95 protein-coding genes, 11 tRNA genes and 2 pseudogenes (2 of these 108 cut by a window edge) are annotated in these 115343 nt (G+C 61.1%); 81 read left to right on the top strand and 27 right to left on the bottom strand.

The window, feature by feature from the left end; genetic code table 11:
* The 5 genes from R6G97_RS15040 to R6G97_RS15060 all read left to right on the top strand — a co-directional run.
* Positions 1–93, top strand: the 3' portion of a protein-coding gene (locus tag R6G97_RS15040) for an OprD family porin (RefSeq protein WP_317847176.1). The gene continues 1260 nt to the left of window position 1, outside the view; the window shows 93 of its 1353 coding nt (coding positions 1261–1353); the start codon falls outside the window, past its left edge; the stop codon is at positions 91–93.
* 413 nt (positions 94–506) lie between these two features.
* A complete protein-coding gene (locus tag R6G97_RS15045) occupies positions 507–1412 on the top strand; it encodes a LysR family transcriptional regulator (RefSeq protein WP_317847177.1) in 906 nt (301 codons plus the stop codon).
* Entirely contained in the window at positions 1399–2274 is an 876-nt protein-coding gene (locus tag R6G97_RS15050; protein WP_317847178.1) for a carbon-nitrogen hydrolase family protein, read from the top strand. The genes R6G97_RS15045 and R6G97_RS15050 overlap by 14 nt, the downstream gene beginning before the upstream one ends.
* Positions 2271–2936, top strand: a complete 666-nt coding sequence (locus R6G97_RS15055; RefSeq protein ID WP_317847179.1) for an RraA family protein — start codon at positions 2271–2273, stop codon at positions 2934–2936. The genes R6G97_RS15050 and R6G97_RS15055 overlap by 4 nt, the downstream gene beginning before the upstream one ends.
* Positions 2937–3046: 110 nt before the next feature.
* Entirely contained in the window at positions 3047–4339 is a 1293-nt protein-coding gene (locus R6G97_RS15060) for an MFS transporter (RefSeq protein ID WP_317847180.1), read from the top strand.
* A 150-nt stretch (positions 4340–4489) separates the two neighbouring features.
* Here R6G97_RS15060 and R6G97_RS15065 read toward each other — a convergent pair whose 3' ends face one another.
* Complete coding sequence (locus tag R6G97_RS15065; RefSeq protein ID WP_317847181.1) at positions 4490–5416, bottom strand: LysR substrate-binding domain-containing protein; 927 nt, start codon at positions 5414–5416, stop codon at positions 4490–4492.
* 614 nt (positions 5417–6030) lie between these two features.
* Between R6G97_RS15065 and R6G97_RS15070 the strand changes: the two genes are divergently transcribed.
* From R6G97_RS15070 to R6G97_RS15110, 9 genes are all read left to right on the top strand, one after another.
* Positions 6031–7611: an ABC transporter substrate-binding protein gene (locus tag R6G97_RS15070; RefSeq protein WP_317847182.1), complete on the top strand. Its 1581-nt coding sequence runs from the start codon at positions 6031–6033 to the stop codon at positions 7609–7611.
* Positions 7612–8739 carry an NAD(P)/FAD-dependent oxidoreductase gene (locus R6G97_RS15075; RefSeq protein ID WP_010955160.1) on the top strand — a complete coding sequence of 376 codons (1128 nt, stop codon included), beginning with the start codon at positions 7612–7614 and terminating at the stop codon, positions 8737–8739. It begins immediately after the preceding gene.
* Positions 8708–9016 (top strand): (2Fe-2S)-binding protein, encoded by a 309-nt coding sequence (locus R6G97_RS15080; protein WP_197686809.1) that lies wholly within the window; start codon positions 8708–8710, stop codon positions 9014–9016. Before R6G97_RS15075 ends, R6G97_RS15080 begins: the two co-directional genes overlap by 32 nt.
* Positions 9013–10407 carry an NAD(P)/FAD-dependent oxidoreductase gene (locus R6G97_RS15085; RefSeq protein WP_082061016.1) on the top strand — a complete coding sequence of 465 codons (1395 nt, stop codon included), beginning with the start codon at positions 9013–9015 and terminating at the stop codon, positions 10405–10407. The genes R6G97_RS15080 and R6G97_RS15085 overlap by 4 nt, the downstream gene beginning before the upstream one ends.
* 130 nt (positions 10408–10537) lie before the next feature.
* On the top strand, positions 10538–11479 hold the full coding sequence (locus tag R6G97_RS15090) for an ABC transporter permease (protein WP_062391090.1): 942 nt from the start codon (positions 10538–10540) through the stop codon (positions 11477–11479).
* Positions 11476–12348: an ABC transporter permease gene (locus tag R6G97_RS15095; RefSeq protein ID WP_182374844.1), complete on the top strand. Its 873-nt coding sequence runs from the start codon at positions 11476–11478 to the stop codon at positions 12346–12348. The genes R6G97_RS15090 and R6G97_RS15095 overlap by 4 nt, the downstream gene beginning before the upstream one ends.
* A 47-nt stretch (positions 12349–12395) precedes the next feature.
* On the top strand, positions 12396–14246 hold the full coding sequence (locus R6G97_RS15100; RefSeq protein WP_197686808.1) for an ABC transporter ATP-binding protein: 1851 nt from the start codon (positions 12396–12398) through the stop codon (positions 14244–14246).
* Between the two features lie 110 nt (positions 14247–14356).
* The gene (locus R6G97_RS15105; RefSeq protein ID WP_062391088.1) at positions 14357–15430 is read left to right on the top strand and encodes an NAD/NADP octopine/nopaline dehydrogenase family protein; all 1074 of its coding nucleotides are present in this window, start codon (positions 14357–14359) and stop codon (positions 15428–15430) included.
* Between the two features lie 373 nt (positions 15431–15803).
* Positions 15804–16967 (top strand): MFS transporter, encoded by a 1164-nt coding sequence (locus R6G97_RS15110; protein WP_062391087.1) that lies wholly within the window; start codon positions 15804–15806, stop codon positions 16965–16967.
* A 247-nt stretch (positions 16968–17214) separates the two neighbouring features.
* On the opposite strand, the pseudogene R6G97_RS15115 reads toward R6G97_RS15110, so the two are convergent.
* Positions 17215–17379, bottom strand: a pseudogene (locus R6G97_RS15115) (L-serine ammonia-lyase, iron-sulfur-dependent, subunit beta); the annotation flags it as partial.
* On the opposite strand from R6G97_RS15115, the gene R6G97_RS15120 reads away from it, so the two are divergent.
* From R6G97_RS15120 to R6G97_RS15160, 9 genes are all read left to right on the top strand, one after another.
* Positions 17329–17601: a hypothetical protein gene (locus R6G97_RS15120; RefSeq protein ID WP_317847183.1), complete on the top strand. Its 273-nt coding sequence runs from the start codon at positions 17329–17331 to the stop codon at positions 17599–17601. The pseudogene R6G97_RS15115 and the gene R6G97_RS15120 sit on opposite strands and share 51 nt — an antisense overlap.
* A 679-nt stretch (positions 17602–18280) precedes the next feature.
* Positions 18281–18883: a dTMP kinase gene (gene tmk, locus R6G97_RS15125; protein ID WP_317848157.1), complete on the top strand. Its 603-nt coding sequence runs from the start codon at positions 18281–18283 to the stop codon at positions 18881–18883.
* A complete protein-coding gene (locus R6G97_RS15130) occupies positions 18876–19862 on the top strand; it encodes a DNA polymerase III subunit delta' (protein WP_090343789.1) in 987 nt (328 codons plus the stop codon). The genes tmk and R6G97_RS15130 overlap by 8 nt, the downstream gene beginning before the upstream one ends.
* 33 nt (positions 19863–19895) lie before the next feature.
* A complete protein-coding gene (locus R6G97_RS15135) occupies positions 19896–20681 on the top strand; it encodes a TatD family hydrolase (RefSeq protein ID WP_090343791.1) in 786 nt (261 codons plus the stop codon).
* A 393-nt stretch (positions 20682–21074) separates the two neighbouring features.
* On the top strand, positions 21075–21710 hold the full coding sequence (locus tag R6G97_RS15140; RefSeq protein WP_043215450.1) for a TetR/AcrR family transcriptional regulator: 636 nt from the start codon (positions 21075–21077) through the stop codon (positions 21708–21710).
* 104 nt (positions 21711–21814) lie between these two features.
* Entirely contained in the window at positions 21815–22783 is a 969-nt protein-coding gene (locus tag R6G97_RS15145) for a GTP 3',8-cyclase MoaA (protein ID WP_317847184.1), read from the top strand.
* A gap of 66 nt (positions 22784–22849) precedes the next feature.
* A complete protein-coding gene (locus R6G97_RS15150) occupies positions 22850–23455 on the top strand; it encodes a DUF4823 domain-containing protein (RefSeq protein WP_043215446.1) in 606 nt (201 codons plus the stop codon).
* 10 nt (positions 23456–23465) lie between these two features.
* Positions 23466–24023, top strand: a complete 558-nt coding sequence (locus R6G97_RS15155; protein WP_090343793.1) for a DUF1285 domain-containing protein — start codon at positions 23466–23468, stop codon at positions 24021–24023.
* A 137-nt stretch (positions 24024–24160) separates the two neighbouring features.
* Entirely contained in the window at positions 24161–24574 is a 414-nt protein-coding gene (locus R6G97_RS15160) for a cupin domain-containing protein (protein WP_317847185.1), read from the top strand.
* A gap of 62 nt (positions 24575–24636) precedes the next feature.
* Here R6G97_RS15160 and R6G97_RS15165 read toward each other — a convergent pair.
* Together R6G97_RS15165 and R6G97_RS15170 are read right to left on the bottom strand one after the other, a co-directional pair.
* A tRNA-Asn gene (locus R6G97_RS15165) sits at positions 24637–24712 on the bottom strand.
* A gap of 62 nt (positions 24713–24774) precedes the next feature.
* On the bottom strand, positions 24775–25971 hold the full coding sequence (locus tag R6G97_RS15170; RefSeq protein WP_043215441.1) for an amino acid aminotransferase: 1197 nt from the start codon (positions 25969–25971) through the stop codon (positions 24775–24777).
* A 286-nt stretch (positions 25972–26257) separates the two neighbouring features.
* Here R6G97_RS15170 and uvrB point away from each other — a divergent pair, with 286 nt between their 5' ends.
* A complete protein-coding gene (gene uvrB, locus R6G97_RS15175; RefSeq protein WP_043215438.1) occupies positions 26258–28273 on the top strand; it encodes an excinuclease ABC subunit UvrB in 2016 nt (671 codons plus the stop codon).
* Positions 28274–28336: 63 nt separating this feature from the next.
* On the opposite strand, the gene R6G97_RS15180 is transcribed toward uvrB, so the two are convergent.
* Positions 28337–29887 (bottom strand): DHA2 family efflux MFS transporter permease subunit, encoded by a 1551-nt coding sequence (locus R6G97_RS15180; protein WP_043215436.1) that lies wholly within the window; start codon positions 29885–29887, stop codon positions 28337–28339.
* On the bottom strand, positions 29877–30932 hold the full coding sequence (locus tag R6G97_RS15185) for an HlyD family secretion protein (protein ID WP_043215434.1): 1056 nt from the start codon (positions 30930–30932) through the stop codon (positions 29877–29879). Before R6G97_RS15185 ends, R6G97_RS15180 begins: the two co-directional genes overlap by 11 nt.
* A gap of 143 nt (positions 30933–31075) precedes the next feature.
* Between R6G97_RS15185 and gltX the strand changes: the two genes are divergently transcribed.
* From gltX to R6G97_RS15245, 12 genes are all read left to right on the top strand, one after another.
* Positions 31076–32557, top strand: a complete 1482-nt coding sequence (gltX, locus tag R6G97_RS15190) for a glutamate--tRNA ligase (protein WP_043215431.1) — start codon at positions 31076–31078, stop codon at positions 32555–32557.
* Between the two features lie 285 nt (positions 32558–32842).
* Positions 32843–32918 (top strand) — tRNA-Ala (locus tag R6G97_RS15195).
* 78 nt (positions 32919–32996) lie between these two features.
* Positions 32997–33072, top strand: a tRNA-Glu gene (locus R6G97_RS15200).
* Positions 33073–33123: 51 nt separating this feature from the next.
* A tRNA-Ala gene (locus R6G97_RS15205) sits at positions 33124–33199 on the top strand.
* A gap of 42 nt (positions 33200–33241) precedes the next feature.
* Positions 33242–33317, top strand: a tRNA-Glu gene (locus R6G97_RS15210).
* A 70-nt stretch (positions 33318–33387) separates the two neighbouring features.
* Positions 33388–33463 (top strand) — tRNA-Ala (locus tag R6G97_RS15215).
* A 43-nt stretch (positions 33464–33506) separates the two neighbouring features.
* Positions 33507–33582, top strand: a tRNA-Glu gene (locus R6G97_RS15220).
* Positions 33583–33747: 165 nt separating this feature from the next.
* Positions 33748–34287 (top strand): TetR/AcrR family transcriptional regulator, encoded by a 540-nt coding sequence (locus tag R6G97_RS15225; RefSeq protein ID WP_043215808.1) that lies wholly within the window; start codon positions 33748–33750, stop codon positions 34285–34287.
* Between the two features lie 25 nt (positions 34288–34312).
* Positions 34313–35146 (top strand): alpha/beta fold hydrolase, encoded by an 834-nt coding sequence (locus tag R6G97_RS15230; protein ID WP_043215806.1) that lies wholly within the window; start codon positions 34313–34315, stop codon positions 35144–35146.
* A 44-nt stretch (positions 35147–35190) separates the two neighbouring features.
* Positions 35191–35625 (top strand): acyl-CoA thioesterase, encoded by a 435-nt coding sequence (locus R6G97_RS15235; RefSeq protein ID WP_043215805.1) that lies wholly within the window; start codon positions 35191–35193, stop codon positions 35623–35625.
* Positions 35626–35675: 50 nt separating this feature from the next.
* A complete protein-coding gene (locus tag R6G97_RS15240) occupies positions 35676–36650 on the top strand; it encodes a tRNA dihydrouridine synthase (protein WP_043215804.1) in 975 nt (324 codons plus the stop codon).
* 166 nt (positions 36651–36816) lie between these two features.
* The gene (locus R6G97_RS15245) at positions 36817–37260 is read left to right on the top strand and encodes an Hsp20 family protein (protein ID WP_043215803.1); all 444 of its coding nucleotides are present in this window, start codon (positions 36817–36819) and stop codon (positions 37258–37260) included.
* A 69-nt stretch (positions 37261–37329) separates the two neighbouring features.
* Here the strand turns inward: R6G97_RS15245 and R6G97_RS15250 are convergent, their stop codons facing one another.
* Positions 37330–40629 carry a PAS domain S-box protein gene (locus R6G97_RS15250; protein ID WP_090343801.1) on the bottom strand — a complete coding sequence of 1100 codons (3300 nt, stop codon included), beginning with the start codon at positions 40627–40629 and terminating at the stop codon, positions 37330–37332.
* 60 nt (positions 40630–40689) lie between these two features.
* Positions 40690–41568 (bottom strand): LysR family transcriptional regulator, encoded by an 879-nt coding sequence (locus tag R6G97_RS15255; RefSeq protein WP_317847186.1) that lies wholly within the window; start codon positions 41566–41568, stop codon positions 40690–40692.
* Between the two features lie 131 nt (positions 41569–41699).
* Between R6G97_RS15255 and leuC the strand changes: the two genes are divergently transcribed.
* From leuC to R6G97_RS15355, 20 genes and pseudogenes are all read left to right on the top strand, one after another.
* A complete protein-coding gene (gene leuC, locus R6G97_RS15260; RefSeq protein ID WP_102082773.1) occupies positions 41700–43133 on the top strand; it encodes a 3-isopropylmalate dehydratase large subunit in 1434 nt (477 codons plus the stop codon).
* The gene (gene leuD, locus R6G97_RS15265; protein WP_043206841.1) at positions 43130–43774 is read left to right on the top strand and encodes a 3-isopropylmalate dehydratase small subunit; all 645 of its coding nucleotides are present in this window, start codon (positions 43130–43132) and stop codon (positions 43772–43774) included. Before leuC ends, leuD begins: the two co-directional genes overlap by 4 nt.
* A 116-nt stretch (positions 43775–43890) precedes the next feature.
* Positions 43891–44973 (top strand): 3-isopropylmalate dehydrogenase, encoded by a 1083-nt coding sequence (gene leuB, locus R6G97_RS15270; protein ID WP_043206840.1) that lies wholly within the window; start codon positions 43891–43893, stop codon positions 44971–44973.
* Positions 44974–45037: 64 nt separating this feature from the next.
* Positions 45038–46150 (top strand): aspartate-semialdehyde dehydrogenase, encoded by a 1113-nt coding sequence (gene asd / locus R6G97_RS15275; RefSeq protein ID WP_043206838.1) that lies wholly within the window; start codon positions 45038–45040, stop codon positions 46148–46150.
* Positions 46151–46418: 268 nt separating this feature from the next.
* Positions 46419–47423 carry an aspartate-semialdehyde dehydrogenase gene (locus tag R6G97_RS15280; RefSeq protein WP_182815970.1) on the top strand — a complete coding sequence of 335 codons (1005 nt, stop codon included), beginning with the start codon at positions 46419–46421 and terminating at the stop codon, positions 47421–47423.
* A gap of 71 nt (positions 47424–47494) precedes the next feature.
* Complete coding sequence (locus R6G97_RS15285; RefSeq protein WP_317847187.1) at positions 47495–50176, top strand: FimV/HubP family polar landmark protein; 2682 nt, start codon at positions 47495–47497, stop codon at positions 50174–50176.
* A gap of 169 nt (positions 50177–50345) precedes the next feature.
* Positions 50346–51200 (top strand): tRNA pseudouridine(38-40) synthase TruA, encoded by an 855-nt coding sequence (gene truA / locus R6G97_RS15290; RefSeq protein ID WP_317847188.1) that lies wholly within the window; start codon positions 50346–50348, stop codon positions 51198–51200.
* 60 nt (positions 51201–51260) lie between these two features.
* The gene (locus R6G97_RS15295) at positions 51261–51881 is read left to right on the top strand and encodes a phosphoribosylanthranilate isomerase (RefSeq protein ID WP_043206825.1); all 621 of its coding nucleotides are present in this window, start codon (positions 51261–51263) and stop codon (positions 51879–51881) included.
* A 251-nt stretch (positions 51882–52132) separates the two neighbouring features.
* Positions 52133–53026, top strand: a complete 894-nt coding sequence (accD, locus tag R6G97_RS15300; protein ID WP_043206823.1) for an acetyl-CoA carboxylase, carboxyltransferase subunit beta — start codon at positions 52133–52135, stop codon at positions 53024–53026.
* A pseudogene (gene folC, locus R6G97_RS15305) lies at positions 53026–54329 on the top strand (bifunctional tetrahydrofolate synthase/dihydrofolate synthase). The gene accD and the pseudogene folC overlap by 1 nt, the downstream one beginning before the upstream one ends.
* Positions 54313–54999 carry an SPOR domain-containing protein gene (locus R6G97_RS15310; protein ID WP_090343813.1) on the top strand — a complete coding sequence of 229 codons (687 nt, stop codon included), beginning with the start codon at positions 54313–54315 and terminating at the stop codon, positions 54997–54999. Before folC ends, R6G97_RS15310 begins: the two are co-directional and overlap by 17 nt.
* 154 nt (positions 55000–55153) lie before the next feature.
* Positions 55154–55708 carry a CvpA family protein gene (locus R6G97_RS15315; protein WP_043206819.1) on the top strand — a complete coding sequence of 185 codons (555 nt, stop codon included), beginning with the start codon at positions 55154–55156 and terminating at the stop codon, positions 55706–55708.
* Between the two features lie 42 nt (positions 55709–55750).
* Positions 55751–57256, top strand: coding sequence for an amidophosphoribosyltransferase (gene purF, locus R6G97_RS15320; RefSeq protein WP_043206817.1), 1506 nt, complete (start codon positions 55751–55753; stop codon positions 57254–57256).
* 15 nt (positions 57257–57271) lie between these two features.
* Positions 57272–58483, top strand: coding sequence for an O-succinylhomoserine sulfhydrylase (locus R6G97_RS15325; RefSeq protein WP_043206813.1), 1212 nt, complete (start codon positions 57272–57274; stop codon positions 58481–58483).
* Complete coding sequence (locus R6G97_RS15330; RefSeq protein WP_043206810.1) at positions 58480–59253, top strand: SDR family oxidoreductase; 774 nt, start codon at positions 58480–58482, stop codon at positions 59251–59253. The genes R6G97_RS15325 and R6G97_RS15330 overlap by 4 nt, the downstream gene beginning before the upstream one ends.
* Before the next feature lie 229 nt (positions 59254–59482).
* A tRNA-Val gene (locus tag R6G97_RS15335) sits at positions 59483–59558 on the top strand.
* A gap of 78 nt (positions 59559–59636) precedes the next feature.
* A tRNA-Asp gene (locus R6G97_RS15340) sits at positions 59637–59713 on the top strand.
* A 99-nt stretch (positions 59714–59812) separates the two neighbouring features.
* Positions 59813–59889, top strand: a tRNA-Asp gene (locus R6G97_RS15345).
* Between the two features lie 136 nt (positions 59890–60025).
* Positions 60026–60102, top strand: a tRNA-Asp gene (locus R6G97_RS15350).
* A gap of 201 nt (positions 60103–60303) precedes the next feature.
* Positions 60304–61188 carry a DUF2242 domain-containing protein gene (locus tag R6G97_RS15355; RefSeq protein WP_253132661.1) on the top strand — a complete coding sequence of 295 codons (885 nt, stop codon included), beginning with the start codon at positions 60304–60306 and terminating at the stop codon, positions 61186–61188.
* A gap of 229 nt (positions 61189–61417) precedes the next feature.
* Here the strand turns inward: R6G97_RS15355 and R6G97_RS15360 are convergent, their stop codons facing one another.
* Positions 61418–62458, bottom strand: a complete 1041-nt coding sequence (locus R6G97_RS15360; protein WP_197853103.1) for an AraC family transcriptional regulator — start codon at positions 62456–62458, stop codon at positions 61418–61420.
* A 4-nt stretch (positions 62459–62462) separates the two neighbouring features.
* On the bottom strand, positions 62463–63581 hold the full coding sequence (locus R6G97_RS15365) for a carbon-nitrogen hydrolase family protein (RefSeq protein ID WP_090344033.1): 1119 nt from the start codon (positions 63579–63581) through the stop codon (positions 62463–62465).
* Between the two features lie 183 nt (positions 63582–63764).
* On the opposite strand from R6G97_RS15365, the gene R6G97_RS15370 reads away from it, so the two are divergent.
* The 3 genes from R6G97_RS15370 (at position 63765) to R6G97_RS15380 (ending at position 68158) form a co-directional block, all read left to right on the top strand.
* The gene (locus R6G97_RS15370) at positions 63765–65801 is read left to right on the top strand and encodes an NADPH-dependent 2,4-dienoyl-CoA reductase (RefSeq protein WP_317847189.1); all 2037 of its coding nucleotides are present in this window, start codon (positions 63765–63767) and stop codon (positions 65799–65801) included.
* Positions 65802–65965: 164 nt separating this feature from the next.
* Complete coding sequence (locus R6G97_RS15375; protein WP_102081947.1) at positions 65966–67189, top strand: hypothetical protein; 1224 nt, start codon at positions 65966–65968, stop codon at positions 67187–67189.
* A 72-nt stretch (positions 67190–67261) separates the two neighbouring features.
* Entirely contained in the window at positions 67262–68158 is an 897-nt protein-coding gene (locus R6G97_RS15380) for a 1-aminocyclopropane-1-carboxylate deaminase/D-cysteine desulfhydrase (protein ID WP_043206800.1), read from the top strand.
* On the opposite strand, the gene R6G97_RS15385 is transcribed toward R6G97_RS15380, so the two are convergent.
* The gene (locus tag R6G97_RS15385) at positions 68149–68694 is read right to left on the bottom strand and encodes a cytochrome b (RefSeq protein WP_090343824.1); all 546 of its coding nucleotides are present in this window, start codon (positions 68692–68694) and stop codon (positions 68149–68151) included. The two genes, R6G97_RS15380 and R6G97_RS15385, sit on opposite strands and share 10 nt — an antisense overlap.
* Before the next feature lie 146 nt (positions 68695–68840).
* A complete protein-coding gene (locus R6G97_RS15390; RefSeq protein WP_182819131.1) occupies positions 68841–69830 on the bottom strand; it encodes a DUF1853 family protein in 990 nt (329 codons plus the stop codon).
* Positions 69831–69888: 58 nt separating this feature from the next.
* On the opposite strand from R6G97_RS15390, the gene R6G97_RS15395 reads away from it, so the two are divergent.
* The 11 genes from R6G97_RS15395 (at position 69889) to R6G97_RS15445 (ending at position 81870) form a co-directional block, all read left to right on the top strand.
* A complete protein-coding gene (locus R6G97_RS15395) occupies positions 69889–70779 on the top strand; it encodes an NAD(+) kinase (RefSeq protein WP_043206793.1) in 891 nt (296 codons plus the stop codon).
* Positions 70779–71750, top strand: a complete 972-nt coding sequence (locus R6G97_RS15400) for a metallophosphoesterase (protein ID WP_090343828.1) — start codon at positions 70779–70781, stop codon at positions 71748–71750. Before R6G97_RS15395 ends, R6G97_RS15400 begins: the two co-directional genes overlap by 1 nt.
* Positions 71747–72619, top strand: a complete 873-nt coding sequence (locus R6G97_RS15405; protein ID WP_043206789.1) for a rhomboid family intramembrane serine protease — start codon at positions 71747–71749, stop codon at positions 72617–72619. Before R6G97_RS15400 ends, R6G97_RS15405 begins: the two co-directional genes overlap by 4 nt.
* 13 nt (positions 72620–72632) lie before the next feature.
* Positions 72633–72893 (top strand): YeaC family protein, encoded by a 261-nt coding sequence (locus tag R6G97_RS15410; protein WP_043206786.1) that lies wholly within the window; start codon positions 72633–72635, stop codon positions 72891–72893.
* Positions 72890–73720 carry a DUF2797 domain-containing protein gene (locus tag R6G97_RS15415; protein WP_043206785.1) on the top strand — a complete coding sequence of 277 codons (831 nt, stop codon included), beginning with the start codon at positions 72890–72892 and terminating at the stop codon, positions 73718–73720. The genes R6G97_RS15410 and R6G97_RS15415 overlap by 4 nt, the downstream gene beginning before the upstream one ends.
* Before the next feature lie 13 nt (positions 73721–73733).
* Positions 73734–76391 (top strand): aminopeptidase N, encoded by a 2658-nt coding sequence (gene pepN / locus R6G97_RS15420; protein ID WP_317847190.1) that lies wholly within the window; start codon positions 73734–73736, stop codon positions 76389–76391.
* A gap of 260 nt (positions 76392–76651) precedes the next feature.
* The gene (locus R6G97_RS15425; protein ID WP_043206780.1) at positions 76652–77680 is read left to right on the top strand and encodes a WD40/YVTN/BNR-like repeat-containing protein; all 1029 of its coding nucleotides are present in this window, start codon (positions 76652–76654) and stop codon (positions 77678–77680) included.
* Positions 77677–80079 (top strand): efflux RND transporter permease subunit, encoded by a 2403-nt coding sequence (locus R6G97_RS15430; protein ID WP_317847191.1) that lies wholly within the window; start codon positions 77677–77679, stop codon positions 80077–80079. The genes R6G97_RS15425 and R6G97_RS15430 overlap by 4 nt, the downstream gene beginning before the upstream one ends.
* 104 nt (positions 80080–80183) lie before the next feature.
* Complete coding sequence (locus R6G97_RS15435) at positions 80184–80471, top strand: DUF5629 family protein (RefSeq protein WP_043206779.1); 288 nt, start codon at positions 80184–80186, stop codon at positions 80469–80471.
* Entirely contained in the window at positions 80440–81567 is a 1128-nt protein-coding gene (locus R6G97_RS15440; protein WP_434968408.1) for a lactonase family protein, read from the top strand. The genes R6G97_RS15435 and R6G97_RS15440 overlap by 32 nt, the downstream gene beginning before the upstream one ends.
* Positions 81568–81690: 123 nt before the next feature.
* Entirely contained in the window at positions 81691–81870 is a 180-nt protein-coding gene (locus tag R6G97_RS15445; protein WP_043206774.1) for a hypothetical protein, read from the top strand.
* A 299-nt stretch (positions 81871–82169) separates the two neighbouring features.
* Here R6G97_RS15445 and R6G97_RS15450 read toward each other — a convergent pair whose 3' ends face one another.
* From R6G97_RS15450 to R6G97_RS15510, 13 genes are all read right to left on the bottom strand, one after another.
* The gene (locus tag R6G97_RS15450) at positions 82170–82763 is read right to left on the bottom strand and encodes a glutathione S-transferase (RefSeq protein ID WP_317847192.1); all 594 of its coding nucleotides are present in this window, start codon (positions 82761–82763) and stop codon (positions 82170–82172) included.
* The gene (locus tag R6G97_RS15455; protein WP_317847193.1) at positions 82760–86404 is read right to left on the bottom strand and encodes an AAA family ATPase; all 3645 of its coding nucleotides are present in this window, start codon (positions 86402–86404) and stop codon (positions 82760–82762) included. The genes R6G97_RS15450 and R6G97_RS15455 overlap by 4 nt, the downstream gene beginning before the upstream one ends.
* Positions 86401–87639, bottom strand: coding sequence for an exonuclease SbcCD subunit D C-terminal domain-containing protein (locus tag R6G97_RS15460; protein WP_317847194.1), 1239 nt, complete (start codon positions 87637–87639; stop codon positions 86401–86403). The genes R6G97_RS15455 and R6G97_RS15460 overlap by 4 nt, the downstream gene beginning before the upstream one ends.
* A 51-nt stretch (positions 87640–87690) precedes the next feature.
* On the bottom strand, positions 87691–89316 hold the full coding sequence (locus tag R6G97_RS15465; protein WP_043206767.1) for a BatD family protein: 1626 nt from the start codon (positions 89314–89316) through the stop codon (positions 87691–87693).
* On the bottom strand, positions 89313–91031 hold the full coding sequence (locus R6G97_RS15470) for a tetratricopeptide repeat protein (RefSeq protein WP_043206766.1): 1719 nt from the start codon (positions 91029–91031) through the stop codon (positions 89313–89315). Before R6G97_RS15470 ends, R6G97_RS15465 begins: the two co-directional genes overlap by 4 nt.
* Complete coding sequence (locus R6G97_RS15475) at positions 91028–92104, bottom strand: vWA domain-containing protein (RefSeq protein ID WP_317847195.1); 1077 nt, start codon at positions 92102–92104, stop codon at positions 91028–91030. Before R6G97_RS15475 ends, R6G97_RS15470 begins: the two co-directional genes overlap by 4 nt.
* On the bottom strand, positions 92097–92591 hold the full coding sequence (locus R6G97_RS15480) for a DUF4381 domain-containing protein (RefSeq protein WP_070573355.1): 495 nt from the start codon (positions 92589–92591) through the stop codon (positions 92097–92099). The genes R6G97_RS15475 and R6G97_RS15480 overlap by 8 nt, the downstream gene beginning before the upstream one ends.
* Positions 92588–93532: a DUF58 domain-containing protein gene (locus tag R6G97_RS15485; RefSeq protein WP_043206852.1), complete on the bottom strand. Its 945-nt coding sequence runs from the start codon at positions 93530–93532 to the stop codon at positions 92588–92590. Before R6G97_RS15485 ends, R6G97_RS15480 begins: the two co-directional genes overlap by 4 nt.
* A 4-nt stretch (positions 93533–93536) precedes the next feature.
* Positions 93537–94496 (bottom strand): AAA family ATPase, encoded by a 960-nt coding sequence (locus R6G97_RS15490; protein ID WP_043206762.1) that lies wholly within the window; start codon positions 94494–94496, stop codon positions 93537–93539.
* A 201-nt stretch (positions 94497–94697) separates the two neighbouring features.
* Entirely contained in the window at positions 94698–96026 is a 1329-nt protein-coding gene (locus R6G97_RS15495; protein ID WP_043206760.1) for an MFS transporter, read from the bottom strand.
* 43 nt (positions 96027–96069) lie between these two features.
* A complete protein-coding gene (gene lhgO / locus R6G97_RS15500; protein WP_317847196.1) occupies positions 96070–97263 on the bottom strand; it encodes an L-2-hydroxyglutarate oxidase in 1194 nt (397 codons plus the stop codon).
* A gap of 103 nt (positions 97264–97366) precedes the next feature.
* Positions 97367–98077 (bottom strand): FadR/GntR family transcriptional regulator, encoded by a 711-nt coding sequence (locus R6G97_RS15505; protein ID WP_043206755.1) that lies wholly within the window; start codon positions 98075–98077, stop codon positions 97367–97369.
* Positions 98078–98196: 119 nt separating this feature from the next.
* The gene (locus R6G97_RS15510) at positions 98197–98550 is read right to left on the bottom strand and encodes a hypothetical protein (RefSeq protein WP_043206753.1); all 354 of its coding nucleotides are present in this window, start codon (positions 98548–98550) and stop codon (positions 98197–98199) included.
* Positions 98551–98888: 338 nt separating this feature from the next.
* Here R6G97_RS15510 and R6G97_RS15515 point away from each other — a divergent pair, with 338 nt between their 5' ends.
* On the top strand, positions 98889–103754 hold the full coding sequence (locus tag R6G97_RS15515) for an NAD-glutamate dehydrogenase (RefSeq protein ID WP_317847197.1): 4866 nt from the start codon (positions 98889–98891) through the stop codon (positions 103752–103754).
* A 129-nt stretch (positions 103755–103883) separates the two neighbouring features.
* On the opposite strand, the gene ppsR is transcribed toward R6G97_RS15515, so the two are convergent.
* Positions 103884–104702, bottom strand: coding sequence for a posphoenolpyruvate synthetase regulatory kinase/phosphorylase PpsR (gene ppsR / locus R6G97_RS15520; RefSeq protein ID WP_043206750.1), 819 nt, complete (start codon positions 104700–104702; stop codon positions 103884–103886).
* 178 nt (positions 104703–104880) lie between these two features.
* On the opposite strand from ppsR, the gene ppsA reads away from it, so the two are divergent.
* From ppsA to R6G97_RS15565, 9 genes are all read left to right on the top strand, one after another.
* Positions 104881–107256: a phosphoenolpyruvate synthase gene (gene ppsA, locus R6G97_RS15525; RefSeq protein ID WP_070573363.1), complete on the top strand. Its 2376-nt coding sequence runs from the start codon at positions 104881–104883 to the stop codon at positions 107254–107256.
* 96 nt (positions 107257–107352) lie between these two features.
* Complete coding sequence (locus R6G97_RS15530; RefSeq protein ID WP_317847198.1) at positions 107353–108345, top strand: alpha/beta fold hydrolase; 993 nt, start codon at positions 107353–107355, stop codon at positions 108343–108345.
* Positions 108346–108437: 92 nt separating this feature from the next.
* Positions 108438–108929: a ribonuclease E activity regulator RraA gene (gene rraA / locus R6G97_RS15535; protein WP_043206744.1), complete on the top strand. Its 492-nt coding sequence runs from the start codon at positions 108438–108440 to the stop codon at positions 108927–108929.
* 27 nt (positions 108930–108956) lie between these two features.
* Positions 108957–109952 (top strand): zinc transporter ZntB, encoded by a 996-nt coding sequence (locus tag R6G97_RS15540; RefSeq protein WP_043206743.1) that lies wholly within the window; start codon positions 108957–108959, stop codon positions 109950–109952.
* Between the two features lie 111 nt (positions 109953–110063).
* A complete protein-coding gene (locus R6G97_RS15545; RefSeq protein WP_043206741.1) occupies positions 110064–110315 on the top strand; it encodes a hypothetical protein in 252 nt (83 codons plus the stop codon).
* Between the two features lie 2 nt (positions 110316–110317).
* On the top strand, positions 110318–111142 hold the full coding sequence (locus R6G97_RS15550) for a mechanosensitive ion channel family protein (RefSeq protein WP_043206740.1): 825 nt from the start codon (positions 110318–110320) through the stop codon (positions 111140–111142).
* 113 nt (positions 111143–111255) lie between these two features.
* On the top strand, positions 111256–111822 hold the full coding sequence (gene sigX / locus R6G97_RS15555; protein ID WP_043206738.1) for an RNA polymerase sigma factor SigX: 567 nt from the start codon (positions 111256–111258) through the stop codon (positions 111820–111822).
* A 110-nt stretch (positions 111823–111932) separates the two neighbouring features.
* Positions 111933–112967, top strand: a complete 1035-nt coding sequence (locus tag R6G97_RS15560; protein ID WP_043206737.1) for an OmpA family protein — start codon at positions 111933–111935, stop codon at positions 112965–112967.
* 230 nt (positions 112968–113197) lie between these two features.
* A complete protein-coding gene (locus R6G97_RS15565; RefSeq protein ID WP_043206735.1) occupies positions 113198–114223 on the top strand; it encodes a quinone-dependent dihydroorotate dehydrogenase in 1026 nt (341 codons plus the stop codon).
* Positions 114224–114322: 99 nt separating this feature from the next.
* On the opposite strand, the gene rmf is transcribed toward R6G97_RS15565, so the two are convergent.
* Positions 114323–114538, bottom strand: coding sequence for a ribosome modulation factor (rmf, locus tag R6G97_RS15570; protein ID WP_080642046.1), 216 nt, complete (start codon positions 114536–114538; stop codon positions 114323–114325).
* 553 nt (positions 114539–115091) lie between these two features.
* Between rmf and rlmKL the strand changes: the two genes are divergently transcribed.
* A protein-coding gene (gene rlmKL / locus R6G97_RS15575; RefSeq protein ID WP_090343852.1) for a bifunctional 23S rRNA (guanine(2069)-N(7))-methyltransferase RlmK/23S rRNA (guanine(2445)-N(2))-methyltransferase RlmL crosses the window boundary here: on the top strand, positions 115092–115343 show its beginning. 1941 nt of this gene lie beyond the right edge of the window; the window shows 252 of its 2193 coding nt (coding positions 1–252); the start codon lies at positions 115092–115094; its stop codon lies off the right edge, out of view.

A 115343-nucleotide genomic window follows, 5' to 3' on the forward strand; every position in this document is an offset into this window, starting at 1 on the left:
AAGGGTGTCTTCAGAACCGGCCTTCCCGACTCGACCTTAAAAGATCAGGATCAAGTTAGATTTTTCGTTAATTACACTTATGCACTTTGGTAAAGCTAGTAGCTAACTTTGATTGGTGTGCGAAGTCACCGGCTGTGAATCCTGCGGTCGGTGATTTTGTAAGCGATGGCGCAAATTTTAGTAATCTTGGATGCGGTTTTTAATTGGTTTTCCAAGCGTATAAGAAAAAATTATAGGGTGGCGCAATTTTTTGATTATCCATGATGGCCAAGGTGCCACAAACTGTCCCTAACAGCATACGCCAAGGGCAGTCACTCTCTGCTGGTTTGCCCCCCAATCATGATGCAAGGAGCTTCGTCAGAACTGCAGGACGCAAAGGGTAGGCAATCGCTGATGGTGTGCTCAGTAGGATCTGGTCTCGTTGCGTGGGGCTAGTCTTCAAATGGTTAGGGTATTAACTGAACGCGACGGATATAAATAAAAACCGTCTGCGATAGGGAGTACACATGCCTATAAAATTAAGGCAGATAGAAGCATTCAGAACGGTCATGCGCGAAGGAAGCATGGTGCGAGCTAGTGCGGCTATGGCCGTTACCCAGCCCGCTATCAGTTACATGATTTCTGGGCTTGAAACCGCTGTTGGATTTCCTCTATTCAATAGACAAGGAGGAAAACTCAGTGCGACACCGGAGGCGATCCAGTTACTCGCTGAGGTAGATCGTCTCTATCAGGGGCTTGAGTCTGTTGAGGCAGTAGCTCACAAGATCGCGAATTATGGCAACGCCGAGTTACGCATTCTAATCACGCAGGCTCTGTCTGCCGGACGGATTGTGAATGGTATCGGCAAGTTTGCAGCGTTACATCCAGGAATCAAAATCGATTTGGATGTTGAGCACAGAGAGCTCATTACCCATCGAGTCAATTCAGGTCAAGCCGATTTGGGCATATTGTCAATTTCGCCAGGTTTGGAAGATCAAAGCTCTACGTTGTTTAGCAGTCCAATTATCTGTGTTGCGTCGCCTGGCGCTCAAATTTCGCAAGGCGCGGTTGTTACTGCAAGCCAGTTAGATGGAGTGCCTATAGTTGCTCTTAAGGCCACGGGGCTTATCAGGCCAATGGTCGATAAATGGTTTCATGAAGCTGGGGTGACGCCTAATTACACGATTGAGGTTGGCGGAGCTGGTACGGCGATCGAGCTGGTTCGTGGTGGCCTTGGAGTTACGTTCGTAAATAGTTTTAGCTTGATGGAGCGGGCTGATAGCCAGCTTCAGTCATTCGGTCTGGATAATGCGCTTGAACTCAAGATAGGCGTGATCAACTCGTCGTCGTTACACCCAAATAGAGCGGCGCATGCACTAATGCAGTATCTGACACAGATATATGCGGAAAGCGTCTCGGATGAACACTCCTGAGGCAGATTGCCAGAAGTTTAATAAAACGCGAGGATTGATTGTGAAAGTTTCTCTTATCCAGGTGAATTCAGTACAGGACAAGGCGTTCAATTTGGCCGAAGCTGATCGTCTCGCACGTCAGGCAATCGATCGAGACGGTTCACGTCTTGTTGTATTTCCTGAGCACTTTGACTGGGCGGGTGGTTCACCTGAACAAAAGATCGCAGCTGGCGAGCCGCATAGCGGGGGGCCGGCTTATGAAATGTGTAAAAAACTGGCACAGGACTGCAACGTCTACGTTCACACCGGTAGCTTCTATGAAAGCACGCCTGACGGTAGCCGCGTCTATAACACCTCGGTCGTTTTTGATCCCAAAGGCAACGAGCTTGGTCGCTACCGTAAAATCCATCTGTTCGATATCGTAACTCCTGACGGTATGCGCTATGGCGAATCCAGTGCAGTAGCGCCAGGTAGCGAGGTATCGGTGGTCGATATTGAAGGCCTTAAGTATGGCTTTGCGATCTGCTACGACATTCGCTTCCCGGAGCTTTTCCAAAAGCTGGTTGCGTTAGGTGCTGATGTAATCGTACTGCCTGCGGCATTTACCCTTCAAACTGGTAAAGACCATTGGGATGTACTCTGCCGCGCTCGGGCAATTGAAACACAGTGCTACTTCCTGGCTCCAGGTCAAACTGGCCCATTCGAACAGTCCGGTGAGACTCGCTACTCCTACGGGCACTCGCTGGTTTGTGATCCATGGGGACACATTATCGCCAAGGCGTCGGATGGTGTCGGCTACGTAACTGCCAACATCGAACCCGAGCGCATCGCAGCGGTACGCAAGCAAATCCCGCTTGCTTCGCACAAGGTGCTTCAGAAATGAAAAAGTTTCTGATAGGCGATATGCCGGATCCCATCACTCCCGAGCTGGAAAAGATCCTCCTAGAGGTCGAAACCGCTACGGTCGGTCATCTCCGTCACTGGGGATTCATGGATGGCGAGATTCAAGCACTGGGGAATAGTAAGCGCGTCGTTGGTACTGCAGTGACTTTGGCGCTGCCTGCTCAAGACTCAACCTTATTGCATTACACCCTGGGATTGCTTAAGCCTGGCCACATTGTGGTGATTGATCGCTTGGGTGATCGCAAACATGCCTGTTGGGGTGGAGGTGTCACGCAGGCGGCTGTCACTGCCGGTGCGAGTGCTGCAGTGATCGATGGCATGTGTACCGACCCACATGAAATTCAAGAGCATGATTTCCCAGTCTGGAGCCGTGGTGTGTCTCCGATTACTACCCGAATCTATGGGCTGGGCGGCAAGTTGAACATGCCTGTCTCCTGTGGCGGCGTTGCTGTATGTCCGGGTGATATCGTGATCTGTGATGAGAACGGAGTTCTTGTCTTGAATCCGTCTGAACTTGATGAAGTTGTTCAAACGGCGCTGGCCAAACAGGTTCGCGGTGTCGAGAACTGTCGGCGGATTAGAGAAGGGGAAAAGCTCGGCGACTTGTCTGGTGCTACAGCGATTGTTGAAGCAGATGCGTAGCTGGATTTGATCCACCCTTCGAGCCTTGCTATGCGGGATGGAAAACAAAAAACGAATCGTTGCCCGCACGGTGGTGTTACGTGCGGCGCCCCACTCGATAGAAGATAATCATGACTAAAACAATATCTACCAAGAAGACCTGGTTCGCCGTGGCCACTTCTGGAAGCGGTAACTTACTTGAAGTCTACGATTTTGCGGTCTACGCATTTTTTGCTACGACCATCGCTAAATTGTTCTTTCCGAACGTGGATGAAACAACATCTCTTCTGCAGACGTTCGCTGCTTACGGAGCGGGTTTCATTGCTCGACCGCTAGGTAGCTATGTAATTGGTCGCATTGGTGACAAAAAGGGGCGAAAGCCCGCAATGTTGCTGACGATCATCTGTATGGCCATTGGCAGTATTGGTATCGGCCTGATTCCAACATACGAGACTATTGGTGTCGGAGCTCCAATTTTGTTAGTTATGTTGAGATGCCTCCAAGGGTTCGCCGCAGGTGGCGAATGGGGAACCTCTGCATCTTATATCGTGGAGTGGTCTCCTGTAGGTCGTAAAGGGTTCTTTGGAAGCTTCCAGAGCGTAAGTTCTTCTGGTGGAGCATTGTTAGCATCCCTTGTTGCTTCTGCTCTCCTGCTGATTCCGGCTGAGGACTTGATGGATTGGGGCTGGCGTGTACCATTCATCGCAGGTGGTCTTGCAATTTTCGCATTCAGCTTGTTCCTGCGTGCTCATGCTGAGGAAACCCCAGAGTACGTCAGCAGTAAAAGTGAAGTTGTGAATCCAACTGAAACCAAGCCCTACGTACTTGGTTTGCAAGCGTTTGGTTTCACTATTTTCTGGACTACACTCTCCTACTTGGTATCGGCGTATATGGTTACTTATACGCAAAATCATGCCGGTCTCACCAGGACTGAGGCGTTGATCTCCAGTAATATCGCACTGCTGCTTCAGATCATGCTGATACCAGTCGCCGGGGCTCTGTCCGACCGATTTGGACGAAAGCCGCTTCTTCTCCTCGCATGTCTTGGCACGGCTACCCTTGCGTACCCAATTCTGAATATGATGTCTGGTGGTGCAACCTTCCATCAAGTGGTCATGCTGCAATGCTGCCTGAGCGCACTATTCGCAATGTATTCGGGCCCTGGGCCAGCTACCATCTGCGAAATTTTCCCAACGCGCTTGCGCAACACCTGGATGACCGTAGGTTACACATTAGCGGTATGTTGCTTCGGCGGGTTCGCACCCTTGATCTCGACCTGGTTGATCTCTGTTACTAAAATTGCGGCGTCTCCAGCGTTCTTGCTGATCCCAGCAGCTGTCGTGTCGGCGCTGGTCATCCTGAAGCTGCCTTCTACGCGCATCAGTGGTTTTAAGTCCACCGCTAGGCCTGAAGCATCTTATTGAGCCGACCAGCTTAGTCGACTTGGTCAACCTGAGTAATTTTGACCGAGATCGAGTTCGTTGATCTGAGCGTGACAGGGATGTCCGCTCAGATTTTTTGCATTCTCACGCCCTACTGCGTTGGTATTCGGGGCGTTGGTGAATAGTTTTTGACTAACTTCGAATGAGTAAATGGGCCGGTACCATATTGAGAATTTCTTTCTTCGCATGATCAATGAATGGCTTCAATATCAGGGTGGAAGAATTTCTCTGAGAAATCACGATAGAATAGTCATTTCTAATTACAGGCTCGAAATTTAAAAATTTCAGTCCGGTTCCTGTATATCCGCAGGCTGTTAAAGGGTCGATGATCGAGATCCCGACTCCCGCTTCAACGAGCTGCAAGACTGCGGCAGAGGTCTGAGTTTCGCAATTTACGTGCCGTTTAACGCCATGAGAAAGCATAAGGGAATCTATGCGCATCCTGGATTCCATCAGGGGCATCATGGAAATGAAACGCTCACCCTCGAAATGCTCAGGTCGTAAAGTTCTTTTTGAGGCGAGTGCATGCGTTTTTGGTACGACGGCCACCATTTTGGCTGATACCAGAGTTTCGCTATTTCCCGCCTTAGTAGAGCGTGCCGGGAACATCGCAAAGCCTAAATCGCATTGATCTCTTTGCACCATATCCAGAACTGTGGGTGAACTGTGCATACGCATTGAGACATGTGCGTCGGGATGAGCTAGGGTGAAACTGTTTATTGCGCGTGGTAGGAACGACAGCGCCATATTTGGTGATGCTGCAATTTCGAGTCGCCCCATTTTCAAGGATTTGATATTTGTTGCCGCATTAGCAATACGCTCGATACTCAGCAATGATTGCTCAACGTCTTTGACGAGCAGAGCCGCTTCTGGAGTAGGTACAAGACGGCCCTTAGTCCTCGTAAAGAGTGTCAGCGCTATTCGTTCCTCTAGATCGGCAATCAATCTGGTAACCACTGGTTGAGTCACTTCTAGCATTTCCGCTGCGCCGGTAACCGATTTTCGCACCATGATTGCTCGAAATGCTTCCAGGTGACGAAGGGTAATTCTGTTCTCCATGGCGCCCCACCTATCGATAGCATAAAGACATGAGATTTTTAGCTTACGGTACCGCCCATTGCTAATCAAAGGCTTTCGCCCTGCTTCTTCAGGGCTTAGGGATAACGAGGTTCTATTCTAAAGAGACATTGTACAACGGTGCGGTGATGGGTGTTGCTGATTCTGCTCGTCCACGTTTTGGCCATTGGAATTACTCCGCCTTCTTATCGAAATGCGACCTCTGTGTGTGAAGATGAATACCATAATCGCAATTGCGTCTCATCCGTATCAGTGGACATTCAAGTTTACGCTCGAAATGTTACGGAAGGTAGCGGACGTAACTACGACGTTTCATTTTGGAGCGTTCCATCGCTAGTCACGCCCTGCCGTAGTGCCCCCACATAGAAGGCTTCTTATTTTCTATAGTGAAAAGACATTGAGCAATGCTATTCATGCTATGGAAAACCAGAATTCTGAAAATAAAACACTTAGAAATCAGGAAGATAAAATGGGTTGGCCTAGGTATTGCTAAAAAGCATACAGGTCAGGGATCTGCATCAAGTCCCCTCCGCCCAGCCAAGCTGCACGTAACTGGCTAGTTGAAATCAGCACCTTTATCCCCGGAGTCGTGAAAAATGAAAGCATTAGGTTTGACCCTCCGAATGAGCGCCGTTGCCGCGTTGATAACGTTGTCAGGGATCAGCCCTTTGGCACTGGCTCAAGATCGCGCTCGCGCTACGATCTCAGTTAGTCCAGGCATTGCTGATATCACCAGTCTCGACCCGCACCGTGCTTCGCTCGTAGGTGACAAAGGCATCGTTGCCGAGATGTTCAATGCGTTGGTGCGGTTCCCTCCAGGCAGTTCAGATCCAGCCGCGCTGGAAGCGGATCTCGCTGAGCGCTGGGAATCCTCTGATGACAAGAAGGTTTGGACTTTCTTCCTCCGCAAAGGGGTAATGTTCCATGGTGGTTATGGCGAGCTGAAGGCTGCCGACGTGGTTTACTCCCTGCAAAGGGCAGCAGACCCGAAGCGCTCCAGCTTTTCAGCCAACTTTACTGCTCTGGAGAAAGTTGAGGCCTTGGACGACTACACGGTCAAGGTAACCCTCAAATATCCGGATACTGCATTCCTTGGCCGGGTATCGAACTACCACGGCGGTCAGATCGTCAGTAAGGCCGCAGCGGAGAAGCTGGGTGAGCGTTATGGCCAAGCGCCAATCGGAACTGGCCCATTCGCTTTCTCGGAGCACATCACCCAGCAGTATGTGAAATTGGTGGCCAACGACCAGTATTTTCGCGGGAAGCCAAAGCTTGGCGCGATTGTTTACAGGATGATCCCTTCTGATAGCGCTCGCGAGTTGGCTTTTGCCTCCGATGAGCTTGATCTGATGCTCGGCAAGCGCGAGCAGCGCTGGGTCGAGCGCAGCAGGGCTCGTGGTGTGACCGTGGACGTTTTTGAGCCTGCCGAATTCCGAACTCTCTTTCTTAACCGGAATATCAAGCCGTTAGACGACGTCAAGGTTCGGCAAGCTATCGCTGCGTCGGTCAACATCAATGAGATCATTCGCTACGCGGGTAAAGATGTAGCCGATGGCGGATGCTCCATCATACCTAATGGCTACCAGGGGCTTGATTGCAGTGCCGGGCCATACGCTTACGATCCTGCGCACGCGAAAGCCTTGTTGGCCAGCGCGGGTTATCCCAACGGGTTAAAACTCAAATCGGTTGTTTCCAACGCGGCCCCGCAATTGCCGATCATGGAGATTATCCAAGCCCAGCTCGCCAAGGCAGGTATCACCTTGGAAATGGAAGTCGTGGATCACGCGACTTACCAGGCCAAAAGCCGTCAAGACCAGAGCGCGATCGTGTTTTACGGTGCTGCTCGATATCCGGGCGCCGACTACTGGCTGACAGAGTTTTACGATTCGGCTTCTGCCATCGGCGCACCCGCTGCAATGTCGAATTTCGGACATTGCTCAGTAGCTGATGATGCCATCCGGAAAGCCAGGGTCGAGGCTGATCCGCAGACTCAACTCGATTTGTGGAAAAAGGCGCAGGTTCAGATTCACGACGACGTATGCGCCATCCCTTTGTTTGGTCTGAAACAGGTCTGGGCTAAAGCTGCCAGCGTGGATTATGGGTATGTCCTCCATGGTGCTCTGAATTTGCAACCGCCAGTCACCGAGCTCACTACGGTCAAACGGGATGATCAGTAAATGACTGCCCAATTTGATGTGATCATCATTGGCGGGGGCATGGTGGGGGCCGCGATTGGCTACGGTCTCGCAGGTGGTAAGCGCCGTATTCTGATGCTGGATGGAGCTGACACCGATTACCGCGCCGCCAAGGCTAATTTTGGTCTGGTGTGGGCTCATGGCAAAGGGATGCGCGACCCTAACTATCAGCGCCTCTCCCTGAACGCAGCTAAGGCCTGGCCAAGTTTCGCTTCGCAGCTTGAGGAAGAAAGCGGCATCTCGCTGGACTACGAGCAGAAGGGGGGCTTGAACTTCTGCCTCAGTGACGATGAGTTCGATGCTCGGGCGAAGGCGATGGATGCCTGGAACAGGCAAACACCAGAACTCGCTCCTTCAGCCCACATGCTAGATCGAGCTGAACTGCTGCGTCGATTTCCAACAATGAAGATTGGCAAGGCCGTTGTCGGTGCGAGTTTCGGCGAGTTCGATGGCCATGCGAATCCGCTTCGGTTGCTTGCCGCAATGCAAAAGGCCTTCATGGCTCGTGGCGGGCAGCTCCAGAACAACCGCCCGGTCACGGATATACGACGCCTATCTGGCGGGGGCTTTGAAGTTCAGTCAGGCGAGTACCGCGCGCAGTGTGAGCGAATCGTCATTGCGGCTGGATTAGGGTGCGCAGCGCTGGGGCCAATGGTGGGTCTGAACGTGCCTATCCGCCCGCAGCGGGGCCAGCTCCTGGTTACTGAGCGCCTTGCGCCGCTACTTCCAATTCCCGGGAGCGGATTGCGGCAAACAGCGGAAGGCACGGTGATGATTGGCGTGACGCAGGAGGAGGTAGGTTTTGACCTCGCAACCACTACCGAAGGCGCTGCGCGGATTACTCGTAAGGCGTTGAAAATTCTTCCGGATCTTGCACAGGCCAAATTAGTTCGCCAGTGGTCGTGTCTCCGGATCATGACGCCCGATGGAAATCCTGTGTATGCGAGGTCGTTGACCCACCCCGGTGCAGAGATCGCCACATGCCACTCGGGTGTGACTTTGGCGTCCTTTCACGCCAATGAGTACGCGAAAGCATTCGACGCAAAATCGATCCCCGCTGATTTAGAGATTTTCCATTATGGACGTTTCGATCTTCAAAAAACTTCCTGAACTGCACGCCATCACGATCACGATTTATGTGGATGGCGTACCAGTGATGGCTGAGCAAGGTGAAACGGTAGCGGCGGTGTTGCTGAGGCAAAGCACTGCAGTTAACCGAACCTCCCCAGTGAAAGGAAGCCCGCGCGCGCCCTATTGCATGATGGGTGTCTGCTTCGACTGTCTTGCAGTAGTGGATGGGAATGCCTCAACCCAAACTTGTTTAGTGACAGTCAAAGATGGAATGCGCGTTGAGCGGCAGTATGGCCGCCGGAGTGTAGTGTCGTGAGCCGAACGTTTGATGTGGTTATCGTCGGTGCTGGGCCTGCCGGCATGAGTGCTGCCGTTGTTCTTAGCGAGCAAGGCCTCCAGGTGCTCGTGGTGGATGAGCAGCCCGCACCAGGTGGGCAAATTTGGCGTGCTGTAGAAACCATCGCGCACACAGCCACCGGCGACATCTTGGGTGCCGAGTACAAATCCGGTGCAGAGCTGGTACAGCGGTTCCGTGCATGCGGTGCAAAGTACGAACCCAACACTCAGATGTGGAAAATTGAGCCTGGCTGGACAGTGTTCATCAAGAGTAATGGTGTAGCTGAGGCCGTTGGTGCCCGTCAGGTGTTACTCGCTACCGGTGCCCAGGAGCGCCCAGCGCCATTTCCAGGATGGACGTTGCCAGGTGTCCTCACGGTAGGTGCCGCTCAGATCCTTCTGAAAACGTCTCGCCAGATCCCTGCAGAGCCTGTTTGGGTCGTTGGTAGTGGGCCGTTACCCCTGCTGTACATGGCACAACTTATTCGAGCGGGAGGCAAGGTTGCTGGCTGGCTTGATACTACGCCGCCAGGCGGTTGGCGACGCGCGCTTCCATGGGCGAGCTCTATGGTTGCTGAGTTCAAGGAAGTCAGTAAGGGCCTTGCATGGCTGCATGAAATCCGTCGCTCGGGAGCCCGTCGAATCAAAGGCGTGAAAGAGCTGCGGGCCCTGGGTGATGGCCGGCTTGAGCAGCTTCAATTCAGGCTCAAAAGCGGGGAGCTCTGCACAGTGCCGGCGAGCGTCCTACTGTCCCACGAAGGGGTGATTCCTTCTATCCACATTACCCAATCGCTGGGCTGCAAACACAGCTGGAGTGCACAGCAAAGGTGCCTCGTCCCAGATCTTGATGAGTGGGGCGAGACCGATCAACCGGGCATTTTCGTTGCGGGTGACGGCGCAGGAATCGGCGGTGCCAAGGCTGCGTGTGTCAGGGGAGAGTTGGCAGCAATCGGCATGGCTAAACGTGCCGGTCGTATGGCTGCAGATGAGGTGGCGAAGAACACAGATGCATTGAGTCGTCGACTCCAAACTTTGCTACGTCTGCGGCCAATGCTGGATTCGATGTATCCCCCACGCGAAAGCATCTACACCCCTTCCGATGAAACCGTGGTCTGTCGTTGTGAGGAGCTGACGGCAGGAGACATTCGTAAAGCCTGTGCAATAGCCCAGCCAGGCGTCAATCAGCTTAAGGCGTTTACGCGTGCAGGTATGGGCCCCTGCCAAGGTCGGCAGTGCGGCTACACCATCGCGAGCATCGTTGCAGCCGAGCAACAAAAAGCAGTTGAGGATGTTGGTTTCTACCGGATCCGTCCCCCCCTTAAACCAATAACACTTGGGGAACTGGCCTCACTTGATGTGGAGGAGAAATAGCCATGATTCATAACTTGAAAAACCTGATGAGGCCGCCGCGTAAGGGCATGCCACTTACGGTGGCAGCTATGCGACTGAGCACAATCGACATGGTGTCAACGTCTGAACTGATCATCTTTGGAGAGCAGTCATGATTCAGTTTGCGATTAAGCGACTGATGCTCGCGATTCCGACCTTGCTGGCAATGTTGACCGCTGTCTTTGTACTCGTTCGTCTGGTACCCGGTGACCCGGCTGCTGTCATTCTCGGTGACCAGGCGAGTGCAGAGTCTTTGGCAGCCATGCGTGAGCAACTGGGCCTAAATCAACCAATCGCGATGCAATATATCCACTTCCTCGGCGACATGCTCTCAGGGAATTTCGGGGCCTCAATGACCAGCGGCAGAACTGTGCTGCAGGAGGTATCCCTGGTTCTACCGTGGACGCTGCAATTGACGTTTGCATCCGTGTTGATCGGCCTCGTGTTCGGTCTGCCCCTTGGTGTCTGGGCGGCGCTTCGTCGCAACGCCTGGCCAGACTACGTGGGCCGCATTCTGTCGCTGACTGGGTTGTCGTTCCCCGCGTTCGTGTCTGCCATGTTGATGCTCCTGGTTTTCGCCATCCATTTCCGGTGGTTCCCCGTGATCGGAAGCTTGGTCGACGGAGGTTTCCTCTCCCAACTCCATGCTCTCACACTGCCCGCATTGAACCTGGGTCTGATCATGACGGCCTATGTGATGCGCGTTACGCGCTCCTCGATGATCAGCGTGCTTGGTGAGGACTACATCCGCACGGCCAAAGCCAAAGGTGTTCGTCCTATGCGATTGGTGTTGAGGCATGGGCTGCGTAATGCACTGATTCCGATTGTCACCGTAGTAGGCCTGTATTTTGGGACGCTCATCGGCAACTCCGTCCTAACCGAAATCGTGTTTAACCGTCCTGGTCTGGGGAAATTGATTTTGGGTGCGCTCAACACCCGAGATTACACCCTGCTCCAAGGGCTGATGGTCGTCTTCGCACTGTGTGTGATCGTCGTAAACATCATCACCGACATCGTTTATGGGTTGGTTGATCCTCGGGTGAAAATCAAATGACTACTCTCACTGCACCACTCGTAGCCAAGCCCACGACACTTTGGCAAGCCTTGTTTCAGAATCGTCTTTCCTGGATTGGGATTGGCCTTCTGGTGATGATCGTCTTGGTCGCATTGTTCGCACCACTCATTGCGCCATATGACCCACTGCAGCAAAACATCGCTTATCGGTTGGAACCGCCGTCTGCTGAGTTTTGGCTGGGCACAGACACCTACGGTCGGGATGTGTTGTCTCGCCTGATTTACGGAACTCGTGTGTCGCTGCTCGTTGGTTTTGTCGCCGTGATGATTGCGATGGTTGTTGGCTCTGCGCTCGGTGTGATCGCCGGGTATGTCGGGGGCATAACTGATCGTCTGATCACTGGCTTTGTTGATGTGCTGCTGTCGTTTCCGACACTGCTGCTTGGGCTCATGGTTGCCGCCATGCTCGGCGCGAGTCTTGAAAATCTCATCATCGCTATCGCCATCACCGAGATCGCACCTTTTGTTCGTATCGCCCGGGCTCCGACCATAGCACTCAAACAACGCGATTTCGTCGAGGCTGGCCGTTCGTTGGGGTATGGCCCTGGTCGACTGATGACTGTGCATATCTTGCCCAACATGATCTCGGAAGTTCTCGTACTCGGTGCTCTGTGGATGGCGACGGCCATTCGCACAGAAGCTTCGCTGAGCTTCATCGGCTTGGGTGTCCCACCGCCCGCCCCGACCTGGGGGAGCATGATCAGGGAAGGTTTTGAGAACATCTTGGACGCGTGGTGGCTCACGGTATTCCCAAGCCTCGCAATTCTGCTGACCGTGCTTGCGTTGAGCCTGCTGGGTGACGCATTGCGTGATGCAAACGATCCTAAGACTCGTTCGGAGCGCTCATGAATACTCTTAGTGCAGTTCAGGCAAACCGTGATAAGCCCGGAGCAAGCATGAGTGAGGCCTCATCTATGAACGGATCGCTTCCGTTGAACCAAGAAACTGTTCTGGAAGTTACAGGACTGAACGTCGCATTCCGGCGAGGCGGTGGCTGGTCGCCAGTCGTCAAAGACCTCAGCTTTCGTGTCGCGCGAGGCGAGACGCTGGCGATCGTGGGCGAATCAGGCTCGGGTAAAAGTGTTTCTGCGATGTCTATCCTGGGACTGCTGCCAGCTAATACGTCACAGGTGACTGGAAGCATCCGGTTGCAGGGCCAGGAATTGCTATGCCTGCCTGAGCCGGAGATGGCCGATATCCGTGGAAATCGGATTGCGATGATCTTCCAGGAACCAATGACTTCGCTGAATCCGGTCATGACCATCGGTGAACAGATTGCTGAGCCATTGCGGTTACACCGAGGGCTCGATGCGACCCAGGCAAAGGAAGAAGCGCTGAAGCTGATGGAGCGGGTTCGCATCCCCGCTGCCCAAGAGCGGTATGACGACTACCCGCATCAGTTCTCGGGAGGAATGCGTCAGCGCGTCATGATCGCGATGGCGTTGGCCTGCAATCCCGCAGTGTTGATCGCCGACGAGCCGACCACAGCCCTTGATGTGACCATCCAGGCGCAAATCCTGGAGTTGATCAAGGAATTGCAGGCGCAAGAGCACATGGCGGTTGTGTTCATCACTCATGATATGGGCGTGGTTGCCCAGATAGCAGATCGTACATTGGTCATGTATCGCGGCGATCTGGTAGAAACGGCTTCCACATCGGAGATTTTTTCGGCGCCTCAGAAGCCGTATACAAAAGCGCTTTTGTCTGCAGTGCCCGAACTCGGATCAATGGCAGCTGAACCGTCGCCTAAGCCGTTTCCGATCTATGACATGGCCGCTGGAAGCAATGTCCCTGCGCCCGAGATGAAAGACAGTGTGCGTCATACCAAACCCTACCTCCTGGAGGTGTCTGGCCTGACAACTCGGTTTGATGTGCGGTCTGGTTTTTTCAAGCGCGTCACTGGCCGAGTGCATGCGGTCGAAAACGTGAGTTTCAATCTTAGCCAAGGTGAAACGCTTGCAATTGTTGGGGAGTCCGGGTGCGGCAAATCGACGACTGGACGACTCATCACGGGGCTCCTTGATCCAACCCATGGGTCAGTCAAGTTGGAGGGTGTCGAGCTCGGGTCTATCACGCCAATGGAGCGTGCCAGGAAGATCCAGATGGTCTTCCAGGATCCTTATTCGAGCCTGAATCCACGACAGACTGTAGCTCAATCGATCATTGAGCCGCTAAGAGTGCATGGGCTTTACGATGCCAAGCGATGTGAAGAGGTCGCCATTGAGTTGCTCGTAAAAGTGGGGCTGCCCGCCGATGCTGCTTGGCGCTTGCCGCACGAGTTTTCTGGCGGGCAGCGTCAACGTGTGTGCATTGCTCGGGCTCTGGCGTTGAGACCAGGCACGATTGTCGCTGACGAGGCGGTTTCGGCCTTAGATGTATCGGTAAAAGTCCAAATTGTGAATCTGTTGCTCGAATTGCAACAAGAGCTGGGCTTGGGCTTCATATTCATTAGCCATGATATGGCGGTAGTTGAGCGTGTGAGCCACCGAGTGGCGGTGATGTACATGGGGGAAATAGTCGAGATTGGGCCTCGTGCCGCAATCTTTAACGATCCTAAACATCCCTATACACGCCGTTTGATTGACGCAGTACCTATTCCTGACCCTGCACGAAAGCAGGTGCAGCGAGTGTCTGCCGGTACTTTGAGAACTCCGTATAAAGCGCATGATTTCATTCCTCCGGCACGGGTGTATCACCAAGCCGGGGAGGGTCACTTTTACATGGAGCCCGAAGGCGAATGGTGCTGAGTTTGAGCTAGCGGTTCAGGTATTACCATCATCAAGTAACGAAATGCAGTGCTGTTTCTCGGTGTTTATTTTGAGACCCGGGACGGCACTGCTTCACCTGGGATTTGAAAATGCAGTCATACAAAGTAGGAATTATCGGAGCTGGTGGCATTGGCCTTGCTTACGCGGCATGGACTGCAAATCGTGGTAACGGCGTCACGATTTGGAATGGGCGCTCCTCGGATCAGCCTTCGTTGGGACGCCTCAAGTTGCATGCAACGGGGGTGTTCGAGGGAAGTGTGGACGTTGATAGAGTCAATAACGCTGAGGACACGGTTTCAGCGGCTGACGTGGTAATTATCTGCTTGCCTGTGAATGCGCACCGACAGGCAATTGATGCTGCGCTCCCAAGCTTGAGAAGCGGCCAGACGGTTATCGTAAGTTCAATGGGCTCGTTGTCGGCGCTTTATCTTCGGGAGCGCGCGAGGAACCTGGGGGTAGATCTTGTCGTCGCCAGTTTTGGCACAACTGCACTTACCGCGCGAAGGGTTTCGGAAGACAAGGTCAATATCATGGTGCGTCGCCCATCGCTGGGCGTCTCCTGCTTGCCAGCTTCAAAAGTTGAAGATGCGCAGCGTGTATGCAGTGATTTATTCGGTAGTGATTTCGTGGTGGATGAAAACCCACTGATGTCGACATTGAATAATACCAATGCCGTTTTCCACGCTCCGCTTGCTATCCTTAATTGGACGCGTATCGAACGAAAAGAAAGCTGGCCTCAATATCATTATATGACATCTTATGTGTGCAAACTCATTGCGCAGCTTGACGCTGAACGATTGAATTTGGCCTCTGCTTTTGGATGGCAGCTTAAGACTTTGGGGCAGAAACTGAAACAGTCATTCGGTATCCAGTCCGAAGGTTTGAAAGAAATTGCGGAGGAACTACACCAGAAGAGGGGTGGGCCGCCCGGGCCTATTGAAGTAGACACCCGATACATTTCTGAAGATGTGCCATACGGTTTGGAGTTCACTTTGGCGTTGGGGCGCATAGCCAATGTACCGATGCCGGTCACCCAGAGCATTGTTGCAATGTCGGCCCTACTGCTGCCAGATGGCTTGTCTAACGAAAACGACCTGGTTGAAGGACTGAAGCTTGAGTCCGAGTCCATGGAAGGGCTACTGGCTCGTGTAGCTGCAGCGTAAGCTGATACCTGACGTAGTGCGTGGCAATAGTCTGAGCGGGGAGTGGCTGATGTCCATGGCAGTTATTTATCACATGGAATCACCACTGAGATTTCCCCCGCTCGGCGGCGGATCCATCAGATTGGCTTATAGGGTGCGTGTATATTTTTATTTTATTCCGTCGGTGGATAATGCCAAAATTAAGACCTGTGATGCGGCGCGGTCACATAATGCTCACATCATTGTCGCCTCTTGCTCTCGTTCACACCCTTAGATACAGGGGCAAGATGATTTAATCCTTTGTACTTTTCCTTGAGCCCCACGCGGCTCAGGGATTTTTTTGTTTTCGAGAGAAAAGTTAATGTGCGTTACACTACCGTAGTGAGTGCATAACATGTCACGCTCCCAATTGCTTTTGATACTCTGTGCTCAAACCCTCATGCTAGCGGCATTCCAAGGGTTGAAGCTAGCAGCGCCTCTGTACGCGCTTTCCATAGGTGTAAGTGACGGAGCGGTAGGGGCGCTTGTGGCACTATTCGCCGCAAGCCAGATATTTCTCGCCATTCCAATTGGACGCTTTGCCGACAAAAAGGGGCTGCACGCCCCAATGGCTTATGCTGCAGTGGGATCCGGTGGAATGCTTTTCTTGGGGGCATTGCATCCGGAAATAGTGATAATTTCAATGATTGCCGTTGCGCTGGGGGCTGCAAACTGCGTCACTTTGATTGTCATGCAGCGTCACGTCGGGCGGGCTGATCTAAGCGATGAAGCTCGTCGAAATTACTTTGGCTGGCTCGCGATATCGCCCGCTTTATCAAGTTCTTTGGGCCCATTGGCTGCCGGGCTCATCATAGATTTACTGACACCAGCCAAAGGCGATTATGTGGCCTTTCAGTATTGTTTTGCATTTTTGGCACTTTTATCCTGCTCGTCGTGGTTGTTCACCCGTAAGGTAATCGCGATGCGCAGTGCAAGTGTCCCAGTTGCGATTAAGGCGCCTGCTTGGGATCTTTTGAAATCTGCAAATTTCAGGGGTATTCTATTTATTAACTGGCTCCAATCTACGGTTTGGGATGTGCACTCGTTTATCGTGCCTGTAATAGGCTTTAAGGCCGGCTACAGTGCTTCAATCATAGGCGTAATATTAGGTGGTTTTGCTTTTGCTGCAGCAGCGATCAGGTTGGTCTTGCCAATTTTGAGTAAGCGCTTTTCAGAAAAACAAATCATTGCTTGCTCATGTGTAGTGGCAGTCATAGTGTTTTCGATTTACCCATTTGCGCACAACCCGTTGATGATGTTCACGTGCTCTACTGTGCTGGGCGCAGCATTAGGATGTGTCCAACCTATGATATTGACGATGTTAGTTCAAGTAACTCCACTGCATCGTCAGGGCGAGGCATTTGGTATCAGGCTTACGGCACTGAATGCATCAAATTTTCTTGTGCCAATAGTCGCCGGTTCGTTTAGCGGGTTGGTCGGCTTGAGCAGTATTTTCTGGATGGTCTCGGCTCTGATGATCCTGGGAATTCCCAAGATTCGCAATATTCAGATTCGTTGAGTTCTGATGTGAGTCGCGACAGCGTTGTATCCCGACTGACCTAGAGCTCGATGGTTGGCAAATTAGTTCGATAACGCTCGCCTTCGGTTTTCCACTGCGGGATAGGCAGACAGCTGTTATGGCACATGCCTTGTCTGTTTTGAAGGGGATGGAGGAGTAATCGTTGATCGCTTAGTCATCGTCAAATGCGATTTGCTCCAGGTGGCTCCATCGACAGTTTCGAGGAGCCACCTTCAATCAGCGTGGATCAGCACTCGATCAGATTGACTGCTAACCCGCCCCGCGATGTCTCCTTGTACTTATCGTGCATGTCAGCACCAGTGTCTCGCATTGTCCGAATCACATGATCGAGGGAGATAAGATGCTCACCGTCTCCGCGAAGCGCCATCTGCGCCGCGTTGATCGCTTTGACTCGGCTGCATATTTGGACGACTTCATCGACTCACTGAATACTACGCAGCTTCGTGCTACTGCAAATATGTTTGTTTCTAACGACAGGGTTCGTGCGGAGTTATTCCAGTCCAAACCTAAAAGCAGAGCCAGATCCCTTCTCACCAGTATTCGAGCCAAGCTGACGATCCAGGCGCATCTGGACGAGATTGACGACATTTCCTCAGCAGTCGCTGCGATGTGACGCCCGACGTGCAGATCAACCGGAAATAATCAAACGTTCCTACGCCGGGTATCACAGCATCAGGTGGATACTAGGGCCTTCGGCGGTAGTGGCGGGACGGTGTATTTGCCGGCGACTTACCGCCATCAACACGCTGCTGGCCTGGCCGGCCTGCGCTCGCATAGCCCGTCAACTGTGCTTTGGATCTGGACGTTGACGAGCTTGTGGGCGTTCGGTTCATCAAAGGCTTCCGCCAGGGCGAGCGGACAGCTAAAGCTCGCTCCAAAACATGATTGGGTCTCTGGCGTGGGCGTTTTTACGGACGTTGACATCGGATCGGCCTCCGTTGGTCGGAGTTTTTGAGAGGGGCGGGACGGATTCGACGGTAGATTCTTGACGTTTGATGTCATCCAGACAGGGCTGAAAAGACCCTATACAATCATGACCATAGCTCATTTGGTTTACATTCCAGGGCTGAAAAAGCCTCTGGGATTGACGGGGTTTTGCGTCCGGAAGGGCTGTTTGGTTTACATTTGGCCTTCTGAGGCCACCCGAAACCGAGCTGGTTGACACGTGTGCCGTTTCGGGCCTGATTTTACGATTTATAGGATTATTTAAATCATTGAAAATATTAGGTTCAATGAAATTTTTGGTGATTTTGCTTGGGGTTGACGTCTGGTTGACATCGTTCCTGAACAGAATGTTAGGCGCGGGCAAAAGTACCAATCGCGAATACCTGGCCGAGCGTTTGCGCGAGCAAGGGCTGGACGTGGTCATGACCCGCGAACCCGGTGGTACGCCGCTGGCCGAGCGGATCCGCGAACTGTTGCTGGCGCCCAGTGACGAGATCATGGCGGTCGATACCGAACTGCTGCTGATGTTCGCCGCCCGCGCTCAGCACCTGGATCAGGTCATTCGTCCTGCTCTGGCGCGTGGTGCGGTGGTGCTTTGCGATCGCTTCACCGACGCCACCTATGCCTATCAAGGCGGCGGCCGGGGGCTGCCCCAGGCGCGTATCGCTACCTTGGAAACCTTTGTCCAGGGCTCGTTGCGTCCGGATCTGACTCTGGTGTTCGACCTGCCGGTCGAGGTCGGCCTGGCGCGCGCTGCTGCCCGTGGTCGCCTGGACCGCTTCGAGCAGGAAGGCCAGGCCTTCTTCGAGGCTGTGCGGCAGGCGTATCTGCAGCGAGCCCAAGGCGCCCCTCAGCGCTATAGCGTGCTGGATGCCGCACAACCGCTGGAGGCTGTGCAGCGTGCCATCGACGCACTGTTGCCTGGCATTTTGGAGCGGTGCCGTGGCTGAAGCCTATCCCTGGCAGCAGGGGCTTTGGGAGCAACTGTCTGGACGTGCTCAGCACGCCCATGCCTACCTCCTGCACGGGCCGCAGGGCATCGGTAAACGCGCCTTGGCCGAGCGCCTGATGGCGCGCCTGCTATGTCAACAGCCCCAGGGGCTGGATGCCTGTGGCCAGTGCAAGTCGTGTCTGCTGCTCAAGGCGGGGAGCCATCCGGACAACTTCGTGCTAGAGCCCGAAGAGGCCGACAAGCCGATCAAGATCGACCAGGTGCGTGAGCTGGTGTCCTTCGTGGTGCAGACTGCCCAACAGGGCGGGCGCAAGGTGGTGCTGATCGAGCCGGTCGAGGCAATGAACGTCAATGCATCGAACGCCTTGCTCAAGAGCCTGGAGGAACCCTCCGGCGACACCGTGTTGCTACTGGTCAGTCATCAGCCGAGCCGCTTGCTGCCGACTATCAAGAGCCGTTGCCAGCAGATCGCATGCCCGCAACCAAGCCTGGCTCAAAGCCAGGCTTGGTTGGCCGGTGCCTTGCCCGAGAGCAGCGCTGAGGAGCGCGATGAGCTACTGGCCCTCGCTGCTGGCTCGCCGTTGATGGCTGTCAGTCTGCAGGCACAAGGCGTGCGTGAACAGCGTGCGCTGGTCACCGAAGGGGTCAAGAAGCTGCTCAAGCAACAGCAATCGCCCAGTCAGCTCGCCGAGGCCTGGAACAACGTCCCTTTGCTCTTGTTGTTCGACTGGTTCTGTGACTGGTCGCACCTGATTCTGCGTTATCAATTGACCCAGGACGAAGAGGGGCTAGGCTTGGCCGATATGCGCAAGGTGGTTCAGTATCTGGCGCAGAAGAGCCGACAGGGCAGGGTGCTGGAGGTCCAGGCGTGGATTCTCGAACAGCGCCAGAAAGTACTGGCCAAGGCCAACCTCAATCGTGTCCTGCTGCTGGAAGCCTTGCTGGCCCACTGGGTCCAGTTGCCTGGCGCCCGCTGATACTTTCGTTTTCTCCATGTGTGCCGTCATCCCATGCTCGTAGATTCCCATTGCCATCTTGATCGTCTGGACCTCAGTGCCCACCAGGGCTCCCTCGATGCGGCGCTGCAGACCGCCCGGGAGCGGGGTGTCGGGCATTTTCTGTGTATCGGGGTGAGCGCCGAGAACGCCGCTGCCGTCAAAGCGCTGAGCGAGCAATACGCCGATGTGGATTGCTCGGTGGGGGTGCACCCGTTGGACCTTGCACCCGGTGAAACACCCGCGCTGGAGTGGCTGCTGCGTGAGCTGGCCCACCCCCACGTCGTCGCTATTGGCGAAACGGGTTTGGATTACCACTACGAGCCGGAGGCGGCAGCTTTGCAGCAGGCATCCTTCCGTCTGCACCTGGAGGCGTCGCGCCAGACCGGCAAGCCGGTGATCGTTCATACTCGCGCGGCACGGGCCGACACCTTGGCGTTGCTGCGTGAGGCCAACTTGCCCCAGGCCGGTGTGCTGCACTGCTTCACCGAAGACTGGGACATGGCCCGCCAAGCCTTGGACCTGGGTTATTACATCTCTTTGTCGGGCATTGTCACCTTCCGCAATGCCGATGCCCTGCGTGACGTCGCCCGTCAGGTGCCTGCCGACCGGCTGCTGGTCGAGACCGACTCGCCATACCTTGCGCCGATTCCATACCGGGGCAAGCCGAATCTGCCGCAATACGTGCGTGAAGTGGCCGAGTACGTGGCGTCGCTACGAGGTGTCAGCTATGCCCATTTGGCCGAGCAGACCACAGCCAACTTCAAGCGACTGTTCCCGCTGGCGCGGGTGGCTGGTTGATCCGAGTGCCCTGACCCTGCAACGCGCATGGGGATCCGGGCAAAAAAAAACCCGGGTTCTGGGGGGGGAATCCGGGTTAAGACCATTAGGAGTAAAACAAAGGTACCGCGGTCCCTGGGCACCTTTATTGACGCGCCACTTGGGGGGATGCGCCGCGCCAACACTCCAAGTATTGGTCAGGTTTGGCACAGTGCCAGCGACAACTGGTCGTTTTTTAAACAGATTTGGAATACGCCTTGGAACCATTGGGCCATCCCTGTATGGCTGGGCGTATTTTCCAAAGGCTTGAGGGCTTCCTTGCACGTATCGTGATACACAGATGCTTGGATGATCCGTGCAATTTCCTGCAAGTTAGGCATAATAATCCGCTTCGATTGTCATCCAGTCCTTCCTATGCAGAAAGAACCTCGTAAGGTCCGTGAGTTTCGCCGCCGCGAACAAGAGATCCTCGATACCGCGCTCAAGCTGTTTCTCGAACAAGGGGAAGACAGCGTCACCGTCGAGATGATCGCCGACGCCGTGGGCATCGGCAAAGGCACGATCTACAAGCACTTCAAGTCCAAGGCGGAGATATACCTGCGCCTGATGCTCGACTATGAGCGTGACCTGAACGCGCTGTTGCATTCGGACGACGTCGACCGTGACAAGGAGGCCCTGTCGCGCGCCTATTTCGAGTTCCGCATGCGCGATCCGCAGCGCTACCGGCTGTTCGACCGCCTGGAAGAGAAAGTGGTCAAGGGCAACCAGGTGCCGGAGATGGTCGACGAACTGCACCGCATCCGTGCCTCCAATTTCGATCGCCTGACCCTCTTGATCAAGGGGCGCATCAGCGAGGGCAAGCTCGAGGACGTGCCGCCATACTTCCACTATTGCGCCGCCTGGGCGTTGGTGCATGGCGCCGTTGCGCTGTACCACTCACCCTTCTGGAGCAATGTACTGGAGGATCAGGAAGGTTTCTTCCAGTTCCTCATGGACATCGGCGTACGCATGGGCAACAAGCGCAAACGCGACCCGGAAATCGCAAACTGAAGGTCTGACCGGCCTTTCCCTGCACCGTCCGGCATTGAGGCTTGCAAAAACCTGATTTTTGAGTCAGGTTTTGCAGGCCCGATTCTTCCATGCCGGAGTCATTCATGATCGTCGATCGTCAAGGTAGGCGTTTTCGCAACCTGCGTGTCAGCCTGACGGCTGCTTGCAACTACGCCTGTACCTACTGTGTGCCTGATGGCAAGCGCCTGGTGGCGGCACAGGATGAACTCCCGGCGCAAACCCTGGCCCGCGGCGTAGCCTACCTGGTCGAGGCGGCTGGCATCGAGCGACTACGCATTACCGGGGGGGAGCCCTTGGTCAGTCCCCGCTTGGAAGGCTTTCTGGAGTCGGTGGCCAAGCTGGGGCTGGCCGAGATCGGACTGACCACCAATGGCCAGCTGCTTTCACGCAAGCTGCCGCTGTTGCTAGATGCTGGTATTCGCCGCCTGAATGTTTCCCTCGATACCCTCGATCCGCAGGCGTTTCGCCGAATTGCGCGCGGAGGTGACCTGCAGAGCGTGTTGACCGGCATGGCGCGAGCCAGTGCCGCTGGTATGAGCATCAAAGTGAACATGGTGCCGATGCGTGGGCAGAACCTCGATCAGGTGTTGCCGCTACTGGATTATTGCCTGGAGCGAGGATACGAGCTGCGCTTCATCGAGCTCATGCGCATGGGGCATCTGGCCCGCGATCACAACGCTTTTCTGCAGCAGTTCGTGAGCCTGGAGCAACTGCTTGGGTTGATCGGCCAAGTTCATGCCTATCAACAGGCGAGTGCCCCTATCGATGCCACTGCGATGCGTTATCGCATTCCCGGCAAAGGGCATTTCGGCGTGATTGCCAACGAGAGCGTGCCATTTTGCCGAACCTGCTCACGCCTGCGGTTGTCCTCCACGGGCTGGCTGCATGGCTGCTTGTCATCGGGTAATCGGCATTTTGTCGGCGATTTGCTCGACAAGCCGCGTCACCAGGCGCTTCCCAGCCTGCAGCGGTTATTGGTCAAGGCTTTGGCGGACAAGCAGGATGTGGCGTTTTCCGGTGGGGTGACGATCATGAAAGTGATCGGCGGTTGATTCTGGCGCAAAAGCTGCATCTGGCGGCTATTCGCCGGTTTTTCGTCGCCGGGTTCTGGAGGAATGATGCGTAGCCTGGTCTTGTCGCTCGCCCTGATGGCGTTGGGCGGCTGCATGAATGTCAGTGATATGGGAGAAGGCGTTCGGTACCACATGAGCGATGCTGGGCTGCTGGATCACAGCGAGACTCGGCGCAGCCTGTCGGTGCGTCTGCAACCAGATTCGTTCATCTTCATCGGCCAAGGCCACTTCGTACCGCCGGCCAAAGGTCCGGTTCCACGCCAGAACGCTGTGGCCGAGGAAGCCTACAAGAATTTTGTCGAGTACTTCCCGCTGGTACGTCGTGCACAGGGGCCGTTGGGGCTGGAGGAGGCGATTGCCGAGGCGCGCTCGGTTGGGGCCGATTACGTCCTGTACACTCGCTTCGCTCGTAGCGACGACCGCATCGGCAATGGGGACGAATGGTATGACGAGCAGGCTGTGGATCGTTTGGGCGTGGACACTGGCGTGGTACAGATGATGCTGATCGAGACTAGCACTCGCTATCTGATCGACACCGTACGTATCAAGAGCCGTGGCGGTTTGTTGACGTTCCACGACAATGCGCCGGAAGATTTGCTTGCTCAGCCCATGCGCGATTACGCTCGTAGTCTCGTGGGTATGAGTCGTTGAGGGCAGGGGCATGACAGGTAGCGGCAAGGCCAACGATCTTCTGGCGCAGATCCCCAAGGAGAAGGGCTTGCCGCCGGTGCATCTATGGAACCCGGACTTCTGCGGCGACATCGACATGCGCATCGCCCGGGATGGCACGTGGTATTACCTGGGCACACCTATCGGGCGCAAGCCGATGGTGCGGTTGTTCTCCACCATCATTCGCCGCGACGGCGATGACTATTTTCTGGTTACCCCGGTGGAGAAGGTCGGCATCCGCGTCGATGACGCACCGTTCGTCGCTGTCACGCTGGATGTGGAAGGCAGCGGCGAGCAACAGGTGCTGCGCTTTACCAGTAACGTCGACGATCAGGTCGCTGCTGGCAAGGACCATCCCCTACGTGTCGAAATCGATTCGCGAACCCAGGAACCTTCGCCTTATATCCTCATGCGCAGCAACCTCGAGGCGTTGATTCACCGCAACGTATTCTACCAATTGGTCGAGTTGGCGGTGCCGCGCGAGATCGACGGACAAGTGTGGCTGGGTGTCTGGAGTAGCGGCGAGTTCTATCCGATCGGTCGGCCTTGAAGAGCTGAAGGTTGATATGGGGCGCACAGCGGCCCAGGATCGACGCCGATCGGCCTCCTGCTTTTTCGCTGAATTGGCCATTTGCCCCTAGCGCATCGGGACATAACCTGCTGGCAATCGCCCATCAGGAGAAACCCATGAAAACCCTCCATCACTCCCTCGTCTTGCTGCTGTCCTGCGGCCTTTGGGGCCTACAAGCGCCAGCCTGGGCCCACGGTGAGCAGCCCAATCAGGTCAAGATCCTGCAAGAGCGGCTTCCCAGCAATGCGCCTGGCAAAAAAGCCGTCATGCTCACCGTCAGTTATGCACCGGGACAGGCCTCGCCGGCCCATCAGCACCCTGGCGCGGTTATGGCCTATGTACTCGAGGGGGCGGTGGCTTCCAAGCTCAATGATGAGCGAGAAAGGATCTACAAGGCAGGGGAGTACTGGTACGAGGCACCGGGTACCGTGCACAGTGTGTCGCGTAACGCCAGCCAGAGCCGGCCCGCCAAACTGCTGGTTTGGAGTCTGGTCGATGAGGGCAAACCTGTCACCGAGCCACTGAAATAGAACGCAACGGCAGAAACGAAAAAACCTCCAGTGCTTACGCGTCTGGAGGTTTTTTCAATGTTTGGCTCCGCGACCTGGACTCGAACCAGGGACCCAATGATTAACAGTCATTTGCTCTACCGACTGAGCTATCGCGGAATCTGCGCGTATCTTACTGATCGCCAGGGGGAAGTCAAGCTTCCCCCTGAGCAATCAATGAGTTACAGCACTTCGACGATGGCCTTGGTGACGACGTGGATGTTGCTCTGGTTCAACGCGGCAACGGCGATACGGCCAGTGTCCAGGGCATAGATACCGAAGTCGTTCTTCAGGCGGGCCACTTGTTCAACGGTCAGGCCCGAATAGGAGAACATGCCCACCTGGCGGCCCACGAAGCTGAAGTCGCGCTTGGCGCCGTACTGGGCCAGCAGCTCGACCATCTGCTTGCGCATGCCGTGGATACGCTCGCGCATCTCGCCCAGCTCCGCTTCCCACATTTGGCGCAGTTCAGCGCTGTTGAGCACGGTGGCGACGATGGTCGCGCCGTGAGTCGGCGGGTTGGAGTAGGTGGTGCGGATGACACGCTTGACCTGCGACAGCACACGGGTGCTTTCGTCTTTCGAGGCGGTGACGATCGACAGCGCACCAACGCGCTCGCCGTACAGCGAGAACGACTTGGAGAACGAGCTGGAAACGAAGAACTCCATGCCCGACTCGGCGAACAGGCGCACCGCGAAGGCGTCCTCAGCGATGCCGTCACCGAAGCCTTGGTAGGCCATGTCCAAGAAGGGCACGTGGCCCTTGGCTTTGACGACGTCCAGAACGTTTTTCCAATCGTCCAGGGTCAGGTCGACGCCGGTCGGGTTATGGCAGCAGGCGTGCAGCACGACGATGGAGCCGGAAGGCAGATTGTTCAGATCCTCGAGCATGCCAGTGCGGTTGACGTCATTGCTCGGCGCATCGTAGTAGCGGTAGTTCTGCACCGGGAAGCCAGCGCTTTCGAACAGGGCGCGGTGGTTTTCCCAGCTCGGATCGCTAATGGCTACGACGGCGTTGGGTGAAATACGCTTGAGGAAGTCGGCGCCGATTTTCAGAGCACCGGTACCGCCAACGGCCTGTACGGTGACCACGCGGCCAGCGGCCAGCAGTGGCGACTCGGCGCCGAACAGCAGCTTCTGTACGGCCTGGTCGTAGGTGGCGATACCATCGATCGGCAGGTAGCCGCGCGAGGCGTGCTGGGCAGCACGCTGGGTCTCGGCTTCGATCACGGCGCGCAGCAGCGGAATGCGGCCTTCCTCATTGCAGTACACGCCTACACCCAGGTTGACCTTGTCGGTACGTGGGTCGGCGTTGAATGCTTCGTTGAGGCCCAGGATGGGGTCGCGGGGTGCCAGCTCGACAGCGGAAAACAGGCTCATTGTTACCTTGGCTCTGATTGGAGAGTGATAGGACGCGCACACTCCGGCCGAGTGCACAGAAGTGGTGCGCAAGCGGGGAGTCAGTATAGTGATACCCATCGGTCACCGCGACAGTCTGGCGCAGGTTTTCCGGGCTTTTGTGCGAATATTTTTCAACCATTGGTCGAATTGCCCGGTCCACTGTAATGCGCGTTCGCAGCTTGACCTTGATTCTGGTCCCGGCGAGCGCATTTGGGTATAGACTACTGGCTAAATTTACAGTTGCTGCGTTACCGCGAGGTCCGTCATGTCCGAGTTCCAACTCGTCACCCGTTTCCAGCCGGCCGGCGACCAGCCCGAAGCCATCCGACTGATGGTCGAAGGCATCGAGGCTGGGCTTTCGCACCAGACCCTGCTGGGCGTGACCGGCTCGGGCAAGACCTTCAGCATCGCCAATGTCATCCAGCAGGTGCAGCGTCCGACCCTGGTACTGGCACCGAACAAGACCCTGGCGGCGCAGTTGTACGGCGAGTTCAAGGCGTTCTTTCCGAACAACGCAGTGGAGTATTTCGTCTCCTACTACGACTACTACCAGCCTGAGGCCTACGTGCCCTCGTCCGACACCTTCATCGAGAAGGACGCCTCGATCAACGATCACATCGAGCAGATGCGACTGTCGGCTACCAAAGCCTTGCTGGAACGCCGCGACGCGATCATCGTCACCACGGTGTCCTGCATCTACGGCCTGGGTAGCCCCGAGACCTACCTGAAGATGGTCCTGCACGTCGATCGTGGCGATAAACTCGACCAGCGCGCACTGCTGCGCCGCCTGGCGGACCTGCAATACACCCGCAACGAGATGGACTTCGCCCGTGCCACTTTCCGCGTGCGTGGGGATGTGGTGGATATCTTCCCGGCCGAATCGGACCTTGAGGCCATCCGCATCGAGCTGTTCGACGATGAGGTGGAGAACATCGCCGCATTCGACCCGCTCACCGGCGAGGTCTTCCGTAAGCTGCCGCGCTTCACCTTCTACCCCAAGAGCCACTACGTCACGCCACGCGAGACCTTGCTCGAGGCAGTGGAGGGCATCAAGGAAGAACTCAAGGACCGCCTGGACTACCTACAGAAGGCGAACAAGCTGGTAGAAGCCCAGCGTCTGGAGCAGCGCACCCGCTTTGACCTGGAGATGATCCTCGAGCTTGGTTACTGCAACGGCATCGAAAACTACTCGCGCTACCTGTCCGGCCGACCGGCCGGCGCGCCGCCACCGACTCTGTACGACTACCTGCCGGCGGACGCGTTGCTGGTTATCGATGAATCCCACGTCAGCGTTCCCCAGGTCGGTGCGATGTACAAGGGCGACCGCTCGCGCAAAGAAACTCTGGTGGAGTACGGCTTCCGTCTGCCATCGGCCCTGGACAACCGCCCCATGCGCTTTGACGAGTGGGAGGCCGTCAGCCCGCAGACCATCTTCGTCTCGGCCACCCCCGGTCCGTACGAGGCCGAGCACGCCGGGCGGGTGGTGGAGCAGGTGGTGCGCCCCACCGGCCTGGTGGATCCGCAGGTGGAGGTGCGGCCGGCCCTGACCCAGGTCGATGACCTGCTGTCGGAAATCCGCAAGCGCGTGGGTGCTGGCGAGCGAGTGCTGGCCACCACCCTGACCAAGCGCATGGCCGAGGACCTTACCGACTATCTGGCCGATCACGACGTGCGGGTACGCTACCTGCACTCGGACATCGATACTGTCGAACGGGTCGAGATCATCCGTGACCTGCGCTTGGGTACATTCGACGTGCTGGTGGGCATCAACCTGTTGCGCGAGGGCCTGGACATGCCCGAGGTGTCCCTGGTGGCCATCCTGGATGCCGACAAGGAAGGTTTCCTGCGTTCGGAACGCTCCCTGATCCAGACCATCGGCCGCGCCGCACGTAACCTCAACGGCAAGGCGATCCTTTATGCCGACCAGGTCACCGGCTCCATGCAACGGGCCATCGACGAGACCGAGCGACGCCGGGCCAAGCAGATCGAATTCAACCTGGCCCACGGCATCGTGCCCAAAGGCGTGGTCAAGGACATCACCGACATCATGGAAGGCGCAAGCGTTCCGGGCGGACGCAGCAAGAAGCGCAAGAGCATGGCCAAGGCAGCGCAAGAGAGCGCCCGCAACGAGGCTGAGTTGCAGACGCCGGCGCAGATCACCAAGCGCATCAAGCAATTGGAGGAGAAGATGTTCCAGTACGCCCGCGACCTGGAGTTTGAGGCGGCCGCCCAATTGCGCGACGAGATCACCCAACTGCGCGATCGATTAATAGTGAGTTGATCGCTCGAGTGCCTGTAAGACTTCTTCGCGGGTTTGCCCGCGAAAAGGGCAGGCGACACCCATTCAATGGGCCTCGCCCGGCTTCATTCCCGGTGGCAACTTGCGGGTCAGCAACACGGCCACCATGCTCACCACCAGTCCCAAGCCAACCCAGTGGAAGGCGTCGTTGTAGGCCATGATCAGCGCTTGCTGGTGGGTGATCTCGCTCAGTTTGCCCAGCGCCGCGTTATCGCTGCCCAACCGCTCGGCCAACTGCGATAGCCGTTCGGCCACCTGTGGATTGCTTGGCACCACTGATTCTCGCAGGTAATCGAAATACACCTTGGTTCGCGCGTCCAGCAGTGTCGCCAGCAGGGCGATACCGATCGCCCCGCCCAGATTGCGCAGGATGTTGAACAGGCTCGACGCTGAGCCGGCGTCTTCCGGCAGAATGTAGGCGGTGGCGATAAGCGAGATGGTCACCATGATCATCGGCTGCCCCACGGCACGGATGATCTGGATTTGATCGAATTGCGGCCCGGCAAAATCAGGGTTCAATACGCCTGAGCCGAAGCTGGCCAGTCCGAACAGGCAAAAGCCCAGTGCGCAGAGGACCTTGGGCGGAATCACCTTCATCAGCAGCGGCACCAGCGGAATCAGGAACAGCTGCGGCAACCCCATCCACATGATCACCTCGCCGATCTGCAAGGCGTTGTAGCCCTGGACCTGCGCCAGGTACAGCGGCAACAAGTAGATCGAGCCATACAACCCTACGCCCATCCCCAAGCTTGCCACGCTGCTGAGCCCGAAATTGCGGTTGCCGAGGATGCGCAGGTTGATCAGCGGGTGAGGTCTGGAGAACTGCAGGATGACAAACGTGATCAGGCTGATCAGTGCTACCGTGCCGAGGCTGACGATCAGGTTCGACTCTAGCCAATCCTTGCGATGGCCTTCCTCTAGAAACACTTGCAAGCAGCCCAGGCCCAGCCCCAGCGTGACGATGCCGGCGTAATCGGTGCGCTTGAGCAGGTCCCAATGGGCCTCTTTCTTCTCAAGACCATAGAGTAGGCCCGCGATCATCACGATGCCTGGTGGCACATTGATATAAAAGATGTACTCCCAGCCCCAGTTCTCGGTCAGCCAGCCGCCCAGTGTCGGGCCGATCGACGGGGCGAAGGTGGCCGTCATGGCAAACATGGCCATGCCCTTGGCGCGTTGGTGTTCCGGCAGCTTGATGAGCGTAAGGGTGAACGCCAGGGGGATCAGGGCGCCGCCGGTGAAACCCTGAAGAGCGCGAAAAAGGATCATGCTCTCCAGGTTCCAGGCCATGGAGCACAGCAGCGAGGAAGCGAGAAATCCCAGTGACACCCAGACCGCCAAGCGCCGGGCCGAGAGCAGCTGCACCAGCCAGGCGGTAAGAGGGATCATGATGATCTCCGCCACAAGGTACGAGGTGGAGATCCATGAGCCTTCCTCAAGGGTGGCCGAAAGCGCGCCCTGAATGTCTTTGAGCGATGAGTTGGTGATCTGGATATCCAGCACCGCCATGAAGGCCCCGAGCATCGCGCTCATTACCGCGATCCAGTCGCGACGGCTTGGCTCCGCAGTGGGGCGTATCAGCGCGTCACCGGCCATCTTGGCCTTCGTCCGCATCGCGCAGGTCAACGGTCACGGTTACCGACATGCCCGGACGGATACGTCCATGCAGCGGGTTGTCCGCGGCAAAGGTGAGCTTCACCGGGATACGTTGGACCACCTTGGTGAAATTGCCGGTGGCGTTGTCCGGCGGCAGCAGGCTGAACTGTGCCCCGGAGGCGGCGAACAGGCTGTTCACCTGGCCTTCTATTGGGGTATCCGGGTAGCTGTCGAACACCAGCTCTGCGCGTTGCCCTGGGTGCATGCGGCCAATCTGGGTCTCCTTGAAGTTGGCCTGCACCCAGATGTCTTCATCCGGAACGATCGATAGCAGGTAGGCACCAGCTTGCACTACCTGTCCATTGCGTGCGTTGCGTTGGCCGATGGTGCCGCTGATCGGCGCGCGGATTTCGCAGCGGCTCAGGTTCAGCTCGGCCTGGGCCAGGTCGGCACGAGCATTGGCGATCTGCGCATCGAGGCGCTTGAGGTCAGCGCTCAAGGCATTGACCTGCTGGCGCTGGCTTTGCAGATCGGCCTGGGCCTTGTCGACTTGGGAGCGGGCCACGTGACTCTCCGCCGAGAGAGTAGTGACACGTTCCTCAGAGACAAAACCCGGCTTACGCAAGGCTTGGGCGCGGTTGAGGTCTAGTTGCGAGCGGTTGAAGGTCGCCTGGTTGGCGGCCACCTGGGCTTGGCCGGCCGCGATCAGGCTGCCTTGCTGGGTCAGCCGGCTTTGCGCCTGCTCACGTTCGGCTTCGCGGGTGGCCAGGGCTGCCCGGGCGCGCTCGACGGCCAGTTCGAAATCGGCCCGTTCCAGGTGAACCAGGAGCTCGCCCTTGGTCACATGCTGGTTGTCCTCGACCAGGACGTTGTCGATGCGGGCACCGAGCTGGCTTGAGATGCGCGTGATTTCACCTTGGACATAGGCATTGTCGGTGCTCTCGTAGAAGCGGCCCTTGAAGTACCAATGGGCCAGGAAGGCGAGGGCGACGAGCAGGACCAGGGTGAAGAAGATCAACAGGCGACGTTTGAGCTGGGCGGGCATGGGTACTATGGTTCCAGAAATGTAAGTAAATTTAACAGCCAGTACTGGCGCCCTCACAAGTGACAATCGCGCCATTGCTGGAGCCGGACGCCCGCTCCCTGCTAACATCCCGCCTTTGTTTCATCTTTCGTTCGAGACTCTCCATGACCACCGTTCGCACGCGCATCGCGCCATCGCCCACCGGCGATCCCCATGTCGGCACCGCCTACATCGCCCTGTTCAACTACTGCTTTGCCAAGCAGCACGGCGGTGAGTTCATCCTGCGTATCGAAGATACCGACCAGTTGCGCTCGACCCGTGAGTCTGAGCAGCAGATCTTCGACGCCCTGCGTTGGCTCGGCATCGAATGGAACGAAGGCCCGGACGTCGGCGGCCCCCACGGTCCATACCGACAGAGCGAGCGCGGTGAGATCTACGCCAAGTACGCCAAGCAACTGGTCGATGCCGGCCACGCTTTCTATTGCTTCTGCACCGCTGAAGAGCTGGAGCAGATGCGTGCCGAGCAGATGGCCCGGGGTGAGACCCCGCGCTATGACGGCCGCGCGCTGTTGCTGAGCGCCGAGGAAGTGCAGCGACGACTGGACGCCGGCGAACCCCATGTGATCCGCATGAAGGTGCCGAGCGAAGGTGTCTGCGTGGTTCCTGACATGCTCCGTGGCGACGTCGAGATCCCATGGGATCGCATGGATATGCAGGTGTTGATGAAAAACGACGGCCTGCCGACCTACTTCCTGGCCAACGTGGTCGATGACCATCTGATGGGCATCACCCACGTCCTGCGTGGTGAGGAGTGGCTGCCGTCGGCGCCGAAATTGATCAAGCTGTACGAGTACTTCGGCTGGGAGCAGCCCAAGCTCTGCTACATGCCGCTGCTGCGCAACCCCGATAAATCCAAACTGTCCAAGCGCAAGAACCCCACCTCGGTGACGTTCTACGAGCGCATGGGCTTCATGCCTGAAGCCATGCTCAACTACTTGGGCCGCATGGGCTGGTCGATGCCGGACGAGCGCGAGAAGTTCTCCCTGGCCGAGATGGTCGAGCACTTCGACCTGTCGCGCATCTCCTTGGGTGGTCCGATCTTCGACATCGAAAAGCTGTCCTGGCTCAATGGCCAGTGGCTGCGCGAGCTGCCGGTGGAAGAGTTCGCCGCACGCGTGCAGAAGTGGGCCTTCAACAGCGACTATATGATGAAGATCGCGCCACACGTGCAGGGCCGGGTCGAGACCTTCAGCCAGATCGCTGCGCTGGGCGGCTTCTTCTTCGAAGGTGCCCTCAAGCTCGATGCCAAGCTGTTCGAGAGCAAGAAGCTGTCCGCCGATCAGGTGCGCCAGGTCATGCAATTGATCCTGTGGAAGCTTGAAAGCTTGCGCCAGTGGGAGAAGGACCGTATCACCGGCTGCATCCAGGCGGTGGTCGATGCCCTTGAGTTGAAACTGCGTGACGCCATGCCGCTGATGTTCGCGGCCGTCACGGGCCAAGCCAGCTCGGTATCGGTGCTTGATGCCATGGAAATCCTCGGCCCTGACCTGACCCGTTACCGTCTGCGCCAGGCGTTGGACTTGCTCGGTGGCGTGTCGAAGAAAGAAAACAAGGAATGGGAAAAACTGCTGGCGAGCATCGCCTGACAGCTTTCCGAGGCTCGTCGTTGAGCTGTGGGGGCGGGTTGGCCCGCGTATACGAAGGTGCATTCACCTCGGCATTCGCGGACAAACCTGCTCCTACGGGCGCGGCGTTGCGGGTTCCTCAGGGCAGGGCGGTAAGTGATTGTTATCTGTGAAAAATTTTTTGGGTATTTTCAAAAATTTGTTTGACAGCCCTGCAATCGGAACTTAATATGCGCCCCGTCCACAGCGATGAGCAAAACGAAGCGCAAGGCACCCAGCCAGCACTTCAGCTCAGCGCGACATCGTGGGGCTATAGCTCAGCTGGGAGAGCGCCTGCATGGCATGCAGGAGGTCAGCGGTTCGATCCCGCTTAGCTCCACCAAATTCCGCTTCACGATCAAGGTAATTGATCGGGAAGAAAGATCGGTTCCAGCAATCCGGTCTTTGAGGTAGAAGGTTCGTCCCCTTCGTCTAGTGGCCTAGGACACCGCCCTTTCACGGCGGTAACAGGGGTTCGAGTCCCCTAGGGGACGCCAGTTTTGCACAAGCGATGTTTCGATGTCGCTGGGCCGAGAGGCTAGAAATCCGGGGCTATAGCTCAGCTGGGAGAGCGCCTGCATGGCATGCAGGAGGTCAGCGGTTCGATCCCGCTTAGCTCCACCAATTTGCCGCGGTCCGTGGAAACGGATCGGCACGAAGGTTGTTGTCCCCTTCGTCTAGTGGCCTAGGACACCGCCCTTTCACGGCGGTAACAGGGGTTCGAGTCCCCTAGGGGACGCCACTTTTACCCGCGCTTTGCGGGAGTTGAAAGGCTCATTCTCATGTTTGGATGGGCCTTTTGTTTTCACTTTGGGGCTATAGCTCAGCTGGGAGAGCGCCTGCATGGCATGCAGGAGGTCAGCGGTTCGATCCCGCTTAGCTCCACCAATTCTGCCAAGGTCTGCATCAGCGGATCTGCACGAAGGTTCACGTCCCCTTCGTCTAGTGGCCTAGGACACCGCCCTTTCACGGCGGTAACAGGGGTTCGAGTCCCCTAGGGGACGCCACTTTTACCCGCGTTTTGCGGGACTTTAAAGGCTCATTCGCATATTGAATGGGCCTTTTGTTTTTCTGCCTCGAAAAAAGCAGTCCTCCAGACGGGATGGCGGTTTTCTGCTTGCAAAAAAATATTATGGGAATAATATTCCGATCATAATATTTCCGAGGTTGCCATGAGTGACAAGAAGAGCAAGACCCGCGAGCGCATCCTGGCGGCAGCCCGCAGTGCCTTGATTCAACAAGGCCCCGCCGACCCTAGCGTAAGTCAGGTGATGGGGGCCGCCGGGCTGACAGTCGGGGGATTCTACGCCCATTTCGACAGCAAGGACGAGCTGATGCTCGAGGCATTTCGCCAGTTGCTTTGTGAGCGCCGAGCCTTGCTTGCCCAAGTGGACCCGAGCGTCGATGGGGCAGGGCGACGTGCGCTGGTGGCAGCGTTCTACTTGTCGCGCAAGCACCGCGATGCCCATGAGCACGCCTGTCCACTGCCCACTGCCCTGAGCGAGATGCAGCGCCTGCCCGAAACCTTCCGTGAGGTATTGGCCGAGCACCTCGAGTTGATGACCGCGCAAATGGTTGATCGCCCAGAAGACATCGACAAGGCCTTTGCCGATCTATCCCTGATGATTGGCGGATTGACCTTGGCGCGGGCCTTGGGTGATAGCGAGCTGTCCGACCGTATCCTGCGCGCCGCCAAATCGGCGGTGATCTGAGCTAACCGACCTCTGGAGCAAGGTGATGACTACTCTGAGCTGGATTCGTGGCGTCAATGGCACTCTGGGTCGCCTGGCCCCAGAGCATGTCGCCGGCAAGATGCGTCGCGCATTCATGACCCCGCGTCCTTTGCCGCCTCGGCAATGGGAACTGCCCCTGTTGTCCAGGGCCGAGCGCATCACTCTGCGTTTTGGGCTCTCGGCCTTGCGCTGGGGCAAGGGGCCGACCGTGTTGATGATGCACGGTTGGGAAGGTCGGCCCACTCAGTTCGCAGCCCTGATCGAGGCACTCGTAGCGGCCGGGCACACCGTGGTGTCACTTGAGGGGCCGGGTCACGGGCGGTCTCCCGGGCAGCATGCCCATGTAGGGCTGTTTGCCCGCGCCTTGCTGGAGGCGGCTGCCGAATTGCCGCCGCTGCGTGCGGTGGTGGGGCATTCCATGGGCGGGGCCAGTATGCTGCTGGCTCTGCAATGGGGGCTGCGTGCCGAGGCCGCGGTGAGCATCGCTGCGCCGGCGCAATTGCTTGGTGTATTGCGAGGTTTTGCCCATCGCCTGGGGCTACCGGCGCGGGCTAGAGCAGCGTTCATCCGCCAGGTCGAGCAGGAAGTTGGCGTGCAGATCTCGCGGCTGGATGTCAGCGGCTACCAGTTGGACGTGCCTGGCCTGGTGGTGCATGCCTGCGACGATATCCTGGTGCCGGTCAGTGAGGCTCAGGCCATCCACAACGCCTGGTTCGACAGCCGCCTGATGTTGTTGGAGGAGGGTGGCCATCAGCGTGTGCTGGCTGATCCGCGGGTGAATCAGGCGGTGCTTGAGCTGCTGGCGCGCACGTCACAAGGAGCGCGGCAAAGCGCCTGAGCATCCGGTACACTCTGCCCGATCACTGACCAAGGGGAGCGGGCATGAGCTGGGATCTGGCATCGCCATTCATCATTGATCTTCGCGTCGGCACCGAGGACATCGACGGCCTCGGCCATGCCAACAATGCGGTCTACGTCACCTGGCTGGAGCGTTGCGCTTGGCGTCATTCGCAGCGGCTGGGGCTGGATCTGGCCGAGTACCGCCGCCTGGACCGTGCCATGGCCGTGGTCCGCCACGAGATCGACTACCTCGCCGCCGCCTATGAAGACGACGAGTTGCAATTGGCCACCTGGATCATCGACTGGGACCAGCGCCTACGCATGACCCGCCGCTTTCAGCTCAAGCGCCCGCGTGACGGCGTCACCCTATTGCGAGCGCAAACCACCTTTGCCTGTATCGAGTTGTCCAGCGGCAAGCCCAAGCGCATGCCTGCAGAATTTATCGAAGGCTACGGCCCGGCGCTGGCCGGTGCCTGATCCGGCAGTCTTTTTTGCTAGACTGCCGCCTTTTTCGCCGAGACCCTGACATGCAAATTGCCCTGGCCCCCATGGAGGGGCTGGTAGACAACATCCTGCGCGACGTCCTGACCCGGGTGGGCGGCATCGACTGGTGTGTCACCGAGTTCATCCGTGTCTGTGATCGCCTGCTGCCGGCCTCGTCGTTCGACAAGCTGGCGCCTGAGCTGCGCCAGGGCGCGCGGACGGCAGCCGGGGTGCCGATGCGCGTGCAATTGCTGGGTTCGGATCCGGCCTGTCTGGCCGACAACGCCGTGCTGGCCTGCGAGCTGGGCGCGCCGGTGATCGACCTGAACTTCGGTTGCCCGGCCAAGACGGTGAACAAGTCTCGAGGTGGCGCGGTGCTGCTCAAGGAGCCCGAGTTGCTGCATGCCATCGTCCACGAGGTTCGTCGTGCGGTACCGGCCCACATTCCGGTGACCGCGAAGATGCGGCTAGGCTTCGACAGTCCGGACGGTGCCCTGGAATGCGCCACTGCGCTGGCCGAAGGTGGAGCCGAACATCTGGTGGTGCACGCCCGGACCAAGGTTGAGGGCTACAAGCCGCCGGCCCATTGGGAATGGGTGGCGCGGGTGCAGGATGTGGTGAAAGTGCCGGTGTTCGCCAATGGCGAAATCTGGACCGTCGATGATTGGCGGCGTTGCCGCCAAGTCAGCGGGGCCGAAGACATCATGCTCGGCCGTGGTCTGGTGTCGCGGCCGGACCTGGGCTTGCAGATCGCCGCGGCTCGCGACGGGCGGGACTACCGACCGATGACCTGGGACGACCTGATGCCGCTGCTGCGTGAATTCTGGCGTCAGGCTCAGGCCAAACTGTCGCCGCGTTATGCGCCCGGGCGCTTGAAGCAGTGGCTGGCCATGCTGACCCGTAGTTATCCCGAGGCAGTGGTGTTGTTTGCCGAACTGCGGCGTGAGGATGATTGCCAGCGCATCAGCCGGTTGCTAGGCGTAGAGCAGGCGCTAGCGCTGGACGCCTGCGTTGCCTGAGCATGCAATGCCGGCTGGTCCCGTGCCAGCCGACGCTGGCATGGCTTCGAAAAAATTTTTGGATGACCTCTTGAAACCCTCTTGTCGGGCCCTATCTCTTGAGTACGCGATGCCGAAGCCGGGTCGCGTAGTGACTTAACTTGCTGAATCTCAGGAGTTCATGACCATGACTACCGCTTTCTCTCTCGCTCCACTGTTCCGTCATTCCGTTGGTTTCGACCGTTTCAACGATCTGTTCGAATCCGCGGCACGTAACGAGGCGGGTAGCAGCTACCCTCCCTACAACGTGGAAAAACATGGCGATGACCACTATCGCATCGTGGTTGCCGCAGCCGGTTTCCAGGAGCAGGACCTCGACCTGCAGGTCGAAAAAGGCGTCCTGACCGTTATCGGTGGCAAGCGCGACAACAGCACCGAAGGCGTCACCTATCTGCACCAGGGCATTGCCCAACGGGCCTTCAAGCTGTCTTTCCGCCTGGCTGACCACATCGAAGTGAAGTCCGCGGGCCTGGCCAACGGTCTGCTCAGCATCGATTTGCTGCGCATCGTGCCGGAAGAGGCCAAGCCAAAGCGCATCCCGATCAATGGCGAGCAGCCAGCGCTGAACTAAGTTCGGCAGAGTGAAGAAAGGGCACCTTCGGGTGCCCTTTTTTTGTATCTGATGATGCGTGCAGGGAAATCAATAATCCGCCGGTGCCTCCATCAACATCTGGCGAAACTCTGGCAAGGGCAGCGGGCGGCTGTGCAGGTAGCCCTGGTAGAGGTAGCAACCCTGGCGCTCGAGAAACTCTAGCTGATCGGACTGTTCGACCCCTTCTGCGATCACCGCCAGATCCAGGCTACGGGCCATGGCCACGATGGCGCGGACGATCTCGGCATCGTTGGGGTCGATCGGGGCGTCCCGCACGAAGGTCTGGTCGATCTTCAGGGCATCGACGGGTAGGCGCTTGAGGTAGGTCAGAGAAGAATAGCCGGTGCCGAAGTCATCCATGGCGAAACTCACCCCGTAACGCTTGAGTTCGCGCATCTTGCTGATGGTGTCCTCCAGATTCTGGATAACGATGCCTTCGGTAATCTCCAGCTTCAGCATGCGCCGTGGCAGGCGGTAGTCGTCGAGGCTGCGCAGCACCCGTTCGACGAAATCGTTCTGACGGAACTGCCGGGGGCTGATATTCACGCACAGGCTGAAATCATCGGCATCGATCAGTCCATCCTCGAGCATGCGCGCGCAGGCATCGCAGGCTTCGTCAAGGATCCAGCTGCCCACTTCAAGGATCAGGCCGCTCTCTTCAAGCACCTGGATGAATTGCGAGGGTGGCTGCTGACCCAGTTGCGGGTGATGCCAGCGCAGCAGTACCTCGGCACCGACGATGCGATTGTCGCGGGCGTCCACTTGCGGCTGGAAGTGCAGGGCGAGTTCGCCGCGGGCCAAGGCCAGGCGCAGGTCGGTTTCCATGCGCAGGCGTTCGCTGGCGGCCTTTTGCATGCTGGTGTGGAACAGTTGTGTGGTGTTGCGCCCGGAGTCCTTGGCTCGATACAGGGCGATGTCGGCGCGTTTGAGCAGGTCGGCGGGGGTCGCGCCATGGTCGGGTATCAGCGCCACGCCGATACTGGGTGTGACCTGCAGGCGCTGGCCATCGAGGGACATAGGCTCGGCGAGTAGTTCGCGCAGGGTATCGGCCAGGTCGCGGACTTTCGCTTCCACTTGATCGCGACTGCCCTCCAGGCCGCTGAGCAGTACCACGAACTCGTCGCCACCCAGGCGGGCCACTGTGTCCTCCAGGCGTACGCTAGCCTCCAGGCGCGCGGTGATGATCTTGAGCACCGTATCGCCCACCGGGTGACCGAGCGAATCATTGATGTGCTTGAAATGGTCAAGGTCCAGGAACAGCAGCGCGCCGCGCAGATTGTGGCGTTTGAGCAGGGCGATCTGTTGGCTGAGGCGGTCCATCAGCAAGGCACGGTTGGGCAGGTTGGTCAGCGGGTCGTGATAAGCCAGGTGGCGGATCTGCGCCTGGGCGTTCTTCAGTTGACTCACATCGCGGGCAGTGAGCAGCAGGCAATCGGCCTCGTTGAGGCTCAGCGGCTCCACCGAAACCTCCACGGTGAGGATGTCGCCGCGTTTGTTGCGGCCCAGCATTTCACGGTGGTGCACCCTGCCACGTTCGCGCAGCTCGGTGAGCAGGGCGGCGCGTTGCTTGTCGTCAGCCCAGATGCCGATCTCATAGACCGTGCGTCCGATCACTTCCGCGCTGCTGTAACCGGTCAGTCGGCAGAAACCATCGTTGACTTCGAGGTAGCGGCCTGTCGAGCGCTCGGTCAGGGTGATGGCGTCGGGGCTTGAGTGGAAAGCCTTGGCGAATTTCTCTTCGCTGGCCTTCAGGGCCGCCTCGGCGCGCTGCTGTTGGGTGATGTCGCGCAAGGTCGTGACGCTGCAGGGCTGGTTGTCGACGGTGATCTGGCAACTGGAGATGACGCATGTCAGCGACGAGCCGTTGTGGTGATTGACTACCACCGCCACATTGCTCAATGCCCGTTCCCGGATCACTTGCTCGATGCGTTGTGCCCGTTTCGCCGACTCCGCCCACAGACCGATCTGTTCGGCAGTGCGGCCGATGACCTGTTCGGCGCTCCAACCGAAAGTCTGGGTAAAGGCGCGGTTGATCTCGATGAACTGGCCATTGTCCTGGCGGGTGACGCAAATCGGGTCAGGGCTGACCTGGAACAGGCTGGCGAATTTTTCCTCAGAGGCGCTCAAGCGCTGTTCGCGTTCCACTTGGTCGGTGATGTCGAGCAACGTGCCGGCCATGCGTAGGGGGTTGCCCTGTTCGTCGCGATAGAGGCGGGCGCGGCTTTCGATGTAACGCGACTGGCCGTTGTCCAGTTGCACGCGGTAGGTGACCTGATAGTTGCCCGCCGGTCCCTCACGCAGGCTGCGATAGGTCTGGCGCATGACGCTGCGTTCGTGCTCCGAGACCCCTTCGAAGAAGGCCTCGAACGACTCGTGGAAAGGCACCGGGGGCAGGCCGTGCAGCTGTGCGGCGCGCGCCGAGCCGTAGAGCATGCCGCTGGGGATGTGCCAGTCCCAGGTGCCCAGTTGCGCCGAATCCAGGGCCAGGTCCAGGCGTTCCTGGCTGTCTTTGAGGGCTTGTTCAGCGCGCTTGCGTTCGCTGGTATCGACGAAGGTGCTGAGCAGGTAGGTCACGCCTTCGAGCTCGATACTCTGGGTGCAGAGGATGCCGTCGTGAAGCTTGCCGGTGCTGGCGCGAAACTGGACCTCTAGGGTCAGTGGGCCGCCATTGCTGTTTCGGGTGTTGTCCAGCACCTGATGGCGCAGTTCAGGGTTGACCCACAACCCGAGCTCCAAGGTGGTCTTGCCGATGACCTGGTGTCCGGGCCAGCCGAACATGTCTTCGAAATGCTGGTTGACCTCGAAGATCATGCCGTCCTGGCGACGGGTCAAGAGAATGACATTAGGGCTCAGGTGAAAGAGCGTGGCGAAGCGCTTCTCGGAGTTGATCAGTGCGGTTTCCCGATCGTGTTGACGGGTGATTTCCCGTACGACCCCGATCATTTGAGGGCGACCGTCAGGGGCGTGTGTCAGGCTGCCTGTGACTTCCAGCCAATGCACGCTGCCATCGGGCCAGCGTATGCGATGGCGCATCGCCGGTTCCACGGGTTCGCCATTGACCACGGCCTGGAACATCTGGCGCGTGCGGGCCCGGTCCTCCTCGGGCAGCAGGTCGAGGTAGTCGATGTCGTTGGGCAGGGGCCGATCGGGTTCGAAGCCGAACAGCGCCTGGGTGGCCCGCGACCAGCTGATCCGGCCACTGTCGATATCCCACAACCACGCCCCCAGACGCGCGCCATTGAGCGCGGCCAACAGTTGCGGAGCGTTCTGCCAAGTCTGCTCCGACTCCTGGGGGGCTGCCGCGTGGATGCGCGGCAGGCGCGGAAAACGGTTTGCTGATTTGGGCATCGGTACCAGACCTTTGGCGGATGACGCGTCCCTGTAGTGTGGAAGACCGGCCGACTGCGCTCAGGCGGTCGCTGCGTGGCTGTCGAGCAGCGCCATGAAGGCCTTGGCCGCGTTCGACAGCGTGCGTTCCGTATGCAGAATGTAGCCTAGCTGGCGCGACAGCTGTATGCCGGGCAAGGCGATGGGTGCAACCTGCTCGTCGAGCATGGTGCGCGGTAGCACGCTCCAGGCAAGCCCAATGGAAACCATCATCTTGATGGTCTCCAAGTAGTTGGTGCTCATGGCGATGTTCGGCGTCAGGCCCTGACTTTCGAACAGCCGCTGGACGATATGGTGGGTGAAGGTATTGCCGCCGGGGAATACCGCCGGGTGACGGGCGACATCGGCCAGGCTGACCTGCTGGTTGCTGGCCAAGGGGTGTTCCGGTGCGGCGACGAAATCCAGTGCATCGTCCCAGACGGGCACGGCACGCACCAGATGGTGGGGTTCGGGAGCCAGGGTGATAACCGCGATCTCTGCGCGCCCATGCAGAATCTCGTCGTAGGCCGTTTCCGAATCCAGGAACTGAATATCCAACGCCACCGCCGGATGCTCGCGGGTGAAAGCCCGCAATAGCGGGGGCAAGCGGTGCAAGCCGATGTGGTGACTGGTGGCGAGGGTCAGGCGACCACTCACCTCACCGGTCAAATTGGTCAGGGCTCGTCGGGTATCATCCAGGACATTGAGGATCTGGTAGGCGCGGGGCAACAGGGCGCGCCCTGCTTCGGTCAAGGTCACTTCCCGACCCAGGCGATCGAACAGGCGCACATCCAGTTGCTGTTCGAGCCCGGCAATGCGTTTGCTGACAGCCGGCTGGGTCAGGTGCAGGCGTTCCCCGGCACCGGAAAAACTTCCGGTTTCGGCAATGGCGATGAAGGCACTGAGGTTGGCCAGGTCCACGGCTTAGAATTCCTATTGGTTATCCAAAGCATAAAAATTATGAATTTGAGTTATTCAATCTAACCCCATAGCATCGACCGTACAAGCCAAGGGGTTATTGGCATAGAAATACGCTGATGAGGAATAGTCAGATGTCTGGCAAAACGCTCTACGACAAACTCTGGGATGCGCACGAAGTCAAGCGGCGCGACGACGGTTCGTCCTTGATCTACATCGATCGTCACATCATTCACGAAGTGACTTCGCCCCAGGCCTTCGAAGGCCTGCGTCTGGCCAACCGCAAGCCATGGCGTATCGATGCCAACATCGCGACCCCTGACCACAACGTGCCGACCACGCCAGAGCGCAAGGGCGGCATCGCAGCCATCGCCGACGAAGTGTCGCGCCTGCAGGTGCAGACCCTCGACGAGAACTGTGACGAATACGGCATCGTCGAATTCAAGATGAACGATGAACGTCAGGGCATCGTGCACGTCATCAGCCCCGAGCAGGGCGCCACCTTGCCAGGCATGACCGTCGTCTGCGGTGACTCGCATACCTCGACCCACGGCGCCTTCGGCGCGCTGGCCCATGGCATCGGCACCTCGGAAGTCGAGCATGTGCTGGCCACCCAGTGCCTGGTTGCCAAGAAAATGAAGAACATGCTGGTACGCGTCGAAGGCGAGTTGCCTGCAGGCGTGACCGCCAAGGACATTGTCCTCGCTGTGATCGGCAAGATCGGCACCGCCGGCGGCAATGGCCACGCGATGGAGTTCGCTGGCAGCGCCATCCGCGCGCTGTCCATGGAAGGCCGCATGACCATCTGCAACATGTCCATCGAAGCCGGTGCCCGTGTGGGGCTGGTCGCTGTGGATGACACTACCATCGCTTATGTCGAGGGTCGTCCGTACGCGCCCAAGGGCGAGCAGTGGAAACAGGCGGTGGCGGCTTGGAAGGGGCTGGTTTCCGATGCCGATGCCGTGTTCGACACCATCGTTGAGCTGGACGCTGCCCAGATCAAGCCGCAAGTGAGCTGGGGCACCTCGCCGGAGATGGTCCTGGCCGTCGATCAGCGTGTGCCGGATCCGGCTGCCGAGCCTGACCTGATCAAGCGTGGCTCCATCGAGCGCGCCCTCAAGTACATGGGCCTGGCCGCCAATCAGGCGATCACCGACATCAAGCTCGACCGTGTGTTCATCGGTTCGTGCACCAACTCGCGCATCGAAGACTTGCGCGCCGCCGCCGAGATCGCCAAGGGCCGCAAGGTCGCGGCGAACGTCAAGCAAGCCTTGGTGGTGCCAGGCTCGGGCCTGGTCAAAGCCCAGGCCGAGCGCGAAGGGCTGGACAAGATCTTCATCGAGGCAGGTTTCGAATGGCGTGAGCCCGGCTGCTCCATGTGCCTGGCGATGAACCCGGACCGCCTGGAGAGCGGCGAACATTGCGCCTCGACCTCCAACCGCAACTTCGAAGGCCGTCAGGGCGCAGGAGGTCGTACCCACCTGGTCAGCCCGGCCATGGCCGCCGCCGCCGCGGTCACCGGCCACTTCATCGATGTCCGCGAGTTGATCCAAGGGAGCGCAGCATGAAAGCCTTTACCCAGCACATCGGCCTTGTCGCTCCATTGGATCGCGCCAACGTCGACACCGACCAGATCATTCCCAAGCAGTTCCTGAAATCGATCAAGCGCACCGGTTTCGGTCCGAACCTGTTCGATGAGTGGCGTTACCTGGACGTAGGCCAGCCCTACCAGGACAACAGCAAACGTCCGCTCAACAAGGAGTTCGTGCTCAACCACGAGCGCTACCAGGGTGCCAGCGTGCTGCTGGCGCGGGAGAACTTCGGTTGCGGCTCGAGCCGCGAGCACGCGCCGTGGGCGTTGGACGAATACGGTTTCCGTAGCGTCATCGCACCGAGCTTCGCCGATATCTTCTTCAATAACAGCTTCAAGAACGGCCTGTTGCCGATCATCCTCAGCGACGAAGAAGTCGATGAGTTGTTCAAGCAGGTCGAAGCCAACCCGGGCTACCAACTGACTATCGACCTGCAAGCCCAGGCCGTGACACGTCCAGACGGCAAGGTGCTGCATTTCGAGATCGATGCCTTCCGCAAGCACTGCTTGCTCAACGGCCTCGATGACATCGGCCTGACCTTGCAGGACAGTGACGCCATCCAGGCGTTCGAGGCCAAGCACCGGGCCAGTCAGCCTTGGTTGTTCCGCGACGCCTGATACGCGGATTTCCCGGCTAGGCGGCTCCTGTAACGATGTAGGCAGGGGCCGGTTCGCCGGGCCGGTTTTTTTCGGTGGGCCGAGCAGGCGCGCCGTTCGAATGGATAGAGGAAAGCATGAGCAAGCAGATTCTGATTCTCCCAGGTGATGGTATCGGCCCGGAAATCATGGCCGAGGCGGTCAAGGTGCTGGAGCTGGCCAACGACAAGTTCCAGCTCGGCGTCACCCTGGAGCACGACGTGATCGGCGGCGCCGCCATCGACAAGCATGGCATTCCGCTGGCCGACGAGACCCTGGAGCGCGCACGCAAGGCCGATGCCGTGCTGCTCGGCGCGGTCGGCGGGCCCAAGTGGGACAAGCTTGAGCGTGATATCCGTCCAGAGCGCGGCCTGCTCAAGATCCGTTCGCAGCTGGGCCTGTTCGCCAACCTGCGCCCGGCCATCCTCTATCCGCAATTGGCCGATGCCTCCTCGCTCAAGCCGGAAATCGTCGCGGGCCTGGATATCCTCATCGTCCGCGAGCTGACCGGCGGTATCTACTTCGGTGCGCCACGTGGTCAGCGCGAGCTGGAAGGTGGCGAGCGCCAGGCCTACGACACGCTGCCGTACAGCGAAAGTGAAGTGCGCCGCATTGCCCGCGTCGGCTTCGACATGGCCCGCGTGCGCGGCAAGAAGCTGTGCTCGGTGGACAAGGCCAACGTGCTCGCTTCCAGCCAACTGTGGCGTGAAGTGGTCGAGGAGGTGGCCAAGGATTACCCGGACGTCGAACTCAGCCACATGTACGTCGACAATGCCGCCATGCAGCTGGTCCGCGCGCCCAAGCAGTTCGACGTGATGGTGACCGACAACATGTTCGGTGACATTCTGTCGGATGAAGCTTCCATGCTGACCGGTTCCATCGGCATGCTGCCGTCTGCGTCCCTCGATGCCAACAACAAAGGCATGTACGAGCCTTGCCACGGTTCGGCGCCGGACATCGCAGGCCTTGGCATTGCCAACCCGCTCGCGACCATTCTGTCGGTGTCGATGATGCTGCGCTACACCTTCAACCAGGTGGTTGCCGCCGACGCGATCGAGAAGGCTGTCAGCGTGGTATTGGATCAGGGCCTGCGTACCGGCGACATTTGGTCGGCCGGCTGCAGCAAGGTAGGTACGCAGGAAATGGGCGACGCAGTAGTCGCAGCGCTGCGGAATCTGTAATCTCTCTGGCCCGCCATCGTCTTCCCTTCGATGGCGGCCCACTTTTAGCAAAGGTGTAGTTGCGATGAAACGTGTAGGTCTGATCGGTTGGCGAGGTATGGTCGGTTCCGTGCTCATGCAGCGGATGCTGGAGGAGCAGGATTTCGACCTCATCGAGCCGGTGTTCTTCACCACGTCCAACGTGGGTGGCCAGGGTCCGAATGTGGGCAAGGACATTGCTCCGCTCAAGGACGCCTATAGCATTGAAGAGCTCAAGACCCTCGACGTCATCCTGACCTGCCAGGGTGGCGACTACACCAACGAAGTCTTCCCCAAGCTGCGTGAAGCCGGCTGGCAGGGTTACTGGATCGACGCTGCTTCGTCCCTGCGCATGCAGGATGACGCCGTGATCATCCTTGATCCGGTCAACCGCAAAGTCATCGACCAGCAGCTCGACGCCGGCACCAAGAACTACATCGGCGGCAACTGCACTGTCAGCCTGATGTTGATGGGCCTGGGTGGTCTGTTCGAAGCGGGCCTGGTCGAGTGGATGAGCGCCATGACCTATCAGGCCGCCTCCGGCGCCGGTGCGCAGAATATGCGCGAGCTGATCAAGCAGATGGGGGGTATCCATGCGGCGGTCGCTGATGACCTGGCCAACCCGGCCAGTGCCATCCTTGACATCGACCGCAAGGTTGCCGAGACCATGCGCGGCGAAGCCTTCCCGACCGAGAACTTCGGCGTACCGCTGGCAGGCAGCCTGATCCCCTGGATCGACAAGGAGCTGCCGAACGGCCAGAGCCGTGAGGAATGGAAAGCCCAGGCCGAGACCAACAAGATCCTGGGACGCTTCAAGAACCCGATCCCGGTCGACGGCATCTGCGTGCGCATCGGCGCCATGCGTTGCCACAGCCAGGCGCTGACCATCAAGCTGAACAAAGACGTGCCGCTGGCAGATATCGAAGGCATGATCAGCCAGCACAATCCATGGGTGAAGCTGGTGCCGAACCAGCGTGAGATCAGCATGCAGGAACTGAGCCCGACCAAGGTGACTGGCACCCTGAACGTGCCGGTTGGCCGTCTGCGCAAGCTGAACATGGGTTCTCAGTACCTGGGGGCCTTCACGGTCGGTGACCAACTGCTGTGGGGCGCTGCCGAGCCGCTGCGTCGCATGTTGCGGATCCTGCTCGAGCGTTGATCGCACCTTTGCTTTGACCGAGAACCCACGCCTGGCGTGGGTTTTCTGTTTTTGGGGCGGGTGTTGGTGTTGCGAGGTGGAAGGTATATCCACTTGATAGGGTGACGCTAGTTCACCATTGCGCCGTAAAGGCGCAAAGCGCCAGTGGCGCCCCCACAAAAAATGGATATGCTCAAAACTCCAAGCGCCCAAGCCCAAGCAAAACTACTCCCCATCGCCCAATCCAAGTAAAGTGCCGCACCCTAAGTTCCACCAGAAGGACCCAACCATGCCCCAGCCCATAGACATCGCCATCATCGGCGCCACCGGCAGCGTCGGCGAAACCCTCGTCCAGATCCTCGAGGAACTCGAATTCCCCGTCGCTACCCTGCACTTGCTGGCCAGTATGGAATCCGCTGGCAGCAACATGATGTTCGCGGGCAAGAAACTGCGCGTCCGGGAAGTCGACAGTTTCGACTTCTCTCAGGTCAAGTTGGCGTTCTTTGCCGCAAGCCCCGCAGTCACCCGTAGTTTTGCTCCCAAGGCCCAGCAGGCCGGTTGCTCTGTGATCGACCTGTCCGGAGGACTGGAGCAGGCATTGGCTTTGGTCCCGGAAGCCAACGGGGACAAGGTTGCCCAGCTCAAGCATCCCGCGCTGATTGCCAGCCCCAGTGCAGCGGCCGTCGCGCTGGCGGTGGCGCTGGCCCCGCTCAAAGGCTTGCTCGACATCGAGCGGGTACAGGTGATGGCTAGCCTGGCCGTGTCGGCCCAAGGCCGGGAGGCGGTGAGCGAACTGGCCCGACAGACAGCCGAACTGCTCAATGCCAGGCCGCTGGAGCCGCGCTTCTTCGATCGTCAGGTCGCTTTCAATGTGTTGGCGCGGGTCGGTGCCGCCGACGAGCACGGTCATACCAGCCTGGAGCGGCGCTTGGTCGATGAGTTGCGTGTGCTGCTCGACCTGCCGGCGCTGAAAATCTCCGTGAGCTGCGTTCAAGTCCCGGTGTTTTATGGCGATAGCTTCAGTGTGGCGGTGCAGAGCCGTCGCCCGGTCGACCTGGTCGCGGTCAATGAGGCGCTCGAGGCTGCACAAGGTATCGAGCTGGTCGAGCCGGATGATTATCCGACGGCTGTCGGCGACGCAGTGGGGCAAGACGTGGTCTATGTTGGTCGTGTACGCCATGGCATCGACGAGCAGGAACAACTCAACCTTTGGCTGACGACCGATAACGTGCGCAAAGGGGCCGCCCTTAACGCCGTGCAAGTGGCCGGATTGTTGATAAAAGACATGGTGTAAAAGATACTGGCGCGTACTTTTGTCCTACACCACACGCAGGTCTAGGGACGATTCTTAGAAGGGAAGAGGTCATGCTTCGAATTCGCAAACTGGTTCTGGCCATGGCAGCAGCCTCGGCGCTGTCGTCGGGCATGGCCAATGCCCTCGGGTTGGGTGAGCTGACCCTCAAGTCGGCGCAGAACCAGCCGCTGGACGCCGAGATCGAACTGCTCGACGTGCGTGACCTCACCACTGCCGAAGTGGCGCCGAGCCTGGCACCGCCGGAAGAATTCGCCAAGGCTGGGGTGCCTTACCCTTCCTACCTCGAAGACCTGACCTTCACGCCGGTGATCAACCCAAACGGTAAGAGTGTGTTGCGGGTGACTTCCAGCCAGCCGCTGCCGGCACCGGTGGTGAAATTCCTGGTCCAGGTGATGTGGCCTCAAGGTCGCCTGCTGCGTGACTACAACATGCTGCTCGATCAGCCCAAGGCTCAGGGCGAGGCGGCTTCCGCCGCTGGTATCGCGCCGGCGGTCAGTGGCGCGGGTCGCTACACCACCAAGCGGCGCGATACGCTTTGGCAGATTGCCGCGCGTAACACCCAGGGCGGCTCGGTCCAGCAGACCATGTTGGCTATCCAGGCCTTGAATCCGGATGCTTTCATCGGCAACAACATCAACCAGCTCAAGGTCGGGCAGGTGCTGCGCCTGCCTGACCAGCAGCAAATCCAGAACATCCCACAGGGCGAGGCCATTCGCGAAGTTGCCGAGCAGTACGCTGCCTGGCGTGAAGGTCGACGCCTGGGCCCGCGGGCCCGTCAGCTGGACGCGACCCGCCGAGGCGCTGCCGAGGCCGCACCGGCGCGCATCGCCCAAGGTGACAATCTGCGCCTGGTCAGCCCGGATGCCAAGGGCGCTGCGGGCGATGCCAAGGCGCTCAGCGACAAGCTGGCCGTGGCTCAGGAGAGCCTCGACACCAGCCGACGTGACAACGAAGAACTCAAAAGCCGCATGGCAGACCTGCAGAGCCAGTTGGACAAGCTGCAGCGTCTGATCCAGCTCAAGAACGATCAACTGGCCCGCCTCGAAGCCCAGGGTGCTGCAGCGCAGCCCCCTGCTGCAGCGGCCTTGCCAGGCGAGCCAGCTCCTGCGCAGCCTGCGGTCAGTGCCCAGCTGACGCCGGCCGAGCCCGTGGTCGAGCCGGCGCCGGCAGCGGTGGACACGGCGCCTGTGGTCAAAGAAACCCCTTATCAAGGCGTGCTCGACGAGCTGCTTGGCAACCCGCTGTTGCTAGGGTTGCTGGCCGGTTCGACTTTCCTGGTGTTGCTGTTGTTGCTGCTGCTTCTGGCGCGCAAGCGCAAGGCTCAACAGGAAGCCGAGAAACACCTGCGCATGGCGCGGGCTCTGGCTGAGGAAAATGAGCGCGGCCCTGACCTGAACATGCCGCCGGGCAGCTTCGATGACCTGGAGGTGTCGGCACCTAGCGTGACGCTGTCTCCCGCCGTGGTCGCAGCCTCCGCAGCGGCTGCCGTTGCCGCGGAGAAACCGGCTGCACCGGCACCGGAGCCCGCCCCTGCAATTTCGCCTGCGCCAGTGACCGATCCATTGGCCGGCCTGCTGGTCGAGGTCGACCAGAGCTTGGCGCAAGGCCGTCTGAACCACGCCGCTGACTTGCTCGAGCCGGCGCTGGCCGCTCACCCCGAGCGTGGCGACCTGCGTCTTAAGCTGATGGAGGTCTATGCCCGCCAGGGCGATCAGAACGCGTTCGCCAACGAGGAGCGCCAACTGGCGCCGACCGAGCAGAACAAGGCCGAAGTCGAGTCGCTCAAAGAGCGTTTCCCGGCGATGGTTGCAGTGGCCGCTGCAGGCCTTGGTGCCGCAGCCCTGGCTGCCGAAATGGACGCGCAGTACGTTCAGGACCTGCTGCAGGAAAGCACGGATGATGTCGCTGAAAGCAAACCTGCGCCAGAGCCCGAGCCAGAAGCCGTTACCCAGATGGAGGCGGAGCCACAGCCGGAGCCTGAGCAGGACGCGATCATCGAGGCGCCAGCTATCGATGAAAGCGATCTGGACAGCGCCTTCGATCTCAGCTTGGATGATGACCTTCCTGAGGATGCGGCGCTTGAGCTGCCGCAAGAGTCCGTGGTCGCCGAAGAACCCGTTCTGGACAGTGCCGAACCTGTCGCACCCCAGACCGATGCCGACGAAGATTTCGAAGCCTTGCTCGAGCAGGCCCAGGTCCAGACCGAACCACAAAGCCTGGACGATCTGGCCGACTTCGATCTGGACATTGGCGAGGCGCAGTCGCCGGAGCCTGCTCCAGTGGAGACCGAAGAGGCACCGGTGGATGTGGCGGCTGAGTTGGCGGCCTTCGACGAGATTCCAGAGTTCGATCCAATCTCCGAACTGGAACTGCCGGAAGACTTCGACCTGTCCCTGTCGCTGGACGATGAGTCGCCTGCGGCCAAGAGCTTTGCCTCGGAGCTCGACGACGTCAACGCCGAGCTGGACAAGCTTTCCCAGAGCCTTGAGTCGCCTTCGCTCGAGCCGCATTTCACCGCCGAAGATGCCGCCCAGGAGCTTGATCCGCTGGATGACCTGGACTTCGATTTCTTCTCCGGCGCTGACGAAGTGGCGACCAAGCTGGATCTTGCTCGCGCTTACATCGACATGGGCGACCACCAAGGCGCGCGGGACATCCTCGACGAAGTGGTCAAGGATGGTGATGACAACCAGCGCCAGGAAGCCGAGGAGATGCTTTCGCGCCTGGTGTAATACCTTCCCGAGGCCTGGCCCATTCCCACGCGCGCAGCACAGGTGGGGCGGGCCCGCCTGTCAAGATAGCGCCGCTGTAATACGGCCGGTCCCCCGATAACGGCAGCCCTTGTGGCTGCCGTTGCCGTTATAATGCCGGCCTTTCGTTCCATCCACAGGTTTCAGGTTCTTGGACATCAACGACATCGAGGCAGCCGAATCGGCAGCCGAAGGCTACTCCCGCATCGCCTTGGGCGTGGAATACAAAGGCTCGCGCTACCGTGGCTGGCAGCGTCAGGCCAGTGGCGTGCCAAGCGTCCAGCAAGCCTTGGAGCAAGCGCTGTCGACGGTGGCCAACGAGCCAATCTCAGTGATCTGTGCCGGGCGCACCGACGCCGGAGTGCATGGCTGTGGCCAGATCGTTCATTTCGATACCCGCGCGGTGCGCGATGAGCGCGCCTGGACCATGGGCACCAACTTCAATCTGCCCAATGACATCAGTGTCACCTGGGCACGGCCGATGCCTGCGAATTTCCATGCCCGGTTCAAGGCCGTGGCACGGCGCTATCGTTATGTCATCTACAACGACCCGATCCGCCCCGCGCACCTGGCCGAGGAGGTCACCTGGAACCATCGGCCGCTGGATGTCGAGCGCATGGCCGAGGCGGCGCAGTTCCTGCTGGGGACCCATGACTTCAGCGCGTTCCGGGCCAGCCAGTGCCAGGCCAAGTCGCCGATCAAGCACATCTATCACCTGCGCGTCACTCGCCACGGCAAGATGATCGTGCTGGACGTTCGCGCCACGGCGTTCCTCCATCACATGGTGCGAAACATCGCCGGTGTGCTGATGGCCATCGGTGCGGGCGAGCGCTCCGTGACCTGGGCGCGCGAGGTGCTCGAAGGACGCAATCGTCGCGAGGGCGGGGTAACGGCCCACCCCTACGGCCTGTATCTGGTCCAGGTGGAATACCCCGAGGTCTTCGCCTTGCCGCAACGTTACATCGGTCCACACTTTCTCACCGGGTACGAAGCATTGGCAGACTGACGGGCGAAACGTCATTTGCTACCATCCGGCCTTTAACCGCCCACTCAAGGTCCGCCGTCCATGAGCAACGTTCGCAGCAAGATCTGCGGGATTACCCGCATCGAGGACGCCCTGGCGGCCGCCGAAGCCGGTGCCGATGCTATCGGCTTGGTCTTTTATGCCAAGAGCCCGCGTGCGGTGGATGTGCGCCAGGCGCGTGCGATCATCGCCGAGCTGCCACCATTCGTGACTACGGTGGGCTTGTTCGTCAATGCATCGCGGTGCGAGCTCAACGAGATTCTCGAGGTGGTGCCGCTGGACCTGCTACAGTTCCACGGCGACGAAACCCCGGCCGATTGCGAGGGTTACCATCGGCCCTGGATCAAAGCGCTGCGGGTGCGCCCTGGCGATGACCTGCATGCTGCCTGCCAACACTATGCAGGGGCTCGAGGTATTCTCCTGGACACCTACGTGCCGGGCGTGCCGGGCGGCACTGGCGAGGCCTTCGACTGGTCGCTGGTACCTGCTTCGCTGAGCAAGCCGATCATCTTGGCCGGTGGCCTGTCCGCGGATAACGTCGGTCAGGCCATCGCCCAGGTGCGCCCCTACGCCGTGGATGTCAGCGGCGGGGTTGAGCAGGCCAAGGGCATCAAGGACGCGGCGAAGATCGAAGCCTTCATGCGTGCGGTGAAACAGGCGTGACGATGGATGTGACGGCTGCCCGCGCGGCATCGTCCATAGCTTTCGCAGCCCGGTGCTGCCAAGCCTGTTCCTTGGACAGGTGGTGCGGATCGCCGGCATGACAGATTGACGATGGCCCGACCGCCAGGTCGGCTCCGCTTCAATGCGGGCCCCGGACCGGGTCATCATCGTTTCATTGAAGAACATGAGCTCAAGGGCAGGGCATGGCCGGCCAGACCGGCCCCCGCCCACCGATACTGGAGAAAGAAAGCATGAGCAACTGGTTAGTCGACAAACTGATCCCTTCGATCATGCGTTCCGAGGTGAAGAAGAGCTCGGTGCCTGAGGGCCTGTGGCACAAGTGCCCGGCATGCGAGTCCGTGCTGTATCGTCCGGAGCTGGAAAAGACCCTGGATGTCTGCCCCAAGTGCAACCACCACATGCGCATCGGCGCCCGTGCTCGTATCGACATCTTCCTCGACCCCGAGGGGCGTGCCGAGCTGGGGGCTGACCTCGAGCCTGTGGATCGCCTTAAATTCCGTGACGGCAAGAAGTACAAGGATCGCCTGACTGCAGCCCAGAAGCAGACTGGCGAGAAGGACGCGCTGATTTCCATGAGCGGCACCCTGATGGGCATGCCGATCGTGGTCAGCGCCTTCGAGTTCTCCTTCATGGGGGGCTCCATGGGCGCCATCGTGGGCGAGCGCTTCGTACGTGCCGCCAACTACGCCTTGGAAAACCGCTGCCCGATGGTCTGCTTCTCCGCTTCGGGCGGCGCGCGCATGCAAGAGGCCCTGATTTCGCTGATGCAGATGGCCAAGACTTCGGCTGTGCTGGCCCGCCTGCGGGAAGAAGGCATTCCGTTCATCTCGGTACTGACCGACCCGGTCTACGGCGGTGTTTCCGCAAGCCTGGCGATGCTCGGCGACGTCATCGTCGGTGAGCCGAAGGCGCTGATCGGCTTCGCCGGTCCTCGCGTGATCGAGCAGACCGTCCGCGAGAAGCTGCCGGAAGGCTTCCAGCGCAGCGAATTCCTGCTCGAGCACGGTGCCATCGATCTGATCATCTCCCGTGGCGAGCTGCGTCCGCGTCTTGCCCGCCTGCTGGCCCAGATGACCGGCCAGGCGACTCCGGCGCAAGCCCTTGAGGCGGCTGCCGTCGCGTGATGAGCACTCGCACTCTGGGTGACTGGCTCGCCTACCTCGAACAGTTGCACCCATCGGCCATCGACATGGGGCTGGAGCGTTCGCAGCAGGTGGCGGCGCGGCTCGGGTTAGGCAAGCTGGCGCCCCGGGTGGTGACGGTTACCGGTACCAACGGCAAAGGCTCGACCTGCGCATTCGTGGCATCACTGCTCCGGGCGCAGGGGCTTAAAGTCGGCGTGTACAGCTCGCCTCACTTGTTGCGTTACAACGAGCGGGTGCGCATCGACGGAGCCGACGCCAGCGATGAACGCCTGTGCGAGGCGTTCGCTGCCGTGGAGGCAGCCCGTGGCGAGATCTCCCTGACCTACTTCGAGATGGGTACGCTGGCGGCGTTCTGGCTGTTCCAGCAGTCCGCGCTGGATGCCGTGGTGCTCGAGGTCGGCCTGGGTGGCCGTCTGGATGCGGTCAACCTGATCGACGCGGACCTGGCGTTGGTCACCAGCATCGGCGTGGATCACGCCGATTACCTGGGCAATACCCGCGAATCCGTTGCCTTCGAAAAGGCGGGTATCTTCCGTCAGGGCAAGCCGGCCCTGTGTGGCGATCTGAACCCGCCACAGCCTTTGCTGGACAAGGCGCGTGAACTTGCTTGCCCGTTCCTGCTGCGGGGTCGCGATTTCGATCTTGCAACCACTGACCAGCACTGGCAGTGGCGTGGCAGTCGGCTCGACGGCAGCAGCGTGGAACTGCATGACCTGCCTTTGCTTGACCTGCCGATGGAGAATGCCGCCCTGGCGCTGCAGGCCTACTTGCTGATGGGCTTGCCTTTCGAGGCTGGGCAGATACGCCAGGCGCTGCTCGATACCCAGGTTACCGGTCGTCTGGACCGCCGCACGGTGCAGTGGCAAGGCCGGCGTCTGGAGCTGTTGCTGGATGTGGGGCACAACCCCCATGCTGCCGAATACCTGGCTGCCCGTTTGGCCGCGCGCCCGATCAAGGGGCGTCGCCTGGCGGTGTTCGGCCTGCTCGCCGACAAGGATCTGGAGGGCGTGATCGCGCCGCTCAAGGGCGTTGTCGATGAATGGGCGGTGGCACCGCTGCAAACGCCACGCAGTCGTCCGGCCGCGGAGCTGGTAGCAGCCTTGACGAACGTCGGTGCAGCGGTGAAGTCTTATGCCAGCATCGATGCGGCCCTTGAGGGGCAATGCGCGCAGGCGACGGCGGACGATCAGATCCTGCTGTTCGGTTCGTTTTTCTGTGTTGGCCAAGCCCTGGAATGGCTAGAGCGGCAAGCTCCGGAGGAGTAGATGGCAGTGCTGGATAAAGGGATCAAGCAGCGCATGGTGGGTGCGTTGGTGCTGGTGGCGCTGGCGGTGATTTTCCTGCCGATGCTGTTCACCCGCGAAGACGAGATGCGTCAAGTGCGTGTCGAGGCGCCTGAGGCGCCTGCCATGCCGAGCTTGCCGCAGGTGCAGGTCGAGCCTGTGCAGGTACCGGAGCCCCAGCCATTGCCCGACGTGTCGGAGCCGGTGCCGGAGCAGCCACCTGTGGTGGTCAACGAATCCAGTGCGCCGATGACCACGCCGAGCCAGCCGATCACGCCATCACCGACCCAGGCCGCCCAGGCACCAGCTCCCAAGCCTGCACCAACGCCCACGCCGAAGGCCGAGACGCGTCCGGCCGCCACGCCTGCACCTGCAGCGACAGCCAGCACTACCAAGCCAGCCGCGCCCTCCAAGGTCGATGTTAATGGTCTGCCGGTGAGCTGGTCGATCCAGTTGGCCAGTCTTTCCAATCGCGCTGGCGCCGACAATCTGCAAAAAACCCTGCGCAGCCAGGGCTACAACGCCTATATCCGTGCTGCCGACGGCATGAATCGTGTCTATGTCGGGCCACTGATCGAGCGGGCCGAGGCTGAGCGCCTGCGGGATGTGATCAATCGCCAGCACAACCTCAAGGGCTTTGTGGTGCGCTTCCAGCCAGAGCGCAACTGATCCAGAATGCCTGCGCAGCCTGTCCCGGCTGCGCAGGCTTGCACCCGGACCTGCGTCGCCAGAGGCAAAGTCGCCCTAATGGGCTGACATTCCGCTTACCCCAAACCCGCCGCTCTGGTAAAATGCGCCGCCTCAAACGTCGGCAGGCAACACCGTGGCATTTACCTGGGTCGATTGGGCGATCATCGCGATCATCGCCATTTCCTCACTGATCAGTCTCAAGCGCGGCTTCGTCAAGGAAGCCTTGTCCCTGCTCATCTGGATCATTGCCGGTGCGGTCGCCTGGATGTTCGGCGGCTCCCTTTCGCAGTATCTTGAAAGCTATATCCAGACGCCATCGGCACGCATCATTGCCGGCTGCGCCATTCTTTTCGTCGCCACCTTGCTGGTGGGGGCCATGATCAACTTCCTTATCGGCGAGCTTATTCGCGTGACCGGGCTGTCCGGCACCGATCGTTTCCTCGGCATGGCCTTCGGAGCTGCGCGCGGGGCCTTGCTGGTGGTGGTGGCCATTGGGCTGTTGAGCCTGGGGCCGGTACAACAGGATCCGTGGTGGCAGGAATCGCGCCTGATACCACAGTTTCTATTGGTCGCTGACTGGTCCAAGAACCTGATTCTGGGATTCACCGGTCAATGGATGTCCAGTGGGATCAGCGCACCGGCTGATCTTCCGTTCAAGGAACAGTTGCTCGGGCCTACCAGGCCTTGAGCGCTTTTCAATCAAGTTTCATCAAAGTAGGGGTTGCGTCGCATGTGTGGCATCGTCGGTATCGTCGGTAAGTCGAACGTCAATCAGGCGCTGTATGACGCGCTAACCGTGCTCCAGCACCGCGGCCAGGACGCTGCCGGTATCGTGACCAGCCACGACGGCCGGTTGTTCCTGCGCAAGGATAACGGCCTGGTACGTGATGTCTTCCAGCAGCGCCACATGCAGCGCCTGGTCGGTCACATGGGCATTGGCCATGTCCGCTACCCGACCGCGGGCAGCTCCACCTCGGCCGAGGCTCAGCCGTTCTATGTCAACTCGCCCTATGGCATCACCCTGGCGCACAACGGCAACCTGACCAACGTCGAGCAACTGGCCAAGGAGATCTACGAATCGGATCTGCGCCACGTCAACACCAACTCCGACTCGGAAGTGCTGCTCAACGTGTTCGCCCATGAGCTGGCCGTGCGCGGCAAGCTGCAGCCGACCGAGGAAGACGTGTTCGCCGCGGTCTCCCACGTGCACAGCCGCTGTGTCGGTGGCTACGCTGTGGTGGCGATGGTTACCGGCTATGGCATCGTTGGCTTCCGTGACCCCAACGGTATCCGTCCGGTCGTGTTCGGTCAGCGTCATACCGACGAGGGCGTCGAGTACATGATTGCCTCCGAAAGCGTTGCCCTGGATGTGCTCGGTTTCACCCTGATCCGTGACCTGGCGCCGGGCGAAGCGGTGTACATCACCGAGGAAGGCCAGCTGTTCACCAAGCAGTGCGCCAACAACCCTAAACTTCAGCCGTGCATCTTCGAACATGTCTACCTGGCCCGCCCGGACTCGATCATGGACGGCGTCTCGGTGTACAAGGCGCGCCTGCGCATGGGTGAGAAGCTGGCCGAGAAGATCCAGCGTGAGCGCCCCGATCACGACATCGACGTGGTCATCCCGATCCCGGACACCAGCCGTACCGCTGCCCTGGAGCTGGCCAACCACCTGGGTGTGAAGTTCCGCGAAGGCTTCGTCAAGAACCGTTATATCGGCCGGACCTTCATCATGCCCGGCCAGGCCGCACGCAAGAAATCGGTGCGCCAGAAGCTCAATGCCATCGAGCTGGAATTCCGCGGCAAGAACGTGATGCTGGTGGACGACTCCATCGTGCGCGGCACCACCTGCAAGCAGATCATCCAGATGGCCCGCGAAGCCGGTGCCAAGAATGTCTACTTCTGCTCCGCGGCCCCCGCGGTGCGCTATCCCAACGTCTACGGCATCGACATGCCGAGCGCTCACGAACTGATCGCCCACAACCGTACCACCGAACAGGTGGCCGAGTTGATCGGCGCCGACTGGCTGGTCTACCAGGACCTGCCTGACCTGATCGAATCGGTCGGTGGCGGCAAGATCAAGATCGAGCACTTCGATTGCGCGGTGTTCAATGGTGAATACGTCACTGGCGACATCGACGAAGCCTACCTTGAGCGTATCGAGCAGCAGCGCAACGATTTGGCCAAGGCGAAGAATCAGGCTGTCAGCGCGATCATCGACCTCTACAACAACTGATTTGGGAGCGACGGCATGACCGATCAATGGGATGCCGGTCGACTGGACAGTGACCTCGAGGGTGTCGGTTTCGACACCCTGGCGGTGCGCGCCGGTCAGAACCGTACACCGGAAGCCGAGCACAGCGAAGCGCTGTTCCTGACCTCCAGTTATGTCTTCCGCACGGCCGCCGATGCGGCTGCGCGCTTTGCTGGCGAAACACCCGGCAACGTCTATTCGCGTTACACCAACCCGTCAGTACGCGCTTTCGAGGAACGTCTGGCGGCCATGGAAGGCGCCGAGCAGGCCGTGGGGACCTCCACTGGCATGGCCGCGATCCTGGCCGTGGTGATGTCCCTGTGCAGCGCCGGTGATCATGTGCTGGTGTCGCAGAGCGTGTTCGGCTCGACCATCAGCCTGTTCGAGAAGTACTTCAAGCGTTTCGGCGTGCAGGTGGACTACGTGCCGTTGGTCGACCTCAGCGGGTGGGAAAAGGCCATCAAGGCCAACACCAAGCTGCTGATCGTCGAGTCACCGTCCAACCCGCTGGCCGAACTGGTCGATATCGCCGCACTGGCCGAAATCGCCCACGCCCGCGGCGCGATGCTGGTCGTGGATAACTGCTTCAGTACCCCGGCATTGCAGCAGCCGCTCAAGCTCGGTGCCGATATCGTCTTCCACTCCGCGACCAAGTTCATCGACGGCCAGGGCCGTTGCATGGGTGGCGTGGTGGCTGGGCGCAGCGAGCAGATGAAAGAAGTGGTGGGCTTCCTGAGGACCGCCGGCCCGACGCTCAGCCCGTTCAACGCCTGGATCTTCACCAAAGGTCTGGAAACGCTGAAGCTGCGTATGCGCGCCCACTGCGAAAGTGCCCAAGCGTTGGCAGAGTGGCTGGAGAAGCAGGAGGGTGTGGAGAAGGTTCATTACGCCGGACTACCTAGCCATCCGCAACACGAACTGGCTAAGCGCCAGATGAGTGGTTTCGGCGCGGTGGTCAGTTTCGAGGTCAAGGGAGGCAAAGAGGGCGCGTGGCGCTTCATCGATGCGACCCGCGTGATTTCCATCACCACCAACCTGGGTGACAGCAAAACCACCATCGCTCACCCTGCTACCACCTCCCATGGGCGTCTGACGCCGCAGGAGCGTGAAGCCGCAGGCATCCGCGACAGCCTGATCCGCGTCGCTGTCGGCCTGGAAGACGTGGCTGACCTGCAAGCCGATCTGGCCCGCGGTCTGGCGGCGCTGTGATCGACTGGAAGGGCGGTGAGCCGGGCCACAATGGTCGGGTCGCCTTGGTCACCGGTGCCGCTCGCGGCATCGGACTGGGCATCGCCGCTTGGCTGATCTGCGAAGGTTGGCAGGTGGTGCTCAGCGACCTGGACCGCGTGCGGGGTTCCAAAGTGGCCAAGGCCCTGGGCGACAATGCCTGGTTCGTGTCGATGGATGTCGCCGACGAGGCCCAGGTCAGCGCTGGCGTCTCTGAGGTGCTGGCGCAGTTCGGCCGTCTGGATGCCTTGGTCTGCAATGCGGCTATCGCCAATCCACACAACCAGACCCTGGAGAGCCTGTCGTTGTCCCAGTGGAACAGGGTGCTGGCGGTCAACCTCAACGGGCCGATGCTGCTGGCCAAGCATTGTGCGCCCTACCTGCGCGCCCATGGCGGGGCCATTGTCAACCTGACATCGACCCGGGCCCGGCAGTCAGAGCCGGACACCGAGGCCTATGCGGCGAGCAAGGGTGGCCTGTTGGCGTTGACCCATGCACTGGCCATGAGCCTTGGGCCGGAGATTCGCGTCAATGCGGTCAGCCCTGGCTGGATCGACGCCCGGGACCCTTCCCAGCGCCGTGCCGAACCGCTGACCGAGGCTGATCATGCCCAGCATCCTGCGGGCAGGGTAGGGACGGTGGAGGATGTCGCGGCGTTGGTGGCCTGGCTGTTGTCACGCCAGGCAGGGTTCGTCACCGGCCAGGAGTTCGTGGTCGATGGCGGGATGAGCCGCAAAATGATCTACACCTGAGCTGCAGGCTTTTAGCCACAAGCTGCAAGAGGGGACCGTGAGGTCCCTTCGTCATTGTGGGCCAGGACTACTTGCTACAGCGGCAGGCGTTTCCTTGTCGCTTGCCACTCGCAGCTTGAAGCTTTTTCGGCCTTTTTGAAAAAAAATCCAATGGGGCTATTGACTTAGCTTCGGTACCTGCGTAAATTTCGCGGCCTCAGCGAAGCAAACGCACCAAGCAACACTGCGAGGGTGATTAGCTCAGCCGGGAGAGCATCTGCCTTACAAGCAGAGGGTCGGCGGTTCGATCCCGTCATCACCCACCACTTCCTGAGATGTTCCTGACCCAGGAGACTTCGTAAGAAGCTTCCTAATTGAGAGGAACCGGACGCAAGTCCATATGCGCAGCGGTAGTTCAGTCGGTTAGAATACCGGCCTGTCACGCCGGGGGTCGCGGGTTCGAGTCCCGTCCGCTGCGCCACTTTTTCTTCAGATGGGTGTCATCACCGGTCTGAGGTCTGAAGGCCAAGAGCACTTCAGGCCGATCCCAGTTTCAATCAGGTGAAAGCCTGAACGATACGCAGCGGTAGTTCAGTCGGTTAGAATACCGGCCTGTCACGCCGGGGGTCGCGGGTTCGAGTCCCGTCCGCTGCGCCATCTTCGCTTCGAGGTCCCATGAACACCTTGAAGCAACAATCAAAGCGATCAGCGTGTCGCTTTTTTTGTGCCTGCCTTTCGAGCCGTGATCGAAAGGGGGATCCCAGTTTCAATCAGGCGCAAGCCTGAGCGATACGCAGCGGTAGTTCAGTCGGTTAGAATACCGGCCTGTCACGCCGGGGGTCGCGGGTTCGAGTCCCGTCCGCTGCGCCATATTCGCTTCGAGGCTCCATGAACACCTCGAAGCAACACGAAAGCGACCTTAGGGTCGCTTTTTTGCTTTCTGGGCTCGCCTCACTCAAGTGGGCCTGCTTGTCGATTATATGAATTTTGCCCAGCCAAGCGTGCAACGCGGTTTCAGTGATGAGCCATGTGTTGCACAATAGGCGCAGTTTGTCCTACCCGGAATCCATGATGTCCAGAACCTCCGTCTTCGGTGCGCTCGGGCTAGCCCTTGTGCTGGCGGGCGTATCCGGTTGCTCCTCGAAGAAGCCCGCCATCTACGAGCACGAAAACTTCGACGACTCGGGCACGTTTTCGCGCAGCTTCCCGGTCAGCGAAGCTGGCTCGTGCGAGGCAGCCCGGCGCGCGCTGCTCAGTCAGGGTTACATCATCACCAGCAGCGGTGCCAACCAGATCGCGGGTAACAAGAGTTTCCAGCAGAACGCCGAGAATCACCTGCAGATCAGCTTCAACATCACCTGTGTCCCGGACAGCGGTGATGAGCAGCGCTCCACCATGTTCGCCAACGCCCTGCAGGATCGTTATGCGCTGAAGAAATCCAACACCTCTGCGAGCCTTGGCGTGGGCGTGCTGGGTTCGGTATCCATGCCTATCGGTTCGACTGACGATTCCATGGTCAAGGTGGCCAGCGAGACAGTCACTGCGCCGCAGTTCTACGAGCGCTATTTCGCCTTGGTCGAAAGTTACCTGCCAAAGCCTAAGAAAGTGAAAAAGGCCGAGCCCAAGGTCGAGACGCCCAAGTCCGAAAAGCCGGCTGCTGATCTGGGGCTGCCAGAGCAGACCTCTGCACAGCCTGTGGCCGCGCCGCTCGCGGTCAGCGCACCGGCTTCGACAGCTGAGCCCGTACCGCCCCCAGCCCCCGTGGCAGGCCCAGTTGCAGCCCCAGTTGCAGCCCCAGCACCCGCAGCCCTCGCGGCGCCTGCCAGCGAAGTACCGGCGGCCCCCATGGTCGATGATAGCCAGGGCTCGCAGCCTGTCACCCCGCCTGCCGAACCTGCGCCGATCCAGGTGCAGCAGGAGGCTCCTGTAACCGAGGCGGCGCCTGCGCCTTTGTAAAGGCGATCACCTAACTTCCCGAATGTCGGCTACGTTTACCTTTCATAAACCTGTCATGAAACCTTCATCCGTCCCGCTTAGCGTGACGGCATGACCGAACAGATGAATGAGAAGAGGAAGCAAGCCAATGGATGACTATCAGGAAGAGCTGCTCGAATACCAGGCCTATGAGCTGGACCCTATGGAGCCGGCGGACGACGCCACCGAGCTCTAGCATTTCACACAGGCCTTAGCCCACCCGCCGCTGATTGCGGCGAAACTCCCCCGGCGTCAGGCTGGTCCAGCGCTTGAATGCGCGCTGGAAGGCCTCCGCCGAGGCAAACCCCAAAAGATAAGCGATTTCACCGAAGGCCAGCTCCGTATCGCGGATGTAGGTTTCAGCGAGGTCGCGGCGTGTGTCATTGAGCAGGCTGCGAAAGCGCGTGCCTTCCTCGGCCAGCTTGCGACGCAAAGTCCAAGTGGGTAGTTGCAGGTGACGCGCCACGGCTTCAAGGTCCGGTTCCTGTCCACCATTGAGCAACGGGCCGAGCAGATGAGTGATGCGTTCACCCAGGCTGCGCACGCGGGTGCGTTGGGCCAATTCCGCTTCGCACAGCTGCAACAGGTGCTGCCAGGTGCTAGGGCAATGCTGGAGGTTGGGCAAATCCAGGGTGGCGCGGTCCAGGCGCAATTGGTTGCTGGATGCGCCAAACTGCACCGGGGTTGCGCTCAACGCCTGGTATTGGGCCGCATAGCTGGGCGCCTGGAATTCGATCTCCATGCGCTCGGCCTGCACCGAGTGGCCTGCCAAGTGCGAGAGTTGGGCCAGCCAGCCAGCCAGCAACGAGTCGACCACGAAACGGTTGTAGGCATTGTAGGGGCTGATGGAGTAGAAGCGCAGCCAAGCGCCGTGGGCGTCCTCCTGAAAGCTCGACTGGCCCCGGTAATTGGCGGCATACAGCGGCTCGAAGTGCAGCAGGGCACGCGCGGCCTCGCCCAGGGTCGGGGCCTGGGCTGCCGTGACGCCAGCCAGCCCTGCCTGGGCCAGACGACTCAAGCGGCCCATGTGCAGGCCTAGGGCTGGTTCGCCGCACAGCTCGATGGCGGCATGACCCAAATGCATGTAGCGGGGAATCGACAGGCGTGCGCCCGCTTCGGCCAGGCGAGGGTGGTCCAGTCCATAGCGGCGTAGGAGAGGAGCCGGGTCGTGGCCCAGTTGCTGGAGTGCTTCGCCCAGCGGTTGGACGAAGCCCACCGAGAGGTCGCCCAGGCGTACGCGAGGCCGGGTCATGGGGTTACAACCAAAGGTTCAGCAGGCGGGCACCCTGGCTGGAAGTGCCGGCCAAATGCGTGCCTGCCTGGTTGGCAAAGCCCTGTCCGTCACTGCCTTGTTCCCAAAACTGGCCACGCAGGAATACGCTCAGGCTTGGGGTGATGCTGTTGGCGGTCAGGGTCAGTTGTTGCCAGGCCGTCTGTTCGCTGACTTCGCCACGTTGCAGTGGCAATTCGGCCGTCGCGTCCTGGTGGCGGTTGCCGCGCCAGGGTGTATTCCAGGTGTCCTTGCCGCTGAGGAAAACAGGATTGGCGATCAGATCCACCGACTGCTGCGCCAATTGCCGGTAGTTTTCCGGGTACCAGCTGTCGCTGCCCACCAGCACGCCGAGGCGGCCAGCCGGGGTCTGAATGACCTGCAAGGGAAACTTGCGTCCGTGATGGACGTAGCGGCGTACTTCGCTGTCCGGATACTGTTGGCGTTGGGGTTGGCCCAGTACCGAACCGTCACCGCCGAACACCAGGCTGCTGTTGAACAGAGGGCCGCTGCCGGGGCGCAGCACGCCGTTATCCAGGTAGGGCGCGGGCAGGACGATGGAGCCTGCCACCAGCGTCACGCCGAACTCCTTGGCCAGGCCACCGAACAGTTGCTGATAGTCGCTGGCCATCTGTTCGGCCTTCATTCGCAGATGGGCGTCGGAGCGGCGATCGTCACCGGTGGCGGTGAGCATGGCCAAGCCGTAGCGCAGTGGGTTGCTCACCTCCAGCCACTGCCAGGCTTCGTGGCGCTGGGTGACCTGGTACAGCTCGTTCTTTTCGCCCCGGGCCCAGAGCCAAGTGCCGATGTGTTCCGGCAACACCACCACTGTACGCGGGCTGACCAGACCTTGGGCGCGAGCCTGTTCCAGATAAGCTGACAGCTTGCGGTGCAGACGTTGCAGGTTCTGGTAATCGCCCGGGTAGAGCACCGGTTCGATTCCCAGCAAGTTGCCGTGTTCGCCCGGTACGCCGTGATTGAGCGCCAGTTCGATTCGCAAATCGGAAAGGTAATGGCCTTCCGGTCGCTGCATCGTCCAGAAGCCGTAGCCGCAGAGGGCGGCGATCATCACCAGCGCTAGAGCGCCTGCCAGGAGTTTTCGCATGAAGCGCCAAGGCACCTTCACTGTATAGGGTGTCCTAGGGTAGACCTGCTGTGCAGGAGGATCAATAAGTTGTCAGTTTCGATCATTGAGCCTGTTCAAACGGCTGTTTAATGTCGCTGTCTATAAACGACGGGGCCTGCGAGGCACCCGCGCTCCGTGATCCTGCCACCTGGGAGTTCATCCATGGCCGCCACCCTTTATCCGCACCTGCTGGCCCCGCTCGACTTAGGTTTTACCACCTTGCGCAATCGGACCTTGATGGGCTCGATGCACACAGGCCTCGAGGAGCGCCCAGGTGGTTTCGAACGCATGGCCGCCTATTTCGCCGAGCGGGCTCGGGGTGGTGTCGGCCTGATGGTCACCGGTGGCATCGCGCCGAATGACGAAGGCGGGGTGTATTCCGGCGCGGCCAAGCTCAGTACCGAGGAGGAGGCCGACCAGCACCGGATCGTCACCGAGGCTGTGCATGCCGCCGGTGGCAAGATCTGTCTGCAGATACTGCACGCCGGGCGTTACGCCTATAGCCCACGCCAAGTCGCGCCCAGCGCCATCCAGGCGCCGATCAACCCGTTCAAACCCAAGGAGCTGGACGAGCAGGGCATCGAGAAGCAGATCGCCGACTTCGTCAACTGCGCCACGCTGGCCCAGCGCGCGGGCTACGACGGCGTCGAAATCATGGGGTCGGAAGGCTACTTCATCAACCAGTTCCTCGCCGCCCATACCAACCAGCGTACCGACCGTTGGGGCGGCAGCTACGAGAACCGCATGCGCCTGGCCGTTGAAATCGTGCGCCGGGTGCGTGAGGCAGTCGGGACCGATTTCATCATCATCTTCCGCCTGTCGATGCTCGACCTGGTGGAAGGAGGCAGCACGTGGGACGAGATCGTGCTGCTGGCCAAGGCCATCGAGCAGGCCGGGGCTACCTTGATCAACACCGGAATCGGCTGGCACGAGGCGCGCATTCCAACCATCGCCACCAAGGTGCCGCGCGCGGCTTTCACCAAAGTGACCGCCAAGCTGCGGGGCGCTGTGAGCATTCCGCTGATCACCACCAACCGTATCAACACGCCGGAAGTGGCCGAAGCCGTGCTGGCGGAAGGCGATGCCGACATGGTGTCCATGGCCCGACCATTCCTGGCTGACCCGGAGTTCGTCAACAAGGCCGCCGCAGGCCACAGCGAAGAGATCAACACCTGCATCGGTTGCAACCAGGCCTGCCTGGACCACACCTTCGCCGGCAAGCTCACCAGTTGCCTGGTCAATCCTCGTGCCTGCCACGAGACCGAGCTCAACTACCTCCCAGTCACCCAGATCAAGCGCATCGCCGTGGTCGGTGCGGGCCCCGCGGGCCTGGCCGCGGCTACTGTGGCCGCCGAACGTGGTCACCAGGTGACGCTGTTCGACAGTGCCAGTGAGATCGGCGGGCAGTTCAATGTCGCCAAACGTGTCCCAGGCAAGGAAGAGTTCCATGAAACCCTGCGTTACTTCCGCAACAAGGTGGCGCGCACCGGTGTCGACCTGCGTCTGAATACTCGGGTCGGGGTCGATCAGCTGGTGGCGGGCGGTTTTGACGAGATCATTCTCGCCACCGGCATCAGCCCTCGCACACCGGCCATTCCAGGCATCGAGCATGCGAAGGTGTTGAGCTACCTGGACGTGCTGCTCGAGCGTAAGCCGGTCGGTAAGCGCGTGGCGGTGATCGGAGCGGGCGGCATCGGTTTCGACGTATCCGAGTACCTGGTACATCAGGGGGTGGCTACCAGCCAGGATCGCGATGCGTTCTGGAAAGAGTGGGGCATCGATACCCATCTCGAGGCCCGTGGTGGTGTGGCAGGCATCAAGGCCGAGCCGCATGCGCCAGCGCGGCAGGTGTACCTGTTGCAGCGTAAGAAAACCAAGGTCGGCGATGGCCTGGGCAAGACCACAGGCTGGATTCACCGCACAGGCCTGAAGAACAAGCGGGTACAGATGCTCAACAGCGTGGAATACCTGGCCATCGACAATGATGGCCTGCATGTGCGTATCGGCGAGGGCGAGCCGCAAGTGCTGGCAGTGGACAATGTCGTCATCTGCGCGGGTCAGGAGCCGCTGCGTGAGCTGTACGACGGGCTGGTCGCGGCGGGGCAGTCGGTGCACTTGATCGGTGGGGCGGACGTTGCGGCGGAGCTCGATGCCAAGCGGGCAATCAACCAGGGGTCGAGGTTGGCTGCTCAATTGTGATCGTCTCGAGGGCGCGGGGGCTTTGCATCCCCCGCAGTTTGTTCCGCTTCCCGTGATCTCGGTCTTGGGAAGTTTCTTCAAAGACGCTCGGAAACGTCGCCTGTAGGGATGATCGGGATTACGCGTACGCTCCTGAAAGCTATCCAAGCTTATGAGAGCGTTGCATGTTTTCCACCAAAATCATTAGTGCATTTACAGCCTCGCGTCTATTCAGCACGAGCGTGTTGTTGTGGTTGTTAACTGCGCCGCTTGATGGTCAGACAGCAGAGGTCACTGTCAGTGCTCGTTACAAGGGGAATGTGACCGGAGCGTTTGAGAACACCACACCCCAGGCCAGCTTCTGCAGTATCTGGGTCGGTGTGTGCAAGGACTTCCAGGCGTTCACGGTGAGCTTGCCGCTAACCTACGACAAGGTGTCGACCCATCAAGCTGCGAATCCACGGGAACAGTTCTATATAAAGTTACCGGCACGTCGTACTGTTCAGGTGGTCCATGAAAAGGGCATCGACACCCATCAGCTGGTTTTCGAGATCACTCACAGCAGTCAGAAAATACAAGGCGACACAAATTTTTCCAATACGGCAAATCCTGTGTTCACGGCTTATCCTCAGGGCGGCTGCAGTTATCTGAGAACCTATCTGACTGCGCATCGGGCTTATTATCTTTGGGCAACGCGGTTACCCGAAAGTCCCTCGCCCTGTTATTCCAGCGGTCAGGGGGGGCAGCCAAAAGAGGTGTATTTCACCCCGGTGAGTGACATGGGGATCGGCTATAGACTGACCATGCCTTCAGCTTTGCGCATGAAGCAGGGCCTCTATCGAGGCAGTGCAAGCTTCACGGTGGGGCCGGGAGGTGATTTTGATCTGGGCGATGGCGTCAGCAATCTCAACTCGCCGACTCTCACAATCAACTTTGAACTGGACGTGCAGCACGCCTTCGTCCTGAACTTCCCCGCAGCGAGTGATCGTGCCGTGCTGGAACCTCCAGGGGGCTGGTCGCGGTGGCTCGGGGGTGGCACGCCGCCTTCTCGCCTGGAGCGCAGCCTGCGCTTGAACCTGTGGTCCACTGGCCCGTTCAAGGTCTATAAGACGTGTCAGTACGATCAAGGGACGAGCTGTGGCATTCGCAACGGTGCGGGGCATCAGGTGCCGGTAGACGTGGCCTTGACGCTGCCCTCAAGCGTGCAGCATGCCAATGCGCCTGTGCAGCGACTGACTATTCCGACCGGCCGCGCTAGCGCCCTGGCGTTTGAAATGGCCATGCCCGTGGCTGGCCAGTCGGGGCAGTTGCACTTCGATGTCGTCTCCCAGCATGTCAAATCCATGCTCGACTATCCCGGCAGTGTGTATCAGGGCGATGTGACGGTATTGTTCGATGCCACGCTCTGAGCGGGTGCCCACCGGGTGCAAAGGCGCAGGACGGGGTGCACAGGAGCCTCCTGATCTCGATACACTCGCCCAATGTCTTACGCCTTTGCCGACCTTCCCCAAGCACCTTTGCAGCCGTTGTCCTTGCCCTGGCTCGAGCACGCCGGTGTCCAGCTCGCCGTGCTGCGGCTGGACCTGATCGACCCGCTGATCAGCGGCAACAAAGGGTTCAAGCTTCGCCACCACCTGCGCGACGCCCATGCCATGGGCGCCCCCGGGCTGATCAGCCTCGGCGGCAATCACTCCAATCACCTTCACGCCCTGGCGGCTGCGGGCAAGCGCTTTGGCTTCGCCACCGCGGGGCTGCTGCGTGGGCATCCGCAGGACACTGCCACCGTTCGTGATCTGCAGGCCTTTGGCATGGAGCTGCACTGGTTGGGTTACGGCGGCTACCGGGAGCGTCACCAGGTAGGTTTCTGGACGCCTTGGCTGGCGCGCTATCCTGGGTGGTACTGCATTCCCGAAGGCGGTGGCGGGCTGGCGGGCGCCGAGGGTTGTCGACTGATCGTGGAGCAGGCGAGGGCGCAGCTACCGATGCTGGGTTGGACGGATTACCACGGCTGGTGGCTGGCGGTGGGGACCGGGACCACGTTGGCAGGCCTGGTGATGGCAGAGCAGGGCCGTCGTGGGGTGCATGGCGCCTTGGCGGTGCCACCTGGGCATGGCGTCGAAGAAAACCTCTCGGCCTTGGTGCAGGGCGGCTATGAACTGCATGGCGCGTGCCGTGGCGGATTCGCCCGGATCGACGATGAGCTGCTGGCGTTCATTGACCAAAGCGAGCGCGAAAGTGGCCTGCCGCTGGAAGCGGTGTACACCGGCAAGGCCTTGTTGGCCCTGCGCGATCAGGTCGTGGCCGGGCGTTTTGCGCGCGGCACACGCCTGATCTTCCTGCACACCGGCGGGCTGCAGGGACGTCGCGGTTACTTGTAGGGCAGCATGCGCAGCAGCGTGTCGTCGCGGCGCACATAGTGGTGATAGAGGCCGGCCACGGCGTGCAGGCCGATCAGCCAGTAGCCCCAACTGCCGACTCGCTCATGCCAGCCTTTGACGAATTTGGCCAGGTCTTGATCGGGCGCGACCAGTGCAGGCAGGTCGAGGCCATAGAAAGGGATCGGTTTGTCGGCGGCGCTGAGGATGATCCAACCGGCGATTGGCAGGCCGATCATCATCACATACAGCAGCAGGTGCACCAGGTGCGCCAGCCCCGTCTGCCAAGCCGGTGGCTTGGGGACGATCGGTGGCGTCGGGCGGCTCAGGCGCAGGGCCAGGCGCAGCCAGACCAACACGAACACCGTCAGGCCAAGCATGAAGTGCAATTCTTTCATCAGGTCGCGCTCGGCGCTGCCTTTGGGAAACAGACCGCGCAGCTCGATGGTGGCGTAGACCGCAGCCAGTAGCACCAGCATCAGCCAGTGCAGGGTGATGGACAGACGCGCGTAATGCGCCGTGGGCGTGGGTGAAGCCATGGTGGTTCCTCATCATCAGGTCGCAATTGCGCTCTTGAGTGGCGCGTGAGAGGTATTTTAATGGCAGGCTGGATTTTTTCTTTGCGCTAGGTCGATGAAATTTGTTCTTGGTGTGGCCCCGACGCGAGGTCGAGGCGCTTTGATTATCAAGCCGAGAGCTGCGGCCAACTGTCGGCGACCAGGAACACCCGCTCGGCCTCTTGCCAGGTACCGTCCCCGGCCACCTCCAGCCTGACCAGCAATTGCGCGCGCGCCTGATCGTCCAGTTCGCCCAGCCAGGCCTTGAACTGCAGGGGCGACCAGCACGCCGTGGCCTCCACCCGCGCCGGTGCCAGCCAGGCATGGCGGGGCAGGGGCTGCCAGCGTCCGGTTGGATTGGCCTGCTGGTAATCAGGCCAGTCGTTTCGACGCAACCAGCGCCCGCGCAGATGCTGTGCGTTGGCGCCGACCGGTGATTCGGCAAGCACTGGCCAAGGGTAGAACAGGTAGCCGCCGAGCCAGGCATGTGCCCGTGCCTCGTGCACCCCTAGCGATGCCAGGGCCTGGCGGCTCTGGGGCCAGGATGAGATCGTCAACTGATGGCGGGCCAGGTGGCCCAGTTTGCGGTCCAGGCGGTCATGGCAGCCCGGGCCCAGCCAGTGCGCCGGATCATGGCCGTCCCCGCCGGATGGCCCCAGGTAGAGCTTGATGGCCAGTTCCAGATGGTGAACGCCTTCCCGGTCACGTAGGACGATATCCAGCTCTCCCAGGGTGTGTCCGCCTTCGCGGATCGGCAAGTTGGCTGCCAGCAGCTCGACGCCGGGCGCCTGGCCTAGGGCGAACTGCCACAGGCTTTCGTAGTACAGCCCGAGGCGGTGGCTGGTGAGGCGGGCGAGCCAGTCGAGCAGCGCCTGTTCGTCTTGGTCCAGCGCCAGTAGCCACTGTCGCAGGCGTTCGGGGTCGTCCGCCCAGGCGCTGGCCGTCAACGGGTGACGTTGCGCACAGGGCGGTTGGCTCAGCAGGGCAGGCGACAACACTGTCCACGCCAGGTCGCGTACGGCGGGGCGGCGCAACTGGCCAGGGAGGTCGTGAAGATCGGCGAAAGGCGTCATCCACCGAGCATAGCCGGTTTGCCGCTGGCTGGTCGTTTCGCCCATAATCCCAAGGGCCACACTGGCCATCCGTCACCCCGCCGCAGAGCCTTGCAGGAGCACCATGGAGCAATTTCGCAATATCGGTATCATCGGTCGCCTTGGCAGCTCCCAGGTGCTGGACACCATTCGCCGACTGAAAAAATTCCTGATCGAGCGCCACCTGCATGTGATCCTCGAGGACACCATTGCCGAGGTGCTGCCCGGCCATGGCCTGCAAACCTCCACACGCAAGCTGCTGGGCGAGGTCTGCGACCTGGTCATCGTGGTCGGTGGCGACGGCAGTCTGCTCGGCGCGGCTCGCGCCCTGGCTCGACACAACATCCCGGTGCTGGGGATCAACCGCGGCAACCTGGGCTTTCTCACCGACATCCGTCCCGACGAGCTGGAGACCAAGGTCGCCGAGGTGCTCGACGGCCACTATCTGGTGGAAAACCGCTTCCTGCTGCAGGCGGAGGTACGTCGCCACAACGAGGCCATCGGCCAGGGCGATGCGCTCAATGACGTGGTGCTGCACCCAGGCAAGTCGACGCGGATGATCGAGTTCGAGATCTACATCGATGGCCAGTTCGTCTGCAGCCAGAAGGCCGACGGCTTGATCATCGCCACCCCCACCGGCTCCACCGCCTACGCGCTCTCCGCGGGTGGGCCGATCATGCACCCCAAGCTCGATGCCATCGTCATCGTGCCGATGTACCCGCACACTTTGTCCGGGCGGCCGATCGTGGTGGACGGCAACAGTGAACTCAAGATCGTCGTCTCCCAGGACCTGCAGATCTACCCGCAGGTCTCGTGCGACGGCCAGAACCACTTCACCTGCGCCCCAGGCGACACCATCACGGTAAGCAAGAAACCGCAGAAGCTGCGCCTGATCCATCCGCTGGACCATAACTACTACGAGGTGTGCCGCACCAAGCTCGGCTGGGGCAGCCGTCTGGGGAGTGGAGGCGACTGATGTTCGATCCGGCACGCAGTTTCGACATCATCGGCGATGTACACGGTTGTGCCCTGACCCTGGAACGCCTGCTCGACGCCATGGGCTACAAGCGCCAGGGGGGTGTGTGGCGCCATCCTCGCCGCCAGGCGCTGTTCCTCGGCGATATCGTCGATCGCGGCCCGCGCATCCGCGAGGCCTTGCACATCGTCCATGACATGGTCGAAGCCGGGCAGGCCTTCTGCATCATGGGCAATCATGAGTACAACGCCCTGGCCTGGGTCACTCCGGCGCTGCCAGGCAGTGGCAAGACCTACGTGCGCGAGCACACCCCGCGCCACGCTCGGCTGATCGACGAAACCCTGACCCAGTTCGCCCAGCACCCAGGTGACTGGCACGATTTCCTGCAATGGTTCTATGAGCTGCCGTTGTTCGTCGACGCTGGGCGCTTCCGCCTGGTCCATGCCTGCTGGGACCCGGGGCTGATCGAGCCGCTGCGTCGGGAGTACCCGAACGGGTGCATCGATGAGCATTTCATCCAGGCCTCGGCGGTCTCCGGTAGCTTTGCATCTACCGTATGCAACCGCCTGCTGCGCGGTACCGACATGCGCCTGCCGGACGGTCTGACGCTGACCGGTGGCGATGGTCTGACTCGCGCCTTCTTCCGCACCAAGTTCTGGGAAGAAGACCCTCAAACCTATGGAGACATTGTGTTCCAGCCCGACGCCCTGCCCGAGGACGTGGCCCGCACGCCCCTGAGCCACAGCCAGAAAAACGCCCTGCTGCGTTACGCCGAGGACGAGCCGTTGCTGTTCGTCGGTCACTACTGGCGCAGCGGCCGCCCGGCCCCGATCCGCGGCAACCTGGCCTGCCTGGACTACAGCGCCGTGCTCTACGGCAAGCTGGCGGCCTACCGCCTGGATGATGAAACCCGCATCGACCCCCACAAGTTCGTCTGGGTCGACGTCGAACGCCCGCAGGCCAGCCAATGAACGTGATCGCCGCAATGCGCCTGCCGCTGTCGGTCGACCTGGGCGGATTCGTCAAGATGTTGCGCCGGTTGCAGGTCCCGCACCGGGTGGTCGAGCAGGGACAGGAGCAGATCCTCTGGGTGCCGGAGTCGCTGGCCGAGGACGTGCGCGAGCTGTATCAGCGCTATCCCGAGGGCAACGACGAAATCCAGTTGCCCGAAGAAGTGCTCGCGGGCATGGCCCAGCGTCCCTCCCTGGCTGAGCAGGCCCGGGCCTGCAAGATCACCGCCGGGATGCTGCTGGCGTGCCTGGTCGTCGCCGTGCTGACCGGTCTGGGTGACAACCTGTCGACGGTTGGCTGGTTCACCTTCCTGGATTTCCGAGTGCAGGGCCAGTACCTGTACTTCACCTCGCTGGAGCAAGGCTTGGCCGAGGGGCAGTGGTGGCGGCTGGTGTCGCCGATGCTGTTGCATTTCGGTGTGCTGCACCTGGCCATGAACGCCCTGTGGTACTGGGAGTTGGGGCGGCGCATCGAGTTGCGTCAGGGCCCTTGGGCGTTGCTGGGCCTGACCTTGCTGTTCAGCCTGGTGTCCAACCTGGCCCAGCATTACACCAGCGGCCCCAGCCTGTTCGGCGGCTTGTCCGGTGTGCTCTACGGTTTGCTCGGGCATGTCTGGCTGTACCAGTGGCTGGCGCCCAGCCCGTTGTTCAGCCTGCCCAAGGGCGTACTGGTGATGATGCTGGTGTGGCTGTTGATCTGCCTGACCGGCGTGGTCGGCCAGCTCGGCTTCGGCCAGATCGCCAATGCCGCCCACGTCGGTGGACTGCTCATCGGATGCCTGACCGGGCTCTTGGGCGGGGCCCTGGCACGGCGTAAACTGTCGGCTTGATTTAGGAGATGTTATGTCCACCTTTGCGCAAATGATCGAAAACATCACCCCCGAGATCTACGAGAGCCTGAAACTGGCCGTGGAAATCGGCAAATGGGCTGACGGCCGCAAGCTGACCCCGGAGCAGAAAGCGCTGTCGCTGCAGGCGGTGATCGCCTGGGAGATGAAGAACCTGCCCGAGGAGCAGCGCACCGGCTATATGGGCCCACAGGAGTGCGCGTCGAAATCGGCACCGGTCCCCAACATCCTGTTCAAGTCGGACTCGGTACATTGATCGAACTCGCTCGTGGCTCTCTGAGCAAAATGGCGGTGCGCCTGGAAGCACCGGTTGTCCAATACGCCTTTCGCCTCGGTGAGGAGCAGGTGCCGGTCAATCCACTGATCGGCAAGACCCTGCGCCTGGAGTACCTCGGCGCCATCCACTGCACCCACTGCGGCAAGCGCACCAAGACCAGCTTCAGCCAGGGTTACTGCTACCCCTGCATGACCAAGCTGGCCCAGTGCGATGTCTGCATCATGGCCCCGGAAAAATGCCATTACGACGCCGGCACCTGCCGTGAGCCGTCCTGGGGCGAGCAGTTCTGCATGACCGACCATGTGGTGTACCTGGCCAACTCCTCGGGTATCAAGGTCGGTATCACCCGCGCCACCCAGCTGCCCACCCGCTGGCTCGACCAAGGCGCCAGCCAGGCCTTGCCGATCCTGCGCGTGGCCACCCGGCAACAGTCTGGCCTGGTCGAGGATCTGCTGCGCAGCCAGGTACCGGACCGTACCAACTGGCGAGCGCTGCTCAAGGGCGACGCCGACGTGCTCGACCTGCCAGCCATCCGCGAACAGATCTTCGATGCCTGCGCCGAAGGCCTGCAGGGCTTGCAGGCGCGCTTTGGCCTGCAGGCGATCCAGCCGCTGGCCGACGCCGAAGTGGTCGAAATGCGCTACCCGGTCGAGGCCTATCCGAAAAAGATCGTGAGCTTCAACCTGGACAAAGACCCTGTGGCTGAAGGCACGCTGCTGGGCATCAAGGGCCAGTACCTGATCTTCGACACCGGTGTGATCAACATTCGCAAGTACACGGCCTATCAATTGGCCGTGCACCAGTAAAAGGACCAGCACGATGCGTACCGAACAACCGCAAGTGATCTACCTCAAGGATTACCAGGCGCCTGAGTACCTGATCGACGAGACGCACCTGACGTTCGAGCTGTTCGAGGACCACAGCCTGGTCCATGCGCAGTTGGTCATGCGCCGCAACCCGGCCCGGGGCGCTGGTCTGCCGCCGCTGGTGCTCGACGGCCAGCAACTGGAGCTTCTGAGTGTGCAGCTGGATGACCAGACGCTAGCCACCGGCGACTATCAGGTCGATGACGACAGCCTGACCGTGCAGCCCAAGGCCGAGCGGTTCACCCTCGACACCAGCGTGAAGATCCATCCAGAGAGCAATACCGCGCTCGAAGGCCTGTACAAGTCCGGCAAGATGTTCTGCACCCAGTGCGAGGCCGAGGGTTTTCGCAAGATCACCTACTACCTCGATCGCCCGGACGTGATGAGCAAATTCACCACCACCGTGATCGCCGAGCAGCATCGCTACCCGGTGTTGCTGTCCAACGGCAACCCGGTCGGCAGCGGACCGGCCGAGGAAGGTCGTCACTGGGCAACGTGGGAAGACCCGTTCATGAAACCGGCCTACCTGTTCGCCCTGGTGGCCGGTGACCTGTGGTGCGTCGAGGACACCTTCACCCGCCAGTCCGGTCGTGACGTGACCCTGCGTATCTACGTGGAGCCGGAGAACATCGACAAGTGCGACCACGCCATGGTCAGCCTGAAGAAGTCCATGCGCTGGGACGAGGAGGTCTACGGCCGTGAATACGACCTGGACATCTTCATGATCGTCGCGGTCAATGACTTCAACATGGGCGCCATGGAAAACAAGGGCCTGAACATCTTCAACTCCAGCTGTGTGCTGGCGCGTGCCGAAACGGCCACCGACGCCGCCCACCAGCGGGTCGAGGGGGTGGTGGCCCACGAGTACTTCCACAACTGGTCGGGCAACCGGGTGACCTGCCGCGACTGGTTCCAGCTGTCGCTCAAGGAAGGCTTCACGGTGTTCCGCGACGCCGAGTTCAGCGCCGACATGAACTCGCGCACGGTCAAGCGCATCGAGGACGTAGCCTACCTGCGCACGCACCAGTTCGCCGAGGACGCAGGTCCCATGGCCCATCCGGTTCGCCCGGACAGCTTCATCGAGATTTCCAACTTCTACACCCTGACCGTGTATGAAAAGGGTGCCGAAGTGGTGCGCATGGTCCGTACCCTGCTGGGCAGCGAAGGCTTCCGCAAGGGCAGCGACCTGTACTTCGAACGTCATGACGGCCAGGCCGTGACCTGCGATGACTTCATCAAGGCTATGGAAGACGCCAACGGCGTGGACCTGACCCAGTTCAAGCGTTGGTATAGCCAGGCCGGCACGCCGCGCCTGGAGGTCAGCGAAGCCTATGACGCTGCCGCGCAGACCTACAGCCTGACTTTCCGCCAGAGCTGCCCGCAGACCCCGGACAAAGCCCAGAAGCAACCGTTCGTGATCCCTGTGGAACTGGGCCTTTTGGACGCCCAGGGCAACGACCTGCCACTGCGCCTGGCCGGCGAAGCTGTACCGCAGGGCACCAGCCGCGTGTTGTCGGTGACCGAAGCCGAGCAGACCTTCACCTTCGAAGGCATCGCCGCCAAGCCACTGCCGTCGTTGCTGCGTGGTTTCAGCGCGCCGGTCAAGCTGAGCTTCCCCTACGATCGCGACCAGTTGATGTTCCTCATGCAGCACGACAGCGATGGCTTCAACCGCTGGGAAGCGGGTCAGCAGCTGTCGGTGCAGGTGTTGCAGGAGCTGATCGGCCAATATCAGCGCGGCGAGGCCCTCAAGCTCGATCAGCGGCTGATCACTGCCCTGGGCACGGTACTGGGCAATGCGGCGCTCGATGCAGCGATGGTCGCCGAGATGCTGTCGCTGCCTGGTGAGGCGTACCTGACCGAGATCAGCCAGGTGGCCGACGTCGATGCCATCCATGCAGCCCGTGAATTCGCTCGCAAGCAGATCGCCGAGCAGCTGTTCGACGCCCTGTGGGCGCGCTACCAGGCCAACCGCGAAGTCTCCAGCAAGACCCCTTACGTCGCCGAAGCCGAGCACTTCGCGCGCCGCAGCCTGCAGAACATCGCCCTGTCGTACCTGATGCTCACCGGCAAGCCGCAGGTGTTGCAGGCGACATTGGAGCAGTTCGAGCACTGCGACAACATGACCGAGCGTCTCACCGCCCTGGCGGTGCTGGTCAACTCGCCGTTCGAGGCCGAGCGCGCCAAGGCCCTGGACGCCTTCGCCGAGCACTTCAAGGACAACCCGCTGGTCATGGACCAGTGGTTCAGCGTGCAGGCCGCCAGCCCCCTGCCGGGTGGCCTGGCGCGGGTCAAGGCGCTGATGCAGCACCCGGCCTTCACCCTGAAGAACCCCAACAAGGTGCGTGCGCTGATCGGTGCCTTCGCCGGGCAGAACCTGGTGAACTTCCACGCCGCCGACGGTTCGGGCTACCGCTTCCTGGCGGACCTGGTGATCGAGCTCAACGCCCTCAACCCGCAGATCGCTTCGCGCCAGTTGGCGCCGCTGACCCGCTGGCGCAAGTACGACGATGCGCGCCAGGCTCTGATGCGTGGCGAGCTGGAGCGCATCCTGGCTTGTGGTGCGCTGTCCAGCGATGTGTATGAAGTGGTGAGCAAGAGTCTGGCCTGAACCGGACTGACAGGGGCTGCTGGGCAGCCCCATTGCAGGCTTCGTCAGCCCCTATCAACCTAGGTGGGAGCTGGCGAAGCCTGCGATGGGGCGCAGCAGCCCCTTTCTTTTGCTTAACAAAACATAACGTCCCGCTCGTTGTTTTCCCGCCGATATCCCCGATAGGATGGCCCCAAAGCCATTGCAGTGCTCTGGAACAGGGTTTTCGCAGCACCTGCCAATAGGCTCACCCACTACAAGAACACAAAAGGGGAGCGGTCATGAGAGACCGGATTAGGGCGCGTGCCCGGCGTGGTGCCTGGCCACTGGCGGCCAGCATGTGGCTGGCGCTGGCCATCTCGACAGCAGCAGGTGGTGCCCAGGCCGCCGCTGCCGAGGAGTACTCGGTGGAGTCGGCCAGGGCCAGCCAGAGCCTGTTGATCGATGCCGCCAATCTCGGTAAACGGCTAGTGGTGGTCGGCGACCGTGGCCATATCCTGTTCTCCGACGACCAGGGCAAGACCTGGACCCAGGCCCGAGTGCCCACCCGGCAGTTGCTCACGGCAGTGTTCTTCCTCGACGACAAGCGCGGCTGGGCGGTCGGCCATGACGCCCAGGTGCTGACCACCAACGATGGCGGCGCCACCTGGAGCAAACAGTTCGAAGACCTCGCGCGCGAAGCACCATTGCTCGACGTGACCTTCCTCGATGCCCAGCATGGATTTGCCGTGGGTGCCTATGGCGCCCTGATCGAAACCACCGATGGCGGCCAGCACTGGCAGGACATCGCCGAGCGGCTGGACAACCCCGATCAGTTGCACCTCAACGCTATTGCCAGCATCAAGGATGCGGGCCTGTTTATCGTCGGCGAACAGGGCAGCATGTTCCGTTCCAGCGACAACGGCCAGAGCTGGTCGCGCGTCGAAGGCCCCTACGAGGGGTCGCTGTTCGGCGTGATCGCCACTGCTCACCCCCGCACGCTGCTGGCCTACGGCCTGCGCGGCAACCTGTTCCGTTCTACTGATTTCGGCGATACCTGGCAGCCGATCGCGCTCAAGGCTGCCCGTGGCTCGCTGGAGTTCGGCCTGGCGAGCGCCACCTTGCTCAAGGATGGCAGCCTGGTTCTGGTGGGCAATGGCGGCACGGTACTGCGCAGCCGCGATGACGGCCAGAGCTTCACGGTCTACAACCGCGCCGACCGTCTCGCCCTGTCGGGCGCCGCGGAGCTTGCCAATGGCGGTCTGCTGTTGGTGGGCCAAGGGGGCGTGCACCTGGCCACCGCTGAAGGCGCAGAGGAGGGGCAGCAATGACCAGCCGGGAGAGTTTCGACATGCACCAGCACCATCATCAAGATAAGGCGACCTTGCTCGAACGGCTGATTTTCAACAATCGGCCGGCCGTCATCGCCCTGTGCCTGCTGGTGAGCATCTTCCTGTTCTGGCAGGCCACGCAGATCCGCCCGTCTACCAGTTTCGAGAAGATGATCCCGCTGCAGCACCCGTTCATCGAACAGATGCTCGAGCACCGCAATGACTTGGCCAACCTCGGCAACACCGTGCGCATCTCGGTGGAAGCGGTCAATGGCGATATCTTCGACAAGGACTACATGGAGACCTTGCGCCAGATCCATGACGAGGTCTTCTACATTCCGGGCGTCGACCGGGCTGGGCTCAAGTCGCTGTGGAGTCCGAGCGTGCGCTGGACCGAGGTGACCGAAGACGGCTTCGCCGGCGGCGAGGTGATCCCCAACACTTACAACGGCTCGGCCGAAAGCCTCGACGAGCTGCGCGACAACGTGCTCAAGTCCGGCCAGGTCGGGCGTCTGGTGGCCAACAACTTCAAGTCCAGCATCGTCGACGTGCCGTTGATGGAGAGTTACCCGGACTCTCAAGACCAGAGCAAGCAGGTCAAGCTCGACTACCAGCAGTTTTCCCATCAGCTGGAAGAGAAGATTCGCGACAAGTTCCAGGCCCAGAATCCCAACGTGAAGATCCACATCGTCGGTTTCGCCAAGAAAGTCGGTGATCTGATCGACGGTCTGGTGATGGTGGTGATGTTCTTCGGCGTGGCCCTGGCCATCACCTGGGCATTGTTGTACTGGTTCACCTGGTGCATCCGCAGCACTATCGCCGTGCTCATCACCACCTTGGTGGCCGTGGTCTGGCAGTTGGGGCTGATGCATGCGGTCGGCTTCGGGCTGGATCCGTACTCGATGCTGGTGCCGTTCTTGATCTTCGCCATCGGCATCTCCCACGGGGTGCAGAAAATCAACGGCATCGCCTTGCAGTCGAGCGGAGCCGACAACGCCCTGACCGCTGCCCGGCGCACGTTCCGGCAGCTGTTCCTGCCGGGCATGATCGCCATCCTGGCCGATGCCGTGGGCTTCATCACGTTACTGGTGATCGACATCGGCGTGATCCGTGAGCTTGCCATCGGTGCGTCGATCGGCGTGGCGGTGATCGTCTTCACCAACCTGATTCTGTTACCGGTAGCGATTTCCTACGTAGGCATCAGCCAAAAGGCCATTGCCCGCAGCAAGAAGGACGCCACCCGCGAACACCCGTTCTGGCGCCTGCTGGCCAACTTCGCCAGCCCCAAGGTGGCGCCGGTGTCCATCGCCCTGGCCCTGGCGGCCTTTGCCGGCGGCCTGTGGTACAGCCAGAACCTCAAGATCGGTGACCTTGACCAGGGCGCGCCGGAGCTGCGTCCTGACTCGCGCTACAACCAGGACAACAACTTCATCATCAGCAATTACTCCACCAGCTCCGACGTGTTGGTGATCATGGTCAAGACCCCGGCCGAGAGCTGCTCGATCCATTCGACCATGGCTCCGATCGACGAGCTGATGTGGACCATGGAGAACACTCCCGGCGTGCAGTCGGCGATCTCCTTGGTGACCGTGTCCAAGCAAGTGATCAAAGGCATGAACGAGGGCAGCCTGAAATGGGAGACCCTGTCGCGCAACCCGGACGTGCTCAATAACTCCATCGCCCGCGCCGATGGCCTGTACAACGCCGATTGCTCCTTGGCGCCTGTGCTGGTGTTCCTCAACGATCACAAGGCCGAGACGCTGGAGCGGGTGACCGCGGCAGCCCAGGCCTTTGCCGACAGCCATAACAAAGAGGGCCTGCAGTTCCTCCTGGCGGCCGGTAACGCGGGCATCGAGGCGGCCACCAACGAAGTGATCAAGTCGGCCGAGCTGACCATCCTGGTGCTGGTGTACCTGTGCGTGGCAGTGATGTGCCTGATCACCTTCCGCTCGTTCGCTGCAACGCTGTGTATTGTCCTGCCACTGGTGCTCACCTCGGTGCTGGGCAACGCCCTGATGGCCTTCATGGGCATCGGCGTCAAGGTTGCCACCTTGCCGGTGGTGGCCCTGGGCGTGGGGATCGGCGTGGACTACGGCATCTACATCTACAGCCGTCTGGAGAGCTTCCTGCGGGCAGGGCTGCCGCTGCAGGAGGCCTACTACGAAACCTTGCGCTCCACCGGCAAGGCGGTGCTGTTCACCGGCCTGTGCCTGGCCATCGGGGTGTGCACCTGGATCTTCTCGGCGATCAAGTTCCAGGCGGATATGGGCCTGATGCTGACCTTCATGTTGCTGTGGAACATGTTCGGCGCGCTGTGGCTGCTGCCGGCGCTGGCGCGGTTCCTGATTCGTCCGCAGAAGCTGGCGGGCAAGGCGGGTGGGTCGATCTTCGCACATTGATCCGGAGGGGGGCCGCTTTGCGGCCCTTCGCACGCGTGACTCGCGGCCACAGCTCTCGCGTCGCCGAGGCTATAATGCCGGTCCATTTCTCTGCGGACCTTTCCATGACCACCCTTGCCACTGCCCTCGAATCCTGTGACATGCTGCTGATCGATGGGCTGCATGCCTTCGATTTCACCTTCGACGCCGATGGCCTGTCGGTCGAATGCATGGACGGCCGTCAACTGCGCCGTTGGCGCTTCACGCCAGAGCAAGTCGCCGCCGCAGTCGCCGAGGGCGATCAATGGCTGCTCGACGATGCCGACGGTGAGCATCGGCTAGTCTGTATGGATGCCTTGCGCGCCTCGGAAGATGACGACGATGAAGATCTGGAAGAGCCTGCTGACCGCTAGTCTCATGGGCCTGACGTTCAACGCACACGCAGGCGTGCTGTTAGTCGGTAGCTATACCGATGGCGCCAGTCAGGGGCTCTATCGCTATAGCTTCGATACCCGCAGCGGCCAGATCGACCCCACGCCGCTGCAGGTGGTCAAGAGCGTGAGCCCCTCGTGGCTGGTGCTCTCGGCTGACCAGCGCTTGCTGTTCGTGGTCAACGAAACGCCCCAAGGCCACGTGAGCAGTTTTTCGCTGGGCACCCAGGGCCAGATCAAGCCGCTCAACCAGGTGGCCAGCCGTGGCGACGAGCCGACCCATGCCAGCCTCAGTCATGACCAGCGCTACCTGTTCATTGCCAACTACGCTGTCGCACCTGTGCCGGGGGGGAGCCTGGTGGTGATCCCGGTGACACGGGACGGCACGCTCAAGGAGGCGGTCCAGCAGCTGCGCCATGCCCCGAGCAAGGTCAATCCCGAACGTCAGTCCGGTGCCCATGTGCACTCGGTGGTACTTTCGCCCGACGGTCGCCACCTGTACGCCAGCGACCTGGGCGCCGACAAGGTATTCATCTACCGCTACGACGGTGCCAGCCCCCAGCATCCCTTGAGCCCGGCGATCCCCGCTTCGGTGGCCTTGCCTGCCGGCAGTGGCCCGCGTCATCTGTTGTTCGACGCCAAGGGCCGGTACGCCTACCTGACCTTGGAAATGAGCGGCGAGGTGGTGACGTTCGAGGCCCAGGACGGCAACCTGATCGAACGCCAGCGCCTGCCCCTGACCGAGCAGCAGGATGCTGCGGCCAAGGCGTCCGGAGGGCTGCACTTGTCGGCCGACGGCCGATTCCTCTATGTCAGCAACCGCGGCACTGCCAACGAGATCGTGGTGTATGCGGTGGGCAAGGATGACGGCCAGTTGAGCCTGTTGCAGCGCCGCTCGGTGGAGGGAGACCACCCCCGGGAGTTCGCCCTCGATCCGAGTGGCAACTTCTTACTGGTGGCCAACCAGAAGAGCAACCAGATCGTGGTCATGCGCCGCGACCCACGCAGCGGCAAGCTCGGCGAGACCATCCAGACCCTGTCTCAGGACGCGCCGTCGGACCTCAAGTTTCTCGAGTGACTATCAATCGGCTTGATAATCGCTACTGGCGCAATGAATTTCTGCGGGCCTCCCTGGCGGCGTAAGTTTGACCCAAGGCCAACAACGGCCATCGTCAAACCATCGAAGTCGAGGACAGCCCGCATGAACTTCAATCTCTTCCCGGTCATTGCCGCTTCCGCCATTTCCGCCTCTGTCGTCCTGCCTGCCCATGCTCAGGTCGAAGTGCGCGGTAAATCGTCTGTCACCCAGAGCTATACCGAAAAGTACCTGCAGCAAAGCGCGCATTTCCATGCAGCCCTGGGCGGAAAACACGCACATTGATTCGTAGAAGGGGTGGTAGTAGCACAACGCCATATGTTTAAATTTGACGCTGTATTTTTGACTCCGGAGGTGGAGCATGATGTGGCGTATCGCGGCGGTGGTGCTGTTGCTGTTCTCTTCGCCGATCCTGGCTATCTGAAAGATATAAACGCCGGTCTCGGGTCGCTGCGCCGGCCTCTTCGCGGGTGAACCCGCTCCCACAGGTCCTTCGGTGCTCTCAAGCACACCGCTGTGCCTCTGGGGACGGGCTTATCGAGGCGTCGAGCCGCCGCGAATGGGCACCCTGCAGACACAGGGCCTCAGCGGGCCATGATGGCCTTGAACAGGTCTGATTCCAGCCAGCCCTGCAACCAAGTGCGCACACGTGGGTACGGTGTCCCGGCAAACCAGGCCGGTTCCACCCCCGCAAACTGACGCATCAAGGGGAGCAGGGCGGCATCGGCCAGGCTCGGGTGCTCTGCCAGCAGGTACGGACGGCCTTCGAGCAATCCTTCCAGCTCCGCCAGCCAGGGTTCGGCCTGCTGGCGATAGTGCTCGCGCGAATGTTCAGGGTAACGTTCGGCGTACTTGTACAGATTCACCTGGGCCTTGAAGGTGTGGTCGTTGCGCGCAATCAGCTCCAACGCCTGGGCCGCCGCCGCGGGGGCGGCCTGCAGACGCCAATCCTGTGGATCGTTCTGCTCCAGGGCCCAGCGCATGATGTCCAGGCTTTCTTCAAGCACGTGGTCACCGGTGTCGAGCACCGGCACCGTGCCCTTGGGCGACAATGCCAGGAGTTCGGCGGGCTTGTTCTTCATCGCCACTTCGCAAATCTCCACCGGGCAGCCGGCATAACGCAGGGCCAGGCGTGCGCGCATGGCCCAGGGGCAGCGGCGGAACGAATAGAGCCTCACCCACACACCTCCACATCGCTCAGGCCATTGCCCTGGCGGCGGACCTGGATTTGCACCGGGATGCGCTCGTGCATCTCCTGCACATGGGAGATCACCGCCACCTTGCGCCCCTGTGCCTGCAGGCCGTCGAGGGCATCCATCGCCAGTTGCAGAGACTCCGGGTCCAGGCTACCGAAGCCCTCATCGATGAACAGCGATTCGATGCGCAGGGTACTGGAGGCCATGGACGCCAAGCCCAGGGCGAGGGCCAGGGACACCAGGAAGGTTTCGCCGCCGGAAAGCGAATGCACCGAGCGCAGCTCGTCGCCCATCTCGGTGTCCAGTACCAGCAGGCCCAGGGCACTGCCGCCGCGCTTGAGGCGATAGCGCTTGGCCAGTTGGCGCAATTGGCTGTTGGCGTGATGCAGCAACAAGTCCAGGTTGTAGCCTTGGGCAATCTTGCGGAAGACGTCGCCCGAGGCCGAGCCGATCAGGGCGTTCAGACGTGCCCAGCGCTGCCACTGGTGATAGGCCTGCTCGATCTCGCTGGCCAACGCCTGGTGCGCTTGCTGGCGACGCTGATCGTCGGCCTGACGGGCGCGCAGTTCGGCGCACTGCTGCTCCTGGCTGGCCAGCGCTTGCTCGAGGGTGGTCAGCGCTTCTTCCAGAGACTCGGGGTCCACTTCGCCGGTGGCTTGGGCGACGTGCTGCTGCAGGCGCTGTTCACGCTCCTGCAACAGCACGCGGCCTTGCTCGATGGCTTTTTCCGCCGTTTGCAGACGCTGGCGCAGTTCGCCGAGCTGGGCATCGTCGATGGCCAGCAGGCGGTCGAGGCCGGTGTCGTCCAGTTCGGGATGTTCGCTGCGCCATTGGGCGATCTGGCCTTGCAACTGCTGGCACTCCTGCTCCAGCGCCTGCTGGCGCTGGCGGCTGGACTTGAGCTCGCCGGCCAGTTGCACACCTTGGGTGCGCAGCGCCTGCAAGCGCTCGGCGGTCTCGGTCTCGGCGAGGCGGGCATGTTCCAGTTGCGCGTCCATGTGCTGTTGCCAGGCCTCGGCACTGGGCTGTTCGCCGAGCAGTTCAGCCAGGGTGGCCAAGGCTTGCAGGCGCTGTTCATCCAGGGTGGCGAGCTTGTGTTGGAGTTGCTGCTGGGTGTTCAGGCGCAATTGCTGCTGGTCGCGCAGCTTGTCCAGCTGAACCTGGCGTGCCTGTTGTTCTTGTTGCTCGTCCTTGCGCTGGTCGAGCTGCTGGCGGCGCTGGGCGATCTGCTGGTCGAGGCCGAGGAAGGCGTTGGCCGGATCGTCGCGCAGGGCCTGGAGGATGTCCGCGGGCAGGACGTTGGTCAGATCGTTGATACTTTGCTCAAGCTGTTGCTCATCGGTCGCCAGGGCCTGGTGTTGTTGCTCGAGATGACGCTGGGCCTGCTGCTGGGCTTCGCTGGCAGCCTGCAACTGCTGGTTCAGGCGGGCAGCGTCTTTTTGCAGGGCGAGCAGGGTGCCCTGGCGCTTCTCGTCGCGGGTGATCTCTTCATCCAGGCGGCGCAGCTGGCCGTCGAGCCAGGCACTGCGGCCTTTGTCGTCCTGCGGTGCGAGGGCGGGCCACAGGGCATGGGCCTGGAGCTGCTCGAGGAGCGGTTGCAGTTGCTCGCCCAACTGTACCTGTTGCTGCTGGTAGTCCTTGAGCTGGGCGTTGACCACGCCCAGTTGGGTACGCAGTTCCATCAACTGGTTGTTGAGGGCCTCGACCTGGGTGCGGGCGGCGTCTTCTTCGGCCTGGTCATGGCGGCCCAGGCTCTGTAACAGGGCTTCGGGCTGGTGGAAGGGATGCTCGGCGCTGCCGCAAACAGGGCAGGGCTCGCCGTCGCGCAGTTGCGCGCGCAGCTCCTCGACACTGCTGGTTCGTGCCAGGCGCTGGCGTTCGAGTAACTGGCGGGTCAGGGCGAGGGCCTGTTCGGCGGCTTCCAGCTCGGCCTTGGCGGCGGTGCCTTGGCCGATGAGCTGTTGGCGCTGTTGCATGGCCTGCTGCTGGCGCTCGCGCAGGCTGGCCAGGGTATGACGCAGTTCCTGTTCGCGGCCGTGCAAGCGTGACAAGTCTTCGACCACGCGTTGCTGCTTGCGGTTGTCCTGAAGCATTGCGCCCAGCAGGTCGATCTGCTCGGCCAGCGCCTGGGGTTCGGCACCGGCTTCGCGGAACAACAGCTCGAAGCTGTCGCGTTGGGACTGCAATTGGGCATTGGCCTGGCTGACCTGGGCCTGCAGGCCCGGCAGCTCTTCACGGCCCTTGGCCAGGCGGCCGCCTACCAGCATCACTTGCTTCAACTGCGGCAGATAAGCCTGCCAGGCATCGGTCAGCCCGGCCAGTTGTTCACTGTGCGCGAGCGCCGCGTCGATCTGCGCCAAGGTGTGCAGACTGCGTTGCTGGTTTTCCTCCAACTGCTGCAATTGCTGCTGGCCGTCAGCGACCTCCTGGGCCGCCTGCTCGGCAGCGGCGCGTTGGGCGGCCAGTTCTTCGCTCAGGCGCGCCAGGCTGTCCTGGGCGGCGAAGGCCTGGCGCAGGCGTGGGGCGTTTTCGCTGTGCTGGGCTTGGCGCTGGGCAAGCGCTTGGCGCGCGCCTTCAAGCGCCTGCTCGAGTTCGCCCATGCGGGCTTGCAGTTCGTCTTGCTGGCGGGCTTGGTCGGCGAGCTCCGCAGCCAGTGGGGTCAACTGTGCGGTCAGCACTTGCTGGCGATGGAACTGATGGCGCTGCGGCGCGAGGCGTTCCAGACGCTGCAGGTCCAGGCGCTGCTCGGCCAGTTGCTGCCACTGTTGCTCGGCCGCGTGCAGCGCCTGTTGGGCCTCAGTGTACTGGGCCTGTAGCTGGCGCTGCTCCTGAAGCCAGGTGCGTTGTTGCTGCAGTTGCCGCTGGCGCGCCTGGTCGGCCTTGAACTGTTGCTGGGCCTGCTCCAGTTGCTGGTCGAGTACGGCGCGGGCTTCGGTGTCCATGGGCAGCAGGTGCTCGGCCTGTTTCTGCAGGTCGTTGTGCCGTTCGCCGGTTTCCTTGGCCTTGGTGAAGGCGCGTTGGCCCAGGCGGGTGTAGATGGCGGTGTTGGTGAGCTTTTCGAGCAGCTCGCTGCGTTCTTTGTCGTCGGCCTTGAGGAAGGCGCCGAATTCGCTCTGGGCCAACATCACCGCGCGGGTGAACTGCTCGAAGTTCAGGCCCAGGCGTGCTTCGACCAAATGCTTGTATTCGTTCTTGCCGCTGCCAAGCAGTTGCTCGCTGTCCAGGTCGTACAGGCTCTGGCGGCTGTGTTGCAGCTTGCCATTGGCTTTCTCGCGGGCGCGGTTGGCTTCCCAGCGGGCGCGGTAGCGGCGCCCGTCGATGCCGACGAAGTCCACCTCGGCATAGCCGCTGCCGGTACCTCTGCGCAGCAGGTTGCGTGGGTCGGAGGTCGGGATCTCGCCATCGGCGTCGGGCACCTTGGCCTCCCGGCCGATGTCGTCCAGGCGGGGGACTGCGCCGAACAGCGCCAGGCACAGGGCATCGAGCAGGGTGCTCTTGCCAGCGCCGGTGGGGCCGGTGATGGCGAACAGGCCGGCGCTGGCCAGGGGCTCGGCGGTGAAGTCGATGTCGATCGGGCCTGCCAAGGAGGCGAGGTTTTTCAGGCGAATGGCAAGGATCTTCATGGCTGAGCCTCCTCCAACTGGACGTCTTGCAGCAGCTGGGCGAAATCAGCCAGAGCCTGCTCATCGACCGGGTTGCCATAGGCCTGTTCCCAGGCGCGTCTGAACAGGTCTTGCGGGGTCAATTGCGACAGCTCGACGAAGGGTTGCTCGTCCTCGTCCTGCCTGTCGCGCCCAGCGTATTCGGCGCTGATGCGCACCAGACGCACGGCCTTGCCTTGCAGGGCACTCTCGATCTGCTGGCGCAGGTCTGGCTGTGGCTCGTCCAGGTGCACCCGCACTTCCAGCCAGCTCTGGCGGTTGGGATCGTCCAGAAGATCGATCACCGGCAGGTCGGCCAGCTGTTGCAGCAACTCGCCCAAAGGTGCCGGACCGATACGTTGCAGGGCCACGGCCCGTGGTATCGGGCGAGGCTCGACGCTGACCAGCTCGGCGCCGTCGAGCTCGATTTCCAGTACCTGGTGCGGATAGTTGATTTCAGCGAACGACAACGGGATCGGCGAGCCGCTGTAGCGGATGCGCTCCTCACGGTTGACCCGTTGCGGTTTGTGCAGGTGGCCCAGGGCGACATAGCTGATGGCTTTGTCGAACAGACGCGCCGGCAGGGCCTCGGCGTTGCCGATGATCAGGCTGCGCTCGGAGTCTTCCGAGACTGCGCCGCCGGCCATGTGCGCATGGCTGATGGCGACCAGGGCCTGGTCTTTCTTGCGCTTGGCCTGGGCAGCGGCGATCAGTTGTTGGTGCACCTGGGTGATGCCTTGCAGGTAGTCGTCGCCCAGCTGTGGGCCGGTGACTTCCGCCGGGCGCAGGAATGGCAGGGCCAAACACCAGGCGCAGACCTTGCCGCGGGCATTGGTCAGCGGAATCAGCAGGCGCTCGGCGTCCAGCTGGCCTTCATCGAGCCAATGCACACGGCCCAGCGCGTGAGTACGCAGGCGCCGCATCAAGGCAGCCGGCAGTTCGATCCGCGAGCCGGAATCGTGGTTGCCGGCGATCATCACGATGTCGAGCTTGGGCTGTTGCTCATGGGCCTGGACGATGAAGTCGTAGAGCCGCTCCTGGGCTTTGACCGGTGGGTTGACCGTGTCGAAGATGTCGCCGGCGATCAACAAGGCGTCGGGTTGGCGCAGGCGCAGCTGGCCGAGCAGCCAGTCGAGGAAGCAGGCATGTTCGAAGTCGCGTTCCTGGCCGTGCAGGCTTTGGCCCAGGTGCCAGTCGGAGGTGTGAAACAGACGCATTGAAATTTCCGCAAGCATGCAGGCGTGGAGTCAAGGACCACGCGCTGAAGGTTATTTGGGGTAAAGCGGCGGCAGGCTGCCTGTTTCGCCCGAAGGCGTCAGAACCTGCTCGGCCGGTGGGATGGTGCCGATGGCACGCCACAGCTCGTCGCCTTGCCAGTACTGGCCGCTTTCGCTGTACAAGGCGCCATTGAGCCCATCCAAGGCATCGGACAAGGGTACGAAACGGGCGGCCATCTCGGCCAGGGTTTCCGGCTGCTGGCGTGCCCAGGCGTCAAGCGCCTGACGAGTGGCCTGGGGGTCGTTGGCCTGGCAGGCGCGCTTGAGATCGTCCAGCAGGCTGCGCGGGCTCGGACCGCTTTGGGTGGCCCGCAGCACCGCCGGCTGCGAGCGGGCGCGCCACCACAGGGCGAAGCCCAGCAGGGTGGTCAGCGCCAGCACCAGGGTCGCGAGCTGCCAGGGCCACACGCGAGCATTGCTGGCACTGCTGTCGCCGACCGGCGTGTCGGCGCTCAGGGCCGGGTTGTCTTCCACTTGCAGGGTGCGCGCCGGCAGGCTGCTGTGCTCCAGATGGTCTTCGCGGGTATTCCACCAGGTAATTTCCAGTGCAGGCAGGGCCAGGGCGCCGCTGTGGGTCGGGACCAGTGCCTCGCGCTCCTCGCGATTGGCGGTCATGCCCCGTTCGCTGATTTCATTGCGCAGTACAGGTTGGTCCGGATAGCGGCGCAAACCGTGGATCTCGGTGGCTGGCAAAGGCGGTAGCTGGGTGCTGGACAGCCCCTCGGCGCGCAAGGTGATGCTGCGGGTCAGGGAGTCGCCGATCTGCGTCTGCTGGTTGCTTGGGTCCGGGCTCCAGTGTTCTTCCAGGGTCAGGCTTCGCGTCGGCAGCCAGGGTTGATCGGCAGGCCAGGCGCCGGGGATCGGCCGCACCTTCAGCTGCAGTGGCAACGAGCTGACCTGGACCTGGCGACCCACGCGCGGGGTGCCGGCCGGCTGCTCGCCATTGTCGGCGGCGGTGGCGGTGAAGGTCAGTGCCGGGAGCTCCAGGGTGCCGCTTTGTTGCGGGTAGATCGCATAGCGGGTCTCGATCACGCCGTGGCGTACGCCGTTGATTTCCTTTTCATAGGTCCGCGATTCGCCCAACGGCTCGACCTTGGCGTTGTCCAGTTGCAAGGGGCTCAGGCTGCTGTCGTCGTACAGCGACACCGAGTGATAGATGCGCAGCGTCAACACGGCCTGGGCCTGGACGTACACCTCTGGGCTGTCCAGGCTGGCCTCGACGAAGACTTTGGAGGCGCTCTCGGGACGGCTGGCATCGGCTTGCAGTACTTGCAGCTCGATGGCTTGGCTCTGCGACTGGCCCAGTTGCAGCTCAGGGATACGCAAGCTGCCACTGCGCTTGGGCAGCAGGGTGATGATCCAGCGGGTGCTCGCGCGGGTCTCGCCGTCAAGGGTGTGCAGGCTGTTGAGCTGGCGGGTGCCACGCACTTCGAAGTCGCCTTCCAGGGCGCGCAGGTCGGGCTTGCCGAATTGTGTGACGTCCTGGCTTTCCAGGGTCAGCTCCAAGGTTTCGCCGGCCTGCAGGCGAGTGCGGTCGACGCTGGCCTGCAGGGTCGGTTGGGCCTGGGCCTGGAGAAGCCACAGCAGGCTGAATAGTAAGACGCCGAGGCGACTCATCGTGAGGTGTCCTGATGCAATTGCTGTTCATACCAGAATTTGCGCCGCAGCAGCTGGGCCGGGTTGTCGGGGATTTCCCGCAACCATTGCTCCAGGGCCTGGCGCTGTTCGGCATCCAGGCTGGTGGAGACCGGCCGCTGCGGCGGCTGGGTGGTGCTGTCGTCATCGCCAGGTTGCGAGCTGCCTGGCCCTTGCGCATTGCTTGCGTTCTCGCCCTGAGCCTGGGAGGAGGCCTGCTCATCGCTGCCAGGTGTGCTTTGGGCTGGGCTGGACGCTGAGCTGCTGTTGCCCTCGGTCTCGTTGCCGGGGGTACCTTCGGACTCGCTGCCGGCCGGTTGTTCCTCGGCCTTGGCCTGGCGTTGCTGCAACAATTGCTGGACCAACGCCTGGTTGTCCAGGGCCGGCTGCAGGTCGGGTTGACGTTCCAGGGCCTGCTCATAGGCATCCAGCGCGGCTTCCAGCTCCCCGGCGCGGGCCAAGGCATTGCCTCGATTGTAGTGGGCTGCGGCGCTGCTGCCTTGGGCGAAGGCCTTGGCTGCTGCTTCATAGTCGCCCGCCTGGTACAGCGCCATACCGCGCCACTGCGGGTCTTCGAAGTGCCGGGCAGCGTCGGCAGGGTGTTGTTGCTCGAGCAGGCGCTGGCCTTGCTGGTCCGGGCGCAGCCACAGGTCGTTGAATTCGAAGGCCTGGCTCGGTTGCGGCAAGGCCAGCAGTAGCGGCAGGCAGAACAGCCAACCGCGCCGACCGGCGCAGGCGGCCAGCACGAGCAAGGGCAGCAGCAGCCAGTAGCCTTGGTCCGCCCAGCTGTCCAGTTGCACGGTCTGGCCGTTGCTGCGCAGGGCGTGAGGGTTATCGAACAGCCCCAGGCCACGCAGGTCCAGGTCGTCGATGCGGGCGTGGCGGTAACGTCCACCGGTGCCGTTGATGAAGGCTTTGAGACTGGCGCTGTCCAGGCGGGGCAGGAGAATGCCGCCCTGATCGTCCTTGAGGTATTCGCCGTTGGCCTGACGCACCGGTGCGCCCTCGCTGCTGCCGATCCCGAGCATCAGCAGGCTGGGGCCCTGACGGCCCAGGGCCTTGAGTATGCCGCTGCGTTCGGCGTCGCTCAGCGCCGAGCCGATCAGCAACAGACGCCCCTGGCCCAGGCCGCTCTGGGCGAGCAGGGCAAGGCCTTTCTGCACGGCCAGGTCGGCCCGTTGGCCGGGCTGCGGCATGATCGACGGATCGACCGCCTCCAGGAGGTTGCGGGTGGTGCCCAGGTCGTCGGACAGCGGCACCAGGGTATGCGCGCTGCCGGCATACACCACCAGGGCGGTCTGGCTGTCGCGACGGTGCTCGAGCAGGTCGAAGATCTTGCGGCGGGCCTGCTCCAGGCGGTTGGGCGTGCTGTCTTCGGCGAGCATCTGTGGAGTCAGCTCGAGCAGGATCACCAGCGGGTCGGCGGGGCGCTGGCGGGTTTCTTCCAGGCGTTGCCAGCTTGGGCCAAGCAAGGCCAGGACCACCAACAGCCAGGCCAGGCCCAGGGCGATCCACGGCAACTTGCTGGTCTGGCCGTTGCCGCCGCCGAGCAGCACACCATGGAATTGCACGGGAAGGATTAGCTGCCAGCGCCCGGCGCGTTTGCGCCGGTGCCAGAGCTTGAACAGCAGCCAGCCGAGCAGAGGGATCACCAGCAGCCAGAGAGGGCGCAGCCATTGCGGCCAGAGTTCGATCATCGCCGCCTCCTCAGACGCAGGCGCTTGAGGCGCTGGCGCCATTCCGGGTGCGGCTGTAGAAAGCGCGGTCGGCGCAGCAGGCGTTGGAAGAGGTTGTCCGGCCATTGCACGGCGACCACCAGCAGCACGCTCAAGAGCAATGCCAAGGCCAGCGGCCAGGCGTAGAGGGCTTTGGCGGTGCGTGCCTGGGTCGGTTGCTGGGCCACCGGTTCGAGCTGGTCGAGGGTATCGCCGATCGCGACCAACTCGGCGCCGTCATGGGCGCGGAAGTAGGCCCCCTGGGTCAGTTCGGCGATCTCTTTGAGCGAGGCTTCGTCCAGGTCCAGGCTCGGGTTAAGGCCCAGCAACCCTGGCGTACCGCTGGCTTCGGGGTTGGCACCGATGCCGATGGTGTAGATGCGCACGCCTTCCTGGGCGGCCAGGCGGGCGGCGGTGAGCGGGTGGATCTGCCCACCGTTGTTGGCTCCGTCGGTGATCAGCACCAGCACCCGGCTGTGCGCCGGACGCTGGCGCAGGCGTTTGACCGCCAGGCCAATGGCGTCGCCGATGGCGGTGTTCTTACCGGCGATGCCGATCTGCGCCTCGTCGAGAAAGGTGCGCACGGTGCGTCGGTCAAAGGTTAGCGGCGCCTGCAGGTAGGCTTCGCTGCCGAACAGGATCAACCCGACCCGGTCGCCCTCGCGGTCCTGGAGAAAATCGCCGAGCAGCGCCTTGACCAGGTCCAGGCGGCTGATTTCGTCGTCCTTCCACTGCATGTCGGGAAAGTCCATCGAGCCGGACACATCCACCGCCACCAGCAGGTCGCGACCGCTGGCCGCCACCGGCACCGGATCGCCGAGCCATTGGGGACGGGCAGCGGCCAGCAGCAGGAGCAGCCAGATCGTCACGAAGGGCGCCTGCTGGCGCCAGGTCGGCAGATTCAGGCGGGCACGGCGCCCGGCCAGGCCTTCGAGTTCATCGAGAAAGCCCACCTTGAGCACCGGCTCGCCGCTGTCGGCAGCCGGCAGCACCAGGCGCGCGAGCCACGGCAACGGTAACAGCAAGAAGACCCACGGCCAGGCCAGCTCAAACATGCTTGCGGATCCAGATTTCGACCGCCTGGGCGAGCCCGGCGATGGCCTTGTCGTCGAGCTTGCACTCGGGTTTGTAGGCGCCTTCGACCAGCACCATCCAGCGGGTCAGGCCTGCGGCCGGGCAGCGGTTGTCTAGAAACGCCAGCCACTGACGGCCGTTGAGCGTGTGGCTGTTGGCGCCGGGGTAGTGGTTGCGGCACAGGCGTTTGAGCAGCGCGTTGATGTGCTGCAGCCAGGCGCCGGCAGGTGCGCCGTCGTAGGGGCGGGGCAGGCGAGCCAGTTCGGCCAGTGCTTCCAGGCGGATAGGGTCCAGCGGCTGCTCGGCGCGCACCACTCGGGGTTTGGCCGGACGCCAGTGGCGCAGTCGCCACAGCCCCCAGCCGAGCAGGGGCAGCAGGGCGAGCAGGCCCCACCAGCCCGGCGCGGGCGGCCACAGGCTCACGGCCGGCGGCGCGATCAAGGGTTGCAACTGGTCCAGCGGGTTCATTGACCGCTCCCCGGGCGCTGGGCGTTGAGGTACTCACGCAGTTGCTCGATCATCTCGCTCTGGGTGCTCAAGGGCATCAACAGTACCCGCAGCTTCTGCGCCAGCAGCTCCCAGCGCTCGATGCGCGCCTCGGCCTGCTGGCGGTAGGCCTGGCGCAGGTTGGCATCGAGGGTGTCGAGCTCCAATTGGGCACTGCGTTGGGCAAAACGCAGCAAGCCGGCGGCCGGCAGCGCGTGGTCGAGCGGGTCGGAGACGGGCATCAGCAAAAGATCGCAGTGGCGCGAGAGCATGCTCAGGTGCTGCTCGACACCAGGGGTCAAGGCGCGTTCGTCACAGATGATGATGGCCAGGCTGCCTGGGCGCAGCACCTCGCGGGCGCGGCGCAAGGCAAGGCCCAGGCTGTCGGGCTGGGGCACGGCCTCGGTGTGCAGCGACTGGTTCACTTTGGCCAGTCGGTTGAGCAACTGCAGCAGGCTTTGTTTGCTGCGCCGGGGTTTGATCTCGTGGTGTTCGTTGTCGCCGAACACCAGTCCGCCGATGCGGTCGTTGTGGCCCAGCGCGGCCCAGCCGAACAGGGCCGCAGCCTGGGCCGCCAGGACTGACTTGAACATCAGTCCGGAGCCGAAGAACAGGCGTTGGCTCTGCTCGACCAGGATGAAGATCGGCCGTTCGCGCTCCTCGTGGAACAGCTTGGTATGCGGCTCCTGGGTGCGCGCGGTGACGCGCCAGTCGATGTTGCGCACGTCGTCGCCAGCCTGGTAGACCCGCACCTGGTCGAAGTCCACGCCGCGTCCGCGCAGCTTGGAGTGGTGCAGGCCCACCAGCGGGCTGCGCTGGCCGGGCCGGGAAAACAGCTGGATTTCGCGCACGCGGTGACGCATGTCGATCAACTCGGCAAGGCCGATGCGGATGCCGGGTTCGGTCAGGTGCGCGGTGGGCATGGGGTCAGGCGACAGCGACAACGTCGAGGATGCGCTGGACCACCCGGTCCTGGTCGATCCCCGCCGCTTCCGCCTCGAAGGACAAGATGATGCGGTGGCGCAGCACGTCGAACAGCACTGCCTGGATGTCCTCGGGGCTGACGAAATCACGCCCGGCCAGCCAGGCGTGGGCGCGGGCGCAGCGGTCCAGGGCGATCGAGCCGCGCGGGCTGGCGCCATAGGCGATCCAGTCGGCCAACTCGGCGTCGAACTTGGCCGGTGTGCGGGTGGCCATCACCAACTGCACCAGGTATTCCTCCACGGCGTCGGCCATGTACAGGCCGAGGATTTCCTTGCGCGCGGCGAAGATCGCCTGCTGGCTGACCCGTCGCTCCGGCTTGACCTCGCCGCCGAGCGCCTCGCCGCGGGCCTGCTGGAGGATGCGTCGTTCCACGGCGGCATCCGGGAAGCCGATCTTCACGTGCATCAGGAAGCGGTCGAGCTGGGCCTCGGGCAGGGGATAGGTACCTTCCTGCTCGATCGGGTTCTGGGTGGCCATGACCAAGAACAGCGGCGACAGCTCGTAGGTGCTGCGCCCGACGCTGACCTGGCGCTCGGCCATGGCTTCGAGCAACGCTGACTGCACCTTGGCCGGAGCGCGGTTGATTTCGTCCGCCAGCACCAGGTTATGGAAGATCGGCCCCTGCTGGAACACGAAGCTGCCGGTTTCCGGGCGATAGATTTCGGTGCCGGTGATGTCGGCCGGGAGCAGGTCGGGGGTGAACTGGATGCGGTGGAACTGCGCTTCGATACCTTCGGCCAGTTCCTTGATGGCCTTGGTCTTGGCCAGGCCCGGTGCGCCTTCGACCAGCATGTGGCCGTCGGCCAGCAGCACGATCAGCAGGCGTTCGACCAGCTTCTCCTGGCCAAGGATCTGGGAGGAAAGAAAGGTGCGCAGCGCGATCAGCGCCTCACGGTGTTCCATCGTCGACGGTTCCTGGAAATGGGCCTGGCGTGCTGGCACAGCGGCGTCCGGGCAGGGGGTGATACTTTAATCCATCCAGGCCCATGCCGACCAATGGCGGCGTGGATTTTTCTTGCAGGGCTGGTCCGGTGAAGCCGGGGCAGTTCAACGGGGTGGCTCGGCCCGATCGTGGGTTGGCTGCGATCGGGCCGCCAGTGCGCGTCAGTTCTTCGCGCTGGAATGCTTGCGCCCTTGGTCGAACAGGGCAAAGACCACCACCAATACGCCAGAGATCGCCAAAATCAATGCCACACCGTCAGTGGAATGGGTGGCCGATCCGGCCACCAGGGCCAGTCCGCCCAGTGGCGCCAGGCCGCCGGCCACGGCCGTGCCGATCTCGCGGCCGGTACCAAAGCCCGAAGAGCGCGTCTGGGCTGGGAACTGTCGACTGAGGAACGAGCCCTGAGGGGCGAACATCATGGGCGCGAGGATGCCGGTACCGATCGCGATGGCGATGTAGATCAGGGTCGGCTCGCCCGTGCTCAGCAATTGCAGGAAGGGGTAGGCGAACACTGCCGACAGCACACCGCCAAGCATCAGTACGGTCTTGCTGCTCCATTTGTCGCACAGCCAGCCGAACAACGGCACGGTGAAGATCGCCACCAGGCTGGCAATGGTCACCGATAGCGAAGTGACATGGGCCTCGACGCCCTTGAATTGGGTCAGGTAGGCCAGGGAAAAGGTCTTGAAGATGTAGCTCAGTGCGTTGTAGCCGATGGCTACGAAGAACACCACCGCCAGGCCCTTGAGGTCATGTTTGAACAGCAGCTTGAGCGGCGAGACCTGGGGTTTATCCTTGGCCTGGTCGAGCTTCTTGAAATCCGGGGTCTCAGGGATGCTCTTGCGCACCCACAGGCCGATGCCGACCAGTGCGATGCTGGCGATGAACGGGATGCGCCAGCCGCCGGCGAGCAGGAATTCATTGCCGTTCATGGTCAGCAGATACACGGTCAGCGACGACAGCAGCAGGCCCAGGTTCAGGCCCAGTGCCGGCCAGGCACCCTGGCTGCCGCGCTTGCCTTCGCTGGCGTGCTCGTAGGAGGTGACCGCCGCGCCGGACAATTCGGCGCCCGCGCCCAGACCTTGGATGATGCGGATCACCACCAGGATGATCGGGGCCCAGATGCCGATGCTGGCGTAACTGGGGATCAGGCCGATCAGGGCCGTGCAAACGCCCATCATGCAGAAGGTGATCACCAGCACCTGTTTGCGCCCGAAGCGGTCGCCCAGGTAGCCGAACAGTACGCCGCCGAAGGGGCGGGCGATGAAGCCGATGGCGAAGGTGGAGAACGCCAGCAGCGAGGCCACGGCCGGGTTGCTGGCATCGAAGAAGATCTTCGAGAAGACGATCGCTGCCATGGTGGCGTACAGGTAGAAGTCATACCACTCCAGCATCGAGCCGAAGATGGTCGCTGCTGCCACCTTGCGCAGGCGTTTGCGCTGCTGGTCCGGGGTTTCGGTCGCGGCCAGGGCCGCCTCGTGTACCGACATCTGAGGTTTCCTTATTGTCTTTGTAGTGGGCTATGCAGGGGTTTCAGCGGGCCTTGAGGATCTTCGCGGCGATCATCTGGCCAATAGGGATGGCGGAGGTGGCTGCAGGCGAGGGTGCGTTGCAGACATGCACCATGCGTGGGGTCTCGGCGAACAGGAAGTCGTGCACCAGGGTGCCGTCGCGCATGACCGCCTGGGCGCGGATGCCGGCCTCATACGGCAGCAGGTCTTCTACCTCCAGCTGCGGGCAGTACTTGCGGCACTGCTCCAGGTAGCCTCGCTTGAACAGCGAGTTCTTCATTTCAGTGGTGCCCGAGCCCAGGTTATTCCAGATCGTTTTCCAGAAGCCCGGGAAGCGCGCGTACTCGGCCACATCGCGCCAGTTCACCGAGAACTTGCGGTAGTTCTCCCGGCCCAGGCCCAGCACCGCATTGGGGCCGACGATGACGCTGCCGTCGATCATGCGTGTCAGGTGCACGCCAAGGAACGGCAGGTCCGGGTCAGGGATCGGGTAGATCAGGTGGTTGACGATCTGGTTCTTGCTCGCTGGCAGGCGGTAATACTCACCGCGGAAGGGGATGATCTGGTGGTCGATCTTCACTCCGGCCAGGCGCGCCAGGCGGTCGGACTGCAAGCCGGCGCAGGCGACCAGCTGGCGGGCGCGCCAGCTTTGGCTGTCGCTGCTCACCTCGACGTAGTCGCCCTGTTCCTGGATCGCCCGCACGGTGGTGGCCAGACGAACGTGACCGCCGGCCTTCTGGATGACCCGGGCCATGGCGTCGCACACCTGCTTGTAGTCGACGATGCCGGTGGCATCGAGAAACAGCGCGCCCTTGCCGACGATGTTCGGCTCGCGGCGCTTGAGTTCGGCGGCGTCCAGGCGCTCGACCTTCAGCCCGTTCTGCTGCGAGCGCTCGTACAGCGCGTGCATGCGCTGCATTTCCAGATCGTTCGAGGCCACCAGCAGTTTGCCGCAGACCTCGAAAGCGATGCCGTGCTCGGTGCAGAAGTCCTTGGTGGCTTGGGCGCCGCGTTTGCACAGGTCGGCCTTGAGACTGCCTGGTGCGTAGTAGATGCCTGCATGGATCACGCCGCTGTTGTGGCCGGTCTGGTGAAGACCGAGGCTGGTTTCCTTCTCGAGGATCAGCAACGAGGCGCCGGGGCGCTGTTCGAGCAGGGCCATGGCGGTGGCGAGGCCGACGATGCCGCCGCCGATGATGCAGTAGTCGTAAGTCATGCAGGGGATACCTTGGTGATCTTGTCGGTGAATCTGCTTATCAGGTTGTCAGACTAAGTAGGGCGTACGAAAGGTCGCCAGGCCGTATGCGAAGGCTCCGAAATCAGTCGAGGTCGGGAAGGTCGATCTTCAGGCGTCTGGCCGATGCCCGTAGGTGGGCTTCAGCGCAGGCGGCAGCCGCCTGGCGGTCACCGTCGGCAATGGCTTGGTACAGCGCCTGGTGTTCACGGTTGGCATCGGCTGCACCGCCTTGGGGAAGAGCCGCGGAGTTCTCCCAGGCGTTGCGGCGCGCGGTGGCTAGCTGGCCACCCAGAAAATCATGGAAGGCCACGAAATAATCGTTCTTGCTGGCTTCGGCAATGGCCCGGTGGAAGGCCACGTCGGCGGCAGAGGCTGTGGCCAGGTCGCTGCGCCCGTCGAGCATCGTCTGCAGAGCCTGGGCCATGCGGGCGAGGTCCGCGTCGTCGCGGCGGCGGGCCGCAACGGCGGCAGCTTGGGTTTCGATCCACAGACGCATCTCGAACATCTGCACGAGGTCTGGCTTGCGCCCGTTGCTCCCGGGGAAGCGGAAAACCGTGCCGCAGGGCGTTTGCGAGATATAGGAGCCGAGCCCGCGCCGGGCGATGAGCACGCCGTCCGCCTTCAGTTGCGCCACTGCCTCGCGCACCACCGAACGGCTGACATTGAGCTGTTCGGCCAGTTGCTGTTCGGTGGGCAGGCGCGATTCGGCGGCCAGGCGGCCGGAATCGATTTCTGCGCGGATGGCGCTGACGACCCGTTCGACCAAGGTGTCCGGGCGCTGGAGCTCTAGCATGGGATATGCTGCCTATTGATCAGGTTGTCAGACAATGCCTGGGGTGAGGATCGCCTGTCAACGATTTCAAGGGGTTATGAGAGCGGGCCCTGGAGAAAGCAAGCCTGCCGCTACCGCGTTCAGAGCTCGCTGACGTAGGTCCCGGTGCCGTCGAGAATGTTGCGCAAAGTCAGCTCGACCTCCTCGAGGTCCGTGCCCGGTGAGGTCAGTAGGATCTCCAACTGCTCCGAGCCCTTGAGCGCATCTCGGTCGCCGGCGGCCACCTCGATCAGCAGGCGGTCGGCGCTCAGCGTGACCTTCAGCCCGTCTAGCGTCGAAGGCTCGTCGTCCAGGGTCAGGTCCACGGTGTCTTCGTCGGGGTAACGGGTGAGCAGGAACATCTGCCCCTTGTCGCTGTGGCAGCACAAGGTCGCCATGTTGTCTTCCTCTTCGTCGCAGGGTGTGGCGAAGAGCAGGGCGGTTTTCAGTTGCATAGGCAGGCTCAGGTCAAAGAAATGAGCGGGAATTCTGACAGCCTTGGGCATGGACATAAACGTAAAGTTACCGCCCCTTGACCGAAATTGTCGCAGCGCTGCAAGCCGTGGTGACCGCTCAGTCGTTAAGCTGCCCAGTCGATGGACACCCGTAAAGCCACAGCCCTGAGGGGCAGTCGTCTTTGCAGGTGCCCATCCATGGAACGGATGGACGTGCTGATCGCGTCCAAACGCCTGGTTTTCACCGCCCTGTCGTCACGGTTTGACTATCGTTGACCGTGAACGGCGGACGCACGCGACGCTTCACCTAATAACAAAGCCCAAGCGGAGTACCACAGATGGCGTTCTTCACCGCAGCCAGCAAAGCCGACTTCCAGCATCAACTGCAAGCGGCCCTGGCGCAGCACATCAGCGAGCAGGCACTGCCACAAGTGGCGCTGTTCGCCGAACAGTTCTTCGGCATCATCTCTCTGGACGAACTCACCCAGCGCAGGCTTTCGGACCTGGCCGGTTGCACCCTCTCTGCCTGGCGCATCATCGAGCGCTTCGACCCCCAACACCCGCAGGTGCGGGTCTATAACCCCGATTACGAACGCCACGGCTGGCAATCGACCCACACCGTGGTCGAGGTGCTGCACCATGACCTGCCGTTCCTGGTCGACTCGGTGCGTACCGAACTCAACCGTCGCGGCTACAGCATCCACACCCTGCAGACCACCGTGCTCAGCGTGCGCCGCGGCGCCAAGGGCGAGCTGCTGGAGTTGCTGCCCAAGGGCACCCAGGGCGAGGGCGTGCGCCATGAATCGCTGATGTACCTGGAGATCGACCGCTGCTCCAGCGCTGCCGAGCTGACCACCCTGACGAAGGAAATCGAGCAGGTGCTGGCCGAGGTGCGGGTGGCTGTCGCCGACTTCGAGCCGATGAAGGCCAAGGTCCGCGACCTGGTGGAGTTGGTAGAGCAGACCGCATTCGGTCCGGCACAACATGACAAGGCCGAGGTGAAGAGCTTCCTGTCGTGGCTGCTGGACAACCATTTCACTTTCCTCGGTTACGAAGAGTTCGTGGTCGAGTCCGACGCCGATGGCGGCCACCTGGTCTATGACGAAGGTTCGTTCCTCGGCCTGACCCGCCTGCTGCGCGCAGGGCTGGGCGCCGATGACCTGCGCATCGAGGACTACGCCGTTGCCTACCTGCGCGCGCCTGACCTGCTGTCGTTCGCCAAGGCCTCGCAGCCGAGCCGTGTGCACCGCCCGGCGTATCCGGACTACGTGTCGATCCGTCAGATCGACGCCGACGGCAAGGTCGTCAAGGAGTGCCGCTTCATGGGTCTGTACACCTCGTCGGTGTACGGCGAGAGCGTGCGTACCATTCCGTACATCCGTGGCAAGGTCGCGGAAGTCGAGCGCCGCTCGCACTTCGACGCCAAGGCCCACCTGGGCAAGGAGCTGGCCCAGGTGCTCGAGGTGCTGCCTCGTGACGATCTGTTCCAGACGCCAGTGGACGAGCTGTTCACCACGGTCATGTCGATCGTGCAGATCCAGGAGCGCAACAAGATCCGCGTGTTCCTGCGCAAGGACCCGTACGGCCGCTTCTGCTACTGCCTGGCCTATGTGCCGCGTGAAATCTACTCCACCGAGGTGCGCCAGAAGATTCAGCAGGTGCTGATGGAGCGCCTGAAGGCCAGCGACTGCGAGTTCTGGACGTTCTTCTCCGAGTCGGTGCTGGCGCGTGTTCAGCTCATCCTGCGCGTCGATCCGAAGAACCGCATCGACCTGGACCCCCAGCAGCTGGAAAACGAAGTCATCCAGGCCTGCCGTTCCTGGCAGGACGACTACTCCGCCCTGGTGGTGGAGAATTTCGGCGAGGCCCAGGGCACCAACATCCTGGCCGACTTCCCCAAAGGCTTCCCGGCCGGCTACCGCGAGCGCTTCGCTGCCCACTCGGCGGTCGTCGACATGCAGCATGTATTGGCGCTGTCCGAGAGCAAGCCGCTGGCGATGAGCTTCTACCAGCCGCTGACCCGTCTGGGCGACCGCCTGCTGCACTGCAAGCTCTACCACGCCGACACCCCGCTGGCGCTGTCGGATGTGCTGCCGATCCTGGAAAACCTGGGCCTGCGCGTGCTCGGCGAGTTCCCCTACCGCCTGCGCCATGCCAGTGGTCGCGAATACTGGATCCACGACTTCGCCTTCACCTACAGCGAAGGCCTGGACCTGGACATCCAACAGCTCAACGACATCTTGCAGGATGCCTTCATCCACATCGTCAAGGGCGACGCCGAGAACGACGCCTTCAACCGCCTGGTACTGACCGCCGGCCTGCCATGGCGTGACGTGGCGCTGCTGCGCGCCTACGCACGCTACCTCAAGCAGATCCGCCTGGGCTTCGACCTGGGTTATATCGCCAGCACCCTGAACAACCACACCGACATCGCCCGCGAGCTGACCCGGTTGTTCAAGACCCGCTTCTACCTGGCACGCAAGCTCACCGTCGAGGACCTGGACGACAAGCAGCAGCGCTTGGAGCAGGCCATTCTCACTGCGCTGGACGAGGTCCAGGTACTCAACGAAGACCGCATCCTGCGTCGCTACCTGGACCTGATCAAGGCCACCCTGCGCACCAACTTCTACCAGCCGGACGCCAACGGGCAGAACAAGTCGTACTTCAGCTTCAAGTTCAACCCCAAGCTGATCCCCGAGCTGCCCAAGCCGGTGCCGAAGTTCGAGATCTTCGTCTATTCGCCGCGGGTCGAGGGTGTGCACCTGCGCTTTGGCAACGTTGCCCGCGGTGGCCTGCGCTGGTCGGACCGTGAAGAAGACTTCCGTACCGAAGTGCTCGGCCTGGTCAAGGCCCAGCAGGTGAAGAACTCGGTGATCGTGCCGGTGGGAGCCAAAGGTGGTTTCCTGCCGCGCCGTCTGCCGTTGGGCGGTAGCCGCGACGAGATCCAGGCCGAGGGCATTGCCTGCTACCGGATCTTCATCTCGGGCTTGCTCGACATTACCGACAACCTCAAGGACGGCGGCGTGGTACCTCCGGCCAACGTGGTGCGTCACGATGACGACGACCCCTACCTGGTAGTGGCCGCGGACAAAGGCACCGCGACCTTCTCCGACATCGCCAACGGCATCGCCAACGACTACGGCTTCTGGCTGGGCGACGCCTTCGCCTCCGGTGGTTCGGCTGGCTACGACCATAAAGGCATGGGCATCACCGCTCGCGGCGCCTGGGTCGGCGTGCAGCGCCACTTCCGCGAACGCGGCATCAATGTGCAGGAAGACCCGATCACCGTGGTAGGTATCGGCGACATGGCCGGCGACGTGTTCGGCAATGGCCTGCTGATGTCGGACAAGCTCAAGCTGGTGGCGGCATTCAACCACCTGCACATCTTCATCGACCCGAATCCTGACCCAGCCACCAGCTTCGTCGAGCGCAAGCGCCTGTTCGAGCTGCCGCGTTCGGCCTGGAGCGACTACGACACCAGCATCATGTCCGAAGGCGGCGGGATCTTCCCGCGTAGCGCCAAGAGCATCGCCATCAGCCCGCAGATGAAGGAACGCTTCGCCATCGAAGCCGACCGCCTGACGCCGACCGAACTGCTGCACGCACTGCTGCAGGCCCCTGTGGATCTGCTGTGGAACGGTGGTATCGGCACCTACGTCAAGGCCAGCAGCGAAAGCCATGCCGATGTCGGCGACAAGGCCAACGACGCATTGCGGGTCAACGGCAATGAACTGCGCTGCAAGGTGGTGGGCGAGGGCGGCAACCTGGGCATGACCCAGCTTGGCCGGGTCGAGTTCGGCCTCAACGGCGGCGCGACCAACACCGACTTCATCGACAACGCCGGTGGCGTGGACTGCTCCGACCACGAGGTCAACATCAAGATCCTGCTCAACGAAGTGGTGCAGGGTGGCGACATGACCGAGAAGCAGCGTAACCAACTGCTCGGTAGCATGACCGACGAAGTCGCCTCGCTGGTGCTGGGTAACAACTACAAGCAGACCCAGGCCCTGTCCCTGGCGGCCCGCCGTGCCTTGGAGCGGATCGCCGAGTACAAGCGCCTGATGGCTGATCTGGAGTCGCGTGGCAAACTGGACCGGGCTATCGAGTTCCTGCCGTCCGAGGAGCAACTGGCCGAGCGTTTGGCCGCAGGCCAGGGCCTGACCCGCGCCGAGCTGTCGGTGCTGATTTCCTACAGCAAGATCGACCTCAAGGAGCAACTGCTCAAGTCGTTGGTGCCCGATGACGACTACCTGACCCGCGACATGGAGAACGCGTTCCCGCCGTCGTTGGTCAGCAAGTTCGCTGACGCCATGCGCCGTCATCGCCTCAAGCGCGAAATCGTCAGCAACCAGATCGCCAACGACCTGGTCAACAACATGGGCATCACGTTCGTCCAGCGTCTGAAGGAATCCACCGGCATGAGCCCGGCCAACGTCGCCGGTGCCTATGTGATCGTTCGGGACATTTTCCACCTGCCGCACTGGTTCCGTCAGATCGAGGCGCTGGACTACCAAGTCCCGGCCGAGATCCAGCTGACCCTGATGGATGAGCTGATGCGCCTGGGGCGTCGCGCGACCCGTTGGTTCCTGCGCAGCCGCCGCAACGAGCAGGATGCCGGTCGCGATGTCGCGCACTTCGGGCCGAAGATCGCCCAATTGGGCCTGAAGCTCGATGAGCTGCTCGAAGGCCCGACCCGCGATCGCTGGCAGCAACGCTACCAGGGCTTCGTCGAAGCCGGGGTGCCGGAGTTGCTGGCGCGCATGGTCGCAGGCACCACCCACCTGTACACCCTGTTGCCGATCATCGAGGCCTCGGATGTCACCGGTCACGATCCGGCCCAGGTGGCCAAGGCGTTCTTCGCCGTGGGCAGCTCGCTGGACCTGACCTGGTATCTGCAGGAGATCAGCAACCTGCCGGTGGAGAACAACTGGCAGGCCCTGGCCCGCGAGGCGTTCCGCGACGACATCGACCTGCAACAGCGAGCGATCACCATCTCTGTGTTGCAGATGGCCGATGCACCGGAAGACATGGACGCCCGTGTCGCACTGTGGTGTGAACAGCACCGGGTGATGACGGAGCGCTGGCGCGCCATGCTCGATGACCTGCGCAACGCCACGGGCACCGACTACGCGATGTATGCGGTGGCCAACCGTGAGCTGGTCGACTTGGCCATGAGCGGGCAGGCGGCGGTGATACCGTCCTGAGCGTAAGCTGAAAACAAAAAGCCCCGGCAGCGATGCCGGGGCTTTTTTCATTGGGGCTGTCGAGATTCGTGACGGCGGCGGGGCACGTCTGCGGGAACGGATAGGCCCGCGAAACAAACGGCGCGGATGTTACTTGAAACGCCGCTCTACACCCTTCTCGACCAGAATCTTCGCCGAGATTTCCTCCACCGAGAAATGCGTGGAGTTGATGTGCGGGATGTTCTCCCGGCGGAACAGGCTCTCCACCTCGCGCACCTCGAACTCGCACTGGGCGAAGCTCGAATAGCGGCTATTGGGCTTGCGCTCGTGGCGGATGGCGGTGAGGCGGTCGGGGTCGATGGTCAGGCCAAACAACTTGTGATGGTACTTTTTCAGTACCGCCGGCAATTGCAGGCGTTCCATGTCGTCTTCGGTCAGTGGGTAGTTGGCCGCACGGATGCCGAATTGCATGGCCATGTACAAACACGTCGGCGTCTTGCCACATCGCGACACGCCCACGAGGATCAGGTCGGCTTTGTCGTAATAATGGGTGCGCGCGCCATCGTCGTTATCCAAGGCGAAGTTGACTGCCTCGATGCGCTCCATGTAGTTGGAGTTGCCGCCAATCGAGTGGGACTTGCCCACGGAATACGACGAATGGGCGGTCAATTCCTGCTCGAGCGGGGATAAAAACGTCGAAAAGATGTCGATCATGAAGCCGTTCGACGTTGCCAGGATTTCCCGAATGTCCTGGTTGACGATGGTGTCGAAAATGATCGGCCGCATGCCGTCCCGTTCGGCGGCAGCATTGATTTGCTGCACCATGCTCCGGGCTTTGTCCGGGGTGTCGATGTAGGGGCGGGTGAATTTATTGAAAGGAATGCTTTCGAATTGTGCCAGCAGGCTTTGGCCCAGTGTTTCTGCAGTGATACCGGTACCGTCGGAGATGAAGAACGCGGATCGTTTCATTTGCACCCTGGGCCTTAAGCTGCCGAAGTTTTCTGGAGTATGATAGGTTCGGTTTGCCGAACGTGACTGTTCGGCATTCTCACTTATTTTCCAGGTCCAGGCCACAAGCGTCCGGCCAAGTCAGTGTGACAGGCGGCCGCCCTTGAGCTTTTCCAATACAGTTAGTGGAGAGATCACCTTGGTAGAGTACGTAGTTTCCCTCGATAAGCTCGGCGTCCATGATGTAGAGCATGTGGGGGGCAAGAACGCATCCCTGGGCGAGATGATCAGTAACCTCGCAGGTGCCGGCGTATCGGTGCCGGGCGGCTTTGCCACTACGGCTCAGGCGTACCGCGATTTTCTCGAGCAGAGTGGCCTGAACGACCGCATCCACGCAGCCCTGGACGCGTTGGACGTCGATGATGTCAACGCCCTGGCCAAGACCGGCGCGCAGATCCGCCAATGGGTAATGGAAGCCGAGTTCCCGGCGCGTCTGGATGCCGAAATCCGCACCGCCTTCGCCGAAATGTCCCAAGGCAACGACAACATGGCCGTGGCCGTGCGCTCCTCGGCCACCGCTGAAGACCTGCCGGACGCCTCCTTCGCCGGACAGCAGGAAACCTTCTTGAACATCCGTGGCGTGGACAACGTGATCCGCGCCGCCAAGGAGGTGTTCGCCTCCCTGTTCAACGACCGCGCCATCGCCTATCGCGTGCACCAGGGCTTCGACCACAAACTGGTCGCCCTGTCCGCCGGCGTGCAGCGCATGGTCCGTTCGGAAACCGGCACCGCCGGTGTGATGTTCACCCTCGACACCGAGTCGGGCTTCCGTGACGTGGTGTTCATCACCGGCGCCTACGGCCTGGGCGAAACCGTCGTACAGGGTGCGGTCAACCCTGACGAGTTCTACGTCCACAAGCAAACCCTGCAGGCCGGCCGCCCGGCCATCCTGCGCCGCAACCTGGGCAGCAAGGCCATCAAGATGATCTACGGCGACGAGGCCAAGGCCGGTCGTTCGGTCAAGACCGTCGATGTCGACCGTGCCGACCGCGCGCGCTTCTGCCTGACCGACGCCGAGGTCAGCGAGCTGGCCAAGCAGGCCATGATCATCGAGCAGCACTACCAGCGCCCGATGGACATCGAGTGGGCCAAGGACGGTGACGACGGCAAGCTGTACATCGTCCAGGCACGTCCCGAGACCGTGAAGAGCCGTTCCAGCGCCAATGTCATGGAGCGCTACCTGCTCAAGGAGAAGGGCACTGTCCTGGTGGAAGGTCGCGCCATCGGCCAGCGCATCGGCGCCGGCAAGGTTCGCGTGATCCACGACGTCTCCGAGATGGACAAGGTCCAGCCGGGCGACGTGCTGGTCTCGGACATGACCGACCCGGACTGGGAACCTGTCATGAAGCGCGCCAGCGCCATCGTCACCAACCGCGGCGGGCGCACCTGCCACGCGGCGATCATTGCCCGTGAACTGGGCATCCCGGCGGTCGTCGGTTGTGGCAATGCCACTCAAGTGCTCAAGGACGGCCAGGGCGTGACCGTCTCCTGCGCCGAAGGCGACACCGGCTTCATCTTCGAAGGTGAGCTGGGCTTCGACGTCAAGCAGAACTCGGTCGACGCCATGCCTGAGCTGCCGTTCAAGATCATGATGAACGTCGGCAACCCGGACCGCGCCTTCGACTTCGCCCAACTGCCGAACGCAGGCGTGGGCCTGGCGCGCCTGGAGTTCATCATCAACCGCATGATCGGCGTGCACCCCAAGGCGCTGCTCAACTATGCAGGCCTGCCGGCCGACCTCAAGGAGAGCGTCGACAAGCGCGTGGCCGGTTACTCCGACCCGGTCGGCTTCTATGTCGAGAAGCTGGTCGAGGGTATCAGCACCCTGGCCGCGGCGTTCTATCCGAAGAAGGTCATCGTGCGCCTTTCGGACTTCAAGTCCAACGAATACGCCAACCTGATCGGCGGCAAGCTGTACGAACCGGAAGAAGAGAACCCAATGCTGGGCTTCCGTGGCGCCTCGCGTTACATCAGCGAGTCGTTCCGTGACTGCTTCGAGCTCGAGTGCCGCGCCCTCAAGCGTGTGCGCGACGAAATGGGCCTGACCAATGTCGAGATCATGGTGCCATTCGTGCGCACCCTGGGCGAGGCGAGCCAGGTGGTCGATCTGCTGGCCGAAAACGGCCTGGGCCGTGGCGTCAATGGTCTGCGTGTGATCATGATGTGCGAACTGCCATCCAACGCCTTGCTGGCTGATGAGTTCCTCGAGTACTTCGATGGCTTCTCCATCGGTTCCAACGACCTGACCCAGCTGACCCTGGGCCTGGACCGTGACTCCGGCATCATTGCCCACCTGTTCGACGAGCGTAACCCGGCAGTGAAGAAGCTGCTGGCCAACGCCATCGCCGCGTGCAACAAGGCCGGCAAGTACATCGGTATCTGTGGCCAGGGCCCTTCGGATCACCCAGACCTGGCCAAGTGGCTGATGGAGCAGGGCATCGAGAGCGTATCGCTGAACCCAGACTCGGTGCTCGAGACCTGGTTCTTCCTGGCCGAGGATCAGGGCGCGGCATGATGCAATGAACGCGGGAGCGCTTCACGGCGCTCCTGCCTGGTTTCTTCCAGGGCGAGTTCCAGCGATGGATCCCGCCCTTTTTTGTGCAATCGACCTATGCAAAGCAGCAGTACCCTGTTTCCCGTGGCCTTGCTCAGCGCCGAGCGCCGGGGTGATCTGAGCGAGGATGTGTACCGGATCAAGGCCGGCAACAGCCCCGACCCCAGCGTCGAGTTGGCCGTTACACGCCTGGGGCTGGCCGACCAGGCCGCAGCCCAAGGCGTGCCGGTGATTCTCCTGCACGGCAGCTTCTCCAATCGCCGCTTCTGGTATTCGCCCAAGGGCGTCGGCCTAGGCGCCTTTCTGGCGCGCGCCGGGTTCGATGTGTGGATTCCGGAAATGCGCGGCCATGGACTTTCTCCCCGCAACCGCCACTGGCGTCACAACCGGGTGGCCGACTATGCCCGCTTCGACTTGCCGGTGATCGGCGCATTCATCCAGGAGCAGGCCGGCCAGGCGCCGCACTGGATCGGCCACTCCCTGGGCGGCACCATCCTCGCCGCAGCCCTGGGCGGCGCGTACTTGGCAGCCGAGCAGGTGGCCAGCGCGGCGTTCTTCGGTACCCAGGTCAGTCGGGTCTATTGGCCGTTGAAGGTTCCGCCTGTGGCCTGGAGCGCGCGTTTGCTGCTCAAGCGCCTAGGTCAGCTGTCCGGGTCGCGGCTCAAACGTGGGCCGGAGGACGAGCCGATCGGTCTGGCCTTGGAGACCCTGGGCTGGCACGGCCTGTTCGGGCGTTTCGGCGACAAGCAGGACGACTGGTGGGCGGGGCTGGCGACCGTGAACGTGCCGGTGCTGGCAGTGGCCGGTGCGGCGGATTACCAGGACCCGGTCTGGGCCTGCCGCAAGTTGTTCGAGCAGTTGGGTGGCCAGCGCAAGCAGTTTTTACGGCTTGGCGCTGAAGAAGGGTTCGACGCATTCGGGCATGTGGACATGTTGGTTAGCAAGGCGGCCCAGGTGCAGGTATGGCCACTGGTGGAGCGCTGGCTGAGGGCCCCTGAATCACCGTTGCCGGGGGCTACGGTGGCCGCCGAATCCGCCGAAGAGCAGTAGCGGCTGACTGAGTAGTCTCGGATGACTGCAAGGCCCTCCCCGGTGTAGCCTTGCTCAAATCCCGCTTTCGTTGTGACTGACAGGAGTTTGCCATGCAGCATTACGTAACGCCCGACTTGTGCGACGCCTACCCGGACCTGGTCCAGGTCCTGGAGCCCATGTTCAGCAACTTCGGTGGCCGCGATTCCTTTGGTGGCCAGATCGTCACAATCAAATGCTTCGAGGACAACTCGCTGGTCAAGGAGCAGGTCGAGCTCGATGGCAAGGGTAAGGTCCTGGTGGTGGACGGCGGTGGTTCGCTGCGCCGCGCGCTTCTGGGTGACATGCTGGCCGAAAAGGCGGCCAAGAACGGCTGGGAAGGCCTGGTGATCTATGGCTGTGTGCGTGACGTGGACGTGCTGGTGCAGACCGACGTCGGTGTCCAGGCCCTGGCCAGTCACCCGATGAAGACCGACAAGCGCGGTATTGGCGATCTCAACGTGGCCGTGACCTTCGCTGGGGTGACCTTCCGTCCGGGCGAATATGTGTATGCCGACAACAATGGCGTGATCGTCTCGCCAAGCCCGTTGAAAATGCCGGAGTGATGCGCCGCGCGCGCTGATGGAGCAGGAATGTTCGAGGAAGACAACGCGCAGTGGGGGCTGGTCCATGCCCTGGTGCTCGATGGTAAAGGCGGTGCGCGCTCAATTGCCCGGACAGCGCTGGATGCGCTCCAGTTGCAACCAGAGGAAAGCCTTTGGTTGCACTGGGATCGCAGCCATCCCCAGACGCGTACCTGGTTGCTCCAGGAGAGCGGCCTGAGCACCTTCGCCTGCGACTTGCTGCTGGAAGAGAACACGCGTCCGCGTCTGTTGCCCTTGGCCAACGAGCAGATGCTTTTGTTTTTGCGGGGCGTGAATCTCAATCCCGGCGCCGAGCCCGAAGACATGGTCTCGGTGCGGATCTTCGCCGAGGCCCGGCGAGTGATTTCGTTGCGCCTGCGACCACTGCGCGCCAGTGATGAAGTGCTTCAGCAATTGGACGAGGGCAGGGGGCCGAAGTCGGCCTCCGAGCTGTTGCTGCTGATGGGGGAGCTGCTTACCGAGAAGGTCCAGGCGTTGGTTAGCGACCTGTCGGAAGTGGTCGATCTCGAAGAAGAGAAGGTGGAAACCGATGAACGGTATTCGCCGGTGCAAGGCAGCCTGCAACAGATCCGCCGTCGTGCTGCTGGGCTACGGCGTTTTCTCGCCCCACAGCGGGAACTCTATGCGCAACTTTCGCGCAACAAGTGGAGCTGGTTCGGCGAAGGGGATGCCGACTACTGGAACGAGCTGAACAACAGCCTGATCCGCTATCTCGAAGAGCTCGAGCTGACCCGCGAGCGGGCCGCTCTGGTGCTGGAAAGCGAGGATCGACGGCGCAGTGAGCGGATGAACCGGACCATGTACCGCTTCGGCATCATCACCTGCATTTTCCTGCCGATGAGCTTCGTCACCGGCCTGCTGGGCATCAATGTCGGGGGCATTCCGGGCGCCGAGAGCCCGTATGGCTTCCTGTTCGCCTGCGCCGTGGTGCTGGGGTTGGCGGCGGGGCAATGGTGGCTGTTCCGACGGTTACGCTGGGTATGATGGGCTGTCCGGCCGGGGGATGCATGAGGCATTTTGAAACATCCGTCCCATATTCATGTGTGACCCGTAGTCCCGAGCCCTCGTCTTTGACAGACATTGCGCGAGGTGCCTATGCACGATCCGTTTGAAGAATCCTTGCGCGACCTGCTCAAGGCATCGCCGTCCGGCCAGGACCGAGACGATGCCGCATGCCTGGGTCGCGTCCTCAAGACCGCCAACCGCCAGGTCGGCGCGGGCGATCTGTTCAGCTTGCTGGGGCGCTGGAGCCAGGCGCTGATGATCGCTGTGAACAATGGCTCGGCGCATGTCGCGCCGGTGCGTCGCAACCCTGCCGCTGGCAGAAAAGCAGATAAGGCCGATTGAATATGGAACTCGATCTCTGGACCCAGAGCCTGGTCACCGCCATGACCGCCCTTTGGACCAAGGTGGCGAACTTCATCCCGAACCTGTTCGGCGCCCTGGTCGTGGTGTTGCTCGGCTTCGTGGTAGCCAAGCTGCTCGATACGTTGTTGTCCAAACTGCTGGCCAAGTTCGGCCTGGACCGCCTGATGAGCGGTACCGGTCTGACCAAGATGCTCAGCCGGGTGGGCATCCAGGTCCCGATTTCTACCTTGATCGGCAAGATCGTCTATTGGTTCGTGTTGCTGATTTTCCTGGTTTCGGCCGCCGAGTCCTTGGGCCTTGAGCGTGTCTCGGCCACCTTGGACATGCTCGCCCTTTACCTGCCCAAGGTATTTGGCGCAGCTCTAGTGCTGCTGGCTGGCGTGCTGTTGGCGCAGTTGGCCAATGGCTTGGTACGTGGCGCTGCCGAAGGCGTCGGTCTGGAGTATGCCGCAGGCGTCGGGCGTATCGCCCAAGGCCTGGTGATTATCATCAGCATCTCGGTTGCGATCAGCCAGTTGGAGGTCAAGACCGATCTGCTCAACCATGTCATCGTCATCGGCCTGATTACCGTTGGTCTGGCCGTTGCGTTGGCGATGGGGCTGGGCAGCCGGGAAATTGCCGGGCAAATACTGGCAGGCATCTACGTGCGCGAACTCTATCAAGTGGGCCAGCAGGTGCGGATTGGAGAGGTTGAAGGGCATATCGAGGAGATCGGTACGGTCAAGACGACCCTGCTGACCGATGATGGCGAATTGGTGTCGCTTTCGAATCGAGAATTGCTCGAACAGCGAGTCAATAGCCGCTAACCGCACAAAAGCTGTTAATGTATGCCGCCGCGAAAACGGCCCAAGGGGGCCGTGCGGCGACATTGACCTGACTGTCGGCCAGATCCGTTTTGAATAAAGTTCACTCGCCGCCCATGCGCTATGACCCCCGTGAGCTCACCGATGAGGAGTTGGTGGCGCGTTCGCATGAGGAGCTGTATCACGTAACGCGCGCCTATGAAGAACTCATGCGGCGCTATCAGCGGACCCTTTTCAACGTCTGCGCGCGTTATCTGGGGAACGACCGGGATGCCGACGATGTCTGCCAGGAAGTGATGCTCAAGGTGCTCTACGGTCTGAAGAACTTCGAGGGTAAGTCCAAGTTCAAGACCTGGCTCTACAGCATCACCTACAACGAATGCATTACCCAGTACCGCAAGGAGCGTCGCAAGCGACGGTTGATGGATGCCTTGAGTCTGGACCCTGTTGAAGAGGCGTCCGAAGAGAAGGCACCCAAGGCCGAAGAGAAGGGCGGACTGGACAGATGGCTGGTGCATGTGAACCCGATCGACCGTGAAATCCTAGTGCTTCGATTTGTCGCAGAGCTGGAATTTCAGGAAATCGCCGACATCATGCACATGGGCCTGAGCGCCACGAAAATGCGCTACAAGCGTGCGCTCGACAAGCTTAGAGAGAAATTTACGGGGCTGGCTGAAACTTAGCACCGCGTAAATATCTCTAACCAACCGGCAAGTTCTGCTAGACTTGCCGTCGAGTTGTCCCCCGGATGTTGGTGGGACTGCTTAACTATCACCAGATGGGGATTTAACGGATGAAATTGAAAAACACCTTGGGCTTGGCCATTGGTTCGCTTGTAGCCGCCACTTCGTTTGGCGCTCTGGCACAAGGTCAAGGCGCCGTCGAGACCGAACTCTTCTACAAGAAAGAGTTCTTCGACAGCCAGCGCGACTTCAAGAACGACGGCAACCTGTTCGGTGGCTCGATCGGTTACTTCCTGACCGACGACGTCGAACTGCGTCTGGGCTATGACGAAGTTCACAACGCTCGTGGCGAAGACGGTAAGAACATCAAGGGCTCCAACACTGCCCTGGACGCCGTTTACCACTTCAACAACCCGTACGACGCCATCCGTCCGTACGTTTCGGCTGGTTTCTCGCACCAGAGCCTGGGCCAGACCGGCCGTGGTGGTCGTAACCACTCCACCTTCGCCAACGTTGGCGCTGGCGCCAAGTGGTACATCACTGACATGTTCTACGCCCGTGCTGGCGTTGAAGCTCAGTACAACATCGACCAGGGCGACACCGAGTGGGCTCCTAGCGTCGGTATCGGCATGAACTTCGGCGGTAGCCCGAAGCAAGCTGAAGCTGCTCCGGCTCCTGTTGCTGAAGTCTGCTCCGACAGCGACAACGACGGCGTTTGCGACAACGTCGACAAGTGCCCTGACACCCCGGCCAACGTTACCGTTGACGCCGACGGCTGCCCGGCTGTTGCCGAAGTCGTACGTGTTGAGCTGGACGTCAAGTTCGACTTCGACAAGTCGGTCGTCAAGCCAAACAGCTACGGTGACATCAAGAACCTGGCTGACTTCATGAAGCAGTACCCACAGACCACCACCACCGTTGAAGGTCACACCGACTCCGTTGGTCCAGACGCTTACAACCAGAAGCTGTCCGAGCGTCGCGCCAATGCTGTCAAGCAGGTCCTGACCCAGCAGTACGGTGTTGAATCCAGCCGTATCGACTCGGTTGGCTACGGTGAGACCCGTCCGGTTGCTGATAACGCCACCGAAGAAGGTCGCGCCATCAACCGTCGCGTTGAAGCTCAGGTCGAAGCCCAGGCCAAGTAATTTGGTTTGATGCTTCATGAAAAACCCGGCCTCGGCCGGGTTTTTCTTTTTTCGGGGGACGCCCGGTGAGGGTCCCAGGAGAATTGCTGCACGCCTGTTTTCCAGGGATTCTCGTCCGCTTAGGGCACGCGATGTGGAACTGACAAGCAACCCATGAGCCTAGAGCCCTGTCGTCCGAGCCGCGCGGTGGCTATAATCGCCCCCTCACTCACCGCGAGTCTTGCCCGCCCATGTATACCCTGGCCCGCCAGCTGTTGTTCAAGCTTTCCCCGGAAACCTCCCACGACCTCTCCCTAGACCTGATCGGCGCCGGTGGCCGCCTCGGTCTCAATGGCCTGCTGTGCAAGCAGCCGGCGGCGCTGCCGGTGACAGTCATGGGCTTGAACTTTGCCAATCCGGTGGGCCTTGCCGCAGGTCTGGACAAGAACGGCGCCGCCATCGACGGCTTCGCCCAGCTCGGTTTCGGCTTTGTCGAAATCGGTACCGTGACGCCACGCCCGCAGCCTGGCAACCCCAAGCCGAGACTGTTCCGGCTGCCAGAGGCCACTGCGATCATCAATCGCATGGGCTTCAACAACCTGGGTGTCGATCATTTGCTGACGCGGGTACGTGCGTCGCGCTTCGACGGCGTGCTGGGCATCAATATTGGCAAGAACTTCGATACCCCGGTCGAGCGCGCGGTGGATGACTATCTGATCTGCCTGGAAAAGGTCTACACAGCCGCCAGCTATATCACCGTCAACGTCAGTTCGCCCAATACCCCAGGTCTGCGTACCCTGCAGTTCGGCGACTCGCTCAAGCAACTGCTCCAGGCGCTGGCCGTGCGCCGCGAACAACTGGCCAGTGAGCATGGCAAGCGTGTGCCGCTGGCGATCAAGATCGCCCCGGACATGACTGATGAAGAAACCGCCATGGTGGCCTCTGCGTTGCTCGAGACAGGCATGGACGCAGTGATCGCGACCAATACCACCCTGAGCCGCGAAGGTGTCCAGGGCCTGCCGTACGGTGAAGAGGCGGGCGGGCTGTCCGGCGCGCCAGTGCTCGAAAAAAGCACCCACACCGTGAAAGTTCTGGCAGGCGAGCTGGCCGGTAAGTTGCCGATCATCGCCGCAGGCGGTATCACCGAGGGGCGTCATGCCGCCGAGAAGATCGCTGCCGGCGCGAGCCTGGTGCAGATTTACTCGGGCTTCATTTATAAAGGGCCGGCGCTGATTCGTGAGGCAGTGGACGCGATTGCTGCCATGCCTCGGCCGTAAAAAGGCAGGCATAAAAAAGGGCCCCTTGAAGGGGCCCCTGGGCCTCAGCCCGCCGCCCGGATAGGGCGCGCATGGTGACTCGAATTCAGTGTCCTCGTCTCAGCCAACGGCGTGATTTTCGTTGAGTCTCTGGATGCCTGCGGTGCCGGTCATACCATCCCAGTTATCGCCCCGGCCCTCCCGCCAGCCATTGATCCAGGCTTGACGAACGGATGGCAGATTGAAGGGGCAAAGTTCGCGGGATTTGCCGGTAACCCCGTATTGGTAGCCACGTGAATATGCTCTTTCCAACGGATCACGCTTAAGTCTTCTCATAGGGTGTTGCCCTCACTTGTTGACTGTAATGTCCCGTCGGCCTCTCCGAGGCCGGGCAGAATCGTTCTGCCGGTGTGCGCTCGCTGCCGGCGTGGCGAGCAGAAAGTGTTGCCTCGTTGCGAGACAACCTGAGACCAGTTCTAACCAAAGCGGGTCACAGTGTGAATGATCGATTTGTCATAAGGACGTAACGTTTCATAGGGTCAAAGGATAAGTAAATAATTGCGACTCAACGTGATTTGTCCTTAAGCCCGCTATGATCAGGGTTTAATGCCCTTTGTAGTCATCTGGCCAGCGTCGTGGTCGGGTGTGCAGTAATAATTTGAAATGCGACGAAGGGTCACATGCGTGGCCGCGTTGCTGGAAATTTTCATACTGCCTGACGATCTAATCCACTTTCGCAGGGTGCGAAGGGGCTTGTCGTTCAGGTGGCCCGGCTTTCCCGGACTGCGGGCGAGGCCACCCGGACGCCTGCTGGAAGGGCGTGCGGGCAAACATCGGCGGGACGATGCGTCGGCCCGTCACTCAATCAGCCCAAGGCTCTGGATTGCTCATGTCGGACCGTTTCGAACTTTATCTCACTTGCCCCAAAGGTCTTGAAGGCCTGCTCGCCGAGGAGGCCCGTAGCCTGGGCCTGGACGATGTGCGGGAGCACACCTCTGCCATCCGTGGCTCGGCCGACATGGAAACCGCTTACCGCCTGTGCCTGTGGTCGCGTCTGGCCAACCGCGTGTTGTTGGTGCTCAAGCGCTTCGGCATGAAAAACGCCGATGAGCTCTACGACGGCGTGCATGGGGTCGAGTGG

The sequence above is a fragment of the Pseudomonas sp. HTZ2 genome, from assembly GCF_033173945.1.
GTDB lineage: Bacteria > Pseudomonadota > Gammaproteobacteria > Pseudomonadales > Pseudomonadaceae > Aquipseudomonas > Aquipseudomonas guariconensis.

Coding starts and splice junctions, on each gene's coding strand:
- R6G97_RS15235 (WP_043215805.1), top strand. CDS start 35,191: ATGAGCTGGGATCTGGCATCGCCATTCATCATTGATCTTCGCGTCGGC.
- R6G97_RS15285 (WP_317847187.1), top strand. CDS start 47,495: ATGCTTCGAATTCGCAAACTGGTTCTGGCCATGGCAGCAGCCTCGGCG.
- R6G97_RS15155 (WP_090343793.1), top strand. CDS start 23,466: ATGACAGGTAGCGGCAAGGCCAACGATCTTCTGGCGCAGATCCCCAAG.
- sigX (WP_043206738.1), top strand. CDS start 111,256: ATGCGCTATGACCCCCGTGAGCTCACCGATGAGGAGTTGGTGGCGCGT.
- leuC (WP_102082773.1), top strand. CDS start 41,700: ATGTCTGGCAAAACGCTCTACGACAAACTCTGGGATGCGCACGAAGTC.
- R6G97_RS15090 (WP_062391090.1), top strand. CDS start 10,538: ATGATTCAGTTTGCGATTAAGCGACTGATGCTCGCGATTCCGACCTTG.
- tmk (WP_317848157.1), top strand. CDS start 18,281: ATGTTAGGCGCGGGCAAAAGTACCAATCGCGAATACCTGGCCGAGCGT.
- R6G97_RS15075 (WP_010955160.1), top strand. CDS start 7,612: ATGACTGCCCAATTTGATGTGATCATCATTGGCGGGGGCATGGTGGGG.
- lhgO (WP_317847196.1), bottom strand. CDS start 97,263: ATGACTTACGACTACTGCATCATCGGCGGCGGCATCGTCGGCCTCGCC.
- R6G97_RS15360 (WP_197853103.1), bottom strand. CDS start 62,458: ATGACCCGGCCTCGCGTACGCCTGGGCGACCTCTCGGTGGGCTTCGTC.
- R6G97_RS15495 (WP_043206760.1), bottom strand. CDS start 96,026: ATGTCGGTACACGAGGCGGCCCTGGCCGCGACCGAAACCCCGGACCAG.
- R6G97_RS15375 (WP_102081947.1), top strand. CDS start 65,966: ATGTTTTCCACCAAAATCATTAGTGCATTTACAGCCTCGCGTCTATTC.
- R6G97_RS15225 (WP_043215808.1), top strand. CDS start 33,748: ATGAGTGACAAGAAGAGCAAGACCCGCGAGCGCATCCTGGCGGCAGCC.
- R6G97_RS15355 (WP_253132661.1), top strand. CDS start 60,304: ATGTCCAGAACCTCCGTCTTCGGTGCGCTCGGGCTAGCCCTTGTGCTG.
- R6G97_RS15440 (WP_434968408.1), top strand. CDS start 80,440: ATGAAGATCTGGAAGAGCCTGCTGACCGCTAGTCTCATGGGCCTGACG.
- R6G97_RS15145 (WP_317847184.1), top strand. CDS start 21,815: ATGATCGTCGATCGTCAAGGTAGGCGTTTTCGCAACCTGCGTGTCAGC.
- gltX (WP_043215431.1), top strand. CDS start 31,076: ATGACCACCGTTCGCACGCGCATCGCGCCATCGCCCACCGGCGATCCC.
- R6G97_RS15325 (WP_043206813.1), top strand. CDS start 57,272: ATGACCGATCAATGGGATGCCGGTCGACTGGACAGTGACCTCGAGGGT.
- R6G97_RS15230 (WP_043215806.1), top strand. CDS start 34,313: ATGACTACTCTGAGCTGGATTCGTGGCGTCAATGGCACTCTGGGTCGC.
- asd (WP_043206838.1), top strand. CDS start 45,038: ATGAAACGTGTAGGTCTGATCGGTTGGCGAGGTATGGTCGGTTCCGTG.
- R6G97_RS15405 (WP_043206789.1), top strand. CDS start 71,747: ATGAACGTGATCGCCGCAATGCGCCTGCCGCTGTCGGTCGACCTGGGC.
- R6G97_RS15425 (WP_043206780.1), top strand. CDS start 76,652: ATGAGAGACCGGATTAGGGCGCGTGCCCGGCGTGGTGCCTGGCCACTG.
- R6G97_RS15045 (WP_317847177.1), top strand. CDS start 507: ATGCCTATAAAATTAAGGCAGATAGAAGCATTCAGAACGGTCATGCGC.
- rraA (WP_043206744.1), top strand. CDS start 108,438: ATGCAGCATTACGTAACGCCCGACTTGTGCGACGCCTACCCGGACCTG.
- R6G97_RS15515 (WP_317847197.1), top strand. CDS start 98,889: ATGGCGTTCTTCACCGCAGCCAGCAAAGCCGACTTCCAGCATCAACTG.
- R6G97_RS15465 (WP_043206767.1), bottom strand. CDS start 89,316: ATGAGTCGCCTCGGCGTCTTACTATTCAGCCTGCTGTGGCTTCTCCAG.
- pepN (WP_317847190.1), top strand. CDS start 73,734: ATGCGTACCGAACAACCGCAAGTGATCTACCTCAAGGATTACCAGGCG.
- R6G97_RS15445 (WP_043206774.1), top strand. CDS start 81,691: ATGAACTTCAATCTCTTCCCGGTCATTGCCGCTTCCGCCATTTCCGCC.
- R6G97_RS15550 (WP_043206740.1), top strand. CDS start 110,318: ATGGAACTCGATCTCTGGACCCAGAGCCTGGTCACCGCCATGACCGCC.
- R6G97_RS15565 (WP_043206735.1), top strand. CDS start 113,198: ATGTATACCCTGGCCCGCCAGCTGTTGTTCAAGCTTTCCCCGGAAACC.
- R6G97_RS15310 (WP_090343813.1), top strand. CDS start 54,313: ATGGCAGTGCTGGATAAAGGGATCAAGCAGCGCATGGTGGGTGCGTTG.
- R6G97_RS15100 (WP_197686808.1), top strand. CDS start 12,396: ATGAGTGAGGCCTCATCTATGAACGGATCGCTTCCGTTGAACCAAGAA.
- R6G97_RS15295 (WP_043206825.1), top strand. CDS start 51,261: ATGAGCAACGTTCGCAGCAAGATCTGCGGGATTACCCGCATCGAGGAC.
- R6G97_RS15485 (WP_043206852.1), bottom strand. CDS start 93,532: ATGCCCACCGCGCACCTGACCGAACCCGGCATCCGCATCGGCCTTGCC.
- R6G97_RS15135 (WP_090343791.1), top strand. CDS start 19,896: ATGCTCGTAGATTCCCATTGCCATCTTGATCGTCTGGACCTCAGTGCC.
- uvrB (WP_043215438.1), top strand. CDS start 26,258: ATGTCCGAGTTCCAACTCGTCACCCGTTTCCAGCCGGCCGGCGACCAG.
- R6G97_RS15400 (WP_090343828.1), top strand. CDS start 70,779: ATGTTCGATCCGGCACGCAGTTTCGACATCATCGGCGATGTACACGGT.
- R6G97_RS15390 (WP_182819131.1), bottom strand. CDS start 69,830: ATGGGCGAAACGACCAGCCAGCGGCAAACCGGCTATGCTCGGTGGATG.
- R6G97_RS15120 (WP_317847183.1), top strand. CDS start 17,329: ATGCTCACCGTCTCCGCGAAGCGCCATCTGCGCCGCGTTGATCGCTTT.
- R6G97_RS15475 (WP_317847195.1), bottom strand. CDS start 92,104: ATGTTTGAGCTGGCCTGGCCGTGGGTCTTCTTGCTGTTACCGTTGCCG.
- R6G97_RS15560 (WP_043206737.1), top strand. CDS start 111,933: ATGAAATTGAAAAACACCTTGGGCTTGGCCATTGGTTCGCTTGTAGCC.
- accD (WP_043206823.1), top strand. CDS start 52,133: ATGAGCAACTGGTTAGTCGACAAACTGATCCCTTCGATCATGCGTTCC.
- R6G97_RS15480 (WP_070573355.1), bottom strand. CDS start 92,591: ATGAACCCGCTGGACCAGTTGCAACCCTTGATCGCGCCGCCGGCCGTG.
- R6G97_RS15180 (WP_043215436.1), bottom strand. CDS start 29,887: ATGGCCGGTGACGCGCTGATACGCCCCACTGCGGAGCCAAGCCGTCGC.
- R6G97_RS15455 (WP_317847193.1), bottom strand. CDS start 86,404: ATGAAGATCCTTGCCATTCGCCTGAAAAACCTCGCCTCCTTGGCAGGC.
- R6G97_RS15240 (WP_043215804.1), top strand. CDS start 35,676: ATGCAAATTGCCCTGGCCCCCATGGAGGGGCTGGTAGACAACATCCTG.
- R6G97_RS15385 (WP_090343824.1), bottom strand. CDS start 68,694: ATGGCTTCACCCACGCCCACGGCGCATTACGCGCGTCTGTCCATCACC.
- leuD (WP_043206841.1), top strand. CDS start 43,130: ATGAAAGCCTTTACCCAGCACATCGGCCTTGTCGCTCCATTGGATCGC.
- R6G97_RS15365 (WP_090344033.1), bottom strand. CDS start 63,581: ATGCGAAAACTCCTGGCAGGCGCTCTAGCGCTGGTGATGATCGCCGCC.
- rmf (WP_080642046.1), bottom strand. CDS start 114,538: ATGAGAAGACTTAAGCGTGATCCGTTGGAAAGAGCATATTCACGTGGC.
- R6G97_RS15430 (WP_317847191.1), top strand. CDS start 77,677: ATGACCAGCCGGGAGAGTTTCGACATGCACCAGCACCATCATCAAGAT.
- R6G97_RS15245 (WP_043215803.1), top strand. CDS start 36,817: ATGACTACCGCTTTCTCTCTCGCTCCACTGTTCCGTCATTCCGTTGGT.
- R6G97_RS15435 (WP_043206779.1), top strand. CDS start 80,184: ATGACCACCCTTGCCACTGCCCTCGAATCCTGTGACATGCTGCTGATC.
- R6G97_RS15545 (WP_043206741.1), top strand. CDS start 110,064: ATGCACGATCCGTTTGAAGAATCCTTGCGCGACCTGCTCAAGGCATCG.
- R6G97_RS15490 (WP_043206762.1), bottom strand. CDS start 94,496: ATGGAACACCGTGAGGCGCTGATCGCGCTGCGCACCTTTCTTTCCTCC.
- R6G97_RS15150 (WP_043215446.1), top strand. CDS start 22,850: ATGCGTAGCCTGGTCTTGTCGCTCGCCCTGATGGCGTTGGGCGGCTGC.
- R6G97_RS15185 (WP_043215434.1), bottom strand. CDS start 30,932: ATGCCCGCCCAGCTCAAACGTCGCCTGTTGATCTTCTTCACCCTGGTC.
- R6G97_RS15050 (WP_317847178.1), top strand. CDS start 1,399: ATGAACACTCCTGAGGCAGATTGCCAGAAGTTTAATAAAACGCGAGGA.
- R6G97_RS15370 (WP_317847189.1), top strand. CDS start 63,765: ATGGCCGCCACCCTTTATCCGCACCTGCTGGCCCCGCTCGACTTAGGT.
- R6G97_RS15460 (WP_317847194.1), bottom strand. CDS start 87,639: ATGCGTCTGTTTCACACCTCCGACTGGCACCTGGGCCAAAGCCTGCAC.
- R6G97_RS15065 (WP_317847181.1), bottom strand. CDS start 5,416: ATGGAGAACAGAATTACCCTTCGTCACCTGGAAGCATTTCGAGCAATC.
- leuB (WP_043206840.1), top strand. CDS start 43,891: ATGAGCAAGCAGATTCTGATTCTCCCAGGTGATGGTATCGGCCCGGAA.
- R6G97_RS15510 (WP_043206753.1), bottom strand. CDS start 98,550: ATGCAACTGAAAACCGCCCTGCTCTTCGCCACACCCTGCGACGAAGAG.
- R6G97_RS15380 (WP_043206800.1), top strand. CDS start 67,262: ATGTCTTACGCCTTTGCCGACCTTCCCCAAGCACCTTTGCAGCCGTTG.
- R6G97_RS15105 (WP_062391088.1), top strand. CDS start 14,357: ATGCAGTCATACAAAGTAGGAATTATCGGAGCTGGTGGCATTGGCCTT.
- R6G97_RS15055 (WP_317847179.1), top strand. CDS start 2,271: ATGAAAAAGTTTCTGATAGGCGATATGCCGGATCCCATCACTCCCGAG.
- R6G97_RS15530 (WP_317847198.1), top strand. CDS start 107,353: ATGCAAAGCAGCAGTACCCTGTTTCCCGTGGCCTTGCTCAGCGCCGAG.
- R6G97_RS15095 (WP_182374844.1), top strand. CDS start 11,476: ATGACTACTCTCACTGCACCACTCGTAGCCAAGCCCACGACACTTTGG.
- R6G97_RS15060 (WP_317847180.1), top strand. CDS start 3,047: ATGACTAAAACAATATCTACCAAGAAGACCTGGTTCGCCGTGGCCACT.
- R6G97_RS15505 (WP_043206755.1), bottom strand. CDS start 98,077: ATGCTAGAGCTCCAGCGCCCGGACACCTTGGTCGAACGGGTCGTCAGC.
- R6G97_RS15395 (WP_043206793.1), top strand. CDS start 69,889: ATGGAGCAATTTCGCAATATCGGTATCATCGGTCGCCTTGGCAGCTCC.
- R6G97_RS15110 (WP_062391087.1), top strand. CDS start 15,804: ATGTCACGCTCCCAATTGCTTTTGATACTCTGTGCTCAAACCCTCATG.
- ppsR (WP_043206750.1), bottom strand. CDS start 104,702: ATGAAACGATCCGCGTTCTTCATCTCCGACGGTACCGGTATCACTGCA.
- purF (WP_043206817.1), top strand. CDS start 55,751: ATGTGTGGCATCGTCGGTATCGTCGGTAAGTCGAACGTCAATCAGGCG.
- R6G97_RS15070 (WP_317847182.1), top strand. CDS start 6,031: ATGAAAGCATTAGGTTTGACCCTCCGAATGAGCGCCGTTGCCGCGTTG.
- R6G97_RS15280 (WP_182815970.1), top strand. CDS start 46,419: ATGCCCCAGCCCATAGACATCGCCATCATCGGCGCCACCGGCAGCGTC.
- R6G97_RS15140 (WP_043215450.1), top strand. CDS start 21,075: ATGCAGAAAGAACCTCGTAAGGTCCGTGAGTTTCGCCGCCGCGAACAA.
- R6G97_RS15160 (WP_317847185.1), top strand. CDS start 24,161: ATGAAAACCCTCCATCACTCCCTCGTCTTGCTGCTGTCCTGCGGCCTT.
- R6G97_RS15540 (WP_043206743.1), top strand. CDS start 108,957: ATGTTCGAGGAAGACAACGCGCAGTGGGGGCTGGTCCATGCCCTGGTG.
- R6G97_RS15470 (WP_043206766.1), bottom strand. CDS start 91,031: ATGATCGAACTCTGGCCGCAATGGCTGCGCCCTCTCTGGCTGCTGGTG.
- R6G97_RS15170 (WP_043215441.1), bottom strand. CDS start 25,971: ATGAGCCTGTTTTCCGCTGTCGAGCTGGCACCCCGCGACCCCATCCTG.
- R6G97_RS15410 (WP_043206786.1), top strand. CDS start 72,633: ATGTCCACCTTTGCGCAAATGATCGAAAACATCACCCCCGAGATCTAC.
- R6G97_RS15250 (WP_090343801.1), bottom strand. CDS start 40,629: ATGCCCAAATCAGCAAACCGTTTTCCGCGCCTGCCGCGCATCCACGCG.
- R6G97_RS15080 (WP_197686809.1), top strand. CDS start 8,708: ATGGACGTTTCGATCTTCAAAAAACTTCCTGAACTGCACGCCATCACG.